This is a genomic window from Stenotrophomonas sp. 57 (genome assembly GCF_030291075.1).
Taxonomy (GTDB): Bacteria; Pseudomonadota; Gammaproteobacteria; order Xanthomonadales; family Xanthomonadaceae; genus Stenotrophomonas.
Genome location: NZ_CP127407.1, coordinates 370001 through 484310, shown reverse-complemented (window position 1 = coordinate 484310; position 114310 = coordinate 370001). Strand labels below are relative to the sequence as shown.

Below are 114310 nucleotides of genomic sequence, written 5' to 3'. Positions count from 1 at the left end.
GTCAAACCTGGCCGCTTTCATCACAATGTGACGAAATACCGGGTCGTGCCCATTCCGCCCGGCCCGGCGCCATGCTCAGATAGCCGCACCTGCCCACGGACCGGCCCGACCATGCGCCCTGCCCTGCCCGCCCTGCCGGAGCCCCGGCCATGAGCCGCCTGCGCGTCATCATCGGCGGTACCGCGCTGGCCCTGCTGGCCGCTGCGGTACCGATCGCCGTCATGGCCTACGCCACCTGGGACCGTGCCGTCAGCGTGGAACAGGAACGGCTGCGCGACATCGCCATGCGCACCCTTCGTCGATCGGACCTGTCCTACCACGAAGCACTGCACGCCATGCAGTCGGCGCAGGCCAGCGTGGCACAACCGTGTTCGCCCGAGCATATCCGGCGCATGCAGACGCTGGTGATGACCACGCCGGCGGCCGACCAGATGGGCTATTTCGAAGACGGCAAGCTGCGCTGCACCTCGTGGGGGGCGTTCCATTCGGACGTCAACCAGCCCAAGCCCGACCACGTCACCAGTGATGGCGCGGGAATCGCGGTGGACGTGCGCCCGGAAGCCAGCGGCCGGCGGCGGATGCTGGCGATCCTCTATGGCAGCTACGACGTGCTGATGGATCCGCGCCGCTTCGTCGATGTCATCGTCGATCCGCACGTGCGCCTGGCCTTGGCCAGCCCGGATGGGCGCCTGCTGGCCAGGCAGGAAGGCATGGACACAGCGTTGCTGATGGCCATGCTGCGCAACCCCGGTGAGGGCCTTGACCAGAACACGCTGTATGCGACCGCGCGCAACGAGGAATGGCTGGCGATCGCAACCACACCACGTACCGCGCTGGCGGCCACGTTCCGCCAGCAGGCGTGGCTGTTCGTACCACTGGGCGTGCTGCTGGCCGCCGCGGGTGCCGGCCTGGTGATCTGGCTGTCACGTCGCCGCCTGTCGCTGCGCGGCGAACTGGCCACCGCGATCCGGCGCCGCGAGCTGTACCTGCACTACCAGCCGATCATCGAGCTGGATACCGGCATCTGCGTCGGCGCCGAGGCGTTGATCCGCTGGCAGCGCCCGGATGGCACCCAGGTGCGTCCGGACCTGTTCATTCCATTGGCCGAGGAAGCCGGAATGATCGCCGACGTTACCGACCTGGTGATCGAGAACGTGGTGCGCGACATGCGCGAGCTGCTGGTGGCCGACCGGAGCGCGCACATCGCGATCAATCTTGCCGCCGAGGACATCAGCAGCGGTCGTGCATTGAAGATGATCTCCAAGCACATGGCCGGCAGCGGCATCCTGCCGCAACAGATCTGGATGGAGGCCACCGAGCGCGGCTTCCTCGACCTGGACCGCGCCCGCACCATGCTGGCGCAGGCCCGTCGCGCCGGCCACAGCGTGGCCATCGATGATTTCGGCGTGGGCTTCTCCAGCCTGCAATACCTGGAGCAGCTGCCGCTGGATGCGTTGAAGATCGACAAGTCGTTCATCGATGCGATCGGCACCGAGAGTGCGACCAGCCCGGTGACGCCGCACATCATCGACATGGCCAAGGAACTGGGGCTGTGGGTGGTGGCCGAGGGCGTGGAGACCGAAGCACAGCTGGCCTACCTGCACAGCCGGCACGTGGAGTTCGGGCAGGGCTGGCTGTTCTCGCGGCCGCTGCCGCGGGATGAGTTCGTGGCCTTCCACCACAAGCGGCAGCAGCGCTACGGCGCGGCGCGGGAGGACATGCAGAACCCGCGTAGCGTGCCGATCGAGCGTGAGGGAGTGGAGTAGGACGGCGAACGGCGGAGCCCCTCGTGGTGGGTCGCGCCCGGTGAATCCATCACTTGGGGCCGGGTGGATGGGTCGCGCAGGGGGCGCTGCAAGTACGTCCATGTAAGCTCGGTCGCCGCATCCATGCGGCTCACGCCCCTGCGCAACCCACCCACCCGGCCACGGACACATTGCGGCGACGTCCCACCCCGGAATCAACAGAAGAAAGCAAAAGCAAAGGCAAACGCGGGTCGCTGCGCCCGGTAGATCCACACCATGCGTGGATGGCGTGGACCCCGGTAGTGCCGGCCGCTGGCCGGCACCACATCATGGATGATCACGGCCTACGCCCAGGCCTCCGGCCGTACCAGCAACCATGCAGCGGTCATCGCCAGCAGCAGCAACGGCAACCACCCCAACCGGGTGGGCCCACCGGCCTGCAGCAGCACACCACCCGCCACACCTCCAGCAGCAATGGCCAGGTTCCAGCCAGTCACCAGCATCGATTGCGCCAGGTCCGCGGCGGCACCGGCACGCCGGGCGAGTGCGGTCTGGAACAGCGTCGGTACCGCGCCGAAGGCCACGCCCCACAGGATCGTCGCCAGCAGCAGCGCGGTCGCGTCGCCCGGCCACAACAGCAGCGCCAGCACCGGCAGGATGAAACCGATCACTGCCGCCCACACCAGCGTGCGCAGGTGGCGGTCCACACCCCAGCCGGCAATACCGATGCCGGCAATCGCGGCCAGGCCGAAAGCCAGCAGCAGGCGATCCAGCCACGGGCCCGCCCCGGCGTCCACTGCCAGCGGTTCGATGTAGGTGTAGAGCACGTTGTGCGCGAGCACGTACAGCACCATCACCAGCAGTGCACTGCGCACGCCGGGCATGCGCCAGACGGCGCCCAGCGATGTGCGCTGGCCGGCACCGGCGGCGGGCAAGGCTGGCAGCGCCCAGCGCGCGTAGGCCAGCAGCCCCACGCCCAGCACGCTCATCAAGGCGAACGCCCAGCGCCAGCCGATCTGCTGCCCCAGCAACGTGCCCGCCGGAACACCGAGCGACAGCGCCAACGGCGATCCGACCATCGCCACCGCAATCGCCCGGCCCTGCAGCGAGGGCACCACCATGCGTGCGGCATAGCCGGCCACCAGCGACCACAGCAGCCCGCCGCTCACCCCCGCCAGGAAACGCGCGGCCAGGATCAGTGGGTAGCTGCTGCTCAACGCAGTCAGTGTGTTGACCACCACGAAGCCGGCAATGGCTGCCAGCAACAGCGGGCGTCGTGGCAGGCGCTGGGTCAGCGCGGTCATCGGCAATGCGGCCATCACCGAGCCGAGTGCGTACACGCTCACCAGCTGCCCCACCGCCGCATCGCTCACGCCCAGGCTGTCGCCCATCGGCCGCAATACACCGGCCGGCAAGGTCTCGGTCAGCAGGGTGATGAAGCCGCCGCCGGCCAGTGCCAGCAGGCCGGCCCATGGCAGACGCGTGGCTTCACCGGCCGGGCCGGCCGCATCGATGGCATGGCCGCTCATCGTGCCGTCCCTAGATCGGCATACACCGCATCGCGCAGTTCATCGACAAAGGCACCGTCCATGCCTTCGTACAGCGTGTTGGTCAGCGCCACCACGCTCAGGCCGCGCGCAGGGTCGACGAACCAGCTGTGGCCGTAGGCACCGCCCCATCGCCATGTACCTGCGTTCTGCGGCGTACCGCTGGCGGCCGCATCGCGCAGCACCGAAAAGCCAAGGCCGAAGCTCCAGCCCGGCGGTTCCGGCGGCCCCTGCTCGCCCACCTGCGGGGTCGCCATCTCCGCCACCAGCCGGGGCGGCAACACGCCGGAGCGCTGCCCGTCGCGCAACGCCTCCAGCACCCGCATCACCTCATCGGCGGTACCCACCAGGCCCGCGCCAGCCGAAGGAAACCGGCTGGCGTCGGTCGCGCGGGCGAGGCTGTACTCGATGCCTACCGTGCCCTCGAACGGGGCGACCACCTCGCCTTCGCGCAGGCGGTGCGGCTGCGGGGTGTCGGTGACATAGGGCGTGGCCAGCCGTGCCGCATCGTGGGTGGCGAAGGCGGTATCGCGCAGGCCCAGGGGCGCAGCCAGCAAGCGGGCGAACAAGGCCTGCAGCGTTTCCCCGGTTGCCGCTTCGGCCACGGCGCCGGCCACATCCACGCCCAGCGAATACATCCACTGGCGGCCCGGTGCGAACAGCAGTGGCGCCTGCGCGATGCGGCGCACGTTCTCGGCCAGCGTCAACGGGTTGGCATCCATGCCGTCGCTGACACCTGCGCGCGCATAGGGGCCATCCGCATCGGCTTCGAGGAAGCGGTAGCCCAACCCGCTGCTGTGGCTGAGCAGCTGGCGCAGGCTGATGGGCGGCGTGCTGCCATCGGCCAGCGCCGGGCGGAAGTCCTGCAGCCAGCGCTGCACCGGTGCATCCAGGTCGAGCACGCCCTCGGCCACCAGGCGCAGGATCACCGTGCTCAGCAACGGCTTGCTCACCGAGGCCAGCCGGAACAGCTGGTCGCGCTGCATCGGCGTGGCCGACTCGCGATCCGCCAGGCCCGTGGCCCCGGCATGGCGCAGCACGCCGTGCTCGCGCACCAGCACCACCGCACCGACCAGGCGCTGCGGGTGGACCTGCTGCAGCAGCCGCTGCACCGAAGGCAGTGTCGGCGCAGGTTCGAAGGAAGGAGCGGCATTCATCGCGGTGATCCGTGGGGGAGAGGCCGCCACGTTAGGCAGCGGGCGTCCGCGCAAAAAGCCGGTTGCCGCTCCGGGCATCATGGACCGTGTAGTCCGCAATCGGCATGATGGCCGGAACCGCAAGGCCGCAACGGTCTCCACGCAACCCCGCACCACAGTGTTGCGATGGCGGGGCCGCCCGCTACAGCCGCGCCGGCCTACCCTGCCGCTTTCATTGCCCGCACGCCCATGTCAGTCCTGGACAACCTCGCCAACCTGCAGACCTTCGTGCACGCCGCCGACACCCGCAGCTTCGTCGAGACCGGGCGCCTGCAGGGCATTTCCGCCTCGGCAGCGGGCAAGTGCGTGGCGCGGCTGGAGCACGCGCTGGGCGTGCGCCTGTTCCATCGCAGCACGCGCAGCATCACCCTCACCGCCGAGGGCCAGCTGTTCCTGGCGCGCTGCCGGCGCATCCTCGACGAGCGCGATGCCGCGCGCACCGAGCTGGCACAGCCACACGCCACGCCCCGCGGCACGCTGCGCATCAGCCTGCCGCTGGTGGGCGACCTCACCCTGCCGTTGATGGCCGAATTCATGGCGGCGTATCCGGATATCCGCCTGGACCTGGACTTCAGCGACCGCCTGGTCGATGTCATCGAGGAAGGTTTCGATGCGGTGCTGCGCGTTGGCGAACCCAGCGACTCGCGGATGAACGCACGCCAGCTGGGGGTATTCCCGCGGCGTGTCGTTGGCTCGCCGGGCTACCTGCAGCGCTGCGGCGTTCCGCGCACGCCGGCAGGCTTGATGCAGCACACGCTGCTGCACTATCGCTTCCCCACCACCGGCAAGCTGGAACCGTGGCCGATCCACTGGCCCGACGATGAAATGCCGCAGGAGCTTCCGGTGCACATGGTGGCCAACACCATCGAGGCGCGGGTAGCGCTCACACTGCGCGATATCGGCCTGGCCTTCGTGCCGGTGCACTCGGTGCGCGATGCGCTGGCCGACGGCCGCCTGGTCACGGTGCTGGACGAGCATGTGCATTCCTGCGGCACCTTCCATCTGCTGTGGCCGTCGGGCCGACACGTACTGCCGAAGCTGCGGGTGTTCATCGACTTCGTCGGCGCCCGCCTGGGTACCGTGCCGTAGATCCACGCCATGCGTGGATGCGTCTCGCGGCGAAAGGAAGCCGAGCATCGGCTCGGCTCTACAGAACCGCCCGACCATCGGTAGCGCCCGGCCATGCCCGGCGGCCGCACACCTGACCATTCAGCCACTGCCGCTATACTGGCCGCTCATTCCTCCCAGAGGCTCGCGACCAATGCGCCATTGATGCCGCCGTCTTCCCAACAGACGGCCTGACTCTTCCCGCCCCTGCGCGCAGGGGAGAACCCGGCATCCATGGAGGTCGCATGACCACACATTCCCTCACGCTCGATCGCGTGTCGTATCGGCTGGCCGACGGCCGCCCGCTGTTTTCCGATCTGTCGTTTTCCTTCGATCCGTTTGCCACCGGCCTGGTCGGTGCCAATGGTGCCGGCAAGAGCGTGCTGGCACGCCTGCTGGCGGGCCGGCTGTTGCCCGACAGCGGCCAGGTGCGCGGCAGCGGCCGCGTGTTCCTGTTTCCCACGCCCGGCTATCCACCGTCCGGCACCGTGGGGGAGCTCGCCGGCGTGGGCGAGGAACTGGCTGCACTGGCGCGCATTGAAGCGGGCAGCGTGGACGAAGCCGACTTCGCCCGCGTCGGCGACCGCTGGGATCTGCGCGAACGCCTGCAGGAGCGATGGCAGGCATTGCGGCTGCCGGACGATCTCGATCCCGCCCAGCCCGCCGCACGCCTCAGCGGTGGCCAAGCGATGCAGGTGGCGCTGTCCGGTGCCTGGGCCAGCGGTGCCGATTGGCTGATCCTGGACGAACCCAGCAACCACCTCGATGCACGCCATCGCCAACAGCTGTACGAACAGCTGCAGCAATGGCGTGGCGGCCTGCTGGCGATCAGCCACGATCGCGAACTGCTTGGGCACATGCAGCAGATCGTCGAACTGGACGCGCGCGGACTGCACCGCTATGGCGGGCCGTGGCAGCACTACGCCGATGCGCGTGCCGCCGAACGCGAAGCTGCCGCCGCCCAGCTTGACCACGCGCGCGCCCAGCACCGCCAGCAGCAGCGCAGCGCGCGTGAGCAGCACGAACGGCAGCAGCAACGCCAGGCACGCGGCAACCGCGATGCAAAGCAGGCCAACCAGGCGCCGATCCTGCTGGGCCGGCAGAAGCAGCGCGCCGAGGCCAGCCATGGCCGTGCTCAGCAGGTCCAGGCCGAGCGCCTGCAGGTCAGCGCCGACCAGCTGCGCGCAGCGGCATCAGCGGTTCACGCTGCGCCGGAACTGGCACTGTTTGCCAGTGAAGGCGAACGCGGCAGTTCACGCCTGCTGCAGGCAGAGTCGCTGGTGCTGCCGTACGGCTGCGTCGCTCCCTTGCAGCTGGAGATCCGCCGCGGGCAGCGCACCGCTGTGATCGGTGACAACGGTGCTGGAAAATCCACCCTGCTGCGTGTGCTGGCAGGGCAGCTGCCTGCACGCAGTGGCACCGTGCAACGGCATGCGCCATTGGCACTGCTGGACCAGCAGCTGTTGGGATTGTCCGGCGGGCGCAGCATCCTGGAGACGGTGCAGGCGGCGAACCCAGGCGCCGATGTGGGCGAACTGCGCACGCGGCTGGCCTTGCTCGGGCTGGACGCACAGCGCATCCAGCGGGCAGCCGGCAGCCTCAGTGATGGCGAGCGGGTGAAGGGGGCGCTGGCCAGCGTGCTGTATGCCGATCCCGCACCCCAGCTGTTGCTGCTGGACGAACCCGGTAATGCGCTGGATCTGAGCGCGTTGCAGGCGTTGGAAGAGCTGCTTGCTGCGTGGCCGGGGGCACTGATGATGGTCAGCCATGACCGGCATCTGCTGCAGGCGTTGCGACCGACGCAGGTGCTGCAGGTCGCCGCCGATGCCTGGCAGTGGCGGGACGCGCTGTAGATCCACGCCGTGCATGGATTCGCCTGTGTAGAGCCGAGCCCACGCTCGGCTGCAGCTGCAGTAGATCCACGCCCTGCATGGATGGAATGATCCGCCAGCCGAGCGTTCGCTCGGCTCTACAAGGCGGGCAAAGACCGGTTGAACCGCCATCCACGCATGGCGTGGCTCTACAGGAGCCGTCAGCTCAACGCTTCCACACCGGGAATGCCTGCGGCATCTGCTGCCACAGCAACGGCCCCGCGCGCAGTTCCTGGTCGTTGAGCAGGCAGGCGTCCAGCTCCGCACGCACCGCGCGCTCATCCATGTGCACGCCAATCACCACCAGCTCCTGGCGGCGGTCGCCCCACAAGGGATGCCATAGCCGCTGCATCGCCGCGTGCGCGGCCGAATCCGGGAATTCCTCCAAGCCCGGCAGGGGTGCGCTCCAGCAGTCGGCCTGCTGGCGTGCCCAGCCAAGATCGCTGTACGGCAGCGGTGTCGGCGGCAACAGCGGTGTGGTGTTCTCGATGCCCGCACGCACGCGATCGCGCGCGGCGTACCAGAAGCCTGCCGCCTGCGTGCGCGTCGCTGCACCCACGGTGTTCAGTTCGCCCACCCAGTCCATGCGGTTGGCCAACCAGAACCAGCCCTTGCTGCGGATCACGCCGGGCATCCCTGACTGCAGCGCGCGGGCGAATCGCGCGGGGTGGAACGGGCGTCGCGAGCGGTAGACGAAGCTACCGATGCCGTACTCCTCGGTTTCCGGTGTGTGCTCCCCGCGCAATTCCTTCACCCAGCCCGGCGCACGTTGTGCACGCTCCATGTCGAAGCGACCGGTATCCAGCAGTTCAGCCAGTGGCACATCGCCGAAGCTGGACAGCAGCAGCTTCGCGTTTCGGTTCAGCCCACGCAGTACCGCCAGCGTGTCCTGCAGTACCTCGTCATCCACCTGGTCCACTTTGCTGACCACGATCACATCGGCGAACTCGACCTGCTCGCACAGCAGGTCAACCACCCCGCGGTCATCCTCCGGGCCGGCCTGCTGTCCACGCTCGGCCAGGCGTTGTGAGGAACCGAAGTCGGCAAGGAACGCGCTGCCATCCACCACCGTCACCATCGTGTCCAGGCGCGCGATATCGCTCAGGCTGAAGCCGTGTTCGTCGCGCACCGCGAACGTCGCGGCCACCGGCATCGGCTCTCCGATCCCGGTCGATTCGATCAGCAGGTAGTCATAACGACCCGCATCGGCCAGGCGCCGCACTTCCTGCAGCAGGTCATCGCGCAGCGTGCAGCAGATGCAGCCGTTGCTGAACTCCACCAGCGTCTCTTCGGTGCGGCGCAGTTCGGCACCGCCTTCGCGCACCAGCTGCGCGTCGATGTTGACCTCGCTCATGTCGTTGACGATGACCGCCACGCGCAGTCCCTCGCGGTTGCGCAGGATCTGGTTGAGCAGGGTGGTCTTGCCGGCCCCGAGGAAGCCGGACAGCACGGTGACCGGAAGGCGGCGGTCGGCGCGGGAAACAGTGTTCATGTCGGAGCGGGTTGGCTGCGGAACGGAAATGTTACTGTATAACAATTATTGCGCAAGGAACCTCCCCCGATGAAGTCGCCTTCTGCCGCCCTGCTCGATGCCGGCGCGGTCGCCCTGTCCAGCCTGTGCCTGCTGCACTGCCTGGCACTGCCCCTGCTCGCCGCCGCGTTGCCGCTGTTCGGCGCGTGGGCCGAAGCGGAATGGGTGCACCTGCTGTTCGTGGCCATCGCCCTGCCGCTGACCGGCTATGCGCTGTGGCGGGCCGAGCGCCGTCATCCGCTGCCCGTGCTGGCCTGGGCCACCGCCGGTGCCGGTCTGGGGCTGTTGCTGGCCGGCGCGCTGGCGCTGCCCTCGCATGACTGGGAAACGCCGATGACCGTTACCGGCAGCCTGCTGCTGGCTGCCACGCACATCTGGAACGCACGGCACCGGCACGCGGCACGCGGCACGCGGCACGCGGGGTAGAGTCGACTGTTAGTCGACTATCGCGCGAAGCGCGGGATTTCATGCCGCCTGGGCAAAGAGCAGTCGACTAACAATCGACTCTACACCCCACGGCCTATTTGCCGTAGCGGCGCAGCAGCTCCACCAGCACTTGGGCTTCGGCGGCCCGCTGTTGCGGATCTTCGGCGCCCACCACGTGCTCCTGCAGGTGCTCGTGCAGCAGCTCCATCAGCAGACTGTGGGCTGCACCGCGCACGGCGGCGACCTGCACCAGCACGTCCGCGCAGTCGCCCGCCTCGCCCTCGGGCGTGTCCAGCGCCTGCTCCAACGCCGCCACCTGACCCGCGATACGGCGCACCCGGGTCAGCAGCTGCTTTCGATGCTTGTGTACATGGGCCATGGCGGGATCATATACCCTATGGGGGTATCTACTCCACCCCCCTTGGTCCCCCCATGCACCTGGACGCCCTCGCCGCCGCCCGCCGCCACGAACACCGCTTCGACGACGGCAATCCGCTGGCCGAACGCAACACCCGCCGCGCCATGTGGCTCACCGTCGGCATGATGCTGGTGGAGATCATTGGCGGCTGGTGGTTCAACTCCATGGCCGTGCTCGCCGACGGCTGGCACATGAGCTCGCACGCGTTGGCACTGGGCCTGTCGGTATTCGCATACCGCTGCGCGCGCCGCTATGCGCACGATCCGCGCTTCGCCTTCGGCACCTGGAAGATCGAGATCCTGGCCGGCTACACCAGCGCCATCGCCCTGCTCGGCGTCGCCGCACTGATGGCCGTGCAGTCACTGGAGCGGCTGTGGGTGCCAGCGCCGATCCACTACAACGAAGCCATTGCCATCGCCGTGGTCGGCCTGGCAGTGAACCTGCTGTGCGCCTGGTGGCTGCACGACAGCCCGGGCCACGCACACCACCACCATGGGCACGGCCACGATCATGGCGAACACCCCGGGCATGATCACGCGCACCACGATCACGATCACGCGCGCGGCCACGATCTGAACCTGCGGTCGGCCTACGTGCATGTGCTGGCCGACGCCGCCACTTCGGTGCTGGCCATCGTTGCCCTGCTCGGCGGCAAGCTGCTGGGCCTGACCTGGCTGGACCCGGTAATGGGCCTGGTCGGCGCGGTACTGGTCACCGTGTGGGCAGTGGGCCTGCTGCGCGACAGTGGCCGCATCCTGCTCGATGCGCAGATGGATGCGCCGGTGGTGGCCGAAGTACGCGAGGTGATCGAACAGGGCCCGTGGCCGGCACGCCTGGCCGACCTGCACGTCTGGCAGGTGGGGCGGGGCAAGTACGCGGTCAGCGCCAGCCTGGTCACCAGCGACGCCAGTCTGGATGCCGATACCGTGCGCCAAGCGCTGGCGATCCACGAAGAACTGGTGCACATGACGTTGGAGATACACCGCAGCTGATCCTGCGCGACTGCGGTCGAATCTGTAGAGCCGAGCCCATGCTCGGCTTGCCGTTGCCCTTGTAGCGCCGAGCCATGCTCGGCTGTCGCAGGCCATCAGCCGGGCACGGGCTCGGCTCTACAGTCAGAGCTTCAGCATCATCCGCAACAGGTACATCAGCAGCGGCAGCGCACTCAGCACCGCACCACCGATGCCGATCCACGGCCAGCGCTCGCCGCGCACGCGCGACGCCACCGCCAGACCGCCACCCACCAGTGCCGCACCCAGCACGCCCACGCCTAGCCCGGCGGCCATGCCATTGCCGCCTGCGGCCACCGCAGCCTGTGCAGCCAGGCTGCCCGCACCCCAGCCCACCACGATCCCCAGCCAACTGGCCACGCCGCACCACGGCGCCTTGCCCTGCGCCATCCGAAAACCCCTGTGTCCTTGCCGAATTTCTGTACGGGCCGTGCCCGCATGCTGCCTACACTAGCCGCACCTGCCCCGTCGGGACATCCCATGCGCACGCTCCGCCTGCTGCTGCCCGGTGCCCTCCTGCTGCTCAGCGCCTGCGGTGGCGACGCCGGGCTTCCGTTCTCCGCTGATCCGCTGCAGGGCTGTTTCGCCACCAGCGCGCGCAAGCAGGCCGATTTCCGCATCGACAGGGAAGGCGGCCAGTACTTCGTCTCCTTCAGCCGCGGCGACCAGTGGCAGCGCGAGCCGAATGCCCTGCACAAGGCCACCCGCAGCGAGATCAGCCGCTACTTCCGCGATGACGCCGAGCAGATCGACAGCGCGTTGATCCGCATGGCCGGCGGCTTCGGCATCTTCCACTTCAACAAGGACGCGACGTTGAAGGGCAAGGCCAGCGATAGTGACTACATGGCGTTGATGCTGATCGGTGCTGGGCCGGTGTATGCGATGAAGTGCCCGTAAGACGCAATGATTCTGATGGCGACTCAGGGCACTATGGGCGCATCCTGTCTTCTTTGAGGAGCGATGCCAATGCTGCTGCTTCTGCTGCTTGCGGTAAGCGCGCCGAAGACCCAGGGTGCCTATGACGAAGTCCGGCAGCTGCCCGATGGCCAGACCCTGATCATGCGCACCCTGGACTGGGATCTCGGTGATGGTCGCCACGAGCGCGTTACCGTGCATTGGCTGCTGCAGGAAGACGGCCGCCTGCGCTACGACTTTGATCGGCAGCCACCGGAAACCCAGGACGTCCATCGTCGGTCGTGCGCGCTGCAGGGCATGCAGCCCTCGCGTGGCGTCAACATGATTTCAGGAGAAGGAGCTACACACGGCTACAGCTGCACAAGCCAGCTGTAACGCCGAGCCCACGCTCGGCTCCTGCCGTCTTCATCCACGCATGGCGTGGATCTACAGCAGCAGCCACCCCGGGACCCCGGTAAAAGCTGCGGTACCATGCCCTCCCCCGAACCGCCCCGGTACCCGCCGTGCCCCATTACACCGGCCCCCTGCTGACCCGCGACAGCGCCGATACCCTGCGCCGTGCCCATGACAAGGGCGCGGCCGACTGGCAGGGCTCGCTCGACCTTGGCCGCAGCCAGGACAGCGTGGCGCTGGATGGCGACGGCTTCCACTTCCGTGGCCAGCACTACCCGTGGCCGGGCAAGCTGAAGGACCGCACGCTTTACTACTGGGATGGCGACGAGTTCGCGTCGATTTCGCGCTACAGCGGTTCGCTGATCAAGCTGGTACCGACCGAATGGGGTGCGCCCACCTTCGAGATCGACGGCATCAAGATGCTGCCGACCTCCAAGCTGTCACCGTTCGAGGATGCGCGCCGCAAGGTCGAGCTGGTCGCTCCGGCCGGCAAGGTCATCCTCGATACCTGCGGCGGCCTGGGCTACTTTGCCGCCTGTGCGCTGGAGGCCGGTGTCGGCCAGATCCGCTCGTTCGAGAAAAACGCCGACGTGATGTGGCTGCGCACGCTCAACCCATGGTCGCCGGATCCGGACTCAGCCGCGGCCGGTGGCCGCCTGCAGTTCAGCCACGGCGATGTCTCGCAGCAGATCGAACAGGTGGCCAGCAACAGCGTCGACGCGATCCTGCACGACCCCCCGCGCTTCGGCATCGCCGGCGAGCTGTACTCACAGGTGTTCTACGACCACCTTGCCCGCGTCATCCGCAAGGGCGGGCGTCTGTTTCATTACACCGGTGCGCCGAACAAGCTGACCAGCGGCCGCGACGTGCCGCGTGAAGTAGCCAAACGCCTGGAAAAGACCGGGTTCAAGGCCGAGCTGGCGCTTGACGGCGTGCTGGCCGTCAAGCGCTGAGCCTCACTCCGAATCCACCTTGGCCAGCTTCATCACCCACCTTGGCACTTCCGGTTCACCGGCGTAGAAGTCCTTCGGTTTTTTCTCCGCCATCGCCCAGCGGTGCAGCCAGCTCGGGCCGTAGCGGCCACTGTAGCCTTCGGCCCCGCGTGCATAGGCCGGATCGCGCATCGCCTCGTCCAGCGAGATGAAGCGATAGCCGCGGCGCTTGGTTGCCGCCACCAGTTCGGCGAAGGTGGCCGCGTTGAGTTCGTTGGCATGCATCAGCCACACCTGCGGCAGTGCATAGCCCAGCAGCGCCTGCGACTGCTTCTCGTAGTAGTCGAGCTTGTTCAGCATGTACGGCACATAGCCCTTGCGCAGCTGTGCCAGCGTCGCCTCGCGCGCCAGGGAATCCGGCTGCTCGTTCATTACGTTGGCATAGGCGAACGCCCACACCCACTCGCCGTTGTCGACCGTCACCGGTGCCACGCGGTAGCCATGCTGCTTGAAGAACACGTCCATCTCCGCGCGTTCTTCCGGCGTGCGCCCGGCACGCAGATAGGGGTGACGCATCCACTGCGGTTTCAGCCCGCGCTCGGCCAGCAACGGCCGCAGCACCGCCTCGCCACGAAGGAAATCCTGCTGGAACGCAGGCACGCCCTTGGCGTTCAGGTCCATGTGCGAGTAGGTGTGGTTGCCCAGCACATAGCCGGCGTCCAGCCAGTCGCGCAACATCTTCACCCGCGCCGGCTGCACCTGCCCTTCGATCTCAAGCTTGTTCTCGTTGACGAAGCCCACTACCGGCACACCCGCCTGGTGCAGCTGCGCCATCAGCGCCTCGTGCCGCGACTGAAGATCCGTCGGAACGATCTTGTCCACCCGCGCCCAGGGCAGGTCGTCGATGGTCACCGCGATCCGGCGGTCGACTTCAGCGGCGTGTACCGCCAACGAACACAGCAGCAATGGCACAGCACGCAGCAACCAACGCATCAGCACATCCTTGCAGGAGCGAAGCGCAGACTGTAGCGCGATTGCGGGCGCGTGGTTGGTCACACACCTCTCAGGGGCTGGGCGACTGCACCTGACGTTCGCGCACGATCGCCCGCCACAGCATGAATCCCGCCGCCATCGCCATCAACAGCAGTGCGGCCAGCACCAAGGCCAGATCATCAGGATTGCGCAGCAACGGTGCATGCGCGCGGGTAAGAATCTCGAACACCACCTGTTGCGCCTGGGCCAGCGGCAACCGCCCCTGCTCACCCAGCTCCACCAGACACGCTGCCGGCGAAAGCGTGGCCACGGTGGTCCACGCCATGTCATACAGATGCAGGACGCGGGTAGCCAGCAGCAAGATCACGGCATGCAGTGCCATCAAGCCCCAGTTGGTCCATCGCAACCGTTCCGGCAAGCGACCCAGCCGGTAGATGCTGATCGACATCGCACCCAGCAGCGCCAGCACCACACCGGCCATCGGAACCCACTGCAACGGTTGCCACGGCGCCAACGCGGTGGAACGTGCCATCAGCTGCTCTGCCACCTGCATGCGTGCGGCAGCGTCAGGGCCACCACAGGCTTCATCCACAGGCTCGAGCAGCAACCCCACGCGGCTGTGGAAGAAGCCGGCGGCAAGCGCCACCGCCAGCAATGCCACCACCTGCAGAACCAGCAGGATCGGGCCCGGGCCACAGATACGGCAGAAGCGGGTAGCAGCAGAGGCCATCGGTTCATCCATGACAACAAAGGACCATCCTAACCAATCACCCTGTGCTTGTCGGCTGTCGGATACGACAACCGTCGCGTGGTCCCGGTAGGATGTGGATGAGCATGGATGGGCGTATGTAGAGGTGTTGTGGATGGTCACGCTGTATCTGTGGGTGCGAACGCTGCTCCCGCTGCTGGCGTTCGTGATCGCGTGGATGCTGCTGTCGCGCCTGATCAAGACCCGCGCGGCGCGCCTTCCACGCGTTCCCTTGAACCTGCCCGAGCACAGCAGCAGCCCGCGCCGGAAGGACCGGCGCATCTACGCACGCAAGCTGCGGCGCAGACCGGGCCTGCGCACCGCAACGCGCCCGGCCACCGCGCCGCGCAGCTGGAACCTCGCCGCGGTGTTCGTTTCGTTCTCTGCGTTGATTGCCGCCGTGCTGGTCATGCCGGATGGCGCGCGCTTCCAGGTGATGGCCGAGAGCCTCACCGGCTACCCGGCCACGATTGCTGAGGTACGTGTTCCGGCGGGCCGGCAGCCCCTCGTGCTGCAGGCGTGGCGGCCAGCACTGGCGCAACTGTCGCGGCCGGTAAGGATGCGCTACCCGATCGGTCGCACCGGCGGCGAGCATGAAGCGCACGCCACGCTACCGGTACAGGTCAGGCATCAGGGGGATCGGCTGCAGGTAGCTACGGCCGTGCCGGTGGATGCCGATGTGCTGCATGCAGAGCTTGCGCGCCTGGCGGGGCTGCCGGTTGAGGCCATCACCGTCCGCCAGCGCGAGATCTCGCCCCGGCTGGAAACCGGCTGGAAGCCGCTGGCCGACCTGTAGAGCCGAGCCCACGCTCGGCTGCTGTCCCGTGAAAGAGCACGCGCTATGCGCGCTAGCCGAGCATGGCTCGGCTCTACAGATCAGGACCCCCGCGGCAGCTTCGCCGCCCACATGTTGTCCACCAGATTCGGGTAACGTCGTCCATTCTCTTCCGCACGCTGCCGCGCCGCCTCTTTCTGCGCAGGCGACAAGGGCTGCGAGGTCTGGCCCTTGGGGTTGGGCTTCTTCCACGGGGGTGTCTTGGTCTGGCGCATGGATGCAGCTTACCGCTTCAGGAAGTTCAGCAGCGCCAGATTGAAGTGGTCGGCATGGCTCGTATTGCAGCCATGCGGCGCGCCTTCCAGGATCACCACCTCGCTGCCCGCTATCGCCTGATGTGTTCGCTGCCCGGAACCTTCGAACGGCACGATCGCGTCGCTGTCACCGTGCAGGATCAGGGTTGGCACCGTGATCTTCTTCAGATCGTCGCGGAAGTCGGTAGTGGCAAACGCCTGCATGCAACCCAGCGCCGCCGTCTGGTCGGATTGATGGCACAGTGCGATCGCCGCCTGACGCGTCTCTTCGGTCACCATCAGCTGGCCATTGGCGCTGAAGAAATCGCGGGTGAAGCCATCGAAGAAAGCCTCGCGATCCTTCTCCAGACCACTGCGCATTTCGTCAGCCTTGTTCTGGGTCAGCGGGCCTTCCGGGTTGTCGTCGCCGCGTAGCAGGAACGGCGGCACCGCCGCCGCGAACACCACGCTGTGCAGGCGATCCTGGCCATGGTTGGCCACGTAACGCGCCACCTCGCCACCGCCCATCGAGAAGCCGACCAGGGTGACGTCGCGCAGGTCACGTTCATCGATCAGCCCAGCCAGATCCGCCGCCAGCGTGTCGTAGTCATAGCCCTCGGCCGGTTTTTCGGAGCGGCCGAAGCCGCGCCGGTCGTAGCTGATCACGCGGTGCTGGGCGTCGCGCAGGATCGACACCTGCGTCTTCCAGGCATCGGCGGACAGCGGCCAACCGTGAATCAGAATGACCGGGCGGCCATCGCCACCGGTGTCTTCAACGTGCAGGCGGACGCGGGAAGCAGGCATGGGAACTCCTGTGGAAGGGGAGGATTTCAGGATATGCGCCGTCCCCTATCGGGGTCGTGATGGAATCGGCGGTCGCCATGACACCCTCTGCACAGGGCGCGCCACCCGGCCAATCCATGGATGCGGGCATTCACCCCCTGGAAAACCCGTTTCGTCGCAGCGCGGCTGCGGCCCCCGGAGCGCCGTGCGAGCCTGCGTGAATCCCGCCCTGGAGCCTTGCCATGCTGCTGCTCACCCTGCCCCTGCTTGCTGCCGGCCTGGCCGCCGCCCCGAGCGCTAACGGAACCCTGCGCGAGCAGATCCGCCGGGCCGACGCGGAGCTGTTCGCCGCCGCGTTCGACGACTGCGACGCCGACAAGGCCGCGACCATGACCACTGAAGACATGGAGTTCTTCCATGACAAGGCGGGCAAGTCCGCCAGCAAGCGTGACGACTTCCGCCGCAGCGTGGCTGCGCTGTGCGAGAGCACCCGCGCCAACCGCACCCACCTGCGCCGCGAGTTGGTGGAAAGCTCGCTGCAGGTGTTTCCGCTGCACGACGATCGCGCCCTGGAGATCGGCGATCACCGCTTCCATGAGCGTGATGCAAAGGGCGTCGAGCACTGGACCGGCCAGGCGCGCTTCATCCAGGTCTGGCACCGCGTGGACGGGCGCTGGCTGGCCGAGCGGGTGATCAGCTACGACCATCGGCCGGCGGACTGATCGCCGCGATGCGGTGGTTCACGGGCCGGTTCTATACTGACCCGATCCATCACGACCTACCGCTGCAGATCGCCCCATGGCAGAGATCACCCCCAACCACCCCGACTATGGCCTCAACCAGCAGATCCGCCAAGGCGTGGCCGCACTGGATGCCCAGCACGGCCGTGCGTTCGACCAGACCAGCGAGCGGCTGACCGCCAGCCTGACCGTGCTCGCCCGCGAGCAGGGCCTGCAGCAGGTCGACCACGTGCTGGTCAGCAACGCCACGGCCAACCAGCCGGCGGGACACAACATCTTCGTGGTACAGGGCGACCCGGCCAATCCGGCGCACCTGCGGGCGATGATGCCGACCGCAGTGGCTGCGCAGACGCCGGTGGAGCAGTCGATGCAGAAGCTGGGCATTGCCCCGCAGCAGCCGTCCATGGGGCAGCTGCCCGAACAGCAGGTCCGTGAGCAGGAACAACAGCAGAACCCGGCACACCGCCTGGGCTGAGCCGCCTCCAGCGTTACCGGCGGCCCACCGCGAGAACGTCGACTCGCCGTGCGCTTGCTGCCCTAGGCCATGCGCGGCCCGGACTGCTCCTGCACCTGGCGCTGCTGCAGTTCATCCTGCGTGCGCGCCTGCCCAGACTGCGACAGCTGCTCAGCGCGCTCGAACGAGGTTTCTGCCGGTGTCTGCGCGGCCACCGCCGTTGGCATGCTGGCCCGCAACTGTGCCGGGTCGTTGCGCTCACCCTGGACGATGAAGATGCTCTGCGCCACATCGGCCTGCGCAGTGCGATCGCTCAACAGCACATGGTCAACCTGGGTCAGGCCATTGGCTTTGGCCAGCGCGTACAGGCTGGCACTGATGTTCTCGCTGGTGGCATCGAAGTCGCGGCCCCGCTCTGCATCGAGCCGGGCCACGCCCTGGTTGATCTGCGAGAGCAGCGGATCGTTGCTGTGCCAGGCCAGACGATCACCGCTTCGTTCGCCCATGCTCTCAGCATCACTCAGCATGTGTTGCTTGAGACTGCGCTCCGGCAGGGGATTGGTTTTCCTCTGGTTGAGCTCGCTGTCCGGAAACGGCGGATCAATGCTGTCCACACCGTGGATGTTGCGCAGCGGTCGGAATGCATCCTTGCCTGCCCCCTTGATGTCAAGAGGAATGCGAACATCCGGAAGAAGCTGGCCGGCGGGACCTCCCAACGCGTTCACGTCGATGCTGCTTTTCCGCTGGATGCCCGCGTGATTCAGCGCCTCCCAGGTGAAGTCCACGCAGTTGTGGCGAACATCCTGATAGTGCTTGCTGAAGCCGAATTTCTCCGGGTCCGAGCCGAACTGCTGGAGCTTCCTGTACTGCTCTTCGCTGATCTCGAGGGTACGGGTGTAGCGCGGGTCTCTATAGACCGTTGCGTCATCCTCCATGATGGCGCCAGGACCATTCATGCTTCCGTGCTCCTTGGGAGCAAATCCGTAGCTCTTCGCAGGCACGCCGGGTGCATGCAGGACGTAGAACATATGTCCTGGGGCGGACGTCTGCGGAACACCCTCAGCGTCGACGGCCTGCTTGTGCGTCCTGGGGTCGATCAGCGGTGTGCCAGGTGCAGCAATAACGATCTCTACGGTATAGCGCGGCTTGTCCATAAGGTGATTCCTTCGTTCCTTCCAGCGGTGAAGTTGATTACTTGCCTGGCGGCCGGGCTGCGTGTAACCGCACCTGAGCCGAGTAATGCTGCAGTTCCGGCGAGGCCTGCACAGTACGGACCTGTACGCGATAGCGGTTATCAGGCTCCAGTGGCAGAGCAACCAGGCTCAGCGTGTACTGGCCGTCACTGCCCATGTGCGGCGACGTATACCGCCATTGGCTGGATGCATGCCATTCCGGAAGCTGTTCACCTGCATTGAGCACCCCGGCCTGATAGCTGTCGTAGGTGGGAACATCCTTCCAGGCATCAGTGCCCCACTGCTGCAGGGTCACCTCGAACGGGACCCTCGATGTGCCCACGTCAGGCTCGTCCGGCCTTCGCGTCCCTTGGCGCTGCAACTCCAGCTCCAGCGCATACGTGCGACCCGGCTGGAAGTTGCGGGCATTCGTCTCGAACTCGAACCGCACCGCTTGCCCGGACTCGGCAAGGTTGATCGGCTTGACCAGATCCAGCGGCTCCGGCGCATCCGGTACGCGGCTGCTGCAGGCGCCGAGTGCGCTCGCCAGCGTGAAGATCAGGCCGGCACGCAGCCAGCGGTGGATACCCAGCATGATTCAGATCCTTTGGCTCCCTGCCATGGGGTTCAACCCTAGCGGGTCGGCGTTGGGCACTGCAACCGGGCAAAGAAAAAGGCAGGGCCTGCACCCTGCCTTCTTCACGCCAAGAACCACCCGGCGGGCCAGAACATCCGGGTGGTGCAGGGCGATCCGGCCAATCCGGTGCACCTGCGCGCGAATCCCGCACCGCGATTGGGCTGTACGTCAGCCCAATCGCATGGCGCTCGGTTCCTGCGCGGTCTGCTGAGGCTCCAGCGCCGCCGCACGCACCTGCGCGTGCTGCCCCTGCTCCAATTGTTCCACCCGCGCGAGTGACTGCTCGACAGGTGACTGCGCCGCCATGGCGGTGTCCATCGACACCCGCGTGGCCGCGGGATTGTTCGGGTCGCCCTCGACAAGGAAGATCCGCTGCCCCGCACCAGCATCTGCAGTGGGCTGGCTCAGCGCCACATGGTCGACCCGCTCGAGGCCGTTTTCCTTGGCCAACGCAAACAGGCTCGCAGACATGCGTTCGCTTGCGTCGTCAGGGGTGCGGCCATGCTGCTGGTCCAGCGCTGCCACCTTGCCCCGGATGGACTCCAGCAACTCGCGGTCCTTCTGCGGAAGCTGCTGCTCGCTGATCAGGTATTGCATCAACGTGCGCTCCGGCATCGGGTTGCGCACCTCCCTGTTCAGCTCGCTGTCCGGAAAGGGCGCGCGGATACTGCGTATCGCATCCACGTTGTCCAACGGTTTGAGGTGGCCCTCGAAGCCCTTCCGCTCCATGCCCAGGATGTTTTGAGGATGCAGGCCCGCGTGATTCAACGCACCCCAGGTGAAGTCGATGCAGCTGTTGCTGGCACCGTTGTAATTCATCTCGAAGCCGTGCTTCGCAGGTGCATTGCCGAACGTCAGCAGTTTGTCGTACTGCTCCCTGGAGATCTCCATGTCGCGCCGGTAGAACGGCTTCTGATACTGATCCGCATCGTTCGTATACACCTTGCCCGGACCACTGCGGGCGCCATGCTCTTCCGGCGCGAACCCCAGGCTGTGGCTCGTTTTCCCATCAGAGACCGTGTAATACACGTGCCCGGCCATGGACGTGCCGCCCGCGCGAAGCGGTGTACCGGGGGCGGCAACATAAATGGAAACGATGTAGCGATCATCCATGACGTACTCCTATTTGGCGCGATGTGTGTAAGCCAACTGCAGTTCAGATGGAACAGCCTCCAACCCGGCCGGCGGTGACAGCAGCTGGATGCGCAGGCGGTAGCGCCCGGGCGTCACCTGCTCCGCCCAGGCGAAGGTCACGGTGCGATAGTGCCCGCCCGGCTCAGACAGGCCGGCCGCCACCAGCGACGCGTCATCAGCACTGTCGGGTACTACGCCGGGCACACGCCCATCCGGGCCAACTGCCACCATTTCCGAGGGCTCGAAGCCCTTGAACTGGCGGCGCGTCAGCGGCACCGGCGAGTTGCCAGCCGCATCGATGCGCTCAAGCCGCACCTCAGCCGACAGCCCGTCGCGCACGAGGCGTTCTGCAGCCTGCGCAGCCTGCTCTTCATCCGTGCCTTTCACACGCAGGCCGATCAGCAAGGTGGGGGCCGCATTCGGGCCGGGCGGTGCCAGTTCGAAATCGACCACCATCGGTTCATGCATGGCTGTCAGCGGGAACGATCGGACGATCGGCACGACGTTCTCCTTCTGCGAGGCGCCGGGAGCCTGTGGCGCAGGTGCGTCGGTCGGTTGGCAGGCCGCCAGCAGGGCCACGCATGCCACGGCGGCCGACTTCAGCAGGTGACTACGAAGTGTCATCCATGTACCTCGATCAGAGCATCTGCAGGCAATCTACATCACGCACACCTGCCACGATGTGATTGGTGTTGGCCTCCAGTTCATCGAATTGCGTCGCTCAGGCGCACACAAAGAAGGGCAGGACGCACCACCCTGCCCTTCCTGTTCATGCTGCCGGATGCCCTTACAGCTGGATGCGCGCCACGCTCTCGTCAGCGCCCTTGTCATCCTTCTCGCCGTTCTTGATGCTCACGAACAACACGTTGTTCTTCGCATCCAGCGCCAGGCTGTTCGGGTGGGTCGGCACCTTGTAGGTCGCCACCTTCTGGTAGCTGTCACTGTTGTACGCGGTCACCGTACCGGCTTCGCGGTTGGTCACGTACAGGCGCTTGCGCGGTGCATCCAGCAGGATGCCCAGCGGGCCGGCATCGGTCGGGATGCTGGCCAGTTCCTTGCCGGTACTGCGGTCGAGCACCAGCACGCGCTGGCCCGGATGCTTGCTGACCAGGCCGCTGCTCTTGGCCTGGTAGCCACGCAGGAATTCCGAGCCCTGGTCGGTCACGAACAGGCGCTTGCCGGCCGGGTCCAGCGCGATGTTCATCGGCTGCTCGGCGGCGATCCTGTGCTGCGCCACCACCTTGTTCGAATCCGTGCCCACCACCACCAGGTCGGCCAGCAGGTTGCTGGTGTAGACGCGCTTGTTGGCCGCATCCAGCGCCAGGCCCGGCGCTTTGGCATTGCCCAGGCCGTCGATGGTGTTGATCACCTTCAGCGTGGTGGTATCGATCACGAACAGCACGCTGCTCACGTCCGGCTGGCTGCTGTGGCCGGTCACGTACAGGCGGTTGGCCGCGCTGTCGACCACCAGCTCGCGCAGGTCGTGGGTGTAAGCAGCCTTGCCGTCCTTGCCGGTCTTCTTCTCCATCAGCTGGATGGTGCCGACGGCCTTGTTCTGCGCGGTGTCGACCACGGTCACCGACAGGTCCACGGTGTTGCCCACGTACAGGCGGTTGTGGGCGTCATCCAGCACCACGCCGAACGCCTTGCGCTCCAGCGGGATGCGGGTTTCCACGGCCAGCGTGGCCGGGTTCAGGCGCAGCACCTGGGCCGGGCCGGCGTCATCACCGAAGCCACCGGATGAGGCCACGAACACGGCGTTCTGCTTCGGGCTGTAGGCCAGCTCGTACAGGCCTTTGGCCACGGCCTGGCGCTGCACAGCGGCGGCGGTGGCACTGGCGGCGGGCGCGTTGTCGGCGAACGCGGAGGGCACGCCGAGGCTGAGCGAAACGGCAACGGCCAGCGCGGCCGAGCGGAAGAGAGGAGTACGGAACATGCGAGCGTCCTTGAATGGGCACGGGAAGGTGTCCTGGCTCGCTGGGCCGTACTGCGACGGCCCGCCCCGCATCTGTCTGCGCGGGGTGGGCTGGCTGGGGTTGCGGGGGAATGGTAGCAGGTGGGGGGGCGTGGCGTGCGCCGGCGCGGGCATGGCCGACGCTCGACCTCGATGCTGCGCCCGCCGCTATGCCATCCGTGGACCGTGGCTCTGCTGAAGCTGCTGCTCCTCCTGCAAGCGCTGCGCGTCTCGCTGCGGCTCATTCTGCTGCAACTGCGCGACCCGATCGAACGAGGCCTCCACCGGTGCCTGCGCAGCAACCTCCGCCGGCATGCTGGCGCGCTGGTGTGCCGGGTCACTGCGGTCCCCCTGCACGATGAACAGCTTCGGTGCGGTATCACCGCGCTGCTCGCCCAGCACCACTTCGTCCACGCGCGAGAACTGCTGCTCCTTCGACAGCGCGAGCAGGCTGGCACTGACATTGCCGTTGCGTGCACCGAAAGCGCCGAGGTCGGCCACCTGCTGGTGGATCTGGTTGAGGCGGGCATGATCATCGTGCGCCGGGTCTGCGGGCGTACCGCTTGCCGCGAGGCTGCTGTTGCCGCGCCACTGCTCGCCGTTCTCGGTGAACATCCACTCGCGGAACGTCTGCTTCGGCATCGGGTTCCACTGCACCTTGTCCAGCTCGCTGCCCTTCACCTGCTGCGGAATGGCATTGACGGCGCGGATGTTGTCCAGGACCCTGGTAGCGCCCTCGTAGTTGGTGATCTCCCCGGCCAGCCCGACCGGGCGCAGGCCTGCGTGGTTCAGGGCACCCCATGCGAAATCGGTGCAGGCGTTGGAGAAGAAGTCGTAGTTCATGTCGAAGCCGTGCTTCTTCGGGTCTGCGGAGAACTCGAGGATGCGGTCGTACTGCTCCTTGCTGATCTCGATCGTGCGCTCGAAGCGGGGCTTGTCGTAGACCCGCAGATCCGTGTCATCGACTTTGCCCAGCGAGGGATTCGCACGGTCTTTCCCCATCGTGAATCCCCTGCTCACGGGTACCGGGTCATTTGATCGCGCCAGCGAAAGAAACATGTGCCCGGCAAATGACGGATCCAACAATCTCTTCTGGCCCGCGTCGCCCACATCGACTCTCGGCGTGCCCGGTGCGGCAAGATGAATCGTGACCGTATAGCGCTCTGCTTCCTTGCTCATGTCTTACTTCCCTAGCGATTGATATCCAACAATAAGTTCAGCTTGGAGCCCTTCCAGCTGCGGGCGGTCCTCCATCAGGTCGACTGTCAACCGATACCGGCCCGGCTCCAGCCAACCGACCTGCGCGAACTGAAGCACCTGATACAGCATCTCATCCGAGTGCAAACCGGCCTCGATCAGTGCGTTGTCATCCAAGCTTGTATCAGCCAGATATCGCACAACCTCATCTTCTGGAATTCTCTGTGAGTCGCGCCCGTCAGGAGTGCTCTGCCATAGCTGTACAGGACGAAGTGCGCCGCAATCAATCCGCTCCAGGCGCAATCGCGTGGGTGGCTTTCCCAGCCTGATCTTCTCCCACGCGTCCAGCAACGAGCGCCCATCGGTATCCTGCAGCCGCAACCCGATGTTCAGGATCGGAATGGCCGGCTTCTGGGGCGCCGGCAAATCAAACGTGACCTCGGCAATCCGACCGGCCTTCTGCAACTGCACGGCCCGCGTGAACGGCACAACCGTGCGCGCCTCGGCCTGAGCGCGCGTCAGCAGGGGCGGCGCAACCTCTGGCGCAGGTGACGCACGGCATGCCGCCAGCGCGGCCAGCACCGCCAGTACCACCAGCCCCCGCCGAACTGGACGCGTCATTGCTCCTTCAACCGCAGCGAATCGGCCACATCGGTCTTGGCCGCCACCTCGGTGGCGATGCTGGCGCGGCGGTGCCCCGGGTCGTTGCGGTCGCCCTGCACGATGAAGATGCTCTCGGCGGCATGGCTGTTGTGGGTCGGCCGGCTGAGCAGCACGTGGTCCACGCGCGAGAGGTTGTTCTGCTTGGCCAGCAGCAGCAGGCTGGCGCTGATGCGCTGGCTGGCCGCATCGAACGGGCGGCCGTGCGCGGCATCCAGCTCGGCCACTTTCTGGATCAGCTGCGAGAACAGGCGATGGTCCGGATGCGAAGGGTCCAACAGCGTGCCGGCCACTTCAATCGGCGTCGGCGGCGGTTCATCGCTGGCACGGTCGCCTTGGCGATGATGCTCGGCCTCACGCTCGGGCATCGCGTGGTGGGTTTCGGCATTCAGGTCGCTGCCCGGGAACGGCGCGGCAATGCACTGGATCTCCGGCAGGTTGAACAGCACCGCGAACTCGCCCAGGTTGCTGCCGCCATCCAGCGGCGCCGGCAGCGGATGCAGGCCAGCGTAATGCAGCGCCGCCCAGACGAAATCGCTGCAGCGGTTGATGGTGGCCGGGCGATCCACATCAAATTCGAACTCGGCCGGCTCCTCGGCGAAATCACGCAGACAGCCGTAGTGCTCCTCGGTGATTTCCAGGGTGCGGCTGTAGTAAGGGTCCAGATGCTCGTCAGCATCGTCGTGGCGCACCTGTGCGTACTGCATGCCGGTGCGGGTTTCACCCGGCGCCTGGCGCGGTGGCGCGAAGCCGTAGCTGTGAGCCTCGTCGCCCGCAGCGACCTGCAGGTACATGTGGCCGCGCGGCGAGATGCCCCCACTTTTCAGCGGGGTGCCGGGCGCGGCCAGATAGAGGGTTACGGTGTAGCGTGTTGCCTGCTCCATGCCTGTTCAGCCTTGATGGGTGCTGCGGTCCTGGGCGGATGATGGCATAGGTGGGATGGGGGGCAGGTGGAGGACAAAGTTGGGGCCACGACTGGCATGCTGAATGTGTGAACCAGCGTGCATTCCGGCGGTGCCCATGTATCGTTGTATGGAGTAAGGCGGGAGTGGGCCGTATAGTTGGCGCATGTGAAGCAATGGATTTGCTCATGGACCTCATCGTGAGGCTGCCGACACTGTTGCCCTTGTATGAACGATTACGCGGGCCGTGCTTTCAGGCTCGGCCCGCTGTCGCGATTGGCTCGAAACCAACCATCAGCCAAGCAGACGCGCAAGGCCCACGCCCTCGCCTCAAGCAGCGATCCGACATGCTGCGGGCCTTTGAATCCCGTGATGGATCTATCGCTGGCAAGGTCATCGGCCCGACGTCGCGCGGCATCAAAGGCGACCGGGCTGTTCTGGCTACGGATGCCCTCCCTATTCTTGCGGACGCCGACCGATCCACTCAATCGGTCACTAGCAGCAGCCGCCCCACTAAACGCAGGAACTAAGATGCCCTTCCAATTCCAGGCCAAGCCTTACTCCTCGCTCGATCCGATCAGTGAAACGGAGATCCCTCGCCCAAGAATTGGACCGACTGTTCTGGCAGACGGTCGGCACGGGACCGAGTACCAGTTCGCCATCTATCGCGGAGAGTCGCGTGTAGGTGGAGTTGGATTCGATGGGTGGGATGAAACTACGCAGGACGAAGGACGCTCCGTCCACTGCTTCGTCTTTGACCTCAAGCATGCTCAGGTCATCCACGCCATGCTGGCATACAAGCAGACGTTGGGTAACGCCGATGACGACTTCACCTATCTCAAAGGGCTCGCACAAGGCTTCGTACTTTCATTCGCAGGCCGAACTGACAACGATGAATCCCTACGCTATCTCGCGGTGACCAGTCCGCAGGCACTGATGGAATCGCAGATTCCGGCACCCGCAGACGTCGTCACGTTGGCCGACGGATCCATCGTGCTGGCCAGCGTTGAAGTCCCCGCATTCGGCGCCTGAGGTCTAAGCCATGAGCAAATTCATCTTCGATGATTTTGTGAAGACCACACTCGGCGGCGCAACCCAGACCGGGAGTGGAGAAGCCCTGACTGCGCAGCAGATTTCCGATGTCATCACCTATCTGAAATCACCGGGATCGGGTCCAACCACCAGCGTCAGCTTCGAACAGTATGTAACCGGCAACATGCAGGCCCACCCTCCGCGACTTCCGGATGGGATGGATTACCTCGCGTTCTCGGGCAAGGACACCGCAAAAATATCCAACTACACCAATGCAGAGGTGTACTCAAAGGATATCAACGGAAAGTCGGGAATAATTGGCGATACCCCATGGGGAAAGTTCGTCGATCAGCTAGCCAAGAATCCAGCTCACATCCCCGATCTCCAGTCGATGGAAGCTGGCCTCAGAAGCGTGATGGAGTCAAAGGGGATCGTTCCCTTCGACAAGAACTATGTGGGTGCGCTCCAAGACATAATGTGGAACGCCGGCAGCCCAAAGTTCTTCGAGAACGCCATTGCTACGGGCAAGCCACTGATCGCTTTCGTGGATGGGGCGCCTCCCGATCGCGGTTTCAGTAGGTTCGAACTAGCCACCGCCCTCGACCACCCCACCGTCCGCATCAACGGCTATCCCATAAGTGCCTTCGGGCCTGAGCCGCTGGCCTTCGCAAGCCAGTCCGCCGCCGAGTACCAGGCGCTTGAGCGCAGCCTCGCGCAGCATGCCACCACCAACAGCGCGCACCCCGTCGACGTCGCGCAGGTGCGCCTGCATCTCAAGCCCATCGACGGCTATGACGCTGTCAGCAAGACACTCTTCGAACGACCGCTGCACGACTACAGCGCGTTGAACCTGAGCGAGATGTCGACCACGCGCGCCAACTGGGTCGCCGCGCATGCCGACCTGGGCACGGGGCCACGTCTGTTCGCTGATCTGCCCGATCCACCATCGCACGCGCCCCTGCAGCCAGGAGCTCCACGCGGCCCTCCCCATGCGGCGACGGTTGCCGAAGCAGTGGCCGACGTTGCACCGCATGGCATGCACGCCGGAATCAACCCCGCCATCAAGGTTGCCGGCGTTGCGGGCGTCGCACTGCTTGCGCACGACTTCGCCACCTCCGGGCACAAGTGGATTGAGCTGAACTCGCAAGGCAATGCCGCAGGCGCAGATTCCACCGCCGCACACTTCGTGGGCCGCAACGTCGGCGGCGCAGTGGGTGGCTTTCTTGGCGGCGCTGGTGTCGGCCTCGCTTCGGGCTCGTGGACGGGGCCCGGCGCCATTGCAACGGGTATCGGTGGCGGTGTCCTCGGTGCGTATCTCGGCGAACGCTGGGCCGAGCAGAAAGACATTGAACGCGTCTACTCCCAAGTTGACCCGATGGGTCGCACTTGGACGCGCGACGCCGCTGACCCCAATGGGCGCTGGCTGCGAGCCGGCGAACAGCAGCAGGTCCAGAGCACCGACCTGGGCACCGGCGTCGAAGTCCGCCCGGTGCAGACGGCACAGGGTGACGACGTCACCTTCCGCACCAGCTATGTTGCCACCGGCACATTGGAGCGCCAGTTGAACTGGCAGGCGGCCCGGGCCTCGTATGAGTTGGGCTTGTCGAATCCGCCACCCCCACAGAACCCCTACCGGCTGAACGCCAATGGCTTGGCCGAGCCGGCACGAGGCGCCTTCGAGACCGATCGCGCCTTTGTACGCGATGCCAGCTCGGGACAATGGGAACTTGAAATCAAGGAAATGGTGGATGGCCGAGTGCCCAACAGCCGCCACCTGCCAGTCTCGGCGGAGCAGGCGCAGGCTCTGGATGAACAGTCGCGCACGGTCATCGCCCAGAACGCGTCAAACACCAAAGCCGCGATGGCTGCGCGCTACATGGTTGCTCACGAGCAAGGACGTTGGAGCGACTTCGGCGACGCGAACAATCCATCCATTCCCCGTGCCATTCAGGACGCGCAAGCCAGCGCCGACACGTTGAAGGCGAGTGATGGCAATGCCTATACACGGCAGGCGGACGGCCAATGGGTCAGCAAGGGTGTGATCTTTGACAGCGCCGCCAACCGGAACCTGAGCGACGAGCTGGAGATCACCTGGCAAAGCCAGAATGACGGTATCGCCGGGCTGCACGACATCGCCAGGCAGCTCAAGGAGACCGCACAGGTTGCACACGAAGGTATTCGCGGCCAGGTGGATGCGCTCTACGCGCGCCATGGCATCGAGCGCACCGAGCAGCAGCTTGCAGCTACAGCCGTCGCGGTGGAGCAGACGCTGAATCTGCAGGGCAGAACAGGCGACGTGGTTCTGGAACTGATGCCAGACCCCCGTACCCACGCGCCCAGCGCAGAAAGTGCCATCGCCACGTTCGGTGACGCCGGCGGAAACCGGATGGTGCTCACCGGCACCACCACCATTGAGGACATTACGCGGGCTCAGTCGCAGTTTCGGCCTGAGGGTTCACTGGCTGCCCAAGGCGCTGCGCCTGCAGATCAGGCGACGACACCCGACGTGCCCGAGCTACGCATTGCTGCGTTGACTGCAAAGGAGCAGGACGCACACCGGCAAGCGCTGCAGGAGGCCAATCGTCAAGGCAGTGCGGCGGTGGATGCGCAGCAGGCAGCGTCTGCGGCCGTGCTGGAGGCGCGAGGGGTGCAGGTTGACCCGGGTGAGGCACTGAAGGTCAACCGTGACCTGCAACGAGGTGCGGCAACCAGTGCTGCCGTTGAACCCGCTCGCGAGCCCACTCCGGCGCCCGCTCCCGTCATCGCCGCACCCTCGGCGTCGATTGTTGAGCCAGAGCGCACGCGTCCCTCGCGTGAGAGTGAGCAGGCGGAGGATGCCGCCCGGCAGAACGCTCGGAAGGAGGAGCCGGCACCGACTGCACCAGCAGTGGGCCCTCAAAGTGCCTCGCAGCATGAACCGACTGTGGAGGAGGCCCGTGAAGCGCGGAATGCCTCGGTCGTAGGTACTGCGGCCGGTGCAGGCTCAACCCAGCCAGTTCACATGCAGGAGCACAAGGCTGAGGATCCCACGCTTCAGGGCGGTGCTGAGCCGCAGAAGCTTGCGGATGCACTGCCGGTGCAGCCAGCCGTCGCTACAGCTCAAGACAAAGCAGAGCAGCCACTGCCGCAACCTTCTGAGAGCGAGCAGGCCCCAAGGACCGCGCAGGAAGCCCCGTTGGATCTCCCAGTTCCGCCGCTACCGGCCCAGGACGATCCGGAGCCGGAACCTACAGGCCCCAGAACGGCTGACGTTGGCGGAGACGCTACCCGTCAGGCAGCGCCGCCCTCTTCCCCTTCAGATGAGGAGCTCGACCTCCCTGAGCATGTAGCGCCGCCGTCGGCCGCTCTGACGGAAAGCAATCCAATGCGGCCCGGACATCCCGATCACCCGCTCTATCAGCAGATCCGCGAGGGCGTAGCGGAGCTGGATGCCCAGCACGGCCGAAGCTTCGATGCCACGAGCGAGAGGATGACGGCAAGCCTGCTGGTTCTAGCCAAGGACAATGATCTATCCCACGTTGATCATGTGCTCGTAAGCAACGCCACGGCAACGCATCCCGCCGGCCACACCCTCTTCGTGGTGCAGGGCGAGGCGAACGACCCCGCGCATCTGCGCGCCTCCATGCCAACGGCAGAAGCGGCGCAGACGCCTGTGGAGGAATCACTGCTGCAGTTCGATTCGGTCAGCAGGGAAGCGCAGCAGCGCGCACTGGCCAATCAGCAGGAACAGCTGTTGCAGGATGAGCGAGCGCAGCAGGACATCCAGGTGCGCGCGGCAAGCATGGGATGAAGGTCAGGTTCGGGTGCCGGCGGGGCCACGAGTTGGCCCGTGCCTGTGATCTCGCCCCCAAGATGGCAACAAGGGAGGGAGGCTGCCCAGGAGCGGTCTCCGCACCGTCGATGCAGGCCATCGGCTAGCTGGATTTCTCAGACGATGCATCCGCCCGGACGGCGCGGCGTCTGTCTTCGTCGAAGAGCAGACACTCCGCATATGTCTCGTTGAGCCGTAGCACCTTCTTCTGCAGATCCGGGACGCCGGTAAGGATGGTGAGGTGCTGCCCCGCCATCATCGAAAGGTTGTTGCTCATCCGGATGACGTTGATCGCCAAAGGCATGGGGAAGCCATCGCGACTCCGGTTCATTGCGTGTACCCCTGCGTGTACGAATGAGTTCAGCGGAGCCCAAGCGTGTAGCTTCAGCTCGATAAGGTGCGGGAGCAGATTGCCAAGCTCCGATACTTCCGCAAATGCATCCAGCATCTTCGACAGCATCGGCAGCCCCTTTTCGCTCATTCCAGCTTCCGGTGGAAGGGACAGCAGTTCGACCTGCTCGTCGGCTGCACAGTGCAGGATCCAGACGGACCGCGTGAAGGCCTCGTACTGGCAGCGCATCAATGCCATCGCAGAGGACGCCATTCCGGCCTGCAGCAGCGTGCGAAGGGCGTCTGCATGTTCAAGGCTCAGCAATGCTGCGTCCAGTGACGCCAACAATCTGGGCGAGTCATCCGCCAGCGGATGATCCACCGTGGAGAGGATCGCCTGGCGAAGCAGCGCGGATCGGTTGAGCAGGTCTTCCATGACGATGACTCCTGGTATCGGCGGGTGGAGCATATCCAGCGGAGGGAGCTGCCTGCCAGAGCCCATGCGGAACTGATCCCACGCTGTGAGACAGCTCCAGACCATCCTCCCCTCCCCCACCGGAGGATGCCGATGACCAGAATCGACCCCGCATGGCTGGAAGCCTTCGACAAGGAGCTCCTCCACCTGTTCGCCATCGACCATCGCGATGCCGGCATGGATGAGTTCCTGCTGGGCTGCTACGCAGACCTTCCGCCTCGCGAAGCAGCACTGGCGTTCGGCAGCGACTACGACCTGGAGCGCGACGATGCGCTCTGGCCACGGCCGGGCGTGGCGCTGCAAAGTTAAGTTGTGTCGCAATCGGCACGCTGCGCGTATCAGCCCAGCGGGCTAGGTGTCGCTTTTGGGATCCTATACGGCTACAAACCGTACTTTTTGAAGCGCATCCGGGCCATAACTTAACACCGGCCGAAACCACTGCACCGCAAGGGTTCTGCCACACGTTCGCCATGCAACAATGCCGTAAGCGTCAGCATTTGCGGCCTCTGCGGCTTACGGTTTCTTGGCATCTCGCAACCATGCGAGTACACCTTGGCATGCCACCGGAGAAGGGTGGCGCGGGACTCGAAAACCCGTCTATGTACCAGATGTATGCGCTTGCCAGCCGGCGCCACCGTTTGTGTGGCGCCGGCTGGCAATCCGTTCGCGTTTCCATGGCGGGCGGTGCGTGGGGATCTTCGGATCCGCCGGTCTGGTACATACCGGTTTTCGAGCCCGCACCGTCCGCCACCTTTATCGGTGGCGCTGCTATCTGTCCTGTACGGAGCATTGCCATGAACACATCGGACTTCCGTTCCCTGCACGCGCAATACGATCCGGACAACGCCGAACCCGAGCGCGAATCGTCCGTCGATCCCAACGCCTTCGTCGCCACGCTGCACCGCATCGGAACCGGTGCAGCTGCGGATGGCCAACCTTGGCCGGAGCGGCATCAACTGCCCGGGCGGTGTCTTCAGTTGGCGGATGCGGATTGCGCGCTAGCCGGGCTGCGCGTGGTGGCGGAGCTGATGCTGGCTGCGGAGCGCACGCGGCAGAACGGTGCGCCGGAGGAGTACCTGGGAGATCGAGTGATGGAAGGATTGAAGATGGCGTGTGTGGCGTTGACGGCGCAGGTTGCTGAGCGATTGCAGGTGCGGGAGTAGCGCCCAAGGCTTGAACCTCAAGCAATAGGCTGTGTGCTGTCGTCGCGGCCCCGTTATCCGTTCGCCTCTGATCTGCATTCCAATGAAGTCTCTGACGTACGCAGTACTGTGCTTGGCAGCGCTGATTGGTTCAGCGCTCGCCCACTGCCACCTGCCCAAAGACGATTTGGAGCTGAAGACCTACCCCAAGGTCTCGGCTACCGAATTTGCTGTCATGCGCGAGGAGGCCCTAAGCCTAGCGGCTGAAGATGCAACGCTCGGCACCGGGCGCTTCGAAGCAAGGTACATCGAGCTCACTTGCCGAGGCGAGCCCGCTCTGCTGGTGGACAACTCATCATCACAGTTGCTCATCCTAGGCTTCACAGGCCAAGCCAGTGAGACGCCTTGCGTTCAACCTCTACTCCAGCGCTGGAGTAGCCGACTACTTCCGGGCGATTAGGGCTTTGCAACTGAGCTCCACATACAAGACGCATCGACGGGCCTGAACAGTCTGCGGTTTGCGCTGACACACTACGCTCCCCCGCCTCAAGCCATTAGCGGCTCATTGTGTCGTTTACGGCATACTTTCCCCAGAACGCCACGTGCGGTCACGGATAGGGGAAGGCTGTGAGTAGGTGGACTGAAGACGAATTGGCTGCTGCCGTTGAGGCGTATCGCCAAATGGAGGCCCGTCTTGCCAATGGATCAGCCCTTGAGAAGGCAAGGGTCTATCGGGAACTGGCCGCCCGCCACGGGCGTACGTCCAAGGCCTGGGAGTACCGCATGCAGAACATCTCCCATGTTCTAGATCAGGCAGGGAAGCCCTGGCTACCCGGGCTTCTTCCAGCATCGAACGTGGGTGCAAAGGTTGAGCCGAAACTGGCCAAGCTCCTCGGGCTCTCCGGTGAGACGCTCACGTCGGTCTCTGGTCCTACAAGGGAACTGTTGGAGCAGGAGGCCAAAGCGGCGGAGGCATCTGGCAGTTTCTCCCCAACAGACGAGGTGGACGAGAGGCGGCGTGTGCTGGCAGCTATCGTTCGGCGCCGCGGGCAGCCTGCCTTCCGTAAGGCACTGCTGGACGCATACGGCGGCTGTTGTGCGATGACGGGATGCGATGCGGCGGACGCCTTGGAGGCGGCCCACATCCGGCCCTACTCAGGTCCCAAAAGCAACGAAGTCACAAATGGACTTTTGCTTCGCGCTGACGTGCATACACTCTTCGACCTGTACTTGCTGGCAGTCGACCCAAAGTCCTTTCGAGTTTCCGTATCCCCCACCCTGATGAGTTCCACCTACAGAAAGTTGCAAGATCGTCAGCTAGCTAACCCGATAACAATTGAACTAGCCGCCAGCCAGGAAGCACTGGCCTGGCATCATTCCCGCTGTCTCTGGTAGAAACATCAGAACCAGCCACTTTGCGCGCAGATGACAGCCTTAGCAGCCATAACCGCGCATCTTTATAACTATCCGTATAGCATCCAATTGAACCGTCCGATCATTGATTGGGCCGGGCCAAAAGCCGATTCGCTGCCATTGGATCGCCCCCAATGCGGGCGAACCAGTCCGTTACAAATCCAAAAACAAGGAGACTTTTCCCTCAATTAGTAGCGCCCCAAGTTTCAGGAACAACTCATTACACTTGAAACACTAAGGCCATTAGTTTCGCCCGTTAAGTCATTAATGTTAACACGAAATCGAATAGACGAGATGCGCTCATCATCTGATGGCGGTGGACGAGGAATATCCTGCATCCTGTGGACCACAACAGCACCCAGCGACTCATCCAACTCAAAGCAGGAATCGAGCTTTTCGGAAAAGTCTGCACCGAGAGAGGCTGCGATAGTGGCCCACAACTTACCGCGACAACTTAGATTTCCGGCAAGCCTAGCCTCAATTTCCTTAGCGAGATCCAGAATCCCCTGTCCACTGGAGGACCTCCTGATTACGATAGATATAACGAATCCATTCTTTGCCAGGGGCTGAGTTAGCTGATCTAGTGAAAAGTCATGCGTTCGATCCTTCTGAGATGTCTTCACCTCGACAACCCGATCAGGCCAAGAAAAGTCAAATCGCTCATTTCCCACGTCATGCCAAGCATTAACAGCTCCGACGCAATCAGTGGAAAGTAAAATAGCTTTCAACTCCCCCCAGAGGCCTGATATCTCACGCCCCCCTCCTCGACCTAACTCCTTGAACAAATTCTGAAGCGATCGCAGCGTAGCGGCGATATCGCTTGAGTTTGCTAGTACAGGCAGAGCAGATATTGCTGGCTGCAAACAGCTAATGAAAACATCGAAGAGTTCCGCTGCAGAAGCCTCGCATACAACAATGGCGAATTTCCCGCTCAGATCGCCCTCGGCCGTACTCACTCGACAGAGGATGTTAAACCTCACGGACATATTTCTAAACCTAAACCCGTGAGTTGAAGGGACGTCTGACGAATCTTGTACCAGAAAAACTGGCGCCCCCCTCTCGTTCTTGGCTAAGAAATCAGACCTATCCCCCGCAATTCTTAGAGCAGAAAACTCCGTGCTTGATTCTGCGATCTCAAGCCTTTCAAACTCGCGCCACAAACTCACTAGCGCCCCTCCACGACGATACTTTGGCTCATACTAGCGGGCACGTACAGGGCGTACCACGCAACATCGTGAACATCCGCGCTATCTCTGTCCCGGATTCGGGAACCCAAATCGAACGCTCTCAACTGAAGACTGACTCGACCCGGCGTAAAAAAGCTTCGATCATTTGCTGTGTTAGCACTATTGCTGAAGTACTGATTCATCGGAGCGGTGCGAGAACTGGATGGAATTGCAACTGTTTTCTGCCTGGTTCGGTAGGCGGGGCGAAGATTATCAAGCAGAAAGACATCAACCATCGATTCTGGATTTACTACCAGAAGTGAACTAAGCGCTATAAGAAGCGCGCTATGGAGTTCTGCATCCAATGGATCCTTGACCTGCAGGCCAAGCAGAAACTCTGAAATAACAACTGACAACGGAACATTTTGGATAACGTCAGTACCCACCGCAGCACTAACGTCCCCGATGTTTACAAGGCTAGACGAAGGAACTCTCTGATATTCCAAAGACCAGCGCTCCTGAATCGAATTGAGCAGACTCCTATTCTCTCGGACCGCGTCTTCATCTCGGTGCAACGCCCGAGGAACCATCCAGTTCTCTACTAGTATTCGCCCCAGGTCGATACCAATCACGTTCGGGCGAGTCGGCTTCAGCAACTGAGTCAGGATAAAATCACGACGCCATTCACGCAGTGGGCGGCCTCGATTCTCCAGGAGCGCCGCGCGGACGAATTCCTCATGCTCCACATACGCCGTAAGCGCGGCCTGAACCGGCTTTTGCAGAAACACCCTGCAGAGCCCTAAGTACTTCTTCTTGTACCCATAAAACCTAGCACGCTGTTGAAGATTATCGGCGGAAGGCGAAGACCCCAAGGGTCTTGGCATGTAAGTCACGCACAGGCCTTCTACAGTATAACCGCGGTCGAGCTTAGCACCGCCAACAAGAATCCAGTATTTTGTCGCCTTCCAGTTAACTTTCTTCTCCGCGTCAGGCGTGCCATTTACCTCCACGCAGTTCAGATCATCGATCACCTCATCAGCGAGCGCCGCCATAAGTTCAGACAGCGGCCTCAGATCAGGAAATGTTTTTGAAAGCGCCGCGTATTCTTCCTTGAACATTGCTCGAGCCAACGACGGATCGCCTGAAGATATTCTCTCCTTTATCCCATTAAAAGCCTTCTCAACCCAGTCCTTATAAACTTTATGCTGAGTTGTAGCCACCGCTGGGTGAACCATCATAGAGCGATTTCTATCCTTTGAAGCTAATCCTTTTTTTCTAGTAAGTGAATGCTGGGCCGATACAAGCAGAAAGAATCTAAGCGCCTTTAGCAAGCTCTTAGGCGGAGACTTCAGTACATTATTTTTACCCGGCACATCACTCGCGGGAATTTCCTCGACAAGCCCGATGTTGGATTCGAAGAACTCCTTACCTCCGGTGTATGCATCACCAGGAGTGACCAACTCGGAGAAGGAGGGATTCAGGAGATCTGTTTGTGCCAAAAGCAGATTCGCCTGGGGAGTCGCGGTGTATTGCAGATACGAGTGGTGTGGCAGAACATCCCTAAGCGCAATGATTTTTTCATATGTAGTGCTTAGCTTATTCGGCGAAACCCTATTATTTCTAATGTCGCGGGCAAATGTATTTAAGCTAGCCTGATCACTTTCGTCATCAATTATAAGTGCAGGCAGGCCCGACAAGTTAACCCTAGAAAGAACTTCCGTCAATTTATCGAGTTGAGCTCCGTGCTTGAGCACGGTGATAAGCAATGACTTCTTCGAAGAATTTTTCCTCCAGGCGTCAACCTTGCTCTGTATTTGACTTGCCTGTGCTCTGCCAGGATTCGAGAGATGATACCAATGATCCCCACCCTCATCGATGCCAAAATCCCTTTTCAATCGGTCTTCCGACTGATCACGAAGGTTATTCTTAGTTCCGGCAAGAACCACGACCAGACCATAGCAATTATCTCTCGCAAGAGCTATCACGGTCTCAAATGACATGGTCTTACCGCTTTGCACGTAACCAACTACAAGACCGGTCTCACTACCGTGGGGTAGCGAAGGGGGCAGGCACCGCCCGAGGATTCTAAGAGCCTCTTGCAGAACGGAATGTGTCCCGTCCTTCAAATCAGATAGCGAGGGGCCATTAGGATCGCTGGATTTGCTAGTCAGAAAATCTTCGGTGAATTCTCCAACAATCGGATTCCAACGCAACGGCGGTTTAACTTCCTCCACGATACTCACTGTACTAGACATTATCAATCATAGCGCTAGAGAGCGCCCCCCTGAGTAGATAGTTAAAGTGCAGCAGGATGCCCTCCGGCGGATCACCCGAAACGTCCTCGGAAAGTATTAGTGAAATACACGTAGCGGTTGCAAATCGAAGAAACAACTCAATATTCTCATTGCGACTTCCGATAAATTCCGCAGAGAACGGATGAGCAAGTGAGACCTCTATCTCGATTCTCCTTGTATAGCGGCAATCGTCTACTTTCACATCTGACTTGGCAAGAGATACCCAGTTGTTCTGAGCAGGGTCGACGGTGGCCCTTAGTGTCACAATCCAGGTATAGCGCCCATCATTAATGGTCGCAGTCCTCTCTGAGGCAATAGCATCAACAGAATCGAGATGCTGCGGGACGGGTGTTGCATGTCGCGGATTTTCACGCACGTCGACCAATACTGGCTCAACTTGGCTCTCTATATGAGCCACTACTGAATTTGTAGCTCCGAGTGCCTGGGTTGTTATGCTGCGCTTTGTGGGCAAAGCGCGATAGTTCTCCGCCTGTGAAATTAGATTAATAGGCCCACCTTCAAGAGACTCCTTCAGGAACTCAAGAAACAGATCTTCATATTCCTCCCAGCGGAAACCATCCTTCGTGTGACTTACTTCAAACCCCTCGACATGCAGCTCACCAAATAAGCGCTGATATAGGTAGCTATTGGTCTGCTTGAAAATAGAAGCAGGGCGGTAGGTCTCGTCATGACTACCTTCAATCAATCGCCCCCTTCTAAAAAGAGAAAATCCCGCATATAGCGTCGAACCCGTCTCTCTAAGCGCGGCAAATCCTGTCACCTTCTGCCCCTGTCCGAAGTCGAGGTTGATCTGCTTTTTCCATTGAATCGGAGCAGAAGAAACATTCGCAACACCGGGGCTTTCGTATGGCAAGGCAACCAATATCTCGGGAGATAAAAAATCTAGCTCTTCGCCATTAATCGTCAGGACGAGCCGCTTATCCCTTAAATAAACCCTATATATACTAGAAAGATGATCGCGAATCTTCCCTAAAGTTCTACCCTTTGGAGAATGATGCAAACCGCGCAGGGTTACTACTGTATAGCTTTTGGAGCTATCTATGGGCCGGGATGCCACGCCAAGGGACTCAATCCCATTTTCCACGATGCTCTCGACATCAAAGGCGATAGTTCTTTCAACGTCATCCCCAAGCGCCTTAGTGCGGACACTCCACTCCCTGGAGAACCAACAGGCTGCGCTTTTCATACCCATGCCAAATTCGGACAAACCCGTCCTGTCATCAGGAACTTGCGCCGCCCGGAAAGCTCGCGGAAAATCTTCTCGTGAAATACCCGCGGCATTATCGGAGATAACTATCTCTCCCGGCAGCGCCGATTCAATAACAATATCAACTTTCAGCTTGTAATCAGAGCCATGAGCTTTCAGAAGCTCGCTCTCAAGGGAAATGAAGCTTTGAATTGAATTATCTATGAATTCCGCGAGCGCAAACCAAGGTCTATAGTTAAGATGCCTTAGAACTGACAGCATCGTAACTTCAGGCCTAATTCCTATCGGATCCATCCTTGAATCAAGTGACATCAGGAACCTCGTTATCCTTTGATTTTTCCGACTGAACTTTTCAGAAGCGCTTCTGCGACCATTTGAACGACATTAGAGTTCACCGCATTCCCTAGCGCGTGAAATGCTCGCGTGGGACTACTTGGAAGACTTTTAAGCCCATCCAATGATTGAAGCCTCGCGCACTCGGTTGGGGTCATATATCTCTTTTGCCACGCAATGATGGGAACCTGAGTATCGGTCATCGCGATGAGGCTGGGCGCAGTTGTCCTCCTTTTCACTCTCACGCCTGACGCCCTAAATTGGATTACGTAACTCCAAATATCCCTATTACCACCTTTTACGTTCCACTCCAGCTTCTGAAAGCTCGATGGAAATTCAAGAATCTTAGGAAGCCAGGGATCGATCCACTCTCGATTCTTATCGTAGAACTCTCGATTCTGCCGAATAAAATCCACCTTCCATTTTGGAAATTTAATCTGAGCGGTCTTCGCATGGCTTGGTAGCGAATCCCAACGCTCCTCGAGCGTTTTAAGGTACCCGATCCTTTTTCCGTGACTACCTTTGAATCCCTGGAGTCCTGCATACCCAAACTTCTTTCTCAACGCATATGGGGTAGTCTCTTCAAATGGGTAAGTGGCTCCCCATTCCATTGACCACAGGGGGAAAGAAGGAAGCTCGACATCTGGGGGACAGGCCATCAAAAATTCTTCCCAGATCGTCAGACATTGGATGGCTCTTGCGGATAGCCTCTTTGCAGCTACTGGGTTGTCGTCAAGTACAGATTCTATGTTGGTTTCGGCACTGCTAGTTTTCGGCCACTCAAAATCCTCAAGCGGCTTCAACGAACCCACAATATAAACTCTCTCACGAATTTGAGGTATTCCGAAGTTATGTGGCGAGAACTTCTCAGCCCTAATATCGTACCTCAGGTCAACGGTCAAGATTCGCTGAATCTCTTGCCATGTTCGCCCCTCGTCATGCTTAAGGAGGTTTGGCACATTCTCAAGAATAAAGAAGGGAGGACGCTTTATCCTAAGAATTTCGGCGACATTAAAGAAGAGACTTCCTTGCTCAGTACACTCGAAACCAAGCTGCTCGCCAGCCTTCGAGAAAGGTTGACAGGGAAATCCCGCAGTCAACACATCATGATCAGGCAATGATCCAGGATCAACTAATGTGATGTCGCCCTCAGGCATCAGCCCAAAGTTTTGCTGATAGAGCAACCGCAAATGCTCTTTCCATTCGGCGGCAAATACGCATTTCCCACCGACACGCTGGAGGGCAAGATGAAAGCCTCCGAGACCAGCAAAAAGATCAACGAATCGAAAATGCGACATATTTCTGCGATTTGATTGAAGAGATGTTGCGTAGTAGTTCATCGCCATTCCTTAGCAGTGAAAGCGCCTTCCTCGCGGAAACAAGAAATCACACGCTAGCGCAGCATCTGGCGCCACATCGAAGATGAATCTACGTATGTCAAGCGAACAGTTCAAGTGAGAGGAGCGTCACTCGACCCCAAAACCAGCTTCCAGCACTTCTCAAACACAAACGGCGGACCGAGGGTCCGCCGGTTGTGTGCAAGCTAGGGCGCTTCAGTCTCAAATATTAAGACTGGCTCCTCGTGCCGCTCCAGGCGGCCGTTCCAAATCAAACCCCAACAGGATTAGCCTTCTCCGGATCAATCTTGTACTGCTTGATCGCCCGGGCCACATCCTTCGCGGTCATCTTCCCTTCCTTCGCCAGCGCCGCAATCGCGGCATGCGCGATGTAGTAGCGGTCCACTTCAAAGAACCTACGCAGGTTCGCACGCGTATCCGAACGGCCGAAACCATCCGTACCCAGCACCGTGTACGACATCGGCACGAACGCACGGATCTGGTCCGCGTACGCACGCACGTAGTCGGTGGCGGCAATCGCCGGGCCCTGGCGGCCTTCCAGCAGCTCGGTCACGTAGGCCTTGCGCTGCTCACCTTCCGGATGCAGGCGGTTGGCACGCTCCACGTCGAAACCATCGCGACGCAGTTCGTTGAAGCTCGGGCAGCTCCAGATGTCGGCGGTCACGCCGAAGTCCTTGTCCAGCAGCTCGGCCGCGGCAATGGCTTCGCGCAGGATGGTGCCCGAGCCCAGCAGCTGCACGCGCAGCTCGCCCTTCTTCGGCTTGCCGGCGTCGGTCAGCAGGTACATGCCCTTGACGATGCCCTCGGCCGCGCCTTCCGGCATTTCCGGGTGGGTGTAGTTCTCGTTCATCAGGGTGACGTAGTAGTACTCGTCCACCTGGTCTTCCATCATGCGCTTGGTGCCGTGCTGCAGGATCACCGTCACTTCGAAGCCGAAGGTCGGGTCGTAGCTGCGCACGTTCGGGATGCCACCGGCCACCAGATGGCTGAAGCCATCCTCGTGCTGCAGGCCTTCACCGTTCAGCGTGGTGCGGCCGGCGGTGCCACCCAGCAGGAAGCCGCGGGTACGCATGTCCGCGGCCTGCCAGGCGATGTCGCCCACGCGCTGGAAGCCGAACATCGAGTAGTAGATGTAGAACGGCAGCATCGGCACGTTGCTGACCGAGTAGCTGGTACCAGCGGCCATCCACGAGCTGATCGCACCCGGCTCGCTGATGCCCTGCTGCAGCACCTGGCCGCTCTGGTCTTCGCGGTAGAACATCAGCTGGTCGGCGTCGACCGGCTTGTACTTCTGGCCGAACGGCGCGTAGATGCCGATCTGGCGGAACAGGCCTTCCATGCCGAAGGTACGGGCTTCGTCGGCCACGATCGGCACGATGTGCGGGCCCAGTTCCTTGTCACGCAGGGTGATGTTCAGGCTCTGCACGAACGCCATGGTGGTGGAGTAGCTGCGCTCGCCGCTGCTCTTCAGCAGGCGCTCGTACGCTTCCAGCTTCGGCGCCACGAAGGTCTTGTCGGCCTTGCGGCGGCGCTGCGGCAGGTAACCGCCCAGCGCGGCACGGCGTTCCTGCAGGTACTGCACTTCCGGCGAATCCGGGCCCGGGTGGTAGAACGGCACCTGGCCGTCGGCCAGCTGCGCGTCGGTCACCGGAATGTTGAAGCGGTCGCGGAAGTGGCGCACCGCTTCGTCGTCCAGCTTCTTGGTCTGGTGGGTCGGGTTCAGTGCCTCACCGGCGCTGCCCATGCCGTAACCCTTCACGGTCTTGGCCAGGATGACAGTCGGCATGCCCTTGGTGTTCACGGCCTGGTGGTAAGCGGCGTACACCTTGTGCGGGTCGTGGCCACCACGGTTCAGGCGCCAGATGTCGTCGTCGCTCAGGCCGGCGACCATCGCGGCGGTTTCCGGGTACTTGCCGAAGAAATGCTCGCGGGTATACGCGCCGCCGAAGGCCTTGCAGTTCTGGTATTCGCCGTCGACGGTTTCCATCATCAGCTTCTTCAGAACGCCATTGGTGTCCTTGGCCAGCAGGGCATCCCAGTAACCGCCCCACAGCAGTTTGATCACGTTCCAGCCGCCGCCACGGAACACGCCTTCCAGTTCCTGGATGATCTTGCCGTTGCCGCGCACCGGACCGTCCAGGCGCTGCAGGTTGCAGTTCACCACGAAGATCAGGTTGTCCAGGCCCTCACGGCCAGCCAGGGCGATGGCACCCAGGGTTTCCGGCTCGTCGCTCTCGCCGTCGCCGATGAAGCACCACACCTTGCGGTCGGACTTCTCGATCAGGCCACGGTTTTCCAGGTAGCGCATGAACTGCGCCTGGTAGATGGCGGCCAGCGGGCCCAGGCCCATCGACACGGTCGGGGTCTGCCAGTAGTCCGGCATCAGCCACGGGTGCGGGTACGAGGACAGGCCACCGCCGTCCACTTCCATGCGGAACTTGTCCAGCTGCTCTTCGCTGATGCGGCCTTCCAGGAAGGAACGTGCGTAGATGCCCGGGGCGCTGTGGCCCTGGATGAACAGCAGGTCGCCTGGGTGGTTTTCGCTCGGGGCGCGCCAGAAGTGGTTGAAGCCCACGTCGTACAGGGTGGCGCCGGAGGCGAACGAGGCGATGTGGCCGCCCAGGTCACCCGGCTTGCGGTTGGCGCGCACCACGGTGGCCATCGCGTTCCAGCGGATGATCGAACGGATGCGCCATTCCAGCTCGGCATTGCCCGGGCTCTTGGCCTCGAGCTGCGGCTCGATGGTGTTGACGTACTCGGTGGTGGGAGAGAACGGCAGGTAGGCGCCCGAGCGACGGGTCAGTTCCACCATGCCTTCCAGCAGCTGATGCGCGCGCTCGGAGCCCTCGACATCAATAACGGCCTTCAACGACTCGATCCACTCCTGGGTTTCCACAGGATTCGGGTCGTTGTTCAGCACCTCGTTCAACCAGTTCATTAGCGCTCCCATAACCGCACGCACGCGCGCGACTGTTGTATAGATTTCTAGACCGCAAAGTGTAGCGCACCAAGGGCTTTCGTCACTTGGCTACGCAGGCGTATGGATGCAGGCGGCCAGTGTCCGCAAGGCCTGTCCCGCCCTGTCCAGCAGCAGGACAGGCCCCTGTTTCCGGCCGCTACGGCCTCCTGCGGCCGGTGCCCGGCTGTCGCATCAGGACCGCTGCGCCCATGTGCAGGACGCAGTGTTACTGCGGCCGATGACGGTTGTGGGGCAGCGTCGGGGCCACGGCGGGCGACGTTCGGGCTTCGCTACTGAACCGGCGACAACGTGTCGCACCTGCCTCTGGATTGCCGCTGGCCGTGGGCCCAAGGTGGCCCGTGAGTGATGGGCCCGGTGGCCCTGCTCCCTTCCACAGCATCGCCGGGGCGCCTCGCAAGGGGCGCCCCTTTTGCTGTGAGTGGGGCTGGCCGTGGCCCAAATTGCACCTGCTTGTGGCCGAATCGGGTGTTGTCGCTTTCGACATATCGATATATCGTTTGCACTCGTTTACCGATATATCGAAATGAGCCGAAGCCCCTCTCCCAGACCCCGTTCCACCGATTCGGCGGTACCCCGTCGCAACGGCCAGCCGCGCGTGCTCAGCCGTGGCGACCTGCGCCTGCTGGTGCTGGCCCTGATCGGCGAGCAGCCGCGCCATGGCTACGAGCTGATGCAGCTGATCAGCAACCAGTTCATGCAGGCCTACACGCCCAGCGCCGGCACCATGTACCCGCTGCTGGCCAGCTTCGAGCAGGCCGGCTGGATCGAGGCCGAGGAAGTGGACGGCAAGCGGATCTTCCGCATCACCGCCGCCGGCGAGTTCGAGCTGAAGGTGCAGCGCACCCAGGTGCGGCTGGCGCAGCGACGCGCCTTCGACCGTGCCCGCGAGATCACCAAGGCCTCGCTGCCGGCGCCGCTGGCCGGCGCCCTGCACGAGTTCAAGCGGGCGCTGGTGCACCACCACGGACGCTGGGCCGAGGGCGAGGCGGACGAAGTGGCCGCGCTGCTGACCCGGGCCTCGGCCCTGCTCAACGGTACCGCCGGTAACGAGCAACCACCGATTTCAACGACCCAGCCAGACTGATTCCAGCCAGGTCCTCCCCCATGCCGCGCGCCCCCGCGCGACACCTTTACAGGCATTCCCATGACCGAACACAACAACACGCGCCTGCGCCTGGATGTGCGCTTCCGTGAGCTGACCGTGCTGCGCACCGAAGAGGTCACCCCGCACATGCGCCGCATCGTGCTGGGTGGCGACGACCTGGCCGGTTTCGATTCGCCCGGCGCCGACGACCACATCAAGCTGTTCTTCCCCAACGCTGCGGGCGAGATGGTGCTGCCGACCATGACCGCCGAGGGCCCGCGCTACCCGGAAGGCAAGGAGCATTCGCCGGCCCGCGACTACACCCCGCGCTGGTGGGACCACGAGACCGGCGAGCTGGCCATCGACTTCGTGCTGCACGACCAGGGCATTGCCGGGCCGTGGGCCGAACGCGCGCAGCCGGGCGACAGGCTGGTGATCGGCGGCCCGCGCGGCTCGTTCGTGGTGGCCGACAGCTACGACGCCTATGTGCTGATCGGCGACGAGACCGCACTGCCCGCCATCGCCCGTTGGCTGGACGTGCTGCCGGACGGCGCCGAGGTGCAGGCCTTCATCGAAGTGCGCGACGAGGCCGAGCGCCAGGACCTGCCGCAGTACGAGAACGTGCGCATCCACTGGCTGGAGCGCAACGGCTTCCCGCCGGCCAGCAGTACGCTGCTGGAAGACATGCTGACCGACTTCGAGGCGCCGGACGGTGATGTCTTCTACTGGATCGCCACCGAATCACGCCGTGCGCGGATGATGCGCAAGTTCATCGAAGGCCACCTGGGCGTGCCGCGCGACTGGATTCGTTCCACTGGCTACTGGAAGGCCCACCCGGACGAAACCGACGGCGATTGATCAAAAGGCGGTGGGTGCGGACCGTTGGTCCGCACGCTCTTGACGGTGTAGAGCCGAGCCCACGCTCGGCTGCTCTCCGCTCGGCCACCGATGGACCCATCGCGCTACGCGCGATGAGCCGAGCATGGGCTCGGCTCTACAGCAGGGACCGCGACCGGCGGCTTGGCCCCCTGCCGCGTCCACCCAACCCGCACCGCGTGCCAAGGGGCCATCGCCAAGACGGTCGAGGCCGGGCAGTGGGTGTTCGCTCAGATAGGCCGAGGCGACGGTCTCGGCCACATCGCCCACCGTGCCCTGGCTGCGCAATGCATCGCGCATGCGCGGGTCGTCCAGCGAATCGGTGAAGCCTTCGCTCCAGCCTTCCACCAGCGTCTGCAGGTGTGGCTGGAAATGATCGAGCTGCTTGAACAGCGCGCGGTGCGCACCGGCGGTGAAGCCCAGCTGCAGGCCGAAGAAGGCGGTGGCCAGCGGCAGCAGCACCACGTAGCTGGCCAGCAGCCAGTGATGCCAGCGCTTGCGCCGCTGCAGCCAGCCGCGGCGATGCAGCCAGCGCCAACCGAGGAGGCCCAGAACCAGGCCGAGCAGCGTGCCGAGCAGGCTGCCGCCCAGCAGGTCGAGCAGGCTCAGGCCCGACCAGAATTCGTTCAACCAGTACTGCGCGTCCTGCATGGGTCTTCCTTCCGTGGGTGCGGCTGCGCCTGAAATGCCAGCCAGGTAGAGTCGACTGTTAGTCGACTAACGCGCGCAGCGCGGGGGTTTCCGGCATCGCGCCAAGAGCAGTCGACTAACAGTCGACTCTACCAAAGCGGAAGCCTCCCGGCCCGGAGCACGCCAACCAATGCGACAATCGCGCTCCTTTCCTGCAGCAACGAGGCCCACATGGCCAAACTGACCCTGGCCAGCGTGGACGCGCTGCGTACCCGCTTCGCCGATGACACTGCCTGCGATGCGGCGCTGGTCGCCTTCGCCGACACCGCCGCCCTGCGCACGCCGTTGCGTGAGCTGGTGGAGGCACAGCACCGCTACCTGCAGGCCGAGTTTGAAGTGGCGCAGGTAGCCGATGTGCTGCGCCGCGACCAGAAGTACGCGCCGGTGGGCCGCCCGTCGGTGCATATCGTGCAGCTGCGCAAGCAGCAGGCTGCGACCAAGCAGGCCGCGTTGATCGCCCGCCAGGTGGTGGCGCAGGCGGCGCAGACCTTCGTGCGCGTGAGCGGGCTGGCGGTGAAGGCCAAGCAGAGCCCGAGCGAAGCCTGCGTGGCATGGTTGGGCACGCTGCGCTGAGCGCGCCGCGCACGATGTGATGGAACCGACCAGCGTGTGATGGAACCGACCCGCGCGTGATGGAACCGACCGGCGCGTGATGGAACCGACCGGCGTGTGATGGAACCGACCGGCGCGTGATGGAACCGACCAGCGCGTGATGGAACCGACCAGCGCGTGATGGAACCGACCGGCGCGTGATGGAACCGACCGGCGTGTGATGGAACCGACCGGCGCGTGATGGAACCGACCAGCGGTAGAGTCGACTGTTAGTCGACTCGCGCGCGCAGCGCGGGGTTTTGGCATCCCGCGAAGAGCCGTCGACTAACAGTCGACTCTACCAAAGCAGGTTTTCCGTGCAGTGCAGGGTTTTCGTGCAGTGCAGGTTTTCCGTGCAGTGCAGGGTTTTCGTGCAGTGCAGGTTTTCCGCGCGGTGCAGGGTTCTCGTGCAGTGCGGGTTTCCCACGCAGTGCGAAGTTTCCACACGCCATCGACGCGGATCGCATCCCCCAAAAAAAGAAGGCCCGCTTTTCAGCGGGCCTTCTGCCTTCTCACGACGAGTGAGCGGGGGGCATCAAGCCGCCGGCTTTTCGCCGGTGGCTTCGGTGGTGATGCGGATCTTCACTTCATCGCTGACGTTCGGGGCATACGCGCCGACGCCGAAATCGCTGCGCTTCAGGGTGGTGGTGGCATCGAAGCCAGCCGCCGGAACCTTGGCCATCGGGTGCTCGCCGCCGCCGTTGACGGTGACGTCCAGGGTGACCGGCTTGGTGATGCCCTTGATGGTCAGGTCGCCGGTGACGGTCAGCTTGTTGGTGCCGGCCGCTTCCACCTTGGTGCTCTTGAAGGTGGCATCGGCGAACTTGGCGGCGTCGAAGAAGTCGGCGCTCTTCAGGTGTTCGTCGAACTTGGCGGTGAAGCTGTTCAGGCCGCTCAGCGGCAGCTTCACTTCCACGGTGGACTTGGTCACGTCTTCGGCGTTGTACACCAGGGTGCCTTCAACATTGCCGAAGTGCGCGCTGGGGTTGGAGAAGCCGAAGTGGCTCCACTGGGCCAGCACGTCGGTGTGGCTCGGGTCCAGCTTGTAGGTGCCCGAGGCGATCTTGATCGCTTCGGCGGCCGGGGCGGCAGCAGCGGCATCAGCCGCCGGGGTGGCGGCCTGCTCGGTGGTGGCCGGGGCGGCGGCATCGGCGGCCGGGGCAGCGGTGTCGGCCGGCTTGGAGCAGGCGGCGATGGCCAGGGTCAGGGCCAGCGGCAGCAGCAGTTTACGGGTGGCACTCATCTCAGGAACTCTCCGGATCGTAGGGTGGGTACACGGTGCAGCAAGAGCCCGCCGCGGGACGGCGGGCCCGAAACCGATACAACGACTCACGCGATGCGCGCCGCTTCGTCGAACGACAGGCGCGGCAGACGCGGGAACAGGCCCGCCGAGTCACCGTAACCCAGGTTGACCAGGAAATTCGACTTGATGGCGGTGCCGGCGAAGAACGCTTCGTCCACCTTGGCCGGGTCGAAGCCCGACATCGGGCCGGCATCCAGGCCCAGCGCGCGCGCGGCCAGGATCAGGTAGGCGCCCTGCAGGCTGCCGTTGCGGATGGCGGCTTCGTGGCGGCCTTCCTGCGGGCCATCGAACCAGGCCTTGGCATCGGTGTGCGGGAACAGATAGGGCAGCTTCTCGTGGAAGTCCAGGTCGAAACCGATGATGACGGTGACCGGCGCGGCCATGGTCTTGGCCAGGTTGCCTTCGGACAGGGCCGGGGCCAGCTTTTCCTTGGCTTCCTTCGAGGTGACGAAGACGAAGCGGGCCGGCGTGGTGTTGGCGGCGGTCGGGCCCCACTTCACCAGGTCGTACAGTTCCTTCAACAGGCTCTCAGGAACCGGCTTGTCCAGGAAAGCATTCTGGGTGCGGGCAGTACGGAACAGCTGATCGAGGGCAGCAGCGTCGAGCGCGTGGGACATCGGTGGATCTCCAGGGCAGCGAAGGGAAGTCAGTGCCCGCGGGCGGCGCGGGGCGAATCGACGAGCCGCAGTGTAGAGTGTCGCGACTGTTGCAACACCCAGCAGGGCTGAAACGAATTAATGCCAATGGTGAAACGATCGAGCGCACCCTGGACGGTCACTGACGGCCGCGCGGGCAATGTCCGCCAGGCGGTCGCGCTGGCCTCGGCGCTGCGCCAGGGCGCCCATCGGCCGCTGGTCCTGCAGCCGCGCGCCCCCTGGCGCTGGCTGTCGCCGCGCCGCCTGCCGGGCGATGTGAACGGCTACGGCGAGGCCTTCGCGACACTGGCCGCCGAGCCCCCGCCACTGGCGATCGGCTGTGGTCGCCAGGCTGCGGGCGCGCTGCGCGTGCTGCGCGCCCGTGGCAGCCAGGTGGTGCAGATCCTCGACCCGCGCATCGCTGCACGCCACTGGGATGTGGTGGTGGTGCCCGAACACGATGCCCTGCGCGGCAGCAATGTGCTGACCCTGCTCGGCAGCCTCAACCCGGTGGACGATGACTGGCTGGCCTGGGGCCGCGCCGCGTTCGCCGGCTTCAGCACCCTGCCCGGCCCGCGCACCGCGCTGCTGGTGGGTGGACCGACGCCGCTGGCGCCGTGGGATGAAACGGCGATGGTCGCTGTGTTCCGTGCGCTGGCCGACCAGATACGCAGCGAGGGTGGCAGCCTGCTGGCCACCACCTCGCGACGCACGCCGCCGGCACTGGCCGAGATCCTGCGTGCGACGTTTGCGGACCTGCCGCATGTGATCTGGGGCGATGGTGGCGACGGCACCAATCCCTATGGCGGCCTGCTCGGCTGGGCCAACCGCGTGGTGGTGTCACCCGACTCGGTGAACCTGTTGTCTGAAGCCTGCGCCACGCGCATGCCGGTGATGGTGGCGCTGGCCAATACCGCGCAGGGTCGGCTGGCGCGTTTCCAGCAGCAGCTGCGCGAGCGTGGGCGGCTGCAGGCGCGCTGGCTGGACTGGCAGTACGACCGCATCGAGCCGTTGCGCGAGACCGCGCGGGTGGCCGCGGAAGTGAAAGCGCGGCTTGGCTTTTCGCAAGAGCCCGGGAAAACAGCGAAGGAGTTGTAGAGTCGACTGTTAGTCGACTGCTGTTGGCGATACCGCTGAAAACCCCGCGCTGCGCGCGATAGTCGACTAACAGTCGACTCTACCGCGCCGCGGCCCAAGCCCCGCGACATGGCCTAAGCCCCCGACTTGCTCCGGCCCTCCGTTAACCGGGTGCCCAGCGATTTCTGAACATTTGGATCCGGCTGCACGGTTAGAGTCCAGCTTCCCCCCTCACGCTGAACGTCTTCATGCGCCCCCTGCTCCTGCTGCCACTGGCCCTGCTCGCTGCCTGCTCCACTACGCCCACCGAGCTGGATCCGATTTCCTACCAGTGCCAGCAGCAGCTGGATGCATACCGCGAACAGCCGGCGCTGCGCGATCCGAAGACGGGCGAGCGTCCGCCGCTGCCGATCGCGCCGATCAGCGAGGCCTGCGACCGCGAGCTCAAGCGCAAGGGCGTGGACCGTCCGCTGCGCTGACCGGCGTATGATCGGCGCGCGGGCCTGCCCGCCGTTGAAGGTACCGACATGGATCGTTTCTCCCGCCTGCCCCGCGCTGCGTTGCTGATCACCAGCCTGCTGGTGACCGCGCCCGCTTGGGCCAACAGTTCCGAGTGCCGCGAACGCTACCCCAGCGTCGCCTCGCAGGCGGCGATGCTGGACGTGGCCTGGACCACCGCCGAACGCCTGGACGCGCTGCCGGATGTGGACGTGGTGGTCGCCGCACGCGGCGGCCAGGATCTGAGCCGCTACGGCCTGCGACACAGCCACCTGGCCTTCCTGCTGCGCGAGGACGATGGCCGCTGGCGCGCGATGCACCTGCTCAACCGTTGCAAGACCGACAGCTCGCAGCTGTACCACGAAGGCCTGGGCAACTTCGTCGGCGAGAGCGGCGGGCATACCGACCTGCGCATCGGCGTGCCTTCGGCACCGCTGCGTGCTGCATTGAAAGCGATGCTGGTATCGCCGTCGATCCAGCCCAAGGCGCTGCACGAAACCAGGTACAACGTGGTCGCCTACCCGTTCGCCACCGACTACCAGAACTCCAACCAGTGGGTGCTGGAAGTGCTGGCCGCAGCGATGGCGCAGGCCGATGGGGCACCCGCCATCGTCAAGCGCGAACAGGCCCAGCAGTGGCTGCGCCAGCAGAAGTACCAGCCCAGCGTACTGCATATCGGCCTGGGCAAGCGCGTGGGTGCGCGCCTGTTCGTGGCCAACGCCACCACGACCGACCATCCCGCCGGCGAACGCATTTCCGGCAACTATTCGGTGGTGACCGTGGAATCGGTGTTCGACTTCCTGCACCAGCGCAGCCAGCTGCAGCAGGAACTGGTGATCCCTCATGTGCCGGTGGCTGGAGCCACCGCTGCCTCGCCCTGAATCCTGCAAGGAGAACGAGATGCGCGCACTGCCTGTTTCCCTGATGTCGATGGTGATGGTTGCTGGCCTGCTCTGCACGAACGCCGCCCATGCCGAACGACGCATCGTCATCATCCACGACCCGGGCCCACAGGGACCGAGCCTGGAGATGTCCTCGCAGATGGTGAACGCGGCCCGTGCGGCGGCGGCCCAGGAAGCCCAGGACGCAGCCGACGCAGGCCGCCCGCTTGCCCGCCCGCAGCAGATCAAGCTGCCGCAGATGCAGGTAAGCGCCATCGCCACCACCGTCGATGGCCGACGGGAAGTGCAGCTGCGCGATGCCAACGATCCGCGGAACACCGCCTCGATGCAGTACCCGCGCGGCATCGGTGATCCGGCCGTGCAGTTCACCGTGGGCCAGACCGTGAACTTCGAGCCGACCGGCAACGATCAGGGCTGGCAGCTGAAGGACAACCAGGGCCGTCCGCTGGAATACCTGCCCGAGGCCACCGGCCCGCGCGACATCTTCGATACCCGGCGCTGAGCCGCCGTCCTCACATTGACCAGGAGGTCTCCATGTTCCGTTGCCTGCGCGTTCCCGCGTCCGCCCTGCTGCTCTCGGCACTGCTGGTGCCCACCGCCCATGCTGGCGCCGCGCCACAGTTGAACAGCAGCGAGGCCAGCGTGCTGATCACCTCGGTGATCGTGGTCTCGGTGCCCCTTGCCGCATCGGCAGGCCTGTCCGAACTGTCCAAGGCGCCGTTCAAGGCCAGCGAACGCCGTGAGAAAGCCCAGCGCACCAAGGCGGTGCCGCTGCCGCCGATGGAGGTGAAGAAGGTGGAGACCACCCCGGAGGGCGAGCGCCAGGTGCAGCTGCAGGTGCCGGACAAGGCCGACCAGACCGCGACCCTGCGGTGGCCGGCGCGCGTGCATGAAGACCAGTCCGCCGCGTTCGTGGTGGGGCAGCGGGTGCATTTCGACCCCACCGGGGCCGGTGCCGGCTGGACCGTGAAGAGCGCGCAGGGTCAGGCATTGGCCTACGTGCCGACCGCCTACGCCGCGGGCGATGTGATGAGCGAGGCGCTGTAAAGCTGAACGAGCGTTTTTGGATTTGGCGCGGGCCGGGCGGATAATGGGCGATTCCCCTTGTCCCCTGGCTCGCCATGTCCGTGCGTCCTGCCCCTCTGTTTGCCCCGCTGACCCCGCGCGCCCTGGTGCTGGCGGTGCTGGCGATGGGCGCGGTGGTGCTGCTGTCCAACGTACTGGTGCAGTATCCGATCAACGATTGGCTGACCTGGGGTGCCTTCAGCTATCCGGTGGCGTTCCTGGTCAGCAACCTGATCAACCGCCGCTTCGGCCCGGGCCCGGCGCGCCGCGTAGCGTGGATCGGCTTCCTGGTGGCGGTGCTGCTGTCGATCTGGGTGGCGACGCCGCGCATCGCCATTGCCTCATGCTCGGCCTTCATCGTGGCGCAGCTGCTGGACATCACCGTGTTCGATCGTCTGCGCCGTGGCAGCTGGTGGCGCGCACCGATGGTGGCCACCACGTGCAGCGCGACGGTGGATACCACCATTTTCTGGTCGATCGCGTTTGCTGGTTCCGCCCTTCCGTGGGTGAGCTGGGCGGCGGGTGACCTGGCGGTGAAGCTGGCGATCGGCGTCTGCCTGCTGGCCCCGTTCCGCGCGCTGCTGTGGAAGATGGCGCCGCTGCGCGCCGCCAGCTGACCCCTACATGCCTTGGTAGGTGCCAACCTTGATTGGCACGCTGTTGCCGGGGTCATGAACGCTGATGGGTTGTGCCAACCAAGGTTGGCACCTACCAAGAGCGCATTCCCGCACGACCGCGCATCACCCGAACGGCAACGCCGCGGCTCTGCACGCTGCCGCAATCGCAGCGCACGCCTCTTCAATCGCTGGTGTAGTCGGTGCCAACCGCGGGCGCCGATCCAGCGTGCAGGCCAGGCCTACGTCCAGCAGCGTGGCATGCGCGCCATGCAGGGCCTGCGCGGTGCCTTCCGGCAGGAAACCGGCAACCGCCAGCGCATCGATCAACGACGGCGTATCGCGCGGCTGCAGCAGCGCCGCGTGCTGCGCACTGCGCGCCAGCACGCCGGTCTGCAGCAGGAACTCCAGGTCCACCACGCCACCCGCACCCTGCTTCAGGTCCAGCCGCACAGCATCGCTGCGGTCCAGTTCGGTGCGCATGCGGCCACGCATCTTCAGCACATCGGCATACAGCGTGGCCGGATCGCGCTCACGTCCCAGCGTCTGCGCACGCACCTGTTCGAAGTCGGCCAGCAGGCTGGCATCACCGGCCACGCCGCGTGCGCGCACCAAGGCCTGGTGTTCCCAGGTCCATGCGCGTTCGCGCTGGTATTCGGTGTAGCTGGCCAACGAAGACACCAGCGAGCCCTTGCCACCGTCCGGGCGCAGGCGCACGTCGATGTCGTACAGGCGGCCGGCGGCGGTGACCGCGCCAAGCAGTGCCATCACTTTCTGTGCCAGACGCGCGTACCAGCGGCCCGGCTCCAACGGCCGTGCACCATCGCTGGCGTCCACCCCGGCGGGGTTGTCGTGCAGGAACACCAGGTCCAGGTCGGACCCGAAGCCCAGCTCCAGGCCCCCCAGGCTGCCGTAGCCGATGATCGCGAAGCGCCCACCGGGAATCTCCCCGTGTGCGGCGCGCATGTCCGCTTCGGCCATCGCCAGCACAGTGATCACCACCGCCTGCGCCAGCTCGGCCAGTTGCCGGGTGCTGTCCACCGCGCCCTGGCGGCCATCCAGCGTGGCCATCGCCATGCGGAAACTGAGTGCCAGCCGCGTTTCATTGAGCCAGCGCAGCGCAGATTCGGGATCCTCCACCGCCAGCACCTGCTGGCACTCGGCCAGCATGCCGGCGGCGTCGGGCATCGGCCCGGACACGCGCACGTCCAGCAGCTCATCCAGCAGCAGCGGATACGCGGCCAGGCGTTCGGCCAGCAGTGCACTGCGCGCCAGCACATCCACCAGCCGCGCCAACGCACTCGGTTGCTCGTCCAGCAGTGCGAGATAGCTGGTCCGGCGCAGCACCGCCTGCAACAGGCCGAGTACGCGCTTGAGCGCGGCGTCGGGCTGCGGCGAACGCGTGGCGGCATGCAGCAGTGCCGGCAGCACGCGATCCAGCCGCGCACGCGCGGCATCAGACAAGGACTTCACACCGGTGCTTTGGGCGAAATCGCGCAGCGACTGGTCAGCGCCGTTGGCATCGAGGAAGCCGGCCTCGGCCAGCAGTGGTGCGCTGCTGCCGTCGGGCAGGCTGCGCCAGTAGTTGGCCAGTGCGTCGGGTGCGGCCTGGCCCTTGCGCGGCGCCAGCAGCGCAGCGAATTCGGTACTGACCCGCGCCTGCTGCACGGCCAGCGCCGCGCGCAGCACGTCCCAGTCGGGGTAACCGAGGCCGACGGCGATGCGCTCGCGGTCCAATGCATCGCTGGGCAGCACGTGGGTCTGTGCGTCGCGCAACATCTGCAGGCGGTTCTCCAGCCGGCGCAGGAACAGGTAGGCCTCGCGCAGCGCCGCGCCATCCGCCGGCGCGATCTGACCGGCGGCGACCAGCGCATCCAGTGCCACCAGCAGGCGGCGCTCGCGCAGGGCCGGTTCGCGACCACCGCGGATCAGCTGCAGCGCCTGGCACAGGAACTCGATCTCGCGGATGCCACCAGCGCCGCGCTTGATGTCTTCGTGCAACTCGCGGCGCGCGACTTCGGCGGTGATCGCCGCCTTCATCTCGCGCAGGCCATCGAGCGCGGTGAAATCCAGGTAGCGGCGGTACACGAACGGGCGCAGCGTCTGCAGCCACGCCTCACCGGCGGCGATGTCGCCGGCCACCGCACGCGCCTTCAGCCATGCATAGCGTTCCCAGTCGCGGCCCTCGCGCTGGAAGTACTGGTCCATTGCCGCGAATGACAGTGCGACGCGGCCGGCGCTGCCGAACGGGCGCAACCGCAGGTCGACGCGGTGGCTGAAGCCATCGACGGTGGTTTCATCCAGCAGCTTGGCCAGGCGCTGGCCGAGCCGGGCGAAATACTCTTCGGCGGCCAGCGCGCGCGGACCATCGGATTCGCCACCGTGCGCGTAGGCGTAGACCAGGTCGATATCGGAACTGAAGTTGAGCTCGCCACCGCCCAGCTTGCCGAGGCCGAACACCACCAGCTGCTGCGGAGCGCCTTCGCCATCGCGAACCACGCCGTGGCGCTGGGCGAACTCCTGCTGCAGCGCGTCCAGCGCCAGCCGCAGGCAATCTTCTGCGAGTGTCGTGGCGCCGGCCAGGGTCTGCGCCACGTCGTCCAGCCCGGCCAGGTCGCGCCAGATCAGCCGCGTGGACATCGCCGCACGCCAGCGCCGCAGCTGTGCCGGCCAGTCGCTGGACTGCAGCGGGTCGAGCACCGGCGCCGGGATCGGCGGGCAACCGGGCGCGGCCAGCTGCGCCAGCAGGGCCGGTTGCCGCACCAGGGTATCCAGGGCGAAGTCGCTGGCCACCGCCAGCCGGGTCAGCAGCGGCAACAGGTCGGCCGGGGCGGGCTCGGGCAGCACCTGGGCCAAACGCGACAAGGCGCGGTCGACAACGGGCTGCAGGGAAGCGGGCAGTTCAGCGGGGGCGAGGGTCATGCCCTGATTGTATCGACCGGCTGGGGTCGGATCCCTTTGCCATCGGCGAAGGGCTCTGCCCCCAGGAATGCCGCGGGTGGGGCCAGAGCCTTTTGCCTTTGGCAAAAGGATCCGACCCCGCGCCAAGTGCGCGCATTCATACTGGGCGACAGGCAATAAAAAAGCCCGCTTGCAGCGAACTGCCAGCGGGCTCTGCTCCCTCCCCCACGTCGGGATGCAGGGCCATCGTGCGGGCTGCGAAAGCACTTTGCACGCTGCACTGCAAAACAAAACCGGCGGGTATGGGTGAGCCCTCCGGGGAAAAGCCATTCCACGAAGGTAGAACCCCCCGTACGGATGAGGATGGCCGATAATCGGGATTCCCCCCAGAAACACTGTCGTCATGTCTGTTGATCGCATCGCCAACGCGCGTCTCCGTGACCGCGTGGTCTCCGCCGAGGCCGCAGCCGCGCTGATCCAGCCCGGTGAAACCGTGGCCATGAGCGGCTTCACCGGCTCCGGGTATCCCAAGGCCGTTCCCGTGGAACTGGCCCGCCGCATCGAAGCGGTGCATGCCCAAGGCAAGCCCTTCCAGATCAAGCTGATGACCGGCGCCTCCACCGCGCCGGAACTCGATGGCGCGCTGGCCAAGGCCGATGGCATCGCCATGCGCATGCCCTTCCAGAGCGACCCGGATGCACGCAACCGCATCAACGAGGGCAAGCTGGATTACATCGACATCCACCTCAGCCACGTGGCCCAGCACGTGTGGTTCGGTTTCTACGGCGAGATCGATACCGCCGTGATCGAAGTCTCGGCCATCCGCGAGGACGGTTCGCTGGTGCCGTCCACCTCGGTCGGCAACAACAAGACCTGGCTGGACCTGGCGAAGAAGGTGATCGTCGAGGTCAACGAATGGCAGCCGGCCGGCGTCGACGGCATGCATGACATCTACTACGGCACCGCGTTGCCGCCGCACCGCAAGCCGATTCCGCTGGTGAACGCCAACGACCGCATCGGCGACACCGCGCTGCGCTGCGACCCGGACAAGATCGTGGCCGTGGTGCGCACCAACGGTCCGGACCGTAACAGCCCGTTCAGCCCGATCGATGCGACCAGTGAACAGATCGCCTCGCACCTGATCGAGTTCCTGCAGCACGAAGTGAAGAAGGGCCGCCTGCCGCCGAACCTGCTGCCGCTGCAGTCGGGCGTGGGCAACATCCCCAACGCCGTGCTGGCCGGCCTGGCCAAGAGCGGTTTCCGCGATCTGGCTGCGTTCACCGAGGTGATCCAGGACGGCATGCTCGACCTGCTGCGCGACGGCGTGCTGAGCTATGCCTCGTGCACCGGCTTCGCGCTGAGCCCGCAGGCCAACGAGACGTTCAAGGAAAACATCGATTTCTACCGCGAGCGCATCATCATGCGCACGCAGGAAATCTCCAACCACCCGGAACTGGTGCGTCGCCTCGGCTGCATCGGCATGAACGGCATGATCGAGGTGGACATCTACGGCAACGTCAATTCGACGCACGTGATGGGCACCCGGATCATGAATGGCATCGGCGGTTCGGGTGACTTTGCCCGCAACGGTTTCCTGTCGGCGTTCCTGAGCCCGTCCACCGCCAAGAACGGCACCATTTCGGCGATCGTGCCGATGGCCAGCCATGTGGACCACACCGAGCACGACGTGTCGGTGATCGTGACCGAACAGGGCCTGGCCGACCTGCGTGGGCTGACCCCGCGCAAGCGCGCGCAGGTGCTGATCGACAACTGCGCGCATCCGGATTTCCGCCCGCAGCTGCAGGACTACTTCGACCGTGCCAGCCGCGAGAGTTACGGCAAGCACACCCCGCACCTGCTGCCGGAAGCGTTGTCGTGGCACCAGCGCTGGCTGGATACCGGCACGATGAAGGGCTGACGCCCGCGGCTGTAGAGTCGAGCCATGCTCGACTCCCCATCCCTGTGCAGCCGAGCATGGCTCGGCTCTACAAGGGGCCGCTCCGCAGAATCCCTGTAGAGCCGAGCCCACGCTCCGCGCCACGGCGAGCGGTTTACCCGCGCAGCGCCGCCAACGATTCGGCCTGCAGCCGCTCGTAGATTTCGAACTCGTCATTCACCGCCACGCCCAGCGCCTGCTCGAAGGCCTCGCGGTTGGCGTGTGCGGCATAGGCGCGCTGTTCTTCACCGCCGAGGTTCGACTGGAAGATGCCCGCGGCGCTGACCGGCAGGAAATCCTCATAGACAATCGGATCGGCCGTGGCCAGGCCCGCGGCCACCAGCACTTCCGCCGGCAGATCGGCCACGCGCTCGGGCGCAGCCCGGCCGGCGTCGGTCAACTGGTAGCGGTAGTAGCCCAGGCCTTCCTGGCGCAGGGTGTCGTGGTCATCCGGGAAGCTGGCGAATACCGCCTGCAGGCGCTGCCCGTAATCGCCGCCGGTGCTGCCTTCGCCACCGGCATCGCGTGCCTGCGACAGCAGCTGGTCGTACAGCGCGCGGCCCTTCGGGGTCAGCGCAAGGCCGCGTTGCTCGATCTCGCCGAAGCGCGCGGTGTGGGTGCCGGCATCGCCACCTTCCGCGTCCGGGAAATGCACCGCCTCTTCCAGTGCCTTGAAGCTGGTCTGGCGCAGCAGGATCGGGCAGGCGCGGCGCGGCGGGCCTTCGATCACCGCCTTGGCCGCCATGCCGTGTTCGATCATGGCCACCTGCGCGGCGTCGATGTCGAGCGTGCGCGGGGTCAGGTGGTTGATGTGCGGGCCACGGAAGCTGACCACGTCAGCCACCAGGCGATGCGCGTTGTGCAGCGCGTGGTAGGTGGGCAGGTCGACGGTGGCATCGCCGTGCCAGCGGAAGGTTTCCAGCGCCTCATCGACGAAGCGCCCGGCATCGGCCTGCGACAGGCCGCCGTCACGCTCGGCCTGGTCGATCAGTGCCAGCGCGCCGTCGGTGAAGATGCGGCGGCGCGCAAGGATCTTCGCCGATTCGGCGCGCAGGGCTTCGTCTTCGATCAGCTCCAGGCGCAGCAGCGAGGTGAACACGCGGAACGGGTTCTGCGCCAGCGCGGCGCCGGTGAGCGGGCGGAACGCGGTGGAATGCACCGGCACGCCGGCCACCGACAGGTCGTAGTAGCCCACCGGGTACATGCCCATCACCGCGAACAGGCGGCGCAGCGTGGCCAGTTCCTGCACGGTGCCCACGCGGATCGCGCCATGGCGCTCTTCGTCCAGGCGTGCACGCTCATCGTTGCGCTCCAGCTGCGCGGCCAGCACCGGGTCCTGGGCAAGCACCTGCGCATTGATCCGCTCCACCAGTTCCACCAGCGTGCCGTACAGCGGCACTTCGGTGCGGTACATGCGGGACATGGCCTGCGCGAACAGGCGGCGGATCACATCAGGCGAAACGAAAGAGGCGCTCATCAGTCACTCGATTACGGGAACGGGGAACAGCTCGAACCCGTATTGTCGCCGGAGTGCGTGGCGGCCGCGATATGCAGAGCAACATGAAAAATACCGGTAGTGCCGGCCACCGGCCGGCAACCTCCGGACTGCTCCTGGTAGGTGCGAACCTTGGTTCGCACCCACCGGACGCGGCCCGGCACTACCGGTTGAGCTGGCGCTTCAGGGTGGCATCCAGGGTGATCGGCCGGTCCCAGTGCCTGTAGCTGGCCACGATGGCGTGGCGCACCGCACGCACATGCAGGTTCTGCGGCTTCACTGGCATCCGCTTCACCACCGCTTCCCAGCCGCCTTCCCGGTCCTGGCTGAAGGCGCGCACGCTCTCACGGCAGGTCTGGCCGCTGGCCTTGGCCCAGAAACAGGCGAAGTAGATATCCCCAGCCTGCCAACCGTGGGTGATGAACAGCGCGCTGATGTAGCCACGCGGCACGTCGGCATAGCGCGACACCTCATCGAGAAAGGCATCCGGGTAGCGCTCGGCGTAATGGTTGATGTCCTGCAGCTGGGCATCGACCCAGCTGTCGCCGGTGTCCACTTCATAGCTGGCCGAACGCTCGGCCGTCTGCTGGGCCAGCACGGTGGCCGGCGCCAGCAGCAGGCACAACAGCAGCATGCGCAGTCGGTGGTTCATGGCCCGATTCTGCCGCAGCCGCCGGGCCCTGTCAGGCCGCCGCCGCAGCCTTGGCCTCGATCGCGGCCAGGGCGGCCGGCCAATCGTGGGCAGTATCGGCGGTGACCATGCGCGGTTCGTCGTCGGCCACGCCGTGCTGGGTCTCGTGGGCCCAGGTGACCGCATACGGGGTATGCACGCCCCAGCCACCGAGGGTGACCACCGGTTCGATGTCCGACCGCAGCGAGTTGCCGACCATCACGAAGCGTTGCATCGGCAGGTCGAACTCGGCCAGCACGCGGGCGTAGGTTTCCGGATCCTTCTCCGAAACGATCTCGATGCGCGGGAACAGCTCGGCCAGGTTGGCGACCTTGATCTTCGCTTCCTGGTGGAACAGGTCACCCTTGGTGATCAGCACCACCGGGTAGTGCTCGGCGATGGCTGCTACCGCTTCTCGCACGCCGTCGATCAGCTCGACCGGGTGGCGCAGGGTGTCGTGGCCGATGTCGAGGATGCGCTGGATGTCCTTCGCGTCGATGCGCTGGCCGGTGATGTCGATGGCCGCTTCGATCATCGACAGGGTCATGCTCTTGACGCCGTAGCCGAAGGTGCCCAGGTGGCGCTGCTGCACTTCCAGCAGGTGGCGCGCGGTCTGGGTGTCATGCACGTCGACGTAGCGCGACAGCAGGTCAAGATAATCCTGCTCGGCCTTGCGGTAGTAGTCCTCGCTCTTCCACAGCGTATCGTCACCGTCAAAACCGACCAGGCCGATGGCGCGCGACGGCGCAGGCGTGGGGGTGTTCATCGGCCAAGGATACAGGGGCAGCGATGACGAGAAAAACCCGGGCGGCCGAAGCCGCCCGGGTCCCCATGCACCGGTTGTCCCGAATCAGGCGTGGATCATTTGCCGGCGCCGGCACCCGCGCCGGCCTGCTGGGCGGCCACGTAGGCCTTGTATTCGTCGGCACTGAGTTCGCCGTCCTTGTTGGTATCGGCCTGGTCGAACACCTGCGCCAGGCCCGCGTTCACCTGCGCCTCGGTCTTGCTGATGGTGCCGTTGCCATCGGTATCGATGCTGGCCCAGGTCTGGCCACCGCCATTGGCCTGCGCCGATGCGGCTGCGGCCGCGTTGGTCGCCTGATCTGCAGCCTGCCCCGCCTGTGCAGCCGCCTGCTGGGCCTGCGCGGCTTCATTCTGCGCATGCGCGGCCTGCTGCTTGGCCGACTGGGCCATCGCCGGAATGGCCAGTACGCTGCCGGCGGCGACGATCAGGGCGATCAGGGGCTTGCGGTTGCGAATAGTCATCGGGGGTGTCTCCTACCTGTTGGGTGGTGTTGCGCGGCCTGTTGTTTCCGCACGGCACCTACCCTGCCACCGACTTCATGAATCGATTTTGCGTTGCGACCGGCGTCCACACACGCGATTAACCACTCGCCCGCGTGCATGCATTAGCGCGCTGGTTAGGGTGAAGTGAGTGGTGCATAAGCTGCGCATTCAGCGCCTCCGGATTTAACCGGCAGGCAACGAAAAACCTGCGTCAGTCGACGGTTTTTTCCGATGACCGCGAACTGAACAACACCCAGCCGAGGGCGACACCGGCCAGCGCGCCGGCGATTTCCAGCACCACGCGGCTGCCAAGTTCGTTCGGATCGTGGATGGTGGACAGGAAAATGCGCGCGTACAGCGGCGATTCCAGCCGCACGATGCCCATGTAGAACAGCTTCCACGCATCGATGCCGGCGGAGGCCACTACCGAGATGACACAGGCCCAGCCAATGGCATGCCCCATCGACCAGCGCAGCACCCGGCACAGCCGCGACCACAGCAAGTACACCAGCAGGCCGACCAGCAGGGCGATGGCGCCGGCTTCCAGGGTGCCGAGCAGGCCGAAGTGCAGGGGAAGGTTCATCGGGTGGGCAGGGATGAAGAAGCGGCCAGTGTAAGGGATCTGCCCCGGACGCAATCCGGCAGCCACAGTAGTTCCACGCCATGCGTGGATGAATCTCCATCGAAATCGAATATCTCGACGATTGAACAAGGAGCAGCCGAGCATGGGCTCGGCTCCACAACGGACCGCGCGGGAAACCGTCAGAGGCGGGGCGCAGCCCTGCCGATACCCCTACCGCACTGGGATGTCGTACGCGGTGCCCGGATCCGGTTCGGGCTGCAGGGTGTAGTGCCACCACTCCTGCGGGTAGTTCACGAAGTCACGTCGCGCCATCGCCTGCAGCAGCTGCTGGCGGTTTGCCTGCTGCGCCTCGCTCAGTCCGCTCGCCTGCGTGTGCGCACGTGGCCCGAAGAAATCGAAGTCGGTCCCCATGTCCAACGGCGTGCAGCTGCCGCTGCGGCAATCCAGCAGGCCAAGGTCGACGGTGGCACCGCGGCTGTGGCCGGAGCGCTCGGCGATGTAGCCGTCGGCCAGCAGGCGCGGCTTGTCCAGGTCCGGGTACTGCAGGGCCTTGCGCGAAAGCTCGCGCGGGTCGTTCACCCAGGCCATGAAGGCCTGCACCGAACGCACCGGGCGGTAGCAGTCGTAGAGCCGCAGGCCGAAGCCCTGCGCACGCAGGTCCTGTTCCACCTGCGCCAGCGCCTTCGCCACCGGCACCAGCAGATAGCACGATGGCGCCTCGTAGCCCGGCACGCGCGCACCGGTGAAGTTGTTTGCGCCGGCGTAGCGGATGTCCATGTCGATACGCGGCGACAGCGAACGGATCTCGACCAGACCGGCACTCGCCGCGTCCGTTGCGGGCGAGACGCGCGGTGGTTCAGCGGCGTGGACGGTCGCTGCCAGGGCAGTCGCCAGTACGAGTGAAATGCAGGTCCTGGAAGTCATAGCTGAAGTCGATGTCCGGATCGATGGCACGCAGGTCCAGTGTCGGTGCCGGGCCTTCGCCTGGCTGCAGCCACGCCTGCGCGTCGTCGCCCAGCGTATCCCAGCGCAGCAGCCAACGCTCCTGCAGTTGCAGCACGGCGCCCTGCAGCCGCGGCGATCTGTCCACGCTGAAGCGCAGGCCGTCCCTGCCCGGGCACAGCGATGCGGGCCCCAGCCAGGGATCACTGTAGCGACCCTGCCAACGCGGCAGATCATCGCCACGTGCCGGCTGTGCGGCTGCGGTCGCTGGCCGTTGGTGGCCAGAGGCTGCCTGCGCGACCTGGTCAGCCTTCAGTTCAGCCAGGTACGCCATCGCTGGACGCGCATCATGGGGCGCGGTAAAGCGCTTCAGCATGGCCTGCATCAACGCGGTACGCGCATCCTCGCCATCGCCGTTGATCAGCATCACCACGCCCACCCTGCGGTCGGGCAGCAACGCCAGCGACGAATACATGCCTGACAGCGTGCCGGTATGCGCTACCTTCCACTGCCCGTCCATGTCCGATACCCGCCAGCCATACCCATAACCGTAGAAATGCGCGTTGTCCCAGCGCCGCTGGCGCTCGCCCAGTGGCATCGGCATGTGCAGGGTCCACAGCGTGCGGCGTTGCGTGCTGTCCAGCCAGCCAGGTACCAGGGCGGGATCGAGCAGCACCTGCATCCAACGCGTCATGTCGCGCAGCGAACAACGGATGCCACCCGCCGCCATCGAAGGCAGGTCCGGGCTGATCGCAGCATCGGCGTTCACCACCTCGTTGCGTCCACCACGCCGGGCATGCGGCTGCGCCACGTTGCCCACGCGTTTCACCGACCACGCCCCCACCTGGCAGCGCGTCATGCCCAGTGGTTCGAACACCTGCTCGCGCATCAGCTGGTCATACGGCTTACCGCCCGCCACCGCTGCCACTTCGCCGGCCACCACATACATCAGGTTGTCGTAGGCGTAGCCGCTGCGGAAGCTGCTGACCGGCTTCAGGTGTGCCAGCCCGGCGATGATGTCGGTACGGGTGAACGTGTTCGGCTCCGGCCACAGCATCAGGTCGCCGGCCCCCAGGCCCAGGCCGCTGTTGTGGATCAGCAGGTCACGCACCTGCATCTGCTGGCCCACCCACGCATCGTGCATGCGGAAGTCCGGCAGGTGCCGCTGCACCGGATCATCCCAGTGCAGCCTGCCCTGCTGCACCAGTCGCGCCAGCAGCGCTGCGGTCATCGCCTTGCTGTTGGAGGCGATCTTGAACAGCGTGTCCTCGTCGATGCGGCCGCCATCGCCGCGCGCGCCTTCGGCATGGCGATGGACCACCCGCCCGTTGTCGACCACTGCCAGCGCCAGCCCGGGCAGATGCTCGGCCTGGACCACGGTGCCGATGTCGGCATCGATGGCGGCGCTGTCGACCGACGAAGCGGACGGTGCGGCCAGTGCCGCCGCGAGAATCAACAGGTGGTGCATGCGGGCAGACCCTCCATTGCCCGCGCCGCCGCAGTGGACGGCGCGGATCGTGGCCTCAGAAGTTCCAGGTCACCACCAGCTGGGTATAGCGCGGGGCCTGCCAGCGCGTGCCGGTCGCAAATGTCGCCTCACGGTACTGGCCGGGTTGCGCTTCATAGCGCTGGTGCACGTTGATGGTCTTCTGGTTGTTGGTGATGTTGTAGACCGACAGACGTGCACTGAGGTCGATACCTTCCACCGGCAATCGCCAGGTCACGTTGGCCCCCATGGTCCAGGTCCACGGCAGGCGACCGAACGCACCGCGCGGGCTGTATTCGAACTGGCGCTGGTTGTAGGGGCCTGAACAGTTGGCCACGCACAGCCAGCCGGTGCCACCACCACTGCCTTCACTGGACGTGCTGCCACCGGCGATGGAGTCGTTCGGCCACATCACGCCGTAGGCGGTGATCGGGCCACCGGACTGCACCTGCAGCGTGGTACCGAACGACCACTGCTTGTTCAGCGCATACGCGGCACGCAGCTTGAACTGATGGCGGAAGTCGTTGAACAGAACACCATAGCGTTCATTGGTGGCCGGGTGGTCCCAGAACTGCACCATGCCGGTGTCACCGTAGTTGGTATCGGAGTTCACCGGCCCTTCGAAGTTGCCCTCGCTCTTGGACCACAGGTAGGACGCGTTGAACATCCACTTCTCGTCCCAGGCACGGTCGATCTGGAACTCCAGCGCCTTGTAGGTGCGCTTGGGCTTGGAGTAACCGATCACCTCGCCACTGCCGCCCTTTCGATAGCCGCTGTTGGCGGTATCGATGGTGATCCAGCCTTCGTTGGCGCAACCGATGCTCTTGTCGCCCCAGATCGTCAGGCTCTCGCCCGGGTTGGCGATCGGCCACAGCGTGCTGGGAGTCGGGCCGCACGGGGTGTAGTTGATGCGGATGTCATCCAGCGCGCGGGTCATGCGCCGGTAGGTGGCATTGACGCCCCACGACCAGGCCTGGTTGATCATGTTCTGGAAGCCCAGGATGTATTCGTCCTGGTAGACCGCCTTCAGGTCGCGGTCCACGCTCTGGCGCAGGTCGGCACCGCCGGTGTTCATGCGGGTGTCGGTCGGCCCGATCTGCTGGCCGACGATCGGTGCCATGTACGGCGAACCGGTCGGCGAGGTCTTCTGTTCCCAGCCGTTCAGTACGTAATAGCTGTATTCGTCGGTCAGGCCACCGGCGAAATTCACGTTGATGTTGTTGGTGACCGGCAGGTAGTAGCGGCCGGCGTTGCCGAACAGTTTGGTGCTGCCATCACCGCGCATGTCCCACGAGAAGCCGACGCGGGGTGCGATCAGGTCATCCATCTTGATGAACGCCTTGCCGGCGGCGGTGCGGTTCTCGAAGCGGTCCCAGCGCACGCCGAGGTTCAGCATCAGGTTCGGGGTGATGTTCCAGATGTCTTCCAGATAGAAGGCATTGGCCTCGGTCTCGAAGGTACCGCCCGAGCGGCGGTTGCGAGCGCGCAGCATCTCGGTGACGCCAGCCGGTACGTAGGCGTTGGCGCCATCCCACACTTCATCCCCCGGCCGCGCCAGGTAGGCGGTGTAGCTCAGCGCGGTCGGCCCTGGATAACGCGTGGACTGCTTGGTGGTCATCAGCTCGCGATCGACACCGAAGCGCAGCAGGTGGTCGCCCAGCTGCCATTCGAAGTCCAGGCGCGCCACGTCGCGGGTGTCGTCACGCTCGGCCACGGCCGCACCGGTCGGATGGCAGCCGGCACGCAGGCCCTGCAGCTTGCCCAGCCGCGGGCCGTAGGTACTGTCGGTGAACACCGGGCTGCAGGCCTGATCCAGCGATGAACTGGTGAACGCACGCTGGTTGTTCTGGCCCACCATGGCGCGGGCGGTGAAGTTCTGGCCGAAGTGGCCGGTGTAGGTGGCCGACCAGTTGCGGCCGCCAGTCTCGGTAACCGAATCGCCGCCCCAGGCACCGAGCTGGTCGGCCTTCCAGTTGTAGCCGTACGACGCATTGGTGACGTCGCCCTCGTCGGAGAACGCCAGCAGTGCCAGGCTGTGGTTGTCGTTGATGTTCCAGTCCAGCTTGGTGCCCCAGAAGCCGTTGCCGGAATCGTTCTTGAACCAGGTACTGCCATCGGACGAGGTGTTGTGGCCCTTATCACTGCGGTCCTCGTACATCGCGAACAGGAACAGCTTGTCCTTGATGATCGGCCCCGAGCCCCAGACATTGGTCTTCAGGAAGGAGTTGTTGTCGCGGCTGCCGTAGGAATGCGGAGTACCGTCACGGTGGAAATGATCGCCGCCACTGGCGCGCCACGCACTGGGCTCGGCGGTGACTTCAACGCCGCCCTCGAATTCGTTGCTGCCCGAACGGGTCACGGCATTGATCACGCCGCCGGTGGAGCGGCCAAACTCGACTGAGTATCCACCGGTCTTGACCTGGAACTCGTTGAAGAAGGCAAACGGCGCGGTGCTGAAGCCACGACGGGTGTACATGTCGGTGACATTCAGACCGTTGATGAAGACCGCATTCTCGGCCACCGATGAACCGGCGAACGACAGGCCACCGAATGACGAGTTTCCACCGACCACGCCCGGCGCCATCAGCGCGACCGCAGTCAGGTCCTGCGCCACCGGCAACCGCGAGATCTCCTGGCGGTTGATGTTGAACGAGGTTTCGGTGGAGTAGACATCCACGCGGTTGATCACGCGGGTGCCAACCACCTGCAGTGCATCCAGGTTGGTGACACCGCCGCCGCTGGCCAGGTTGACCGTGGTGGTGCCGCCGACGGCAACGCTCACCGGCACCTGATCGCCCAGCTTCTGGCCATCGCGGCTGAGCTGCAGCTGATAGTCACCCACCGGCAACTGGCCGAGGCGGTAGCTGCCATCGGCACCAACGGTGACGGTACGGGTCAGGCCCGTGCTGCTGCTGACCACGGTCACCTGGTCACCGGCGGTTGCACGGCCGGCCACCGCGCCGCTCACGTTCTGTGCCATCGCAATGCCTGGCAGCACTGCGCCCAGACACGCCCCCAGGGCGACGCACAACGCCGCCCGCTTGATGCTGTAAGCCTTCATCCCCTGCTCTCTCCTGCAAGAATTGAATGGTGTGAGTTGCGATATGTCGCGCTAGCGTTGCCCGGCTGGCAGTACCCGCCACTGGAAGTCGTAGCTCCATTGGTCGAAGTACAGGTTGCCGCCTGCCCACTCGGCCTCGCCGCGCTGCGAGTCGACCGTTTCCGAGCGGAAGTGCTGTTTGGCCGGCACCAAGGGCTGGCCGAAATCGTCGTTGAAGGCGATACGGTAGCCATCGAGGCCCCCCATGTAGAAATCGCGCATTGCCGGCACATCGCTGGCCAGCGCGCCGGTGGTCACGTCCATTGGCAGCCAGCCGTACGGCGCCAGGTAGACCTGCCCCCAATCATGCAGGTTGTTGTAGCCGCTGCCGTCGTCGGAGAACACCATGCCCGACTGCCAGCGCGCGGGAATGCCGTTCAGGCGCAGCAGCGTGATCAGCAGCAGGGTCTGCTGGCCGCAGTCGGCATGGCCGGCACGCAGCGCGTAGTCGCTGATGTTGCTGATCGTGGAATATTCGCGCGCTCCGGCCCAGGGAATGCGGTCGACCGCAGTAAACAGCTTGCGTACCACTTCATGCGGGCGCGTCTCGCCCTGCAGCACCTGGTCGGAGAACAGCTTCAATGCCGGCGTGAAGCGCACATGCGGCAGCTGTTCGGCCAGGAAGGGCTTCAATGCGGGATCGTTCGGTGTGGCCTGCACCTTGGCGGGATCGATCGCGGTGTGCCGGGCAAAGAGCGTGACCGCATAGCGGATCTCGAAGCGGGTCGGCTGCCCGGCCACGGCCTTGGCCTCCAGGTAGGCGGTGCGCTGCAGGGTACTGGCGGGTGCCACCCGCGACTTGCCCGGGGTGCTGCCCAACCACTGCACCTGTTCCTGCTGCCCCGGCATTTCGCGTGGGTACGGAATCCACGCGCGCACGGTTTCGCCGGCCGGCACCGCATCGGCCTTCACCGTCAGCGATTGGGTGAATTCGATGCGCTGTGGCAGCACCGAGGCCTGCCCGCTCTGCGCTGCCGCAGCGAGCACCCGCCTGTGGTGTTCGTTGAGCACTTCGTTCGGGCCCGGCGCCGGCATCGGCGCATCTGCGCGGCGGCGTGCACGCGCTTCGTCGCTGAGCAGGAACAGGTTCGATGGTGCGCGCTTGAAGTACCAGCGCGTGCCATCGATATCGAGGTGTTCGATCAGGCCGAGCCGGTCCCAGCGTGCGAATTCCTCGTCGGTGAGGTCGGGAATCCAGCGGCGCACGGCGGACCTGGCGGCGGTTTCGTCGAGGGAAAAATCCAGGCGGATGCGGCGCATGCGTTCTTCCTGGAACGCGATGTCGTCGACACTGACGCCAGGCTCCGCCGCGTCGGCGGCCGACCAGGTGTTCAGTTCGCTGTGCGCTTCAAAGAACCGTCCCGCGTCGATCATCTGCACGACACGTGCAAACTGGGTGGCCGACGGCGGCGGCTCCGCTCCCGCCGACCATGCCCACAGCAGCAGCGCGGCACACAGGCCGGCAGCAGCAGGCAAACGCGGTTTGCGAACGGCAGGATCCACAGCGACACTTCCCCAGCGCGGGTGGTAATGGCTGTGTAACACGGGCTGCGGGACCGGTCAATAATTTATTCTTGCTTTCGCCAGAGAAAGGAATAAATATTCCAGCTGGCATTCGAGGAGGGTATGCAGCGCATGATCCTGGCTTTCCGCGCACCGGACCGGCAGTGGCCGCGCCGGTTGACCCTGGCCCTGTGCGTGCTGGCCGCACCGGCTTTCGCACAGGCTGCACCGCCACCTGACCCCGGCGCGCCGCTGCCCTATGTGGTTGGCCTGCACGAGGCCTACCTGACCCCGCAGTACTGGGCCGCGCGCCTGGACAACGCTGACGCGCCGATCCTCGACCGCGCGCAGATCGACGCGCAGAACGCGCGGATGCGGGCGCAGGACAGCCACATCCAGGACATCGCCGCACTGCCCGCACAGCTCGATGCCGCGCAGGTACGCGCCAGCATCAGCGCATTGTCGCGCTGGCCCGAGCGTGTACTGTTCAACGAGAAGGGCCAGGCCATCGCCCCCGCGCTGCGCAGTGGCATCGAAGCCAACCTCGGCCTCGATGCGATTCCTTCCCAGGTGTCACCAGCCTTCGGCCTGGTGGTGAAACGCGCGGCGCTGCGCACCTTCCCCACCCGCGAACGCGTCTTCAGCACGGCCGGCGACACCGACATCGACCGCTTCCAGGAATCGGCACTGTTCCCCGGCGACAAGGTCGCCGTGGTCCACCGCAGTGCCGACGGCCGTTGGCTGTTCGTGCACAGCGAGCGCTACAGCGCGTGGATCGAAGCCGACGCCATCGCCAGCGGCGACAAGGCCACGGTGCTCGGCTACGGCGCGAAGGGACCGTACCGCATCATCACCGGTGCCACGGCGCAGACCGCCTACACCCCGGAGGAACCGCGCGTCTCGCGCCTGCAGCTGGACATGGGCGTGCGCCTGCCGGTGCTGGCCGACTGGCCCGCCGCCGAACCGGTGAACGGCCAGCAGGCGCATGCCTCGTGGGTGGTGCAGCTGCCGGTGCGCGAAACCGATGGCCGCCTGAAACTGGTGCCGGCGCTGCTGCCGCGCTCGCAGGACACCGCCGCCGACTACCTGCCGCTCACCCCGCGCCTGCTGCTGCAGCAGGCCTTCAAGTTCCTGGGCGAACGCTATGGCTGGGGCCACGACTACGACACCCGCGACTGCAGCGGGTTCGTTTCCGAGATCTACCGCAGCTTCGGCGTGCTGCTGCCGCGCAATACCAGCGCACAGGCGATCAGCCCGGCACTGGACCGCCTGCCCTTCACCGGGAAGGTCGGCAAGGCCGCGCGCGACCGTGCGGTCACCGATCTGCAGGTGGGCGACCTGGTCTACATTCCCGGGCACGTGATGATGGCCATCGGCCACGTCGACGGCCGCACCTGGGTCATCCATGATACGGCGGGCGGCAGCTGGTTCGGTGCCGACGGCAAGCGCGTACAGGCCCACCTCAATGGTGTTTCGGTCACCCCGCTGGAGCCGATGATGGCCAGCGATACCGTCCGCTACATCGACCGCATCACCAACATCCAGCGCCTGCGGGCCAAGACTCCTGAATGAAGATCACCGCCATCGAACTGGGCATGCTGCGCGTGCCGCTGAAAACGCCGTTCAAGACCGCCCTGCGCACGGTGGAGACCGTGGAGGACGTGGTGGTGCTGATCCGCACCGACACCGGCCACACCGGCTACGGCGAAGCCCCCGCCACTGCGGTGATCACCGGTGATACGCACGGCTCGATCATCGAAGCGATCCGCCACTTCATCGCGCCGCGCCTGATCGGCCAGGACGTGGCCAACATCAACCGCCTGTGCGGGCTGGTGCAGACCGCGATGGAGCGCAACACCAGCGCCAAGGCCGCGGTGGAGATCGCGCTGTACGACCTGTGGGCGCAGCTGCACGGTGCACCGCTGTACCAGATGCTCGGTGGCGGCGACCCGGTGATCACCACCGACATCACCATCAGCGTGGACTACATCGACAAGATGGTGGCCGATTCGCTGTCGGCCATCGAGCGCGGTTTCGAATCGCTGAAGATCAAGGTGGGCAAGGACATCGGCCTGGACATCGAACGGGTCAAGGCGATCCATGCCGCCGTCGAAGGCCGCGCCCTGCTGCGCCTGGACGCCAACCAGGGCTGGACCGCCAAGCAGGCGGTGCATGCCATGCGCACGCTGGAAGAGGCCGGCGTGGTGCTGGAACTGCTGGAGCAACCGGTCAAGGCGGCCGACATCAGCGGCCTGAAGTACGTCACCGATCGCGTCAACACACCGGTGATGGCCGATGAAAGCGTGTTCAGCCCCAGCCAGGTGATGGACCTGATCCAGCAGCGCGCGGCCGACATCATCAACATCAAGCTGATGAAGACCGGCGGCCTGTCCAACGCGATCCGCATCGCCGACATCGCCGGCATCTACGGCGTGCCGTGCATGATCGGCTGCATGATCGAATCGAGCATCAGCGTGGCCGCCGCCGTGCACCTGGCGGTGGCCAAGAGCGATGTGATCACCAAGGTCGACCTGGACGGCCCGTCGCTGGGCCAGTTCGACCCGGTCAGCGGGGGCGTGCATTTCAACGAGTCGGAGATCAGTATCAGCGACGTGCCGGGCTTGGGCATCACCGAAGTGCGTGGGCTGGAGATGCTGGGTTGATCTCTGCCTTGCGGCTGACGTTGCCTGCCACTGACGCTGGGTCGCGCGTTACTTTTCTTTTCGCGAAAAGAAAAGTAACCAAAAGAAACGCTCCGCCGGCCGCGAGCCGGTGCTACGCACCGGTTCCCTGCGCTCCTCGGCCCGTCGAGGGACGGCGCGGGAACTCGCTGCGCTCAGACACCCGCGCCTCTTCGCCCTCGCCGGACCTGCGGTGCTCGGCTCGCTACAAGGCGGACTCAACGTCCAATGCAACAGCTGCACCCAGTAGATCCACGCCACGCGTGGAAGCGCTTGTTTTTGCCCTACCCCGTAATCCCTTCGCGGCTGGCACGCGCGCGATGTGTCCAGGGTCGGGGGGGGGGGGGGGGGGCTTGCGGGGGTGTCCGCCGCATGGATGCGGCGGCCAAGCCTACACGGACGTACTTGCGGCGTCCCCGCACTCCCCACCCCCCGACCCACCCCATAATTCGCTTTATGCGGCCAACCGCAACGCCTTTGCAGACCCCCGGACACCCCGCATGCCGCCCCTGCTGAAGATCCGTTCCGAGCGCGGGCAGATGTCGGCCATCGAGCGACGCATCGCCGACTTCATCCTCGACAACGCCCACCTGCTGCGCGACTACTCGTCCCAGCAACTGGCCAGTGCGCTCGGCATCAGCCAGTCCAGCGTGGTGAAGTTCAGCCAGAAGCTCGGCTTCAAGGGCTACCCGGACCTGAAGTACTCGATCGGCCAGGACGTGGCTCGCGCCGGTGCCGATCCACAACAGGCCCCCAGCGAACCCGACAGTGGCGATGACTACCTGCGCCTGGGCGACGCCCTGCGCCGCAGCAAGGCGCAGGCCGAGGAGGAAACCCGCCAGGCCAACCCACGCGAGGAAATCGAGCGCATCGTGCAGCTGCTCGACGGCGCGCCCAAGCTGTTCGTGTACGGCCTGGGTGACGACGGCCTGTATGCCCGCGAGTTCGCCATGCGGCTGTCGCTGCTCGGCCTGCTGGTGGTACCGCATACCGACCCGATCCTGATGCTGGCCAACCTGTCGGCCGCACGCCCCGGCGATGCACTGCTGGTGTTCTCCGAATTCGGCAACCTGCCGCAGCTTTCGCAGCTGTCGCGGCAGTTCCAGGACATGGGTGGCAAGGTGATTTCCATCACCCGCCACACCGCCAACCCGCTGCGCGCGCATGCTGACGCAGCACTGGGGGTGTGCGCGCACGATCGCACGCCGCAGGTCGCGCAGCTGCTGTACCGTAGCGCCATGCATGCCCTGCTCGATTTCCTGTTCGTGCTGCTTTGCCACACCAATCCGGACCGCCAGCAGCAGCTGGCGGTGAACCTGGAGCGGATCGATCACCTGCTGGATTCCTGACCGGAGCACCTGTTGATGAAATCGCTGGTCCGTCGCGCTACCGCTGCGCTGCTGCTTGCTGCAGCGGTGTCCGTCCACGCCGCGCCGCTGGAGGGTGCGCGCCAGCTGATCGTGGTCACCAGCGAAGGCTGGGACAGCACCCAGGGCCAGCTGCAGGCCTATGTGCGCGATGGCAAGGGCTGGCATGCGCATGGAGAGGCGTTCCCGGTGGCACTTGGCCGCACTGGCAGTGCCTGGGGCCTGGGCCTGCACCCGGCGCAGGCCGATGGCCCGCAGAAGCAGGAAGGCGATGGCCGCAGCCCGGCGGGCGTGTTCGCGCTCGGCAGCGCGTTCGGCTATGCCGTCACACGCCCAGGCACGGCCATGGCCTACCAGCCGATGCTTGAAAGCAGCTACTGCATGGACGTACCCGGCTCGCCGTTCTACAACCGCATCGTCGATGAAAGGAAAGTCGGCAGTGCGGCGATCAAGGGCTCCACCGAGCCCATGCGGCTGGACCTGCACAACAAGGGCGACGTGCGCTACCAGGAAGGCTTCGTGATCGCCCACAATCCGGACAACCAGCCGGGCAAGGGCAGCTGCATCTTCGCCCATCTGTGGCGCCAGCCCGGCGAGGCCACGGCCGGCTGCACCGCTATGCCGCAGGCACGCATGCGGGCCCTGCTGGACTGGTTGCGCCCGCAGGAGGCGCCGCGCTTCGTGCTGCTGCCGCGCGCCGAATACACACGCCTGCAGGCCCAGTGGCAGCTGCCCGCACTCAGCGGAGACGCCCGTTGAGCGCGCAGGACGAACCGCAGCTGCAACGCGCGGTCAGCCGCTGGCAGATCGTCGGCCTGTCAATCAACGATGTGATAGGCAGCGGCATCTACCTGCTGCCGGCCGCCACCGTCGCCCTGCTCGGCCCCTTCAGCCTGTGGGGCGTGGTCGCCGCCGGCATCGTCGTCGCGCTGCTGGTGCTGTGCTACGCCCAGGCCGCCAGCTACTTCGATGAACCCGGCGGCAGCTACCTGTATGCGCGCGAAGCGTTCGGGCGCTTCGCCGGATTCGAGATCGGCTGGATGATCTGGCTGACCCGCATCAGCTCGGCGGCCGCATTGAGCAATGCGCTGGCCGATGCGGTCGCGCGGTTCTGGCCATGGGCCGGTGCCGGCATGGGGCGCATCGCGATCATCGTGGTGTCGCTGGGCTTCCTGACCGGCGTCAACATCATCGGCGTGCGCTCGGCCGCGCGGACCGGCGTGGTGCTGGTGATCGGCAAGATGCTGCCCCTGCTGCTGTTCGTGGCCATCGGTGCGTTCTATATCGACCCACAGCTGGCGTTCTCCGGCCAGCGCCCGGACCCGCATGACCTGCAACGCATGGGCGAGGCCGCGCTCCTGCTGCTGTACGCCTACGCCGGTTTCGAAAACATCCCCGCTGCGGCGGGCGAGTACCGCAATCCGCGCCGCGATATCCCATTCGCGCTGATCACCATGATCATCACCGTCACCGTCATCTACGGCGCGGTGCAGGTGGTGGCGCAGGGCACGCTGGCGGGCCTGGCCAGTTCGGCCACGCCCCTGGCCGATGCCGCCGCTGGTTTCGGTGGCGAGGCGCTGGCGCTGATCCTCACCGTCGGCGCGACCATCTCCATCCTCGGCACCAACAGCAACACGATGATGATGGGCCCGCGCTTCCTGTTCGCACTGGCCCGTGATGGCTATGGCCCGAAGATCCTGGCGCAGGTGCATCCACGCTTCCACACGCCGGCCGCATCGATCCTGTGCCAGGGTTTGATCGCACTCGGACTGGCGCTGTCCGGTTCGTTCGTGCAGCTGGCGCTGCTGTCGATGACCACGCGGTTGTTCGCCTACATCGGCACCGCGGCTGCGGTGCTGGTGCTGGCCAAGCGCTTCGCGGACCGGCCAGGCGCGCTGAAGCTGCCCGGTGGCCCGCTGATTCCGGTGCTGGCGCTGCTGCTGTGCCTGGCGCTGTTCGCCAGTGCCAGCTGGCAGAACATCGCCGCGGCGCTGGTGGCGTTTGGCATCGGCGCGGTGATCTACAAGCTGCCGCGCAAGGATGCCGACGCCGGGTGACCGGTCGCACCGGGCCATGCCCGGCGGATTGATCTGGTGATCACGCTGCCGGACCGGGCCGTTAACCACCACGCAGGCACGATCAGGCTTCGTCAACAACGGAGCCCTTCCATGGCTGAGTACCAGATTCCCGGCCGCGTACCGGACGACAGCACGCCGCGCGATGCGGTCAGCAACTACTGGCGCGAACGCTACACGGCCGAGCCGTACTACGACGACCAGCTGTTCTTCGAGGACTACGAGCCTGCCTACCGCATCGGCCACGCCGCGCGTGCACAGGACATGATCCGCGCCTACGAACAGGTCGAAGCAGAGCTGGAATCGCGCTGGGCCAGTGAACGCGGCCGCAGCCGGCTGGAATGGGCGCAGGCGCGCGGCGCTGTGCGCCGTGGCTGGGAGGATGCACAGCTGGCGGACCCGCGGTTGAAGCGGTAACGCCATGCTTCTGTAGAGCCGAGCCCATGCTCGGCTGAGAGTCGAGCATGGCGCGACGCTACAGAAATCCTGCGAGAGCCGAGCGTGGGCTCGGCTCTACGGATTCACTCCTGTTCCGGCAACGGTGGCACGACCGGGCTGCGCGTGCTCTCACCAGCACCTGCAGCGATGAGGTCGCGGGTGTTCTTCTGCACCGCCACCGCACCGAACAGCGACAGCGCGTAGGCCATGCCGTAGAAGCCTTTCTCGCTCGATGCCAGCGTGGCATTCCACAGCCCAACCAGCAGCAGCATCAGCGCCGAGAGCAGCGCGAACCAGCACAACGCGTAGTACAGCGCGCTCACTGGGATACCCTCAACGCGGTCACGCACACTCTTCTGCAGCGACACCGCCGCGAACAGGCCGAACAGCAGCAGGGTCAGGTAGTAGCCCTTTTCATTGAGCGCCATCGTGGCGGCGTTGAACAGGCCGATCAGGTAGGCCGCCGCGCCCAGCAGCAGGGCCACCCACGAGGCGGCGATGAAGGCGGTGGACGGCTTGTGGGGCATGGCAGTGTTCATTGCAGATCCTTGGCAGGCAGTCGGGCACGCTTTGCCCGGGCGTGCCCACCCTAGACGATCCCGCCGCCGTCGCACAGGGGGGAGCAGGACCTTCGGGCCACGACGGTCACGCCTCCAGTGGTATACAAGGGACAGCCCGGCCATCCGCATCCCCGCCCTGGAGATACCCATGACCCGCACACCCCTGCTGCTCGCCCTCGTCCTGGTGCCGATCCTCGCCGCCTCTGCCTGCAATGCCGCCGACCCTGGCGCCAACGGCGCCCAGACCAGCGCGCCCGCAGCCGCCTCCGCCGCCGACCAGCGTCCGTTCACCGCCACCGAAGTCAGCCGTTTTGACCAGCCGTGGGCGATGACCTTCCTGCCTGACGGCAGCCTGCTGGTCACCGAGAAGCGCGGCAAGCTGCAGCACCTGGATCTGGCCAGCGGCCAGGAGCATGAGATCACCGGCGTTCCGAAGGTCGCCTACGGTGGCCAGGGTGGCTTGGGCGACATCATCCTGCATCCCGACTTTGCCCGGAATCACGTCGTTTACCTCAGCTATGCCGAGGAAGGCACGCTGGATACCCGCGGTGCGGCCGTGGCCCGCGCCACGCTGGCGCTGGACGCGAACGGGGCTGGCCAGCTGAAGGACCTGAAGGTGATCTGGCGGCAGACTCCCAAGGTCAGCGGCCAGGGGCACTACGGCCACCGCCTCGCCTTCGGCCCGGACGGCAAGCTGTGGATCAGCTCCAGCGAGCGGCAGAAGTTCGATCCGGCCCAGGACATGGGCGGCAACCTCGGCAAGATCATCCGCCTCAACGACGATGGCAGCCTGCCCGCCGACAACCCGTTCGCCTCGCAGGGCGGCGTTGCCGCGCAGGTGTGGTCGCTGGGCCACCGCAATATTCTGGGCATGGCCTTCGACGCCAACGGCAAGCTGTGGGCACATGAGATGGGCCCGGCCGGCGGCGACGAACTGAACCTGATCGTGCGCGGCGCCAACTACGGTTACCCGGTCGTTTCCAATGGCGACCACTACGACGGTCGCCCGATCCCCGACCACAGCACCCGCCCTGAATTTGCTGCGCCGAAGGTGACCTGGACGCCGGTGATCTCGCCGGCCGGCTTCGTGATCTACAGCGGCAGCCTGTTCCCACAGTGGAAGGGCAGCGGCTTCATCGGTGGCCTGTCGTCGACCTCGCTGGTGCGTGTGGCCTTCGACGGCGACAGCGCGCGCGAGGCCGAACGCTTCAACATGGGCGAGCGTATCCGCGAAGTGGAACAGGGCCCGGATGGCGCCCTGTGGCTGCTGGAAGACGGCAGCAAGGCGCGCCTGTTGAAGCTGACGCCGAAGGCCTGAGGCAGCGCCGGCCGCTGGCCGGCCCCCTGAATTCTCCCGGCATCCTGCGGCTGCCGGCCAGCGGCCGGCACTACCCTTCTGCAACGGCCCCGCATGCGGGGCCGCTTCCGTTTACTGGATGGTGATGACCTTCACCTCGGTCTTCGTGCAGGCCTGGTCCAGGCACTGCCCGTTCAACCACACCTGTCCATCGCCGATCATCACGCCCTGCTGGTTGACGAAGACCTTGCCGAAGTCCTGTTCGGACACCGCCTTGACCACCGCCGGTGTGATGATCTTCTCGTAGTTGCGCTGGAACTCGCCCGGGCCGGTGATCTTCTTTCCATCCGCGATGTTCAGCGGGAAGCGCACTTCCTCCACCACGGCAGCACGATCACCACCGACCACGGCGGTCTTGAACGCGTTGAACACCTTTTCGTACTGCGCCGCATCACCAAGCAGGGTTTCGATGCGTGCCCGTGCGTCTTCCGCGGGCGCATCCGCTTCGGGTGCGGCCGGGGCAGCGGCGGCGGGCTCAGCGGTGGGTGCTGCGGGCGTTGCCGGGGCGCTGGCCTCCATCGGCGGCGGTGCATCCGCGACAGGCTCGGACGGTGGTGCCGCCGGCTGCGAACAGGCCGCCAGCAACAGGGCGGGAATCAGACAAGCCATCCGGCGCATGCGCGCACTCCATCGAAACAGGGAGCCCGATGGTAGCGCCCGGGCACGCCCGGCGTGTTCGTGCAATGTGAGCGCAGCAACGCCGGGCATGGCCCGGCACTGCCATTCCGCGATCAACCCTTCAGCAGCTCGAACTGCACGGCTTCGCCGGCCGCCGACGAGGCGCAGACCCACAGGTCAAACTGACCCGGTTCCGCACGCAGCACGCCGTCGCGGCCGGCGAACGCCAGCTGCTCACGGGTCAGGGTGAACACCACTTCGGCCGACTCGCCCGGCTGCAGTGCCACCTTGCGGAAGTCCTTCAGTTCGCGCACCGGGCGCACGCGGCTGGCCACGCGGTCGTGGATGTACAGCTGCACCACTTCCTCGCCGGCCACGCGGCCGGTATTGGTCAGCACGGTGGTGATGGTCAGGGTGTCGTCCCAGCCGAGCTGTGCCGTGCTCAGCTGCGGCACGCCGTAAGCGAAGGTGGTGTAGCCGATGCCATGGCCGAACGGGTACAGCGGTTCGTTCGGGATCTCGCGCCAGCGCGCCTTGAACTCCGACATGGTCGGCAGTTCCGGGCGGCCGGTACGCGGGTGGTTGTAGAAATACGGCTGCTGGCCGGACACCTGCGGGAAGCTGACCGGCAGGCGCGCGGACGGGCTGTAATCACCGAACAGCACATCGGCCACGGCATGGCCGGTCTGCGTGCCCAGGTACCAGGTGACCGCCACGGCGTGCGCGTTGCGCACCGCGCCCTGCAGCGCCAGCGCGCGGCCATTGCGCAGCAGCACCACCAGCGGTTTGCCGGTCATCGCCACCGCTTCGGCCAGCGCCTGCTGTGCCGGCGGCAGAGTGATCTCCACGCGCGACTGCGCTTCGCCGCTGTAACGCTGCGGTTCGCCCAGTGCCAGCACCACCACGTCGGCACGCAGCGCGGCGGCAACGGCCGCTTCGGTGCCGCCCGGAATCGCGGTTTCCAGATCACAGCCGGGCACGATCTCCAGCAGCGAGGCATCGCCGATGGCGGCGCGCACGCCGGTTTCCAGGTCCACATAGCGCTGCTTGTCACCGAACAGCGTCCAGCAGCCTTCGATGTTCTCGCGGTCCTGCACGAAGGGGCCGATCAGGGCGATCTTCTGCCCGGTCTTCTGCAGCGGCAGCACGTTGTCGCGGTTGTTCAGCAGCACGATCGAGCGGCGCGCGGCATCGCGCGACAGTTCGTCATGCGCGGCGATGTGCGAGGTATCGGCTTCGCGCGCCGGGTCCAGCGAACGGTACGGGTCGTCGAACAGGCCGATGGTTTCCTTCAGCCACAGGATGCGGCGCACGCCTTCATCCAGCACCGCCATCGGCACCTCGCCGCTCTCGACCAGGCCCGGCAGGTGCTCGGCGTAGAAGCCGCTCTGCATGCTCAGGTCCAGGCCGGCGGTGAACGCCTTGGCGGTGGCATCGCGGTCGTCGGCGGCATAGCCGTGGGCGACCAGTTCCATGTCGGCGGTGTAATCGGAGATCACTACGCCCGGGAACTTCCACTCACCGCGCAGGATGTCGGTCAGTAGTTCGGCATTGGCGCTGGCCGGCACGCCGTTGATGTCGTTGAACGAGGACATCACGGTGATCGCGCCGGCGTCGAAGGCGGCCTTGAACGGCGGCAGGTGCACGTCGCGCAGGGTCTGCGGCGAGATGTCCACCATGTTGTATTCCATGCCGGCCATCACCGCGCCATAGGCGGCGAAGTGCTTCGGCGTGGCCAGCAGCGAATCGGCGGCACGCAGATCGCCGCCCTGGAAGCCGCGCACGCGGGCGGCGGCGAACGCGCAGCCCAGGACCACGTCCTCACCGGCGCCTTCGGCACCCCGGCCCCAGCGCTGGTCGCGGGCGATGTCCACGGCCGGTGCGTAGGTCCAGTGCAGGCCGGCGGCGGTGGCCTCGATGGCGGTGGCGCGCGCAGTGCGCTCGGCCAGGTCCGGCTCGAAGCTGGCGGCCTCGCCCAGCGGAATCGGGAACACGGTACGCATGCCGTGGATGACGTCGGCCGCCAGGATCACCGGGATGCCCAGGCGGCTCTCCTCGGTGGCGACCTGCTGGATGCGGCGGCCCAGTTCGGCGCCGACGCCATTGAACAGCGAGCCGACCATGCCCTCGCGCACCTGCTGCAGCACCTGGTCGGCATTGCGCACGTTGGCTTCCGGGTTCACGTCCGGGGCGAACGGGCGGACCATGTCCGCGAAGACACCCAGCTGGCCGACCTTTTCCTCGACGGTCATCTGGGCAATGAGGGATTCGATGCGATCGGAGGCCACCAGCAGTCCTTGATGAAAACGTTTACAAGCCCGGCATTCTAGCGATCCCGAGCCATTTGGCGAGAGGTTTCGTCATTCAGTTTCAGGCTCCAGCCGGATCCGTACGGTCCGGCTGGAAGCATCGCAGCTTACTCCGAGCCGGCCAGCCGGCGCTGCCCGGCCATCAACATGGCGTCGCTGGAGGCCTGGAACACGCGCAGGCCGAAGGCCGGCAGGATCGCCAGCAGGTGGTCGAAGATGTCCGACTGCACCGCCTCGTACTCGCCCCAGGCGGTGCTGCGGGTGAAGCAGTACAGCTCCAGCGGCAGGCCCTCGGTGGTCGGCTGCAGCTGCCGCACCAGCAGGGTCATGTCGGTATGGATGCCCGGATGGCTGCGCAGGTAGCGCTCCACGTAGGCGCGGAAGGTGCCCAGGTTGGTCACGCGGCGGCTGTTGACCTCGGCCACGCCCTGCTCGCGCAGGCGCCCGTTCCACTGCCCCAGCTCCTGTTCCTTCTCACGCAGGTAGTCGCGCAGCAGCGCGAACTGGCCGAGGAAGGCCAGGTCGCCCTCGTCCAGGAAGCCGACGCTGTGCTGGTCCAGGTACAGCGCGCGCTTGATGCGGCGGCCACCGGCTTCCTGCATGCCGCGCCAGTTCTTGAACGACTCCGTCACCAGCTTCTTGGTCGGGATGGTGGTGATGGTCTTGTCGAAGTTCTGCACGGTGATGGTGTGCAGGGCGATGTCGATCACATCACCATCGGCGTTCTGGCTGGGCATCTCGATCCAGTCACCGATGCGCACGCGACCATCGCCGCTGATCTGCACGCTGGCTACCAGCGACAGGATGGTGTCCTGGAAGATCAGCATCAGCACTGCGGTGGCGGCGCCGAGGCCGGTAACCAGATAGCGCAGGTCGACACCGGCCAGGGTGGCGACAATCGACAGGCCGGCGATCACGAAGATGACGATCTTGGCGACCTGCAGGTAGCCCTTGATCGGCTTGTTGCGTGCTTCGGGGCGACGTTCGTAGAGATCGTTGGCCGCATCCAGCGCATGCGAGATGGCCAGCACCACGGTCAGGATCGCCCACGCCTGGCAGGCGCCGATGATGAAGCTCACCAGCCCCGGCGGCAGATCGGGCACGATGCGGATGCCGGAAGCGATCACCTGGCTGGGCACCACATTGGACAGCCGCGAGATCACCCGCATGAGGTGGCTGCCACGGCCGGTGTCAGCGCCCGGCAGGCGGCTGAGCAGGCGTCGCAGACCCCGCAGCAGGATGCGCTTGGTCACCCAATTGGCCAGGCCGGCGGCGATCAGCAGCGCCGAGATCATCAACGCCAGGTAGGCGCCAGGATAGGGTTCCAGTGTGTTCTGCAGCTTTTCCAGCCACTGTACCGCCACCACCGCGTCTACCATCCGTTGTCTCCTTGTTTTATTGCTGATGAGGTTGCCGACCTGCGGCCGGGTTTACCGGGTCAGTCGCGCGTGCGCTCGATGATCACGCCCACCGCGCGCGCGCCGCGCACCGCACCGGGCTTGCTCAGCTTCAGGCGCAGCCACTTCACGTCGAATTCGGTCAGTACGATCTGGGCGCAGCGCTCGGCCAGGGTCTCGACCAGGCCGAACTCCGACTCGCGCACGAACTGCTCCAGGCGCTTGCTCACCGCCTTGTAGTTCAAGGTGTGGGCGATGTCGTCGGTGGCCGCGGGGCGACGGTTGTCGAAGCCCATTTCCAGGTCGAACACCAGGTCCTGGCGGATCCGTCGCTCCCAATCGTAGATACCGATCAGGGCGTCGATCGTCAGCCCCTCGATGAAAACCTTGTCCATTGCGGTTACCAGCGCCAATACAGGCGACCATGGTAACGGCACGGCGGTGAGCCTGCCCGGAACGGGCGGTAGGCGTCCCACGTGGCGCGGGCCCGGAAAAGACAAAGGGCCCTGCTAGCGGGGCCCTTTGGTACCTCTCAATGTCCCCAGGGGAAGCTGGAATCCAGCCGCGAGTCCCGGAGCACACGCTGGCGAAGGTATCCCATCGGTCCTGCTCGATGTGAGAGGCGATTGCGGCAATTGCTGGTGACGGAAAAAACAAAGGGCCCCGCTAGCAGGGCCCTTTGGTACTACCGTTTGTCCCCGGGGGGAGCTGCTGAACAGCCGCGAGTCCCGGTGGCGCAGGCACGCAGAGTAGGCAAGGACCAGATCGTCGGTCAAGGCCAATTCCGACAGGCAAGCTCAGGTATTCGTCCGAGGCGAAACACAGAGAATCGGCCGCACGGACAACGACGTTCCCTTATGGTTGTTGCCCGCCTGACTGGCCAACATCGATCCATTCTTCACCACCGCACATCACGATGGCTTCATACGATGCACTGCGGCGCGCGTTGTCAGCGGAGCGTCTGTCCACTTACGAGAGAATCGCATCGACCTGCGGCCCCGACGTCACAGCCGAATCCCTCTACCTCTGGAACATGCGGCTGTGCGGTGCACTGATGATGCCGGTCCATCTGTGCGAGGTGGTCACCCGCAACGCCGCGGCAATGGTTCTTGTTCGGCAGCACGGTCCACGTTGGCCCTGGAATGATGCCTTTAGACGCAGGCTGCCAACTTCGTCCAGTACTTCTCCACGCACGGCACTGGAACAACTTGCCAGTCGCGTAAGCGATACACCTGAAATCGTCGCCAACCTGCCTATGGTGTTCTGGCAGCAGCTATTCACATGTCGCTTCGATTCCACGCTGTGGATACCGGCACTCAGCGGAGTCCTGCGCCATGCGCCTTGCGCCCACCCCAGTGTCATCCGGAAAGCCATCCACGCGGATATTGGCCGCATCCGCCACCTGCGCAACCGCATCGCCCATCACGAGCCCATCCTCGAGCGCGACATCGGCGCCGACCTGGCCGCGATCGGGCGGCTGATCCACGCCCGCAGCCCGCACACCCTGGGCTGGCTGCAGCGCCATGAGCGGGCGACGACCGTGCTGGCGGCGTCGCCGTTGGCAGGGCATCGGTAATACGTCCGCCGGGCGTGGCCCGGCGCCGCTGGTTCACACCGCTGGCAGGGTCGCCATGTCCCAGCGCGGGGTCACGTCCACCTTCGGCGGGCTGTGCTGGCCGGCCTGCAGGCGCAGGGCGCCGGCGAAGGCGATCATCGCGCCGTTGTCGGTGCACAGTGCCGGTCGCGGGAAGCAGGCGCGGCCGCCCAGGCGCTCGGCCATCTGCTGCAGGCGGGCGCGCAGGCGCTTGTTCGCGCCCACGCCGCCGGCCACCACGATCACGTTGGTGCCGGCCGCTTCAAGCGCGCGCTCGCACTTGATCGACAGGGTCTCGACCACCGCATCTTCAAAGCCACGGGCGATGTCGGCGCGGGTCTGCTCGCTCTGGTCGCTGTCGCGCCAGGCCATCAGGACCTGGGTCTTCAGGCCGGAGAAACTGAAATCCAGCCCCGGGCGGTCGGTCATCGGCCGCGCGAAGCGGTACGCGCCCGGCGTGCCCTGCTCGGCCAGCCTGGCCAGCTGGGGGCCACCCGGGTATGGGAGGCCCATCAGCTTGGCGGTCTTGTCGAAGGCCTCGCCGGCCGCATCGTCCAGGGTCTCGCCCAGCAGGCGGTACTGGCCGATGGCGTCCACCGCCACCAGCTGGGTATGGCCGCCGGACACCAGCAGCGCCACGAACGGCGCTTCCGGCGGGTCGTCCTCCATCAGCGGGGCCAGCAGGTGGCCTTCCATATGGTGTACGCCCACCGCCGGCACCTCCAGCGCCCAGGCCAGCGAGCGGGCCACGCCGGCGCCCACCAGCAGCGCACCGACCAGGCCGGGACCGGCCGTATAGGCCACCCCGTCGATATCGCCTACGCCAAGGCCGGCGTCGGCCAGGGTCTGGCGCACCAGCGGCAGCAGCTTGCGGACGTGGTCGCGGCTGGCCAGCTCGGGCACTACACCGCCGTACTCGGCATGCAGGGCGATCTGGCTGTAGACCGCATGGGCGCGCAGGGCCGCGCTGCCGGCCACGTCGGTGTCATACACCGCCACGCCGGTCTCATCACAGGAAGATTCGATGCCAAGGACTCGCATGCCTGCTATTATGACGCCCCTGCCGCCCCCTCGGGGGATGTGCAGATCTCACTGCTTTCGAACTTCCGGCCCGTATTCAGGGTTGGCCGCTTGCAGTTTGTCTATTCGCCGCTATAATGTGCGGCTCGCCGGGCGTGACCCGGTTCTACTGTGTCCCGGAGATTCCATGCCCAGCGTCAAAGTCCGCGAGAACGAGCCCTTCGAGTTTGCTCTTCGCCGCTTCAAGCGCACTTGCGAAAAGGCCGGTGTGCTGGCCGAAACCCGCAAGCGCGAGTTCTACGAAAAGCCGACCCAGGAGCGCAAGCGCAAGGCCGCCGCTGCTGTGAAGCGTCAGCTGCGCCGCTCGTCGCGCGACGTCACCAAGCGTCAGCGCCTGTACTGATCGGACGCATCTTCATTGCGACGGGCCTGCCTGTCGCGATGGAGCCGAAGCCGGCACGCGCGAGCGTCGCCGGCTTTTTGCGTTTCCGGGTTCGGGCATCCGCCCCGCCCCACCTACCACCACGAGGTTCCTCATGAGCATGAAGCAGCAGCTCACCGACGACATGAAGGCCGCCATGAAGGCGGGCGAGAAGCACAAGCTGGGCGTGATCCGCCTGATCAACGCTGCCATCAAGCAGCGCGAAGTGGACGAGCGCATCGAGCTGGACGACACCGCCGTGATCGCCGTGCTCGACAAGATGGTCAAGCAGCGCAAGGACTCGGTCAGCCAGTTCGAAGCCGCCAACCGTGAAGACCTGGCCGAGATCGAGCGCGCCGAGATCGTGGTCATCGAAGCCTACCTGCCGGCCAAGATGGGCGAAGCCGAGATCGTGGCCGCCATCCAGGCCGCCATCGCCGAAACCGGTGCTTCCGGCCCGGCCGACATGGGCAAGCTGATGGGCGCGCTGAAGCCCAAGCTCGCCGGCCAGGCCGACATGGGCCTGGTGTCCAAGCTGGTCAAGCAGCTGCTGGCATAAGCCATTGCCGGGGTCGGATCCCTTTCGCATCGCGGAAGGGCTCTGACCCCATCAGCGCCCCTGTTTCACCGCACCTTCGTCGGTCGCCTGCTACAACCGCACACATGGTCGAACCCGAGCCCAACGTTCCCGTGTCACTGCACAAGTACATCAAGCGCCTGCAGGACAGCTTCCCGATGGCGGTGGCCAAGCGCTTCATCGACGTCGACGTGCTGACCCAGGCAGCTTCCGTCTCCTTCTACGCCCTGCTGTCGATGGCACCGTTGCTGGTCCTGCTGCTGTGGCTGACCGCCTCACTGTACCCCCCGGCCCAGCAGGCGCTGATCGACCAGATCAGCTCGGTGGCCGGCAGCAGCGCGGCTACCGTGGCCGAAACCGTTCTGAAGAACGCCGACAACCAGCCGGATGTCGGGTCGCTGGCGGGTGTGTGGAGCACGCTGCTGCTGTTCGTGGGTGCCACCGCCGTGTTCGCCCAGCTGCAGAACGCACTGAACCTGATCTTCCGCACCAGCGGCGAGCGCCTGGAAGGCGTCAAGGCCTGGCTGCGCAAGCGCGTGTTCTCGTTCGGCGTGGTGCTGGCGCTGGGCTTCCTGTTGATCCTGTCGATGACCGCCACCACGGTGCTGCAGGTGGCCTTCGCGCAACTGCCTTCGATCCTGCCCGCGCTGGGGTACGTCACGAGCCTGCTGCTTTACGCAGTCGGCTTCGCCTTCATGTACCACTATCTGCCCGACCGTCGCGTGGCGTGGCGCCAGGCCTTCATCGGCGGCGTGATCACCTCGGCACTGTTCGCACTGGGCCGCTACGGCATCGGCGTCTACATCGCCACCGTGGCACCCGGCAGTGCCTACGGCTCGATGGGCGCGCTGGTGATCTCGCTGGTCTGGATCTACTACGCCACCGTGGTCTTCTTCGTTGGCGCACTGATGACGGCTGTGATCGATGAACGCCTGCGCGCACGTCATCACCTGGCCGCAGCCGGCATTGATCCGGCAACCGCCAGCCAGGTGCCCGACAGGGGGTAAACTAGGCCGACCGCCCCCGGTTCCGTCGCGTGGTCCTGCACCGCGCCCTGCCCTGTTGCCCATGGCCCGTATCCCCGACGCTTTCATCGACGACCTGCTCGCCCGCACCGACATTGTCGAGGTGGTGGGCAGCCGCGTGCCGTTGAAGCGCCAGGGCAAGGAGTACGCAGCGCGCTGCCCGTTCCATGACGAGCGCTCGGCCTCGTTCACGGTCTCGCCCACCAAACAGTTCTATCACTGCTTCGGCTGCGGCGCGCACGGCACCGCGATCAGCTTCCTGATGAACTACGACCGCCTCGAGTTCCTCGACGCGGTGGATGAGCTGGCCAAGCGCGCCGGCATGGAAGTACCGCGCAACGAGAACCCGCGCAGCCCGCAGCAGCAGGACGACAGCCGCGAGCTGTACTCCGCTCTGGACGCCGCTGCCAAGTTCTTCCAGAAGAACCTGGAAGGCAGCGAGAAGGCGCGCAGCTACCTCGACGGCCGCGGCGTGGACGAAGAGAACCGCGCACGCTTCCAGATCGGCTATGCGCCCGATGGCTACAGCGGGCTGCGCGATGCGCTGGGCAAGGACGAGCGGCGCATGAAGCTGCTCGACCGCGCCGGCCTGTTCTCCAAGAACGACCGCGGCCACGTCTACGACAAGTTCCGCGACCGGGTGATGTTCCCGATCTTCGATCGCCGGGGCCGGGTGATCGCCTTCGGTGGCCGCGTGTTCGAGAAGGACGACGGCCCCAAGTACCTCAACTCGCCCGAGACCGCGCTGTTCCACAAGGGCCGCGAACTGTACGGCCTGTGGCAGGTGCGCCAGGCCAACCAGAAGATCGAGCGCTTGATCGTGGTCGAGGGCTACATGGACGTGGTCTCGCTGTTCCAGTTCGGCGTCACCCAGGCGGTGGCCACGCTGGGCACCGCGACCACGCCGGACCATGCCGAGCTGTTGTTCCGCAACGCGCCGGATGTGTTCTTCTGCTTCGACGGCGACGCCGCCGGCCGCCGCGCCGGCTGGAAGGCGCTGGAGTCGGTGCTGCCGCGCATGAAGGATGGCCGCCAGGCCTTCTTCCTGTTCCTGCCCGATGGCGAGGACCCGGACACCATCGTGCGCAAGGAAGGCGCCGAGGCCTTCAACGAACGCTTGAAGCAGGCCACGCCGCTGTCGCAGTTCTTCTTCGACGAACTGACCCGCGAGATCAACCTGGGGACGCTGGACGGCAAGGCGCGCCTGGCCGAACGCGCAAAGCCGATGCTGGCGCAGATTCCCGACGGCGCCTTCGGCGATCTGATGAAGCAGCAGCTGGGGCAGCTGACCGGCCTGGGGGGTGGCAACGCTGCCGCCACGCGCACACCGCAGCCACAACGCCAGCCCTCGCGCACGATCCAGCCAGTGGCCAGGCGCAGCCTGGTGCGCGGCGCGATCGCCGTGCTGCTGCAGCAGCCGTCGCTGGCGCTGACCCTGGGCGGCAAGCATCACTTCCAGGGCCTGCGCCTGCCCGGCGTGGAGCTGCTGCTGGAGCTGCTGGGACTGGTCGAACAGCGCCCGGACATCAGCACCGGTGCCCTGCTGGAACACTTCGACGGCCGCGAGGAACAGTCCTCGCTGCATACGCTGGCGGCACAGACGCTGCCCGGCACCGAGGCCAGCTGGACCCAGGAACTGCACGACGCGGTGGCCCAGCTGGAAAAACAACTGCTGGTGCAACGTCTGGACGAACTGCTGGCAAAGCAGCGCCAGCAGGGTCTGGACGATACTGACAAGTACGAACTGCGCGAGCTGCTGAAGGCCCGCGCCGGGCTGCGCCTGTAGAGGGGCAGAACGCTTTCACGGAGAGGACCATGCTGCTGCGCCTGACCTGCCTGCTGTTGTTGTCGCTCTGCCTGCCGCTGGCGGCCCTGGCCGCAGATGGCCCGCTCAATGAAGTCCGTCCGGGCCTGTATGCCGGCGGCCAGCCCAGTGCCGCACAACTGCGCGAACTGGCTGCACAGGGTGTGCGCACGGTGATCGACCTGCGCCAGTCCGACGAGGACCACGGTTTCGATGAAACCCAGGTGGCCGAATCGCTGGGCCTGCGCTATGTACGCATTCCGGTGGCCGGCGCCGAGGGGCTGGATGCGCCCAATGTGCGCGCCGTGCATCAGACCCTGCAGCAGAGCCAAGGGCCGGTGCTGCTGCACTGTGCCTCCGGCAACCGCGCCGGTGCCGTGCTCGGGCTGGTCAATGCACGCTACGAACATGCCAGCCCGGAACAGGCCCTTCAGCTGGGCCAGCGTGCCGGCCTGAAGTCGCTGGGAGCCGCCACCCGCCAGCGCCTGGCCACGCCAGCCGCTTCGCCCTGATCCCCCACCGCTCAAGGATCCTGTCCACCATGACCCGCTGGTGGTCGCGCCTGCGACCCGACAACTTCACGCTCGCCCTGCTGTGCACTGTTGGCCTGGCTTCGCTGCTGCCGATGAAGGGCGCAGCCGCCATCGTGCTGGACGATGTCACCACCGTGGCCATCGCCGCGCTGTTCTTCCTGCATGGCGCGCGCCTGCCGCGCGAATCGATCATCGGCGGCATGCTGCACTGGCGCCTGCACCTGACCATCCTGGCCTGCACCTTCATCCTGTTCCCGCTGCTGGGCCTGCTGTTCAAGCCGCTGTCGGGCTGGCTGCTGACGCCGGAGCTGTACCTGGGCGTGCTGTTCCTGTGTACGTTGCCGTCCACCGTGCAGTCGTCCATCGCGTTCACCTCGATGGCCCGCGGCAATGTGCCTGCAGCGGTGTGCAGTGCCTCGTTGTCGAGCATCCTCGGCGTATTCCTGACCCCGCTGCTGCTGACTGCGCTGGCCGGCACCTCCGGCGGCGTGCACGACCCGCTGCATGCCATCGGCGGCATCATGCTGCAGCTGCTGGTCCCGTTCGTGGCCGGCCACCTGCTGCGGCCGTGGATTGCCGGCTGGGTGGAACGGCAGCGCGCGCTGCTGCGCTACACCGACCAGGCCACCATCCTGCTGGTGGTGTACTCGGCGTTCGGCGAGGCAGTGACCGAAGGGCTGTGGAGCAAGACGCCGCTGCTCTCGTTGCTGGCCGTGGCAGTGGTGGCCGCAGTGCTGCTGGGTATCGCCATGCCGCTGATCACCTTCATCGCCCGCCGCCTGCGCTTCAACCGCGAGGACGAGATCGCCATCGTGTTCTGCGGCTCGAAGAAGAGCCTGGCCACGGGTGTGCCGATCGCCAAAGTGTTATTCGCCGGTGGCAGCCTGGGTGCGATTGTGCTGCCGGTGATGATCTATCACCAGATCCAGCTGATCGTCTGCGGTGTGATCGCGCAGCGCTACGCCAGGCGCAAGCCCTGACCCGACGGGGAGAGCATCCACGCATGGCGTGGATCTACTGTAGAGCCGAGCCCACGCTCGGCTGGCGGTTGAACGGCGCAGTTGAATCCACGTCACGCGTGGATGATCAGCAGACCGAATCGCCGTCCAGCAGCCGCGCCACGCTGAATCGCGGCAGCCATACCCTCAGGTCGTAACTGCGGTCAGCACCGGTATCCACCTTGGGCGATGTCCCGGCATGACCCGGCAACTGGCGCGCCTCGCAACGTCCAGGGGCGGCACAGCCCCAACCCTCCCCGCCACGCGCCTCGATACGCACGTTGTAGAGCTCCAGATCGTTCAGCAATGCCGTCATCGGGGGGTATGCAATCATCTTCGGCTGCGTACGCATGCCATGCACATTGCCGGTCAGCACCAGCAGCCGTGCGTTGTTCGGCAATGCCTTTGCGCGCACGCGGACCTCTTCGGCCATCGCCCGGTCGCGAGCCCCACTACCCGCCGTTTCGGCAGGTAGCACGCGATCAAAACCGAATACCTGCACGTCGCGCCCCCGGCTACGCAGCGCGCGCGCCGCTTCGATCAGGTCGAGCATGTCCTTGCTGCGACGGCCGTCATGCATGCGGCTGCGGACGCTCCAGTACGGCGTGCCACGCAATGCAGCGCGCGCCTTGGCAGTGCCGGAAGACGCCAGATAGGTCGCCAGCGCGGCGTTTTCGTCAGTCGGCAGCTCCAATGCCAACCGCACCGGAGTGCCATCGGCTGCGTATGCCTCCATCAGTTCCCGAACCAGTAGCGGTGTCTCGCGGGTACCGTGGAATTCGCCCAGTACCAGCAGGCGGTGATCACCGGCGTGCTGGCGGATCTGCGCGACGGTGTCGTCGGCGGCATGCGCAGTGAAGGCCATGCCCAGCACCAGCAGCAGCGCGGTGGTCCAGCGGAAAATCGAATGCATCCGTGCTCGCTCCTTTCCTTGGGGTCAGGAACAGCAATGGCGACGCCGTTGGAGGAGATCAAGTATAGAGCCGAGCCCACGCTCGGCCGCTCTTCCAACCACCCCTCAGCCGAGCATGGGCTCGGCTCTACAGGTGGCGCTTTACAACCAGGGCAGGATCCAGTGGTCCACCAGCAGGAAGGCGAACAACGCCATCAGGTACACGATGGAGTAATAGAACATCTTCATCGAGAACAGTTCATCCGGCGGGTTCAGCATGCGCCAGGCGTACCAGAGGAACACAGCGTTGAGCACGATCGCGCCGCCCAGGTAGAACGCGCCGCTCATGCCCACCAGGTACGGCAGCAGGCAGACCAGGGCCAGCACCACCGAATACACCATGATCTGCTTGCGGGTGTGCACCACGCCGTGGGTCACCGGCAGCATCGGGATTTCGGCCTTGGCGTAGTCCTCGCGGCGGAAGATCGCCAGCGCCCAGAAGTGCGGCGGCGTCCAGATGAAGATGATCAGCACCAGCAGCGACGAGTACGCCCAGTCCGACGAGCCCTGCATGCCAGTCACCGCGGCCCAGCCCAGCATCGGCGGCATCGCGCCGGCCAGGCCACCGATGACGATGTTCTGCGAGGTCGCACGCTTCAGGTACACGGTGTAGATCACCGCGTAGCCGATCAGCGAGGCGAAGGTCAGCACCGCGGTGATCAGGTTCACCCACAGCACCAGGAGGGTCATCGACAGCACGATCAGCACGCCGGCGAACACCAGCACCTGCCACGGCTTGACCTTGCCCACCACCAGCGGGCGCCACGAGGTGCGGGCCATCTGCGCATCGATGTGCGCATCCAGCAGCTGGTTGATCGCGGCGGCGGCCGAAGCGGCCAGCCAGATACCGAGGAAGCCGAGCACGCCTGCGCGCACCTGCTCCCAGCTGGGCACGCCGGGGATGGCCAGGACCATGCCGACCAGGGCGGTAAAGACAATGAGCGCAACGACCTTGGGCTTGGTCAGGTCCCAGTACTGGCGGTAATTGGAAAACATGGAATCAGTCCGGGGCACGCAGGCGGGCCAGCAGGCTGACCAGTACGAACAACAGGGCAACGGCCACGCCGTTGTGGGCCACCGCCACTTCCAGCGGCAGCGCCAGCTTCACATTGAGGATGCCGAGGGTGACCTGCAGCACCAGCAGCGCGATCAGCGCGCTGGCCCAGCCACGCATGCTCGGCAACCGGAACAGGCGCACGCCCAGCCACAGCAGGTAGACGGCCACCACTACCGCGAACAGGCGGTGCGCCATCTGGATGGCGATGCGCGAGGCGCCATCCAGCACGCCGCCTTCGTAATCCACGCCGATGCCACGCCACAGGGTGAAGCCTTCGACGAAGTTGTGCTGCGGCCACCATTGGTTGGCGCAACGCGGGAAGTTGTCCAGCGAGGCGCTGCCACCGCCGCAGGCGAGTGCGGCGTAGTTGGCGCTGACCCAGCCCCCCAGCGCAATCTGGGTGACCAGCACCGCCACGCCGATGCGCAGCAGCCACTTCAGCTTCGGCGCTTCGGCCAGGGTGATCGGCATGTGCGTGGCGCGCCAGGCCATCCACACCAGCAGCGCGAACATCAGCATGCCGCCCAGCAGGTGGCCCATCACCACGATGGGTTTGAGCAGCAGGGTCACCGTCCACATGCCCAGCAGGGCCTGGAAGATCACCACCGCCAGGGTCAGCAGGGCAGCGCGCGCCAGATCGATGTTGCTCCAGCGCAGCGCGGCGATCAGCAGGATCGCCTCGCCTATCAGCGCCAGGGCGCTGGCGGTGCCATGCCAGCCCATCATGTACAGCGGTATGCCGGCGGCCACCAGTACGCAGGCGGTCACTACCGCCGTGCTTCCGAATCGCCGCTTGCGCGTGGCCAGCAGCGCCAGGGTCAGGATCTCGATGCCCAGCGCGCCGGCCAGGAAGCGGTGCACCTGCTCTCGCCAGGCCTTGTGCGTTTCCAGCGGGCGGATTTCCGCCGCCGGGTGGCCAATGGTTTCTTCCACGTGCTGCGGCCAGGTGGCCTGGCCATAGCAGGTGGGCCAGTCCGGGCAGCTCAGGCCGGCGTCGGACAGGCGCACGAACGCGCCGAACATGATCGTGCTCGCGGTCATGATCATGGCGAACCACGCCAGGCGGTGGAAATTGCGGTGCAGCGCCGGACGCGCGGAAAGGCTCATCAAACGGGACTCACTTCAGTTTCAGCAACGTGGCCATGTCCTTGCGCAGGCCCCCCAGGTCACTGCCGGGGGCATGGCGCATGATCACGAAGCCGTTCGGATCGATCACGTAGACCGGCAGTCCCGCCGGATCATCAACGCCCGGCAACGCCGCGCGCAGGGCTGGCGACGGAGCCAGCGGCCGCAGCGCGGGCAGCGAGGCGATCGACGCCGGTGGCGTACCCAGCCACAGGATCTCGACATTATCGGCGTTATGGCCGAACAGCTGCCACACCTTGCCCAGTCCCTGCGACAAAGTGACGCACTGCGCGTCGCAGGCACCAGCCGGTGCCACCAGCAGGCGCCAGGTCCGGGCCTCGGGGTTCCACGGGTAGGCCTGGCCAGTGGCCAGGGTCGGGCTCTTCTGGCGCAGGTCCACCGGCGGCTGCAGCAGTTGGCCGGCATTACGGTGCCCGGTCGGCTGCCAGCCGGAGAAGCGCAGCACGGCAGCCAGTGCCATCGCTCCGAAGAACACGGCAAACAGCAGCACCAGGGTCCGGCGGCCGGAGCCGCGCGCCTGCGGGGACGTAGCAGTGTTCATGCGGGGCATTTTCTCATGGTTGGGTACGGGATGCCGGTCGGGCCACGGCGCGCCTCCTGCGCCATTCCAGCACCAGCGCCACCACCAGCACGGTCAGGGCCAGGCCGAACCACTGCACGGCGTAGCCCAGGTGACGCTGCGGCGGCAAGGTGTTCGGCAGCAGGTCCAGATCGCGCTCGTCACCGAAGGGCAGTGCAGGGTCCAGGCGCAGTACACGATCGGGAAGCAACTGCACCCCCAGCGCGCTTGCCAGGCCTTCGGCTGGCAAGCGGCTGGCCAGCCAGCGACCCGCTTCCCCCGTGGCGGAGAATGCGGGGCCGAGTGCCAATCCGGCGGCCGGCGGTGGCGCCAGCAACCCACGCACCGCCACCGGCGAGGGGGGGGCCGGCAGCTCCGGCAGGGTGCGATCCGGCGGCAGTGCGCGCCATCCCAGATCGACCAGCAACACACTGCCGTCGTCACTGCGGAACGGGCGGTAGATCTTCACTCCGGCACGGCCGTGCCGGGTCTGGTTGTCCAGCAGCACCACGCCGGGAAGGAAGCGACCGTGGTCGGCCACGCCATGCAACGCACCGGGCGCTGCCAGCGCCTGCGCCAACGACAGTACCTGCGCTGCGGCTGGACCCTGTGCATCCAACATTGCCTGTTTGGCATGCATGCGCTGCAGCTGCCACAGCCCCAATGCGGTGAAACCGGCCATTGCCAGCACCGCCAGCAGCCATCCGAGCACGCGCGTGTGCTGGCGCATCATGACAAGTCCGCGCAAACGCGGTCAGATAGGCACATCCACCCTGCCCTCGAGCCGCGCATGAGTGATTCGCTGAAGACCCTGCTGGTAATCGCGTTTCTGATCGTCATCGTCTGGAATCTGGGCGCCGGCCTGTATTACCTGCTGGTCGACCGCGGCCAGACCAAGCGCACGGTCAACGCACTGACACGCCGCATCGCGGTGTCGGTGGCCTTGATCGTACTGGTGATCGTGAGCATCTACATGGGCTGGATCAAACCGCACGGCATCGGCGGCTGAGGCCACCGATGCGTGCGCGGTCAAAGCACGTAGACGAACATGAAGAGCATCAGCCACACCACGTCGACGAAGTGCCAGTACCACGCGGCGGCTTCGAAACCGAAATGGTTGTCGCGGGTGAAGTGTCCCTTGGCCGAACGCAGCCACATCACGATCAGCATGATCGTGCCCAGCAGCACGTGCGCGCCGTGGAAGCCGGTCAGCATGAAGAACGTCGAACCATAGATGCCCGAGCCGAGCGTCAGGTTCAGTTCCTTGTAGGCGTGGATGTACTCCTCCGCCTGCAGGGTCAGGAAGCCGAGGCCGAGCACCACGGTCAGGCCCAGCCAGATCAGCAGCTGGCGGCGGTTGCCGGCCTTCAGCGCGTGATGGGCGATGGTCAGGGTCACGCCGGAGGTGAGCAGGATCAGCGTGTTGATCAGCGGCAGGCCCCAGGCCGGGATGGTCTGGAACGCACCACCGATCGCTGCCGGGCCGTTGGTCGGCCAGCCGGCGGAATAGCCCTGCCAGAGCAGCTCGTTGGTCATCACCCCGCGGCCTTCGCCGCTGAGCCAGGACAGGCCCAGGTTGCGGGTGTAGAACAGCGCGCCGAAGAAGGCGCCGAAGAACATCACCTCGGAGAAGATGAACCAGATCATCCCCATCCGGAACGAGCCATCGACCTGGTGGTTGTAGTTGCCGGCCTGTGATTCGCGCACCACGTCGCTGAACCACCAGAACAGGGTCAGCACCAGCATCGCGATGCCGACGTAGAACGTCCAGCGTCCCCAGCTGGCGTCGTTGAGCCAGCTGGCCACGCCCACCATGGTCACCATCATCGCGATGGAACCCACGAACGGCCATTTGCTCTGGGCCGGGACGAAGTACACGTTGGCGTCGGTCGGTGTCTGGGCCATGTCGGTATCCGGGTCAGGGTGCGGCGTGCGCGCCTTCGGAGGTAGCCGCAGGGGCCAACCGGTCCGAGAGTGCGTCGTTGCGGTAGAAGGTGTAGGACAAGGTGATCGTCCTGATTTCCGGCGGCAGGTCCGGATCGACGATGAAGCGCACCGGCATGTCGCGCTTCTCGCCGGCCTGCAGCGTCTGCGCGGTGAAACAGAAACATTCGGTCTTGCTGAAGAAACCCGACGCGCGCGCCGGTGCCACCGATGGCACCGCACTGCCGACCACTGCCTGCTGGCTGTCGTTGCGGGCGAAGTACAGGGCCTCGTTGAGCTCGCCCGGCACCACGTCCATGGTCAGCTGTTCGGGGTGGAACGACCACGGCAGGCGCGAATTGACGCCGCCATCGAACTCCACCCGTACGGTGCGCTTGCCGGCCGTGGCACCGGCACTGGCTTCGCTGCCGGGGCCGCGCTCCAGGCGCACGCCGAATACCTTCTCGCAGGCGATGCGATACAGCGGCACCAGCGAGAACGTCAGCAGGAACACCGCCACCGCCACGCCGATCAGGCGCGGCAGCCCGGCACTGCGTGAGGTCCCGGTGGCCGGTGCGTCGCTCATCGGCCGATCACCCCACTGAGGATGAAGCCGACGTAGACCAGCACCGCGATGACGCCGACCCAGAGGGCGGTGCGCCTGGCGCGCAGGCGTTGCTGTTCGATGCCGTTTTCCGGGGCCTCGCCCGGGCTGTTGTAGAGCCGAGCCATGCTCGGCTGCGTGTCGTCAGTCGGGCATGGCTCGACTCTACTCAAGGCGTCAGCCGAGCATGGCTCGGCTCTACACGGGGCAAGTGGGCTCTCGTTATGCATGCCCCACCTCAATGCGTGATGTCGTCATGCGCCAGATCCCCCGGGCGGATGGTCGGCGGCGTGGTGAAGGTATGCGCCGGTGCCGGCGACGGCAGCGTCCATTCCAGGCCACGCGCACCTTCCCAGCTGCGCGCCTCGGCCTTCTCGCCGTTGCGCAGCGAGGACAGCAGGATCGCGGCCATCATGAACGGCGTGACGAACATGCCGAACGCACCGATCGAGCTGATCAGGTTCCAGTCGGCAAACGCCACGCTGTAATCGGGAATGCGGCGCGGCATGCCGGCTAGGCCGAGGAAGTGCTGCGGGAAGAACAGCAGGTTGACGAACACGATCGACCACCAGAAGTGCACCTTGGCCCACTTCTCGCTGTACATGCGCCCGGTCCACTTTGGCCACCAGTAGTACACCGCGGCGATCAGCGCGAACACCGCACCGGTCACCAGCACGTAGTGGAAGTGGGCGACCACGAAATAGGTGTCGTGGTACTGGAAGTCGGCGGCCACGATCGCCAGCATCAGGCCGGAGAAGCCACCGATGGTGAACAGGATGACGAAGGCCACCGACCACAGCATCGGCGCTTCGAAGGTGAGCGAGCCGCGCCACATGGTGCTGACCCAGTTGAACACCTTCACGCCGGTCGGGATCGAGATCAGCATCGTGGCGAACATGAAGTAGATCTCGCCACCCAGCGGCATGCCCACGGTGAACATGTGGTGGGCCCAGACGATGAACGACAGGAACGCGATCGCGGCAGTGGCGTACACCATCGCCTGGTAGCCGAACAGCGGCTTGCGGCTGAAGGTCGGGATGATCTCGCTGACCACGCCGAAGGCGGGCAGGATCATGATGTAGACCTCGGGGTGCCCGAAGAACCAGAAGATGTGCTGGTACATCACCGGGTCACCGCCACCGGCGGCATTGAAGAAGCTGGTGCCGAAGAACTTGTCGGTCAGCAGCATGGTCACCGCACCGGCCAGCACCGGCATCACCGCAATCAGCAGGAACGCTGTGATCAGCCAGGCCCAGCAGAAGATCGGCATCTTCAGCAGGTCGATGCCCGGCGCGCGCATGTTCAGCACGGTGGCGATGATGTTGATCGCGCCCATGATCGAACTGATGCCTGCCACATGGATGGCGAACACGCTGAAGGCGACGTTGTAGCCGCCCTGCAGCGACAGCGGCGGGTACAGCGTCCAGCCACCGGCCGGTGCGCCACCGGGCAGGAACAGCGTCAGCAGCAGCAGGCTGAAGGCTACCGGCAGCAACCAGAACGACCAGTTGTTCATGCGCGGCAGGGCCATGTCCGGCGCACCGATCTGCAGCGGGATCATCCAGTTGGCCAGGCCGACGAAGGCCGGCATCACGCCGCCGAAGATCATCACCAGCGCATGCACGGTGGTCATCTGGTTGAAGAACTCGGGCTTGACGAACTGCAGGCCCGGCTGCGCCAGCTCGGCGCGGATCACCACGCTCATCGCCGCACCGATGATGAACATGATGAAGCTGAAACCCAGGTACAGCGTGCCGATGTCCTTGTGATTGGTCGAAAAGAACCAACGCTCGAAGAAGCTCTGGTGGTGATGGTGATCGTCGTGCCCAACTGCCGAGTGCGCCATTGCAAAACACCTCTCAGAATCGGTTGTCACCACGGTCGCGAGCGGCCGCGGGCTTTACATCACGCGCCGCTGGCTGCGGTGGCAGGTGCGCTGCCGGCTTCGGCAGCCGCGGGTGCTGCCGGCGCCTCGCCCGCAGGTGCCGCCGGCGCTGCAGGTATCGCGGGCGTTGTGGGCGCGGCCGGCGGCGCCGGCTTGCGCTGCGCCAGCCACTGCTTGAACGCCTCCTTGGACACCGCCTCGACCACGATCGGCATGAAGCCGTGGTCCTTGCCGCACAGCTCGGCGCACTGGCCGCGGTACACGCCGGGCTGCTCGATGCTGGTCCAGGCCTCGTTGATGAAACCGGGGATGGCGTCCTGCTTCCAGCCCAGCGCCGGCACCCACCAGGCGTGGATCACGTCGTCTGAAGTGATGACGAAGCGCACCTTGGTATCGACCGGCAGCACCAGGCGGTTGTCGACGTCCAGCAGGTAGTGCGGATGGCTCTCGCGGGTCGGCACGATGCCGCTCTGCCGCACCCGATCCGACTCGCGGTCCAGGCGGCTGGTGAAGGTGACGTTCTCGCCGAGGTATTCGTACTTCCACATCCACTGGTAGCCGGTGACCTTCACCGTCATCTCGGCATCGCGGGTGTCGTACATCTTGATCAGGTTGGCCGTGGCCGGCCATGCCATCACGATCAGGATGATCACCGGGATCACCGTCCAGATGATCTCGGCCTTGGTGTTGTGGCTGAAGGTGGCCGCGACCGCGCCCTTGGATTTGCGGAACTTGAAGATGGCGTAGGCCATCGCCCCGAACACGATGACGCCGATCACCGTGCAGATGATCAACGAGAGGTTGTTCGATTCCCAGGCCAGGCGCGAGGTCTGGGTCACCCCCTTGCCCATGTTCAGCTGCCACGGCTTGGGATCGGCCGCCTGGGCCCAGGCCAACGCCGGCATCAGTCCCCCGGTCGCCAGCACTGCGGCCACCGCGTTCACGCACTTCGTGCCCCACCTGCTGCTTTGCTTCATTGCCTAGACCCTTAGCGTCGTCGGTTGCCGCCATCGCTGGCGGCGAGCAAGCTTTCAAGTGTCTCTGCGAGCGTCTGACGTTCGGCCGGCGCGAGGAAACTCCCCACCTCCACCTGCCGGCCGCTGGATGCCAGCCGGACCCTCTCATCGTCGGTGAGCAGGCGCACCCAATGGGGGTGGGCCCGGAACACCGGCGATCCACCGGGTACGGGAATGACCTCCACGTACGCCGGCACTACCCGGATCTCCTCCTGTCGTTCACCACTGCGCCACAAGGCACGCAGCGCCGCCGCCAGCACCAGGCTGTAAAGCAGCGCGAACAGGGGCGCGAATGCATTGCCGGCCAACCACCCAAGGGCGGACACCAGCCACATCGCACCCGACAACACGGTGAACAACAGGACGAACTGCCGGGCATCGAGCGCCCGTGGGGGACGCAGCCGCAGCTGCGTACCTGACCCATCCGGAGCTGGAAGCACCTCGATCATGTCGCAACCGCGTTCCTGCCGCGGGAAACGTCTCGATGGTAGCCCCGCCCTCTCGCCGGTAGCAAGGGTGCATTCACACTTTTTCCGATGCTGCAACACAGCATGAGGCCGGCGGCGCGAATGACGAATTCGGCACAAATGCGACCGAGTTTGCTGAACACGCCAAATCCACCACGGTTAGGGGCTATCAGCCCTTCATGAAGGTATCTGCGCGGCACTTCCGAAGGCCGCAAAAATGTTTAAAATCGCCAAGTTTTCCACTGGCCGGACCGGCATGAACGCACCTTCCTCCTCCCCTGCCGCGCACGACGCCCCGCGTCCCGGCGCGCTGCTGTCGCCGGAACTGCCGGCGCCCCCCAACCCGTTCCGCCAGGCCATCACCGATGCCTGGTTGAAGGACGAGGCCAGCCATGTGCGCGAGCTGCTGGCGCAGGCCCGCCTGCCCGCCGAGGAACAGGCCAGGGTGCAGGCGCTGGCCGCCGATCTGGTCGGCCGCGTGCGCGTGCGTGCCAAGGACCAGGGCGCCATCGAAGCCTTCATGCGCCAGTACGACCTGGGCAGCGAGGAAGGCGTGCTGCTGATGTGCGTGGCCGAGGCGCTGCTGCGCATTCCGGACCAGGACACCGCCGACAAGCTGATCCGCGACAAGCTGGCCGATGCCGACTGGGAAAAGCACCTGGGCGGCAGCGACTCGGTGCTGGTCAACGCCTCCACCTGGGGCCTGATGCTGACCGGCAAGCTGGTGCAGATGAACGACGCCACCCGCGCCGATGCCCCCAGCGCGTTCAAGCGCCTGGTCGGCCGCGTCGGTGAGCCGGTGGTGCGCCTGGCCGTGCGCCAGGCCATGAAGATCATGGGCCACCAGTTCGTCATGGGCCGCACCATCAGCGAAGCGCTGGCGCGCTCGCACAAGGGTGACAACGCCAGCTACCGCTACTCGTTCGACATGCTGGGCGAAGGCGCGCTGACCATGAAGGACGCGCTGCGCTACCTGGAAGACTACCGTCGTGCGATCCACGCCATCGGCGGTGACCACAAGGCACGCGGCGGCCGTCCGGATGGCGACGTCAACAACGCGCCGGGCATCTCGATCAAGCTGTCGGCGCTGTACCCGCGCTACGAGCACGCCAAGCGCGAGCGCGTGCTGAAGGACCTGGTGCCGGGCGTGCTGGAACTGGCGCAGCTGGCCAAGAGCTACGGCATCGGCTGCACCGTCGACGCCGAAGAGTCCGACCGCCTGGAACTGTCGCTGGACATCATCGAGCAGGTGTTCTCCGATGCCTCGCTGTCCGGCTGGGATGGCTTCGGCGTGGTCGTGCAGGCCTACCAGAAGCGCACCCCGTACACGATCGACCACCTGGCCGACATGGCGCGCCGCGCCGGTCGCCGCCTGCAGGTGCGCCTGGTCAAGGGCGCCTACTGGGATGCCGAGATCAAGCGCGCGCAGATCGAAGGCTATCCGGGCTACCCGGTGTTCACCCGCAAGCAGAACACCGACGTCTCCTACCTGGCCTGCGCCAAGCGTCTGTTCACGCATGCCGATGCGATCTACCCGATGTTCGCCACGCACAACGCGCACACCATCGCGGCGGTGCGCAGCATCGCCAACGGTGGCGTGTACGAACACCAGAAGCTGCACGGCATGGGCGACGACCTGTACGCCGAAGTGGTGCCGGCCGACCGCCTGGGCCTGCCGTGCCGCGTGTATGCGCCGGTCGGTTCGCATGAAGACCTGCTGCCCTACCTGGTGCGCCGCCTGCTGGAAAACGGCGCCAACTCCAGCTTCGTCAACCGCATCACCGACGAACGCGTGCCGATCGCCGACCTGATCCGCGATCCGGTCGAGATGGTCGCCTCGTTCGCTTCGATTCCGCATCCCAAGATCCCGCTGCCGGTTGACCTGCTGCGCAGCCAGAACCACGACAGGAAGAACTCCATGGGCGCCAACCTCGCCAACGACAACGAACTGCGCGCCCTGGCCGAGCAGATCAACGCTGCAGTGAAGCCGTGGCAGGCCGCTCCGCTGGTGCCGGGTGCGAACCCCGCCGGCGCCACACTGCCGGTGACCAACCCGGCCGACACCCGCGAAGTGGTCGGCCAGTGGCTGGCCGCCGATGCTGCCACCGTGCAGAAGGCCCTGGCCAACGCCGTGGCCGCGCAGCCGGCCTGGAACCGCACCCCGGCCGCCAGCCGCGCCGCCATCCTCGAGCACGCCGCCGACCAGCTGGAAGCGCGCATGCCGGAGTTCATGGCGCTGTGCGTGAAGGAAGCCGGCAAGAGCCTGCCCGACAGCATCGCCGAAGTGCGCGAAGCGGTGGACTTCCTGCGCTACTACGCCAAGCAGGCGCGCGAGCAGTTCAGCCACGCCGAGAAGCTGCCCAGCCCGACCGGTGAATCCAACGAGCTGCAGCTGCACGGCCGCGGCGTGTTCGTCTGCATCAGCCCGTGGAACTTCCCGCTGGCGATCTTCCTGGGCCAGGTGGCCGCCGCACTGGCCGCCGGCAACAGCGTCATCGCCAAGCCGGCCGAGCAGACCAACCTGATCGGCTACTACGCCGTGAAGCTGCTGCACGACGCCGGCGTGCCGGCCGAGGTGGTGCAGTTCCTGCCGGGCGACGGTGCCACCGTCGGTGCCGCGCTGACCGCCGACCCGCGCGTGGCCGGCGTGGCCTTCACCGGCTCCACCGACACCGCCCGTGCGATCAACCGCGCGATGGCCGCGCGTGATGCCGCCATCGGTGTGCTGATCGCCGAAACCGGCGGCCAGAATGCCTTCATCGCCGATTCCTCGGCGCTGCCGGAACAGCTGGTCAAGGACGCGATCGGTTCGGCCTTCACCTCCGCCGGCCAGCGCTGCTCGGCCGCGCGCGTGCTGTTCGTGCAGGACGACATCGCCGACAAGGTGATGACCATGCTGGCCGGTGCGATGAAGGAACTGAAGGTCGGCAACCCCGGCCTGCTGTCCACCGACGTCGGCCCGGTGATCGACGCCGATGCGCTGAAGATCCTGCAGGACCACGCCGCGCGCATGGACCGCGAAGCGCGCCTGATCGCTGCTGCCGAACTGTCCACCGAAGCCGCCAACGGCACGTTCTTCGCACCGCGTGCGTATGAATTGAAGGACCTGGCCCAGCTGCAGAAGGAAGTGTTCGGTCCGGTGCTGCACGTCATCCGCTGGAAGGGCGACCAGCTCGACGCGGTGATCGACCAGATCAACGCCACCGGCTACGGCCTGACCTTGGGCGTGCATTCGCGCATCGACGAAACCGTTGATCGCATCAGCAACGGCGTCCACGTCGGCAACGTCTACGTCAACCGCAACCAGATCGGTGCGGTGGTCGGCGTGCAGCCGTTCGGCGGCCAGGGCCTGTCCGGCACCGGCCCGAAGGCCGGCGGCCCGCACTACCTGCTGCGCTTCGCCACCGAAAAGACGGTGACGGTGAACACCACCGCCGCCGGTGGCAACGCCTCGCTGCTGACCCTGGGCGACTGATTCCAGACGTCATGCAGTGAACGAAAAACCCCGCGAACGCGGGGTTTTTTTGTGCTTTGCTTCCTGTAGAGCCGAGCCCACGCTCGGCTTTCCTGGCGCAGCCGAGCATGGGCTCGGCGCTACAGAGGCAGGGCGACACTGAACCGATTGGCCGCCCGCTTCGCCAGCTCGCCCTGCACGCGTGCGATGCGCGTCTCCACATCGCCTTCCAGCAGCACATACTCGACACCTGCTACCTGCAACTGCTGCAGATACCACGCATGCTGCTGCGCCCGGAACGCCTCGCCCACACGGGTTCCGTCCTGGTCGAACGGAATATCCGGCGCGCACAGGAACAGCAGGTCGTACCTTCGTCGCGCTGCCTGTCGCAGCGGCTCCGGTGCGGTACCGAACATCCATCCGCTGTAACCCAGTGTTACCAGCGGCGTGGTATCGCAGAACAGCCAGCGCTGCGCCGTCAGCGCCGCCGCATCCTCACGCCGGGGCTGCTCTTCGGCGATGCGCAGCAGGTCCGGTTCGCGCAGGTCACCGCCCTGCATCTCCCACAGCGTCCGCCCGTATTCCGCTACCCATGTCGTGTCCATGCGCTCGGCCAGCACGCGCGCCAGCGTGGTCTTGCCGGTGGATTCGCCACCGATGAAGGCCACGCGCTGCACGTAGTCCGCATACACCTGTGGCGCTAGGCCATGCCGAAGCGCATGCGGATCAGCGCGCAGCTGGGTACCGCTGGGCTGGCCGACATCGCGGCTGCGCTCCAGCCGCTGGTGCTGCACCGGTGCGTGGAAATGCGCGGCCAGCGCCGCGGCGAAACCATCGCCGTAGTCTTCACCGGTGAACACCGCCTGCACCGGCCCACCAAACAGGTGCAGGCACAGCCAGGCGGTGAAATCGCGCTGCGCCTGCTCGCTGTCGCTGTCGCGTGGCAGCGCGCGCGGTGGCAGGCCGTGCTGTTCGCAGAGCGCGGCCAGGCGGGCATCGTCCAGCACCGCCACCGTCGCCTGCGGAAAGCGCGCCCGCAGCCAACGTTCGCGGCGGGCGGCGCTGTAACCGGCAAAGCCCGGCTGCGACCAGCCGATCACCAGCAGCTGCCGGCAGTGCGCGGCGGCGAAGTCGATCAGGTGTTCATGGCCGCGGTGCAGCGGGCAGAACTTTCCCACCACCAGGCCCCGCGCAACGCGCTCAGGCAGCGGCATCGGCTGCCCTGGCCTCGGTCCGCATCAGGAGGCGCCAGTGGCGCAGGGCGACCAGCGCGTTTATCCAGAAACCGATGTAAAGGATCGAGGTCAGGTGCAGTCCTCGGCTGTAGTACAGCGGCACCGCCACGGTATTCACCAGCAGCCACACCCACCACGATTCCAGCTTGCGGCGCATCATCAGGATCTGCGCGATCACGCTCAGCACCAGCACCGCCGAATCGATATACGGTGCATAAGCATTGGTCAGGCGGGTCAGCATCCAGCCGTAGCCGAAGGTTGCGACCACCGCCAGCGGCGCCAGCCAGACCCAGGCGCGTGGTCGCAAGGAGGTGATCGGCAGCGGCGCGCCGTGGTTACCACGCAGCCACTGCCACCAGCCCAGCACGCTGATGGCGATGAAGAAGAACTGCAGCACCATGTCTGCATACAGGTGAGAGCGCTCGAACACCGCCGCGAACAGCGCGCAGCCGACGACGCCCAGCCACCAGGTGTGCACGTTGTTGCGGCCCGCCAGCAGGATCGAGCCGGCGACGGCGATGTTGGCGGCCAGCTCCAGCTGGAAGTTCGGGTCAGACAGGTTCATCGCGCTATTGTCGTTGATCCGCGCGCCATGCGTGGATCACTCCTGCGCACTGGGGTCAGAGCCCTTTCCTTCGGAAAGGGTTTCGCTCCCGCCACACCGCAGCAGATGCACGCCATGCATGGATGGCCGCCGCCACAAAAAGAAAGCCCCGCTTGCGCGGGGCTCTCTCGTGCTGCTTCAGGCCAGGGCCTGGATCAGAACTTGTACTGCATCGAAGCTGCCAGCACGTCGCCGCTCACCTTGTACTTGCCGGTCACGGTGTTGCCGGTGGCCGAGGTCGAGGTGATGTTCGGATCCTTGGTGAACAGGTGGGTGTAGCCCACGCTGTATTCCATCTTGTCCGAAGCGGCATAGGTCAGGCCCAGCGACAGCCACTTGCGGGTGGTGTCCGGCACGCGCACGTCGCGGTGGGCGTCGGTGGTCGGGGTCTGGTCGTAGGCGAGACCGCCGCGCAGGGTCAGCTTCTCGTTCATGCGGTACTCGGTACCGATCGACGCGAAGGTGGTGTCGCGGTAGTGGAACGGCAGCACGCTGTCCGGCTGGTTGGAGTCATAGTCGACGGTGACCTGGTCGAACTTGCTCCACGCCGTGCGCGTGACTTCGGCCATGATCTGCCACTGGTCGTTCACGCGGTGGGTGAAGCCCACGGTGGCGCTGGCCGGCAGGGTGATGGTCGCGCGGCCGTTGCTGTCGATGAAGGTACCCGGGGCCGCAGTCCGCAGGAACTGCTCGGCGGCCGGCGTCATGGTGAAGTCGGCCTTGCCGTCGGTGATCTTGTGTTCGACTTTCGAGCGGTAGCTGAAGGCGATGTTGGTGCCTTCCACCGGGGTGACGGTCATGCCCAGGGTGTAGCCCACGGACACTTCATCGCCCTTGATGCGCAGGTAGCCATCGGCGGTACCCGGCGAGAAGCCGAGCTGGGCCGCCTGACGGCCGGCGGCCTGTGCGGCAGCGGCGGCCTGGGCCGGGGTGCGGCCAGCGGCCAGCGCAGCGGCTGCAGCACGCTGCTGGGCGCTGGCATTGATCGCGCTGCCACCGTCAACGGCGCTGGTCAGGTCGACGTTCAGGCGCTCGGCGAATACCGAGGCACCGAACGACAGGTACGGGTTGACGTCGTAGGAGAACGCCACGCCCAGGTCGATCGCCTGCAGCTCGGTCTTGACGCCGTTGTAGCGGCCGACCCAGTCACGGTCGTATTCGGTCTTGAAGCCGAACGGCACGGTCAGCGATGCGCCGAAGTGCATGTTCTCCTTCTCGCCGAACGGCAGGTGGAAGTAGGCGGCCGGAACCGGGGCGATCATGCCGGCATCGCCGCCGTTGCCACCGGAAATCGGAGCGCCGTTGGCGTACTTGCCCTGGCCACGGAACTTGGCGCCGAAGCTGATGGCGCTGACGTCGCCCTGGATCAGGGTGCCGTCGAGCAGGCGCATGGAGGCCGGGTTGGTGGCGATGACCGAGGCGTCACCTTCGGTCGAGGTGGAGCCGGCGAACGCGCGGCCCAGGCCCTTGGCGCTGTTTTCCTTCAGCTGGAAGGCGGCAGCATTGGCATCGGCGGCGGCCAGCGCACCGGCAACGCCGACGGCCAGCAGGGTCAGTCGGGCAATGGTGGAAGCGGTTTGCATCGTAGTTCTCTCTCCGGTAAGCGGTGATGTTGCTCTGAGTGCGCCTGCGCCCGATCGGCCCGTGGGCCCTTCGAAGCGCGCCGGATTCCCCTCCCGACATACGACGCCGTATGCGAGTATTACCCAGAGCTGTTAATGAAACAATAACAGCGCAGGCGGTTTTTTCGTCTCAAAAGCTGAACAGGACCGTCCCCACCGAAAGTGGCCGCACGCTAGGCTATTGGCATGTTCGTCTCGCTCCCGTCCCGCAAGAAGGCGGCCCTGCGCTGGGCCACGCCCGTGCTGTTTGCGGCACTGTGGCTGGCGTTCCTGTGGTCGATCTCGCGCCCGGACGATGCCCGTGGCAGCCTCTGGCTGGACTGGGGTGCCCTGTCCACCGGCCTGACCCACCCGCTGGACTGGTGGGCGACCCTGCAGGACGGCAGCGTGCTGCGGCTGTTCACCGCCCTGTTCCTGCACGCGGACTGGTCGCACCTGCTGGGCAACCTGGTGTTCCTGCTGATCTTCGGCCTGCCCGCCGAACGGGTGCTGGGGCCGTGGCGCCTGCTGCTGCTGTTCCTGGTGGGCGGCGCGGTATCCAATCTTGTGGCGATCTACACGATGGGCAGCCCGGACCAGATCATCATCGGTGCCAGCGGTGCAGTGTCGGCGCTGATTGGCGCCTACCTGGCGCTGTTCCCGGGCGCCCGGCTGGGCGTGGTGATTCCGCTGGGCCTGTTCCTGGAGTTCGTACGCGCCCCGGCCTATCTGCTGATCGGGGTCTGGGCGGCATTGCAGGTGGTGTTCGCCCACATCGGCCCGAGCTTCGGCATGGTGGCCTGGTGGGCGCACATCGGCGGCTTCGTATTTGGCCTGGTGTACGGCGTGTACGTGCGCGCCGCGATCGCGCGCCGCCTGCGCAAGCGGCACGGGTTCTGACCCGCTGGTAGTGCCGGCCGCTGGCCGGCGAGCGCCTGTGTCTTCTGCCCCGGGCCTACGCCGGGCAGGGCCCGGCGCTACCGTCAGGGCTTGGCCGGGGCCGGGATGGGCTTGGCTTCCGGCTTGGTTTCCGGCTTTGCTTCCGGCTTTGCTTCCGGCTTTGCTTCCGGCTTTGCTTCCGGCTTTGCTTCCGGCTTTGCTTCCGGCTTCGCTTCCGGCCTTGCTTCCGGCTTTGCCGCCGCGGCCTTCGCGGCCTTGGCCGCATCTGCCTTGGCGGCTTCGGCCTTCAACCGTGCCACCACCGAACCGGGATTCTTCAGTTCGGCCAGCGCATCGTTGATCGGGCCGTCGCCTGGCAGCACCGCGCCGGCGTGGTAGCCCTCGGTGCCTTCGTCATCGCCGCGCAGGTGGCCCGGCAAGGTCGCTTCGCTGTAATCGCTCAGGCTGGCCGGCAGAGCATCGTCGGCCGGCGTCGGGGCGGGCTTCAACTCGACGTCCGGCACGATGCCGGTGGCCTGGATCGACTTGCCGCTGGGCGTGTAATAGCGCGCGGTAGTCAGCTTCACCGAGTCGCCGTTGTCCAGCGGCAGCACGGTCTGCACCGAACCCTTGCCGAAGGTACGGCTGCCGACCACGCGTGCGCGCTTGTTGTCGCGCAGCGCGCCGGCCAGCACTTCCGAGGCACTGGCCGAACCGGCATCGGCCAGCACCACCACCGGTGCGCCCTTCAGCAGGTCGCCCGGCGTCGCATCGAAGCGTGCATCACTGATGCTGATGCGGCCGCGGGTGCTGACGATGTTGCCCTTGTCGAGCAGATCGTCGGCCACCTGCACGGCGGCGGTCAGCAGGCCACCCGGGTTGCTGCGCAGGTCCAGCACCAGGCCCTTGAGCTGGCCACCGGACTGCTTCTGCAACTGCTGTACGTGCTTCTGGAAGTCCGAACCGGTATCGGCCTGGAAGGTGCTGAGGCGGATGTAGCCATAGCCCGGCTCCAGCAGACGGCTGCGCACGCTGGTGACGCGGATGGTCTGGCGGGTGAGGCTGACATCGAACGGCTTCGGCTTGCCATCGCGCACGATGGTCAGCACCACCTTGCTGCCGGCCGGGCCGCGCAGCGGCTCGCTGGCATCGATCGCACTGATCGGCTTGCCGTCGATGGCGATGATCAGGTCACCGGCAAGGATGCCGGCCTTGGCCGCCGGCGTGTCGTCGATCGGCGAGATCACCTTCATGCTGGCGTTGTCCGGCTGCTGCTGCAGCTCCACGCCGATGCCTTCGTAGGCGCCGTTGGCCTGTTCGTCGAAGGCCTGCGCGTCTTCCTTGTTGAAGTAGGTGCTGTGCGGATCGAGATCCAGCAGCAGGCCGCGCACCGCCGACTGCATCAGCTTCTTGTCATCGACCGGATCGACATAGGCCGCTCGCACCGCGTTGTACACGGCCACGAAGCGGCGGATCTCCTCCAGCGGCACCTTCGAGGTCACCGCCTCCTCGCTGTTCGCTGCCTGCCCGCTGGTTTCCTGGCTCGGGGCGGGCGCGGTCTGCTGCGCCCAGGACAGCGCCGGCAACAGGGCCAGCAAGAGGGTGGCGGTACGGGCTGCGCGCATGGATCACTCCTGTCGACGTTGGCATCGTGCCCAAGGCACATGCACCGATTATGCGCGAAGCACAGCTAAATTCCCGTTGAATCCACCCTGCACGCGGAGGCGCTGGATTCAGCGCCGCTGCAGCCAGCTGTCGGGGTTCACCGGCTGCCCGCCACGGCGCAGCTCGAAGTACAGCGCGGTAACGCCCTGTCCGCCGGAATTGCCGACCTTGGCCACCGCATCGCCACGGCTGACCCGCGCGCCGGCGTCCTTCAGCAGGGTGTCGTTGTGCGCGTACAGGCTCATGTAGCCGTTGCCGTGATCGACGATCAGGATCATGCCGTAGCCGGTCATCCAGTCGGAGAACACCACGGTGCCGTCGGCCACGGCGGTAACGGTGCTGCCGGCGGGCGCGCCGATCAGCACACCGCTGCTGGTGCGGCCATCGGGCAGCTTGCCGCCATAGCGCGCCAGCAGGTTGCCCGACAACGGCCAGCCCAGGCCACCGACCTTGGGGGCCGGTGCGGAGGCGACGGCAGGCGGCACCTTGGTTGGCGGCTGCTGCGGACGGCCCTCCGCAGCAGCCTGGCGTGCGGCCTTTTCCGCGGCGGCCTTCTCGGCCGCGGCGCGGCGCGCTGCGGCGCGGCGCTCGGCTTCAGCCCGGGCCGCGGCGGCACGCAGGTTGGCCAGCAGCGTTTCCAGTGCCTTGGCATCCTGGCCCAGCGCCTGTTCCTTCTCGCGCTGGTCCTTGAAGCGTTCGTCCAGCGAAGCCACCGTCTTTGCGCGATCGCGGCGATCGGCTTCCAGTGCGGCTGCCTGCTGCTTCTGGTCCTGCTGCGTCCCCTGCAGCTTCTGCTTGCGCTCGGCGATCTGCGCCTGCACCGCTTCCAGTTCCTTCAGGTCAGCAGTCAGCGTGGTGATGCGCTGTGCGCGCTCGCGCTGCAGGTAGCGGTGGTAGGCCAGTGCACGGTTGGCGTCGGCCACCGTGTCCTGCGACAGCAGCAGCTTCAGCGGTGCGTGGTTGCCCAGCTGATACGCCGCACGCAGCAGCCCGGCCAGTTCGCGATGCTGCTGGGCCAGGTTGGTCTGCAGGGTGTTGCGGCGCTGTTCGGCTTCGGCGAGGGCGCGGCCCTGCTCGCGCAGCGCGGCTTCCGTCTGCGCAAGTGCACGGCCGGTGCGGGCCACCTTCTCGTCGGCCTCGCGCAACTGCTGCGACGCCTGGCCGCGCTGGCCTTCAATCTGCCGCCGCTCCTGCGCCACGCCTTTCAGTTCGGTGCGCAGCTTCTGCAGTTTGCGCTCGGCCTCGCGGGTGGTCTGCGCGGCACCCGGCAGTGGCAGCGCCAAGGCAATGGCCAGCCCCAACAGCAGGCAGCGCCCGCCGCGGGCAGCGGCGATGTGACGTCGGCGTGATGGGAAGGCGTTGTTGCGCAAGGGCTTTCCAGTGACTTCAGGCAGTTGCAGGGGGTACCGGGGAATGGTGACATCTCCGCACGCGGCCTGCCAGCCGCACATCCATCGAGGCCCCATGAAAACTCTTTCCATTCCGCTGTTGTTGGGCGTCCTGCTCGTCGCCGCCCCGGCCGGCGCCCAGGACAACATCAGCAAGGTCAACGGCAGCATCAGTGCCGAACCTGGCCAGCGCTACGGCAAGCTGGACACCGTCAACGGGGGGATCCGTGTCGGTGAAGGCGTCGAGACCGGCAGCATCGACACCGTCAACGGCGGGGTCAAGGTCGCCGACCGTGCACGCACCGGCAAGATCGAAACGGTCAACGGCGGGGTGCGCCTTGGCCGTGAGGTGATCGCCCGCGGCAGCGTCAGCACCGTCAACGGCAGCATCTTCAGCGACCGCGGCAGCCAGGTCGAAGGCGGCGTCGAGACCGTGAACGGCGGTATCGGCCTGGTCGAAAGCCGCGTCGGCAAGGACGTGGAGACCGTCAACGGCGACATCACCGTCGGCATCGGTTCCCAGGTCAACGGCGGCGTGCACGTGCGCAAGCCGAACTTCAGTGTCTCGCTGACCGCCAGCCGCAAGCCGCGCGTGATCATCGGCCCGAATGCGGTGGTCAACGGTCCGCTGCAGTTCGAGCGCGAGGTGGTGCTGTACGTGCATCGCACCGCCCGTATCGGGCCGGTGACCGGCGCCGAGCCGATCCCGTTCGACACCGAAACCGCTCCGGCGGACTGAGCGCACCGGACCGCTTGGTTCGGTGATACTCGCTGACACCGGCCGTGCACGACGTGCGGCCGCCCTTTGTTTTCCAGGAATCGACGATGCCCCGCAAACTCCTCCTGTGCCTGGCCGCCGCGGCCGCGCTCAGTGCCTGCAAAGGCGACGACACGCCGGCCACCGCGCCGGCCGCCGATACCGCTGCCGTTGCCCCGAAGCCGGCCGCTCACCAGTTCTCCCCGGAGATCAACGCCGGCGACTTCGCCGAGATGGTCAAGACGCTGGCTTCGGATGAATTCGAAGGCCGCGCCCCGGGCAGCAAGGGTGAGGAACTGACGGTCAACTACATCCGCGACCAGATGCAGCGCATCGGCCTGCAGCCCGGCAACGGCGACAGCTGGTTCCAGGATGTGCCGATGACCGAAACCACGGCCGACGCATCGACCGTGCTGAAGATCACCCAGGGCGGCAAGACCACCGAGCTGAAGTTCGGTACCGACATGGTGGTCGGCACCCGTACCGGCCAGGCCGAGGTGAAGGTCGACGCCAGCGACCTGGTGTTCGTCGGCTACGGCGTCGATGCGCCCGAACAGAAGTGGAACGACTACGCCGGCCAGGATTGGAAGGGCAAGACCGTCGTGATGTTCGTCAACGACCCGGGCTTCCATGTCGATGACGCAACGTTGTTCGACGGCAAGCGCATGACCTACTACGGCCGCTGGACGTACAAGTTCGAGGAGGCCGCCCGCAAGGGCGCCGCAGCCGCGCTGATCGTGCACGACACCGCGGGCGCGTCCTACGGCTGGGATGTGGTGAAGAACTCCTGGGCCGGCCCGCAGTACGACCTGCCGGCCAAGGATGACCCGGAAGCCCGTATTCCGGTACAGGGCTGGCTGAGTGCCGACGCCGCCAAGGCGCTGTTTGCCGGTGCCGGCCTGGACCTGGCACAGGCTTACAAGGATGCCAGCAAGCGCGGCTTCAAGCCGGTGCCGTTGAAGGCCACCGCGGCCGTCGACCTGAAGAGCCAGATCGCGCAGAAGCAGTCGCGCAACGTGGTGGGCGTGCTGCCGGGCAGCAAGCGTGCCGACGAAGCCGTGCTGTACATGGCGCACTGGGATCACCTGGGCAAGCACGAGGGTGAGACCGGCGACAACATCTACAACGGTGCGGTCGACAACGCGACCGGCGTGGCCGGCATCCTTGAGGTGGCCGAAGCCATGGCCCACCAGGATCCGAAGCCGGAGCGTTCGGTGGTGTTCCTGGCCGTGACGCTGGAAGAGTCCGGCCTGCTGGGTTCCAAGTACTACGTCTCCCACCCGACCTTCCCGCTGGACAAGATCGCCGGTGTGATCAACATCGATGCGATGTCGGTGGCCGGCCGCGCCAAGGACGTGACCGTCACTGGCTTCGGCAGCTCCGAGCTGGAGGACATCCTCAAGCCGCTGGCTGCGGCCCAGGGCCGTACCCTGCACGGTGAGACCTCGGTGCAGAGCGGCTTCTACTTCCGCTCGGATCACTTCAACTTCGCCAAGGCCGGTGTGCCGGCCCTGTACGCCGATGGCGGCGAGGACCTGCGCGAGGGTGGCGTGGAAGCGGGCCGCAAGGCCGCGGCGGACTACGGCGCCAACCGCTACCATAGCCCGAAGGACGAGTTCGACGCGGCCACCTGGAAGCTGGACGGCACGGTGGAAGACCTGCAGCTGATGTACGGCGTCGGCAAGGAACTGGCCGGTGGCGATCGTTGGCCGGACTGGTACGAGGGCAACCCGTTCAAGGCGGCTCGCGACGCGATGATGAAGGACAAGGCCCCGGCCAGGTAAGTCGGGCCATTCTCGACTGAACATCGGTGAGAGCAGAGCGGCGCCCCACGGGGCGCCGCTTTTTTTGTGCGCTCCACCATGGGTGGGTGCCAACCTTGGTTGGCACCTTGGTTCCCCGCCGAGAGCCACCACGCATGGGTGGGTCTATCTGGCCACCGATCGCGGTGTGTGCCTGCTGTGGGGAGTTACCAACCTTGGTAGGCGCCTGGGTTACGTGCCCGGCGTTTCCCGCGCACAAAGAAAAACCCCGCTGCGTGAGCAGCGGGGTTTTGGGTGTAAACCCTGGCGATGACCTACTCTCGCATGGCTTGAGCCACACTACCATCGGCGCAGCTGCGTTTCACTTCCGAGTTCGGGATGGGATCGGGTGGTTCCACAGCGCTAATTTCACCAGGGAGACGGTTGCAGCAGCGCTTGCAGCGCCAGCTTCGCGATCTTGCCCTTGGGGCGGAAGGAACCCGGAAAATGCAGTGCCTTCACTTAATAAGAAAAACCCCGCTGCGTGAGCAGCGGGGTTTTGGGTATAAACCCTGGCGATGACCTACTCTCGCATGGCTTGAGCCACACTACCATCGGCGCAGCTGCGTTTCACTTCCGAGTTCGGGATGGGATCGGGTGGTTCCACAGCGCTAATTTCACCAGGGAGGCTTTTGGAGAGTCGCACTCGTCCCGATGGGACAAGGCGCCAGCCTCGCATAGTTCTTGTGACGTAGCGTGCACTTGGATGCTCTTACGACGTTGTCGTAAAGCCAAGGCAACTTGAGGTTATATGGTCAAGCCGCACGGATCATTAGTATCAGTTAGCTCAATACATTGCTGTACTTACACACCTGACCTATCAACCACGTAGTCTACATGGTTCCTTCAGGGGGCTTGTGCCCCGGGAGATCTCATCTTGAGGCGCGCTTCCCGCTTAGATGCTTTCAGCGGTTATCGCTTCCGAACATAGCTACCCGGCAATGCCACTGGCGTGACAACCGGAACACCAGAGGTTCGTCCACTCCGGTCCTCTCGTACTAGGAGCAGCCCCTCTCAAATCTCCAACGCCCATGGCAGATAGGGACCGAACTGTCTCACGACGTTCTGAACCCAGCTCGCGTACCACTTTAAATGGCGAACAGCCATACCCTTGGGACCGACTACAGCCCCAGGATGTGATGAGCCGACATCGAGGTGCCAAACACCGCCGTCGATATGAACTCTTGGGCGGTATCAGCCTGTTATCCCCGGAGTACCTTTTATCCGTTGAGCGATGGCCCTTCCATACAGAACCACCGGATCACTAAGTCCTAGTTTCCTACCTGCTTGATCCGTCGATCTTGCAGTCAAGCACGCTTATGCCTTTGCACACAGTGCGCGATGTCCGACCGCGCTGAGCGTACCTTCGAGCTCCTCCGTTACTCTTTAGGAGGAGACCGCCCCAGTCAAACTACCCACCATACACGGTCCCCGACCCAGATAATGGGCCCAGGTTAGAACGTCAAGCACGACAGGGTGGTATTTCAAGGATGGCTCCGCTGCAGCTAGCGCCACAGTTTCATAGCCTCCCACCTATCCTACACAGACGAACTCAACGTTCAGTGTAAAGCTATAGTAAAGGTTCACGGGGTCTTTCCGTCTTGCCACGGGAACGCTGCATCTTCACAGCGATTTCAATTTCACTGAGTCTCGGGTGGAGACAGCGCCGCTGTCGTTACGCCATTCGTGCAGGTCGGAACTTACCCGACAAGGAATTTCGCTACCTTAGGACCGTTATAGTTACGGCCGCCGTTTACTGGGGCTTCGATCAAGAGCTTCGCCTTGCGGCTGACCCCATCAATTAACCTTCCAGCACCGGGCAGGCGTCACACCCTATACGTCCACTTTCGTGTTTGCAGAGTGCTGTGTTTTTGATAAACAGTCGCAGCGGCCTGGTTACTGCGACCCTCTTCAGCTATAGCTCGCATGAGCCACCAAAAAGGGTGCACCTTCTCCCGAAGTTACGGTGCCATGTTGCCTAGTTCCTTCACCCGAGTTCTCTCAAGCGCCTGAGAATTCTCATCCTACCCACCTGTGTCGGTTTACGGTACGGTCTGCGTAAGCTGAAGCTTAGGAGCTTTTCCTGGAAGCGTGGTATCAGTGACTTCGCCATAAAGGCTCGTCTCGGTGCTCGGTCTTGAAGGATCCCGGATTTGCCAAAGATCCAAACCTACCGCCTTTCCCCAGGACAACCAACGCCTGGTACACC

At 65.3% G+C, this 114310-nt stretch carries 103 protein-coding genes and 3 rRNA genes (1 of these 106 only partly in view); 45 read left to right on the top strand and 61 right to left on the bottom strand.

Features of this window, described 5'->3' with window-relative positions; genetic code table 11:
• The first annotated feature begins 149 nt into the window (after positions 1-149).
• The gene (locus QP512_RS02150) at positions 150-1766 is read left to right on the top strand and encodes an EAL domain-containing protein (protein WP_286070792.1); all 1617 of its coding nucleotides are present in this window, start codon (positions 150-152) and stop codon (positions 1764-1766) included.
• Between the two features lie 323 nt (positions 1767-2089).
• Here QP512_RS02150 and QP512_RS02145 read toward each other — a convergent pair whose 3' ends face one another.
• Both QP512_RS02145 and QP512_RS02140 read right to left on the bottom strand, forming a co-directional pair.
• Positions 2090-3274 carry an MFS transporter gene (locus tag QP512_RS02145; protein WP_286070791.1) on the bottom strand — a complete coding sequence of 395 codons (1185 nt, stop codon included), beginning with the start codon at positions 3272-3274 and terminating at the stop codon, positions 2090-2092.
• The gene (locus QP512_RS02140; protein ID WP_286070790.1) at positions 3271-4449 is read right to left on the bottom strand and encodes a serine hydrolase domain-containing protein; all 1179 of its coding nucleotides are present in this window, start codon (positions 4447-4449) and stop codon (positions 3271-3273) included. The genes QP512_RS02145 and QP512_RS02140 overlap by 4 nt, the downstream gene beginning before the upstream one ends.
• A 228-nt stretch (positions 4450-4677) precedes the next feature.
• Here QP512_RS02140 and QP512_RS02135 point away from each other — a divergent pair, with 228 nt between their 5' ends.
• Together QP512_RS02135 and QP512_RS02130 are read left to right on the top strand one after the other, a co-directional pair.
• Positions 4678-5577, top strand: a complete 900-nt coding sequence (locus tag QP512_RS02135) for a LysR family transcriptional regulator (protein WP_286070789.1) — start codon at positions 4678-4680, stop codon at positions 5575-5577.
• 263 nt (positions 5578-5840) lie between these two features.
• The gene (locus tag QP512_RS02130; protein ID WP_286070788.1) at positions 5841-7448 is read left to right on the top strand and encodes an ATP-binding cassette domain-containing protein; all 1608 of its coding nucleotides are present in this window, start codon (positions 5841-5843) and stop codon (positions 7446-7448) included.
• Between the two features lie 184 nt (positions 7449-7632).
• Here QP512_RS02130 and QP512_RS02125 read toward each other — a convergent pair whose 3' ends face one another.
• Positions 7633-8958, bottom strand: a complete 1326-nt coding sequence (locus QP512_RS02125; RefSeq protein ID WP_286070787.1) for a GTP-binding protein — start codon at positions 8956-8958, stop codon at positions 7633-7635.
• Between the two features lie 69 nt (positions 8959-9027).
• Here QP512_RS02125 and QP512_RS02120 point away from each other — a divergent pair, with 69 nt between their 5' ends.
• Positions 9028-9423: a MerC domain-containing protein gene (locus QP512_RS02120; protein ID WP_286070786.1), complete on the top strand. Its 396-nt coding sequence runs from the start codon at positions 9028-9030 to the stop codon at positions 9421-9423.
• Positions 9424-9517: 94 nt separating this feature from the next.
• Here QP512_RS02120 and QP512_RS02115 read toward each other — a convergent pair whose 3' ends face one another.
• Complete coding sequence (locus tag QP512_RS02115; protein WP_286070785.1) at positions 9518-9802, bottom strand: metal-sensing transcriptional repressor; 285 nt, start codon at positions 9800-9802, stop codon at positions 9518-9520.
• Between the two features lie 53 nt (positions 9803-9855).
• On the opposite strand from QP512_RS02115, the gene dmeF reads away from it, so the two are divergent.
• Positions 9856-10833 (top strand): CDF family Co(II)/Ni(II) efflux transporter DmeF, encoded by a 978-nt coding sequence (dmeF, locus tag QP512_RS02110; RefSeq protein ID WP_286070784.1) that lies wholly within the window; start codon positions 9856-9858, stop codon positions 10831-10833.
• A gap of 123 nt (positions 10834-10956) precedes the next feature.
• Here the strand turns inward: dmeF and QP512_RS02105 are convergent, their stop codons facing one another.
• On the bottom strand, positions 10957-11241 hold the full coding sequence (locus QP512_RS02105) for a hypothetical protein (RefSeq protein ID WP_286070783.1): 285 nt from the start codon (positions 11239-11241) through the stop codon (positions 10957-10959).
• Between the two features lie 90 nt (positions 11242-11331).
• Between QP512_RS02105 and QP512_RS02100 the strand changes: the two genes are divergently transcribed.
• The 3 genes from QP512_RS02100 to QP512_RS02090 all read left to right on the top strand — a co-directional run bounded on the left by QP512_RS02100 (position 11332) and on the right by QP512_RS02090 (position 13112).
• Positions 11332-11748 carry a hypothetical protein gene (locus tag QP512_RS02100; protein ID WP_286070782.1) on the top strand — a complete coding sequence of 139 codons (417 nt, stop codon included), beginning with the start codon at positions 11332-11334 and terminating at the stop codon, positions 11746-11748.
• A gap of 69 nt (positions 11749-11817) precedes the next feature.
• Positions 11818-12141 (top strand): hypothetical protein, encoded by a 324-nt coding sequence (locus QP512_RS02095; protein ID WP_286070781.1) that lies wholly within the window; start codon positions 11818-11820, stop codon positions 12139-12141.
• A gap of 128 nt (positions 12142-12269) precedes the next feature.
• Positions 12270-13112 (top strand): MnmC family methyltransferase, encoded by an 843-nt coding sequence (locus tag QP512_RS02090; RefSeq protein ID WP_286070780.1) that lies wholly within the window; start codon positions 12270-12272, stop codon positions 13110-13112.
• A 3-nt stretch (positions 13113-13115) separates the two neighbouring features.
• Here QP512_RS02090 and QP512_RS02085 read toward each other — a convergent pair whose 3' ends face one another.
• Entirely contained in the window at positions 13116-14084 is a 969-nt protein-coding gene (locus tag QP512_RS02085; protein ID WP_286070779.1) for a polysaccharide deacetylase family protein, read from the bottom strand.
• Between the two features lie 70 nt (positions 14085-14154).
• The gene (locus tag QP512_RS02080; RefSeq protein ID WP_286070778.1) at positions 14155-14814 is read right to left on the bottom strand and encodes a hypothetical protein; all 660 of its coding nucleotides are present in this window, start codon (positions 14812-14814) and stop codon (positions 14155-14157) included.
• Positions 14815-14947: 133 nt separating this feature from the next.
• Between QP512_RS02080 and QP512_RS02075 the strand changes: the two genes are divergently transcribed.
• Entirely contained in the window at positions 14948-15628 is a 681-nt protein-coding gene (locus QP512_RS02075) for a hypothetical protein (protein WP_286070777.1), read from the top strand.
• Between the two features lie 80 nt (positions 15629-15708).
• Here QP512_RS02075 and QP512_RS02070 read toward each other — a convergent pair whose 3' ends face one another.
• Together QP512_RS02070 and QP512_RS02065 are read right to left on the bottom strand one after the other, a co-directional pair.
• The gene (locus QP512_RS02070; RefSeq protein ID WP_005412082.1) at positions 15709-15882 is read right to left on the bottom strand and encodes a hypothetical protein; all 174 of its coding nucleotides are present in this window, start codon (positions 15880-15882) and stop codon (positions 15709-15711) included.
• Between the two features lie 9 nt (positions 15883-15891).
• A complete protein-coding gene (locus QP512_RS02065) occupies positions 15892-16704 on the bottom strand; it encodes an alpha/beta hydrolase (RefSeq protein ID WP_286070776.1) in 813 nt (270 codons plus the stop codon).
• A 221-nt stretch (positions 16705-16925) separates the two neighbouring features.
• On the opposite strand from QP512_RS02065, the gene QP512_RS02060 reads away from it, so the two are divergent.
• The gene (locus QP512_RS02060; RefSeq protein ID WP_286070775.1) at positions 16926-17405 is read left to right on the top strand and encodes a DUF4440 domain-containing protein; all 480 of its coding nucleotides are present in this window, start codon (positions 16926-16928) and stop codon (positions 17403-17405) included.
• Between the two features lie 76 nt (positions 17406-17481).
• Positions 17482-17898 (top strand): XVIPCD domain-containing protein, encoded by a 417-nt coding sequence (locus QP512_RS02055; RefSeq protein WP_286070774.1) that lies wholly within the window; start codon positions 17482-17484, stop codon positions 17896-17898.
• Positions 17899-17960: 62 nt separating this feature from the next.
• Here the strand turns inward: QP512_RS02055 and QP512_RS02050 are convergent, their stop codons facing one another.
• The 8 genes from QP512_RS02050 to QP512_RS02015 form a co-directional block, all read right to left on the bottom strand.
• On the bottom strand, positions 17961-19031 hold the full coding sequence (locus QP512_RS02050; protein WP_286070773.1) for an XVIPCD domain-containing protein: 1071 nt from the start codon (positions 19029-19031) through the stop codon (positions 17961-17963).
• A gap of 37 nt (positions 19032-19068) precedes the next feature.
• Positions 19069-19644 carry a hypothetical protein gene (locus QP512_RS02045; RefSeq protein WP_286070772.1) on the bottom strand — a complete coding sequence of 192 codons (576 nt, stop codon included), beginning with the start codon at positions 19642-19644 and terminating at the stop codon, positions 19069-19071.
• 210 nt (positions 19645-19854) lie between these two features.
• Positions 19855-20799: an XVIPCD domain-containing protein gene (locus QP512_RS02040; RefSeq protein WP_286070771.1), complete on the bottom strand. Its 945-nt coding sequence runs from the start codon at positions 20797-20799 to the stop codon at positions 19855-19857.
• A 9-nt stretch (positions 20800-20808) separates the two neighbouring features.
• Complete coding sequence (locus tag QP512_RS02035) at positions 20809-21321, bottom strand: hypothetical protein (protein ID WP_286070770.1); 513 nt, start codon at positions 21319-21321, stop codon at positions 20809-20811.
• A gap of 286 nt (positions 21322-21607) precedes the next feature.
• Complete coding sequence (locus QP512_RS02030; protein WP_286070769.1) at positions 21608-22756, bottom strand: YncE family protein; 1149 nt, start codon at positions 22754-22756, stop codon at positions 21608-21610.
• 186 nt (positions 22757-22942) lie between these two features.
• Positions 22943-23776 carry an XVIPCD domain-containing protein gene (locus tag QP512_RS02025; protein WP_286070768.1) on the bottom strand — a complete coding sequence of 278 codons (834 nt, stop codon included), beginning with the start codon at positions 23774-23776 and terminating at the stop codon, positions 22943-22945.
• A 180-nt stretch (positions 23777-23956) separates the two neighbouring features.
• Positions 23957-24592, bottom strand: coding sequence for a hypothetical protein (locus QP512_RS02020; RefSeq protein ID WP_286070767.1), 636 nt, complete (start codon positions 24590-24592; stop codon positions 23957-23959).
• Positions 24589-25515, bottom strand: coding sequence for an XVIPCD domain-containing protein (locus QP512_RS02015; RefSeq protein ID WP_286070766.1), 927 nt, complete (start codon positions 25513-25515; stop codon positions 24589-24591). The genes QP512_RS02020 and QP512_RS02015 overlap by 4 nt, the downstream gene beginning before the upstream one ends.
• Before the next feature lie 549 nt (positions 25516-26064).
• Between QP512_RS02015 and QP512_RS02010 the strand changes: the two genes are divergently transcribed.
• The gene (locus tag QP512_RS02010; RefSeq protein WP_099560543.1) at positions 26065-26565 is read left to right on the top strand and encodes a hypothetical protein; all 501 of its coding nucleotides are present in this window, start codon (positions 26065-26067) and stop codon (positions 26563-26565) included.
• A gap of 10 nt (positions 26566-26575) precedes the next feature.
• Entirely contained in the window at positions 26576-30355 is a 3780-nt protein-coding gene (locus tag QP512_RS02005) for an XVIPCD domain-containing protein (protein ID WP_286070765.1), read from the top strand.
• A gap of 124 nt (positions 30356-30479) precedes the next feature.
• Here QP512_RS02005 and QP512_RS02000 read toward each other — a convergent pair whose 3' ends face one another.
• Positions 30480-31142: a hypothetical protein gene (locus QP512_RS02000; protein ID WP_286070764.1), complete on the bottom strand. Its 663-nt coding sequence runs from the start codon at positions 31140-31142 to the stop codon at positions 30480-30482.
• Between the two features lie 132 nt (positions 31143-31274).
• Between QP512_RS02000 and QP512_RS01995 the strand changes: the two genes are divergently transcribed.
• The 3 genes from QP512_RS01995 (at position 31275) to QP512_RS01985 (ending at position 33718) form a co-directional block, all read left to right on the top strand.
• Positions 31275-31490, top strand: coding sequence for a hypothetical protein (locus QP512_RS01995; protein ID WP_286070763.1), 216 nt, complete (start codon positions 31275-31277; stop codon positions 31488-31490).
• A 485-nt stretch (positions 31491-31975) separates the two neighbouring features.
• Positions 31976-32344 carry a hypothetical protein gene (locus tag QP512_RS01990; protein WP_286070762.1) on the top strand — a complete coding sequence of 123 codons (369 nt, stop codon included), beginning with the start codon at positions 31976-31978 and terminating at the stop codon, positions 32342-32344.
• A 762-nt stretch (positions 32345-33106) separates the two neighbouring features.
• Complete coding sequence (locus QP512_RS01985; protein ID WP_286070761.1) at positions 33107-33718, top strand: HNH endonuclease; 612 nt, start codon at positions 33107-33109, stop codon at positions 33716-33718.
• Positions 33719-33942: 224 nt separating this feature from the next.
• Here QP512_RS01985 and QP512_RS01980 read toward each other — a convergent pair whose 3' ends face one another.
• From QP512_RS01980 to aceE, 5 genes are all read right to left on the bottom strand, one after another.
• Complete coding sequence (locus QP512_RS01980) at positions 33943-34902, bottom strand: PD-(D/E)XK motif protein (protein WP_286070760.1); 960 nt, start codon at positions 34900-34902, stop codon at positions 33943-33945.
• Complete coding sequence (locus QP512_RS01975; protein WP_286070759.1) at positions 34902-37145, bottom strand: Z1 domain-containing protein; 2244 nt, start codon at positions 37143-37145, stop codon at positions 34902-34904. Before QP512_RS01975 ends, QP512_RS01980 begins: the two co-directional genes overlap by 1 nt.
• Before the next feature lie 4 nt (positions 37146-37149).
• Complete coding sequence (locus QP512_RS01970; RefSeq protein ID WP_286070758.1) at positions 37150-38736, bottom strand: ATP-binding protein; 1587 nt, start codon at positions 38734-38736, stop codon at positions 37150-37152.
• Positions 38737-38747: 11 nt separating this feature from the next.
• Positions 38748-40097 (bottom strand): DNA (cytosine-5-)-methyltransferase, encoded by a 1350-nt coding sequence (gene dcm, locus QP512_RS01965; RefSeq protein WP_286070757.1) that lies wholly within the window; start codon positions 40095-40097, stop codon positions 38748-38750.
• 268 nt (positions 40098-40365) lie between these two features.
• The gene (aceE, locus tag QP512_RS01960; protein WP_019660853.1) at positions 40366-43053 is read right to left on the bottom strand and encodes a pyruvate dehydrogenase (acetyl-transferring), homodimeric type; all 2688 of its coding nucleotides are present in this window, start codon (positions 43051-43053) and stop codon (positions 40366-40368) included.
• A 565-nt stretch (positions 43054-43618) separates the two neighbouring features.
• Here aceE and QP512_RS01955 point away from each other — a divergent pair.
• Together QP512_RS01955 and QP512_RS01950 are read left to right on the top strand one after the other, a co-directional pair.
• Positions 43619-44179: a PadR family transcriptional regulator gene (locus QP512_RS01955; protein ID WP_286070756.1), complete on the top strand. Its 561-nt coding sequence runs from the start codon at positions 43619-43621 to the stop codon at positions 44177-44179.
• Positions 44180-44239: 60 nt separating this feature from the next.
• Positions 44240-45037: a siderophore-interacting protein gene (locus QP512_RS01950; RefSeq protein WP_286070755.1), complete on the top strand. Its 798-nt coding sequence runs from the start codon at positions 44240-44242 to the stop codon at positions 45035-45037.
• Here the strand turns inward: QP512_RS01950 and QP512_RS01945 are convergent, their stop codons facing one another.
• The gene (locus QP512_RS01945; protein WP_286070754.1) at positions 45038-45706 is read right to left on the bottom strand and encodes a hypothetical protein; all 669 of its coding nucleotides are present in this window, start codon (positions 45704-45706) and stop codon (positions 45038-45040) included.
• Between the two features lie 210 nt (positions 45707-45916).
• On the opposite strand from QP512_RS01945, the gene QP512_RS01940 reads away from it, so the two are divergent.
• Positions 45917-46318: a hypothetical protein gene (locus QP512_RS01940; RefSeq protein WP_286070753.1), complete on the top strand. Its 402-nt coding sequence runs from the start codon at positions 45917-45919 to the stop codon at positions 46316-46318.
• A gap of 553 nt (positions 46319-46871) precedes the next feature.
• Here the strand turns inward: QP512_RS01940 and QP512_RS01935 are convergent.
• Together QP512_RS01935 and QP512_RS01930 are read right to left on the bottom strand one after the other, a co-directional pair.
• Entirely contained in the window at positions 46872-47579 is a 708-nt protein-coding gene (locus tag QP512_RS01935; protein ID WP_005415047.1) for a YceI family protein, read from the bottom strand.
• A gap of 86 nt (positions 47580-47665) precedes the next feature.
• The gene (locus QP512_RS01930) at positions 47666-48256 is read right to left on the bottom strand and encodes a malonic semialdehyde reductase (RefSeq protein ID WP_286070752.1); all 591 of its coding nucleotides are present in this window, start codon (positions 48254-48256) and stop codon (positions 47666-47668) included.
• 126 nt (positions 48257-48382) lie between these two features.
• Here QP512_RS01930 and QP512_RS01925 point away from each other — a divergent pair, with 126 nt between their 5' ends.
• The 6 genes from QP512_RS01925 to QP512_RS01900 all read left to right on the top strand — a co-directional run bounded on the left by QP512_RS01925 (position 48383) and on the right by QP512_RS01900 (position 52433).
• The gene (locus QP512_RS01925) at positions 48383-49372 is read left to right on the top strand and encodes a mitochondrial fission ELM1 family protein (protein ID WP_286070751.1); all 990 of its coding nucleotides are present in this window, start codon (positions 48383-48385) and stop codon (positions 49370-49372) included.
• Positions 49373-49599: 227 nt separating this feature from the next.
• Positions 49600-49830, top strand: a complete 231-nt coding sequence (locus tag QP512_RS01920; protein WP_286070750.1) for a hypothetical protein — start codon at positions 49600-49602, stop codon at positions 49828-49830.
• Positions 49831-49878: 48 nt separating this feature from the next.
• Positions 49879-50730: a DUF2145 domain-containing protein gene (locus QP512_RS01915; protein WP_286070749.1), complete on the top strand. Its 852-nt coding sequence runs from the start codon at positions 49879-49881 to the stop codon at positions 50728-50730.
• Between the two features lie 19 nt (positions 50731-50749).
• A complete protein-coding gene (locus QP512_RS01910; protein ID WP_286070748.1) occupies positions 50750-51253 on the top strand; it encodes a hypothetical protein in 504 nt (167 codons plus the stop codon).
• 32 nt (positions 51254-51285) lie between these two features.
• Positions 51286-51798, top strand: a complete 513-nt coding sequence (locus QP512_RS01905; RefSeq protein ID WP_286070747.1) for a hypothetical protein — start codon at positions 51286-51288, stop codon at positions 51796-51798.
• Positions 51799-51872: 74 nt separating this feature from the next.
• Positions 51873-52433, top strand: coding sequence for a queuosine precursor transporter (locus tag QP512_RS01900; RefSeq protein ID WP_286070746.1), 561 nt, complete (start codon positions 51873-51875; stop codon positions 52431-52433).
• A 123-nt stretch (positions 52434-52556) separates the two neighbouring features.
• Here the strand turns inward: QP512_RS01900 and glnE are convergent, their stop codons facing one another.
• A complete protein-coding gene (gene glnE / locus QP512_RS01895; RefSeq protein ID WP_286070745.1) occupies positions 52557-55352 on the bottom strand; it encodes a bifunctional [glutamate--ammonia ligase]-adenylyl-L-tyrosine phosphorylase/[glutamate--ammonia-ligase] adenylyltransferase in 2796 nt (931 codons plus the stop codon).
• 382 nt (positions 55353-55734) lie between these two features.
• Between glnE and QP512_RS01890 the strand changes: the two genes are divergently transcribed.
• Positions 55735-57249, top strand: coding sequence for an acetyl-CoA hydrolase/transferase family protein (locus QP512_RS01890; protein WP_286070744.1), 1515 nt, complete (start codon positions 55735-55737; stop codon positions 57247-57249).
• A 133-nt stretch (positions 57250-57382) separates the two neighbouring features.
• Here QP512_RS01890 and QP512_RS01885 read toward each other — a convergent pair whose 3' ends face one another.
• The 9 genes from QP512_RS01885 to QP512_RS01845 form a co-directional block, all read right to left on the bottom strand.
• Complete coding sequence (locus tag QP512_RS01885) at positions 57383-58744, bottom strand: VOC family protein (protein ID WP_286070743.1); 1362 nt, start codon at positions 58742-58744, stop codon at positions 57383-57385.
• Positions 58745-58925: 181 nt separating this feature from the next.
• Positions 58926-59414, bottom strand: a complete 489-nt coding sequence (locus QP512_RS01880) for a hypothetical protein (protein WP_286070742.1) — start codon at positions 59412-59414, stop codon at positions 58926-58928.
• 31 nt (positions 59415-59445) lie between these two features.
• On the bottom strand, positions 59446-60198 hold the full coding sequence (locus QP512_RS01875) for an HAD family hydrolase (protein ID WP_180852948.1): 753 nt from the start codon (positions 60196-60198) through the stop codon (positions 59446-59448).
• Positions 60199-60293: 95 nt separating this feature from the next.
• Positions 60294-60698 (bottom strand): EF-hand domain-containing protein, encoded by a 405-nt coding sequence (locus tag QP512_RS01870; protein ID WP_286070741.1) that lies wholly within the window; start codon positions 60696-60698, stop codon positions 60294-60296.
• Between the two features lie 232 nt (positions 60699-60930).
• Positions 60931-61302: a hypothetical protein gene (locus QP512_RS01865; RefSeq protein WP_286070740.1), complete on the bottom strand. Its 372-nt coding sequence runs from the start codon at positions 61300-61302 to the stop codon at positions 60931-60933.
• A 210-nt stretch (positions 61303-61512) separates the two neighbouring features.
• The gene (locus tag QP512_RS01860) at positions 61513-62226 is read right to left on the bottom strand and encodes a M15 family metallopeptidase (RefSeq protein ID WP_286070739.1); all 714 of its coding nucleotides are present in this window, start codon (positions 62224-62226) and stop codon (positions 61513-61515) included.
• Positions 62159-63712: a serine hydrolase domain-containing protein gene (locus QP512_RS01855; RefSeq protein ID WP_286070738.1), complete on the bottom strand. Its 1554-nt coding sequence runs from the start codon at positions 63710-63712 to the stop codon at positions 62159-62161. Before QP512_RS01855 ends, QP512_RS01860 begins: the two co-directional genes overlap by 68 nt.
• Positions 63713-63767: 55 nt before the next feature.
• Complete coding sequence (locus QP512_RS01850) at positions 63768-66791, bottom strand: TonB-dependent receptor (RefSeq protein WP_286070737.1); 3024 nt, start codon at positions 66789-66791, stop codon at positions 63768-63770.
• Positions 66792-66842: 51 nt separating this feature from the next.
• Complete coding sequence (locus QP512_RS01845) at positions 66843-68333, bottom strand: transglutaminase domain-containing protein (RefSeq protein WP_286070736.1); 1491 nt, start codon at positions 68331-68333, stop codon at positions 66843-66845.
• A gap of 132 nt (positions 68334-68465) precedes the next feature.
• Between QP512_RS01845 and QP512_RS01840 the strand changes: the two genes are divergently transcribed.
• From QP512_RS01840 to QP512_RS01815, 6 genes are all read left to right on the top strand, one after another.
• The gene (locus tag QP512_RS01840; protein WP_286070735.1) at positions 68466-69905 is read left to right on the top strand and encodes an SH3 domain-containing protein; all 1440 of its coding nucleotides are present in this window, start codon (positions 68466-68468) and stop codon (positions 69903-69905) included.
• Positions 69902-70996: a dipeptide epimerase gene (locus QP512_RS01835; protein WP_286070734.1), complete on the top strand. Its 1095-nt coding sequence runs from the start codon at positions 69902-69904 to the stop codon at positions 70994-70996. The genes QP512_RS01840 and QP512_RS01835 overlap by 4 nt, the downstream gene beginning before the upstream one ends.
• 518 nt (positions 70997-71514) lie before the next feature.
• Entirely contained in the window at positions 71515-72363 is an 849-nt protein-coding gene (locus QP512_RS01830; protein ID WP_286070733.1) for a MurR/RpiR family transcriptional regulator, read from the top strand.
• A gap of 15 nt (positions 72364-72378) precedes the next feature.
• Positions 72379-73140: a L,D-transpeptidase family protein gene (locus tag QP512_RS01825; RefSeq protein WP_286070732.1), complete on the top strand. Its 762-nt coding sequence runs from the start codon at positions 72379-72381 to the stop codon at positions 73138-73140.
• Positions 73137-74438: an amino acid permease gene (locus QP512_RS01820; protein WP_286070731.1), complete on the top strand. Its 1302-nt coding sequence runs from the start codon at positions 73137-73139 to the stop codon at positions 74436-74438. The genes QP512_RS01825 and QP512_RS01820 overlap by 4 nt, the downstream gene beginning before the upstream one ends.
• Positions 74439-74549: 111 nt before the next feature.
• Entirely contained in the window at positions 74550-74873 is a 324-nt protein-coding gene (locus tag QP512_RS01815) for a hypothetical protein (RefSeq protein ID WP_286070730.1), read from the top strand.
• Between the two features lie 104 nt (positions 74874-74977).
• Here the strand turns inward: QP512_RS01815 and yiaA are convergent, their stop codons facing one another.
• Complete coding sequence (gene yiaA, locus QP512_RS01810; protein ID WP_286070729.1) at positions 74978-75433, bottom strand: inner membrane protein YiaA; 456 nt, start codon at positions 75431-75433, stop codon at positions 74978-74980.
• Positions 75434-75602: 169 nt separating this feature from the next.
• Between yiaA and QP512_RS01805 the strand changes: the two genes are divergently transcribed.
• A complete protein-coding gene (locus QP512_RS01805) occupies positions 75603-76772 on the top strand; it encodes a PQQ-dependent sugar dehydrogenase (RefSeq protein ID WP_286070728.1) in 1170 nt (389 codons plus the stop codon).
• Positions 76773-76883: 111 nt separating this feature from the next.
• Here the strand turns inward: QP512_RS01805 and QP512_RS01800 are convergent, their stop codons facing one another.
• From QP512_RS01800 to folB, 4 genes are all read right to left on the bottom strand, one after another.
• On the bottom strand, positions 76884-77429 hold the full coding sequence (locus tag QP512_RS01800) for a hypothetical protein (RefSeq protein ID WP_286070727.1): 546 nt from the start codon (positions 77427-77429) through the stop codon (positions 76884-76886).
• A 113-nt stretch (positions 77430-77542) separates the two neighbouring features.
• Positions 77543-79717, bottom strand: a complete 2175-nt coding sequence (locus tag QP512_RS01795; RefSeq protein WP_286070726.1) for a glycoside hydrolase family 3 N-terminal domain-containing protein — start codon at positions 79715-79717, stop codon at positions 77543-77545.
• 128 nt (positions 79718-79845) lie between these two features.
• Positions 79846-81117, bottom strand: coding sequence for a mechanosensitive ion channel domain-containing protein (locus QP512_RS01790; protein WP_286070725.1), 1272 nt, complete (start codon positions 81115-81117; stop codon positions 79846-79848).
• A gap of 59 nt (positions 81118-81176) precedes the next feature.
• A complete protein-coding gene (gene folB / locus QP512_RS01785; RefSeq protein WP_019336361.1) occupies positions 81177-81530 on the bottom strand; it encodes a dihydroneopterin aldolase in 354 nt (117 codons plus the stop codon).
• A gap of 521 nt (positions 81531-82051) precedes the next feature.
• On the opposite strand from folB, the gene QP512_RS01780 reads away from it, so the two are divergent.
• Positions 82052-82711 (top strand): hypothetical protein, encoded by a 660-nt coding sequence (locus QP512_RS01780; RefSeq protein ID WP_286070724.1) that lies wholly within the window; start codon positions 82052-82054, stop codon positions 82709-82711.
• Positions 82712-82744: 33 nt separating this feature from the next.
• On the opposite strand, the gene tsaD is transcribed toward QP512_RS01780, so the two are convergent.
• Positions 82745-83770, bottom strand: coding sequence for a tRNA (adenosine(37)-N6)-threonylcarbamoyltransferase complex transferase subunit TsaD (gene tsaD / locus QP512_RS01775; RefSeq protein ID WP_286070723.1), 1026 nt, complete (start codon positions 83768-83770; stop codon positions 82745-82747).
• 166 nt (positions 83771-83936) lie between these two features.
• On the opposite strand from tsaD, the gene rpsU reads away from it, so the two are divergent.
• The 6 genes from rpsU (at position 83937) to QP512_RS01745 (ending at position 89089) form a co-directional block, all read left to right on the top strand.
• Entirely contained in the window at positions 83937-84152 is a 216-nt protein-coding gene (rpsU, locus tag QP512_RS01770; RefSeq protein WP_002808376.1) for a 30S ribosomal protein S21, read from the top strand.
• A 133-nt stretch (positions 84153-84285) separates the two neighbouring features.
• Complete coding sequence (locus tag QP512_RS01765) at positions 84286-84729, top strand: GatB/YqeY domain-containing protein (RefSeq protein WP_049426948.1); 444 nt, start codon at positions 84286-84288, stop codon at positions 84727-84729.
• A gap of 104 nt (positions 84730-84833) precedes the next feature.
• The gene (locus QP512_RS01760) at positions 84834-85754 is read left to right on the top strand and encodes a YihY/virulence factor BrkB family protein (RefSeq protein WP_286070722.1); all 921 of its coding nucleotides are present in this window, start codon (positions 84834-84836) and stop codon (positions 85752-85754) included.
• 61 nt (positions 85755-85815) lie between these two features.
• Entirely contained in the window at positions 85816-87558 is a 1743-nt protein-coding gene (dnaG, locus tag QP512_RS01755; protein WP_286070721.1) for a DNA primase, read from the top strand.
• A gap of 29 nt (positions 87559-87587) precedes the next feature.
• On the top strand, positions 87588-88088 hold the full coding sequence (locus QP512_RS01750) for a protein tyrosine phosphatase family protein (RefSeq protein ID WP_286070720.1): 501 nt from the start codon (positions 87588-87590) through the stop codon (positions 88086-88088).
• A gap of 29 nt (positions 88089-88117) precedes the next feature.
• Positions 88118-89089 carry a bile acid:sodium symporter family protein gene (locus QP512_RS01745; RefSeq protein ID WP_286070719.1) on the top strand — a complete coding sequence of 324 codons (972 nt, stop codon included), beginning with the start codon at positions 88118-88120 and terminating at the stop codon, positions 89087-89089.
• 106 nt (positions 89090-89195) lie between these two features.
• Here QP512_RS01745 and QP512_RS01740 read toward each other — a convergent pair whose 3' ends face one another.
• From QP512_RS01740 to QP512_RS01720, 5 genes are all read right to left on the bottom strand, one after another.
• On the bottom strand, positions 89196-90020 hold the full coding sequence (locus tag QP512_RS01740; protein ID WP_286070718.1) for a calcium-binding protein: 825 nt from the start codon (positions 90018-90020) through the stop codon (positions 89196-89198).
• 141 nt (positions 90021-90161) lie between these two features.
• Positions 90162-91055, bottom strand: a complete 894-nt coding sequence (gene cyoE, locus QP512_RS01735) for a heme o synthase (protein WP_019662220.1) — start codon at positions 91053-91055, stop codon at positions 90162-90164.
• Between the two features lie 4 nt (positions 91056-91059).
• Positions 91060-92223, bottom strand: coding sequence for a COX15/CtaA family protein (locus tag QP512_RS01730; protein ID WP_057501836.1), 1164 nt, complete (start codon positions 92221-92223; stop codon positions 91060-91062).
• A 10-nt stretch (positions 92224-92233) separates the two neighbouring features.
• The gene (locus tag QP512_RS01725) at positions 92234-92803 is read right to left on the bottom strand and encodes a hypothetical protein (protein WP_286070717.1); all 570 of its coding nucleotides are present in this window, start codon (positions 92801-92803) and stop codon (positions 92234-92236) included.
• Between the two features lie 13 nt (positions 92804-92816).
• Positions 92817-93554, bottom strand: a complete 738-nt coding sequence (locus QP512_RS01720) for an SURF1 family protein (protein ID WP_286070716.1) — start codon at positions 93552-93554, stop codon at positions 92817-92819.
• Between the two features lie 57 nt (positions 93555-93611).
• Here QP512_RS01720 and QP512_RS01715 point away from each other — a divergent pair, with 57 nt between their 5' ends.
• Positions 93612-93830, top strand: a complete 219-nt coding sequence (locus QP512_RS01715; protein ID WP_008264755.1) for a twin transmembrane helix small protein — start codon at positions 93612-93614, stop codon at positions 93828-93830.
• A 20-nt stretch (positions 93831-93850) separates the two neighbouring features.
• Here QP512_RS01715 and QP512_RS01710 read toward each other — a convergent pair whose 3' ends face one another.
• The 6 genes from QP512_RS01710 to QP512_RS01685 form a co-directional block, all read right to left on the bottom strand.
• Entirely contained in the window at positions 93851-94726 is an 876-nt protein-coding gene (locus QP512_RS01710; RefSeq protein ID WP_217014911.1) for a cytochrome c oxidase subunit 3, read from the bottom strand.
• Positions 94727-94739: 13 nt separating this feature from the next.
• Positions 94740-95330 carry a cytochrome c oxidase assembly protein gene (locus tag QP512_RS01705; RefSeq protein WP_286070715.1) on the bottom strand — a complete coding sequence of 197 codons (591 nt, stop codon included), beginning with the start codon at positions 95328-95330 and terminating at the stop codon, positions 94740-94742.
• Positions 95327-95476: a hypothetical protein gene (locus tag QP512_RS01700; protein ID WP_286070714.1), complete on the bottom strand. Its 150-nt coding sequence runs from the start codon at positions 95474-95476 to the stop codon at positions 95327-95329. The genes QP512_RS01705 and QP512_RS01700 overlap by 4 nt, the downstream gene beginning before the upstream one ends.
• A 110-nt stretch (positions 95477-95586) precedes the next feature.
• Positions 95587-97194: a cytochrome c oxidase subunit I gene (ctaD, locus tag QP512_RS01695; RefSeq protein ID WP_005407790.1), complete on the bottom strand. Its 1608-nt coding sequence runs from the start codon at positions 97192-97194 to the stop codon at positions 95587-95589.
• A gap of 59 nt (positions 97195-97253) precedes the next feature.
• Positions 97254-98210 carry a cytochrome c oxidase subunit II gene (coxB, locus tag QP512_RS01690; protein WP_286070713.1) on the bottom strand — a complete coding sequence of 319 codons (957 nt, stop codon included), beginning with the start codon at positions 98208-98210 and terminating at the stop codon, positions 97254-97256.
• A gap of 11 nt (positions 98211-98221) precedes the next feature.
• Positions 98222-98698: a DUF2244 domain-containing protein gene (locus QP512_RS01685; RefSeq protein ID WP_004153894.1), complete on the bottom strand. Its 477-nt coding sequence runs from the start codon at positions 98696-98698 to the stop codon at positions 98222-98224.
• A 274-nt stretch (positions 98699-98972) separates the two neighbouring features.
• Here QP512_RS01685 and putA point away from each other — a divergent pair, with 274 nt between their 5' ends.
• Positions 98973-102191 (top strand): bifunctional proline dehydrogenase/L-glutamate gamma-semialdehyde dehydrogenase PutA, encoded by a 3219-nt coding sequence (gene putA, locus QP512_RS01680; RefSeq protein WP_286070712.1) that lies wholly within the window; start codon positions 98973-98975, stop codon positions 102189-102191.
• Between the two features lie 119 nt (positions 102192-102310).
• Here putA and QP512_RS01675 read toward each other — a convergent pair whose 3' ends face one another.
• The 3 genes from QP512_RS01675 to QP512_RS01665 all read right to left on the bottom strand — a co-directional run bounded on the left by QP512_RS01675 (position 102311) and on the right by QP512_RS01665 (position 105592).
• Entirely contained in the window at positions 102311-103384 is a 1074-nt protein-coding gene (locus tag QP512_RS01675) for an AAA family ATPase (RefSeq protein WP_286070711.1), read from the bottom strand.
• Positions 103371-103970, bottom strand: a complete 600-nt coding sequence (pnuC, locus tag QP512_RS01670) for a nicotinamide riboside transporter PnuC (protein WP_286070710.1) — start codon at positions 103968-103970, stop codon at positions 103371-103373. Before pnuC ends, QP512_RS01675 begins: the two co-directional genes overlap by 14 nt.
• Before the next feature lie 194 nt (positions 103971-104164).
• Positions 104165-105592 (bottom strand): outer membrane protein transport protein, encoded by a 1428-nt coding sequence (locus QP512_RS01665; RefSeq protein ID WP_286070709.1) that lies wholly within the window; start codon positions 105590-105592, stop codon positions 104165-104167.
• 225 nt (positions 105593-105817) lie between these two features.
• On the opposite strand from QP512_RS01665, the gene QP512_RS01660 reads away from it, so the two are divergent.
• Positions 105818-106510, top strand: coding sequence for a rhomboid family intramembrane serine protease (locus tag QP512_RS01660; RefSeq protein ID WP_005407784.1), 693 nt, complete (start codon positions 105818-105820; stop codon positions 106508-106510).
• An 83-nt stretch (positions 106511-106593) separates the two neighbouring features.
• Here the strand turns inward: QP512_RS01660 and QP512_RS01655 are convergent, their stop codons facing one another.
• Positions 106594-108114 (bottom strand): S41 family peptidase, encoded by a 1521-nt coding sequence (locus QP512_RS01655; RefSeq protein ID WP_286070708.1) that lies wholly within the window; start codon positions 108112-108114, stop codon positions 106594-106596.
• A 108-nt stretch (positions 108115-108222) separates the two neighbouring features.
• Positions 108223-109524: a peptidoglycan DD-metalloendopeptidase family protein gene (locus QP512_RS01650; RefSeq protein ID WP_286070707.1), complete on the bottom strand. Its 1302-nt coding sequence runs from the start codon at positions 109522-109524 to the stop codon at positions 108223-108225.
• A gap of 94 nt (positions 109525-109618) precedes the next feature.
• Between QP512_RS01650 and QP512_RS01645 the strand changes: the two genes are divergently transcribed.
• Both QP512_RS01645 and QP512_RS01640 read left to right on the top strand, forming a co-directional pair.
• The gene (locus QP512_RS01645; protein WP_286070706.1) at positions 109619-110281 is read left to right on the top strand and encodes a hypothetical protein; all 663 of its coding nucleotides are present in this window, start codon (positions 109619-109621) and stop codon (positions 110279-110281) included.
• Positions 110282-110367: 86 nt separating this feature from the next.
• The gene (locus tag QP512_RS01640; protein ID WP_286070705.1) at positions 110368-112083 is read left to right on the top strand and encodes a M28 family metallopeptidase; all 1716 of its coding nucleotides are present in this window, start codon (positions 110368-110370) and stop codon (positions 112081-112083) included.
• Positions 112084-112363: 280 nt separating this feature from the next.
• Here QP512_RS01640 and rrf (QP512_RS01635) read toward each other — a convergent pair.
• From rrf (QP512_RS01635) to QP512_RS01625, 3 genes are all read right to left on the bottom strand, one after another.
• Positions 112364-112478: ribosomal RNA gene (gene rrf, locus QP512_RS01635) — 5S ribosomal RNA — on the bottom strand.
• A gap of 133 nt (positions 112479-112611) precedes the next feature.
• A 5S ribosomal RNA gene (gene rrf, locus QP512_RS01630) occupies positions 112612-112726 on the bottom strand.
• A gap of 126 nt (positions 112727-112852) precedes the next feature.
• Positions 112853-114310 (bottom strand): 23S ribosomal RNA (locus QP512_RS01625) (it continues 1422 nt past the right edge of the window).

Coding starts and splice junctions, on each gene's coding strand:
- QP512_RS02115 (WP_286070785.1), bottom strand. CDS start 9,802: ATGGCCCATGTACACAAGCATCGAAAGCAGCTGCTGACCCGGGTGCGC.
- QP512_RS01995 (WP_286070763.1), top strand. CDS start 31,275: ATGACCAGAATCGACCCCGCATGGCTGGAAGCCTTCGACAAGGAGCTC.
- QP512_RS01905 (WP_286070747.1), top strand. CDS start 51,286: ATGTTCCGTTGCCTGCGCGTTCCCGCGTCCGCCCTGCTGCTCTCGGCA.
- QP512_RS01835 (WP_286070734.1), top strand. CDS start 69,902: ATGAAGATCACCGCCATCGAACTGGGCATGCTGCGCGTGCCGCTGAAA.
- yiaA (WP_286070729.1), bottom strand. CDS start 75,433: ATGAACACTGCCATGCCCCACAAGCCGTCCACCGCCTTCATCGCCGCC.
- aceE (WP_019660853.1), bottom strand. CDS start 43,053: ATGAACTGGTTGAACGAGGTGCTGAACAACGACCCGAATCCTGTGGAA.
- QP512_RS01870 (WP_286070741.1), bottom strand. CDS start 60,698: ATGACTATTCGCAACCGCAAGCCCCTGATCGCCCTGATCGTCGCCGCC.
- QP512_RS01945 (WP_286070754.1), bottom strand. CDS start 45,706: ATGCAGGACGCGCAGTACTGGTTGAACGAATTCTGGTCGGGCCTGAGC.
- QP512_RS01705 (WP_286070715.1), bottom strand. CDS start 95,330: ATGAGCGACGCACCGGCCACCGGGACCTCACGCAGTGCCGGGCTGCCG.
- QP512_RS02000 (WP_286070764.1), bottom strand. CDS start 31,142: ATGGAAGACCTGCTCAACCGATCCGCGCTGCTTCGCCAGGCGATCCTC.
- QP512_RS02105 (WP_286070783.1), bottom strand. CDS start 11,241: ATGGCGCAGGGCAAGGCGCCGTGGTGCGGCGTGGCCAGTTGGCTGGGG.
- QP512_RS02100 (WP_286070782.1), top strand. CDS start 11,332: ATGCGCACGCTCCGCCTGCTGCTGCCCGGTGCCCTCCTGCTGCTCAGC.
- QP512_RS01990 (WP_286070762.1), top strand. CDS start 31,976: ATGAACACATCGGACTTCCGTTCCCTGCACGCGCAATACGATCCGGAC.
- QP512_RS02120 (WP_286070786.1), top strand. CDS start 9,028: ATGAAGTCGCCTTCTGCCGCCCTGCTCGATGCCGGCGCGGTCGCCCTG.
- QP512_RS01720 (WP_286070716.1), bottom strand. CDS start 93,554: ATGATGCGCCAGCACACGCGCGTGCTCGGATGGCTGCTGGCGGTGCTG.
- QP512_RS01885 (WP_286070743.1), bottom strand. CDS start 58,744: ATGAGCGCCTCTTTCGTTTCGCCTGATGTGATCCGCCGCCTGTTCGCG.
- QP512_RS01710 (WP_217014911.1), bottom strand. CDS start 94,726: ATGGCCCAGACACCGACCGACGCCAACGTGTACTTCGTCCCGGCCCAG.
- QP512_RS01800 (WP_286070727.1), bottom strand. CDS start 77,429: ATGCGCCGGATGGCTTGTCTGATTCCCGCCCTGTTGCTGGCGGCCTGT.
- QP512_RS02065 (WP_286070776.1), bottom strand. CDS start 16,704: ATGCCTGCTTCCCGCGTCCGCCTGCACGTTGAAGACACCGGTGGCGAT.
- QP512_RS01970 (WP_286070758.1), bottom strand. CDS start 38,736: ATGTCACTTGATTCAAGGATGGATCCGATAGGAATTAGGCCTGAAGTT.
- QP512_RS02150 (WP_286070792.1), top strand. CDS start 150: ATGAGCCGCCTGCGCGTCATCATCGGCGGTACCGCGCTGGCCCTGCTG.
- QP512_RS01920 (WP_286070750.1), top strand. CDS start 49,600: ATGCGCCCCCTGCTCCTGCTGCCACTGGCCCTGCTCGCTGCCTGCTCC.
- QP512_RS01860 (WP_286070739.1), bottom strand. CDS start 62,226: ATGACTTCCAGGACCTGCATTTCACTCGTACTGGCGACTGCCCTGGCA.
- QP512_RS01750 (WP_286070720.1), top strand. CDS start 87,588: ATGCTGCTGCGCCTGACCTGCCTGCTGTTGTTGTCGCTCTGCCTGCCG.
- QP512_RS01935 (WP_005415047.1), bottom strand. CDS start 47,579: ATGAGTGCCACCCGTAAACTGCTGCTGCCGCTGGCCCTGACCCTGGCC.
- QP512_RS01700 (WP_286070714.1), bottom strand. CDS start 95,476: ATGGCTCGGCTCTACAACAGCCCGGGCGAGGCCCCGGAAAACGGCATC.
- QP512_RS01900 (WP_286070746.1), top strand. CDS start 51,873: ATGTCCGTGCGTCCTGCCCCTCTGTTTGCCCCGCTGACCCCGCGCGCC.
- QP512_RS02020 (WP_286070767.1), bottom strand. CDS start 24,592: ATGACGCGTCCAGTTCGGCGGGGGCTGGTGGTACTGGCGGTGCTGGCC.
- dnaG (WP_286070721.1), top strand. CDS start 85,816: ATGGCCCGTATCCCCGACGCTTTCATCGACGACCTGCTCGCCCGCACC.
- QP512_RS02080 (WP_286070778.1), bottom strand. CDS start 14,814: ATGGCCTCTGCTGCTACCCGCTTCTGCCGTATCTGTGGCCCGGGCCCG.
- QP512_RS01760 (WP_286070722.1), top strand. CDS start 84,834: ATGGTCGAACCCGAGCCCAACGTTCCCGTGTCACTGCACAAGTACATC.
- QP512_RS02125 (WP_286070787.1), bottom strand. CDS start 8,958: ATGAACACTGTTTCCCGCGCCGACCGCCGCCTTCCGGTCACCGTGCTG.
- QP512_RS01875 (WP_180852948.1), bottom strand. CDS start 60,198: ATGAACACCCCCACGCCTGCGCCGTCGCGCGCCATCGGCCTGGTCGGT.
- QP512_RS01855 (WP_286070738.1), bottom strand. CDS start 63,712: ATGCACCACCTGTTGATTCTCGCGGCGGCACTGGCCGCACCGTCCGCT.
- QP512_RS01930 (WP_286070752.1), bottom strand. CDS start 48,256: ATGTCCCACGCGCTCGACGCTGCTGCCCTCGATCAGCTGTTCCGTACT.
- QP512_RS02070 (WP_005412082.1), bottom strand. CDS start 15,882: ATGCGCCAGACCAAGACACCCCCGTGGAAGAAGCCCAACCCCAAGGGC.
- QP512_RS02015 (WP_286070766.1), bottom strand. CDS start 25,515: ATGGAGCAGGCAACACGCTACACCGTAACCCTCTATCTGGCCGCGCCC.
- rpsU (WP_002808376.1), top strand. CDS start 83,937: ATGCCCAGCGTCAAAGTCCGCGAGAACGAGCCCTTCGAGTTTGCTCTT.
- QP512_RS01715 (WP_008264755.1), top strand. CDS start 93,612: ATGAGTGATTCGCTGAAGACCCTGCTGGTAATCGCGTTTCTGATCGTC.
- QP512_RS01850 (WP_286070737.1), bottom strand. CDS start 66,791: ATGAAGGCTTACAGCATCAAGCGGGCGGCGTTGTGCGTCGCCCTGGGG.
- QP512_RS01745 (WP_286070719.1), top strand. CDS start 88,118: ATGACCCGCTGGTGGTCGCGCCTGCGACCCGACAACTTCACGCTCGCC.
- QP512_RS02130 (WP_286070788.1), top strand. CDS start 5,841: ATGACCACACATTCCCTCACGCTCGATCGCGTGTCGTATCGGCTGGCC.
- QP512_RS01815 (WP_286070730.1), top strand. CDS start 74,550: ATGGCTGAGTACCAGATTCCCGGCCGCGTACCGGACGACAGCACGCCG.
- QP512_RS01830 (WP_286070733.1), top strand. CDS start 71,515: ATGCCGCCCCTGCTGAAGATCCGTTCCGAGCGCGGGCAGATGTCGGCC.
- QP512_RS02135 (WP_286070789.1), top strand. CDS start 4,678: ATGTCAGTCCTGGACAACCTCGCCAACCTGCAGACCTTCGTGCACGCC.
- glnE (WP_286070745.1), bottom strand. CDS start 55,352: ATGACCCTCGCCCCCGCTGAACTGCCCGCTTCCCTGCAGCCCGTTGTC.
- QP512_RS02145 (WP_286070791.1), bottom strand. CDS start 3,274: ATGAGCGGCCATGCCATCGATGCGGCCGGCCCGGCCGGTGAAGCCACG.
- QP512_RS02025 (WP_286070768.1), bottom strand. CDS start 23,776: ATGGGGAAAGACCGTGCGAATCCCTCGCTGGGCAAAGTCGATGACACG.
- QP512_RS02010 (WP_099560543.1), top strand. CDS start 26,065: ATGCCCTTCCAATTCCAGGCCAAGCCTTACTCCTCGCTCGATCCGATC.
- QP512_RS01665 (WP_286070709.1), bottom strand. CDS start 105,592: ATGCAAACCGCTTCCACCATTGCCCGACTGACCCTGCTGGCCGTCGGC.
- QP512_RS02050 (WP_286070773.1), bottom strand. CDS start 19,031: ATGGACAAGCCGCGCTATACCGTAGAGATCGTTATTGCTGCACCTGGC.
- QP512_RS02060 (WP_286070775.1), top strand. CDS start 16,926: ATGCTGCTGCTCACCCTGCCCCTGCTTGCTGCCGGCCTGGCCGCCGCC.
- QP512_RS01685 (WP_004153894.1), bottom strand. CDS start 98,698: ATGATCGAGGTGCTTCCAGCTCCGGATGGGTCAGGTACGCAGCTGCGG.
- cyoE (WP_019662220.1), bottom strand. CDS start 91,055: ATGTTTTCCAATTACCGCCAGTACTGGGACCTGACCAAGCCCAAGGTC.
- QP512_RS01840 (WP_286070735.1), top strand. CDS start 68,466: ATGATCCTGGCTTTCCGCGCACCGGACCGGCAGTGGCCGCGCCGGTTG.
- dcm (WP_286070757.1), bottom strand. CDS start 40,097: ATGAACTACTACGCAACATCTCTTCAATCAAATCGCAGAAATATGTCG.
- QP512_RS01985 (WP_286070761.1), top strand. CDS start 33,107: ATGCAGAACATCTCCCATGTTCTAGATCAGGCAGGGAAGCCCTGGCTA.
- QP512_RS02040 (WP_286070771.1), bottom strand. CDS start 20,799: ATGGATGATCGCTACATCGTTTCCATTTATGTTGCCGCCCCCGGTACA.
- QP512_RS01780 (WP_286070724.1), top strand. CDS start 82,052: ATGGCTTCATACGATGCACTGCGGCGCGCGTTGTCAGCGGAGCGTCTG.
- QP512_RS02030 (WP_286070769.1), bottom strand. CDS start 22,756: ATGTTCCGTACTCCTCTCTTCCGCTCGGCCGCGCTGGCCGTTGCCGTT.
- QP512_RS01725 (WP_286070717.1), bottom strand. CDS start 92,803: ATGAACACTGCTACGTCCCCGCAGGCGCGCGGCTCCGGCCGCCGGACC.
- ctaD (WP_005407790.1), bottom strand. CDS start 97,194: ATGGCGCACTCGGCAGTTGGGCACGACGATCACCATCACCACCAGAGC.
- folB (WP_019336361.1), bottom strand. CDS start 81,530: ATGGACAAGGTTTTCATCGAGGGGCTGACGATCGACGCCCTGATCGGT.
- QP512_RS01640 (WP_286070705.1), top strand. CDS start 110,368: ATGCCCCGCAAACTCCTCCTGTGCCTGGCCGCCGCGGCCGCGCTCAGT.
- QP512_RS01925 (WP_286070751.1), top strand. CDS start 48,383: ATGGTGAAACGATCGAGCGCACCCTGGACGGTCACTGACGGCCGCGCG.
- coxB (WP_286070713.1), bottom strand. CDS start 98,210: ATGAAGCAAAGCAGCAGGTGGGGCACGAAGTGCGTGAACGCGGTGGCC.
- QP512_RS01655 (WP_286070708.1), bottom strand. CDS start 108,114: ATGCGCGCAGCCCGTACCGCCACCCTCTTGCTGGCCCTGTTGCCGGCG.
- QP512_RS01955 (WP_286070756.1), top strand. CDS start 43,619: ATGAGCCGAAGCCCCTCTCCCAGACCCCGTTCCACCGATTCGGCGGTA.
- QP512_RS01645 (WP_286070706.1), top strand. CDS start 109,619: ATGAAAACTCTTTCCATTCCGCTGTTGTTGGGCGTCCTGCTCGTCGCC.
- pnuC (WP_286070710.1), bottom strand. CDS start 103,970: ATGAACCTGTCTGACCCGAACTTCCAGCTGGAGCTGGCCGCCAACATC.
- QP512_RS01675 (WP_286070711.1), bottom strand. CDS start 103,384: ATGCCGCTGCCTGAGCGCGTTGCGCGGGGCCTGGTGGTGGGAAAGTTC.
- tsaD (WP_286070723.1), bottom strand. CDS start 83,770: ATGCGAGTCCTTGGCATCGAATCTTCCTGTGATGAGACCGGCGTGGCG.
- QP512_RS01865 (WP_286070740.1), bottom strand. CDS start 61,302: ATGAACCTTCCCCTGCACTTCGGCCTGCTCGGCACCCTGGAAGCCGGC.
- QP512_RS01805 (WP_286070728.1), top strand. CDS start 75,603: ATGACCCGCACACCCCTGCTGCTCGCCCTCGTCCTGGTGCCGATCCTC.
- QP512_RS01890 (WP_286070744.1), top strand. CDS start 55,735: ATGTCTGTTGATCGCATCGCCAACGCGCGTCTCCGTGACCGCGTGGTC.
- putA (WP_286070712.1), top strand. CDS start 98,973: ATGAACGCACCTTCCTCCTCCCCTGCCGCGCACGACGCCCCGCGTCCC.
- QP512_RS01790 (WP_286070725.1), bottom strand. CDS start 81,117: ATGGTAGACGCGGTGGTGGCGGTACAGTGGCTGGAAAAGCTGCAGAAC.
- QP512_RS02140 (WP_286070790.1), bottom strand. CDS start 4,449: ATGAATGCCGCTCCTTCCTTCGAACCTGCGCCGACACTGCCTTCGGTG.
- dmeF (WP_286070784.1), top strand. CDS start 9,856: ATGCACCTGGACGCCCTCGCCGCCGCCCGCCGCCACGAACACCGCTTC.
- QP512_RS02085 (WP_286070779.1), bottom strand. CDS start 14,084: ATGCGTTGGTTGCTGCGTGCTGTGCCATTGCTGCTGTGTTCGTTGGCG.
- QP512_RS01910 (WP_286070748.1), top strand. CDS start 50,750: ATGCGCGCACTGCCTGTTTCCCTGATGTCGATGGTGATGGTTGCTGGC.
- QP512_RS01660 (WP_005407784.1), top strand. CDS start 105,818: ATGTTCGTCTCGCTCCCGTCCCGCAAGAAGGCGGCCCTGCGCTGGGCC.
- QP512_RS01880 (WP_286070742.1), bottom strand. CDS start 59,414: ATGAACCACCGACTGCGCATGCTGCTGTTGTGCCTGCTGCTGGCGCCG.
- QP512_RS02045 (WP_286070772.1), bottom strand. CDS start 19,644: ATGCTGGGTATCCACCGCTGGCTGCGTGCCGGCCTGATCTTCACGCTG.
- QP512_RS02055 (WP_286070774.1), top strand. CDS start 17,482: ATGGCAGAGATCACCCCCAACCACCCCGACTATGGCCTCAACCAGCAG.
- QP512_RS01915 (WP_286070749.1), top strand. CDS start 49,879: ATGGATCGTTTCTCCCGCCTGCCCCGCGCTGCGTTGCTGATCACCAGC.
- QP512_RS01730 (WP_057501836.1), bottom strand. CDS start 92,223: ATGAGCCTTTCCGCGCGTCCGGCGCTGCACCGCAATTTCCACCGCCTG.
- QP512_RS02005 (WP_286070765.1), top strand. CDS start 26,576: ATGAGCAAATTCATCTTCGATGATTTTGTGAAGACCACACTCGGCGGC.
- QP512_RS01740 (WP_286070718.1), bottom strand. CDS start 90,020: ATGCATTCGATTTTCCGCTGGACCACCGCGCTGCTGCTGGTGCTGGGC.
- QP512_RS01950 (WP_286070755.1), top strand. CDS start 44,240: ATGACCGAACACAACAACACGCGCCTGCGCCTGGATGTGCGCTTCCGT.
- QP512_RS01940 (WP_286070753.1), top strand. CDS start 45,917: ATGGCCAAACTGACCCTGGCCAGCGTGGACGCGCTGCGTACCCGCTTC.
- QP512_RS02095 (WP_286070781.1), top strand. CDS start 11,818: ATGCTGCTGCTTCTGCTGCTTGCGGTAAGCGCGCCGAAGACCCAGGGT.
- QP512_RS02075 (WP_286070777.1), top strand. CDS start 14,948: ATGGTCACGCTGTATCTGTGGGTGCGAACGCTGCTCCCGCTGCTGGCG.
- QP512_RS01825 (WP_286070732.1), top strand. CDS start 72,379: ATGAAATCGCTGGTCCGTCGCGCTACCGCTGCGCTGCTGCTTGCTGCA.
- QP512_RS01765 (WP_049426948.1), top strand. CDS start 84,286: ATGAGCATGAAGCAGCAGCTCACCGACGACATGAAGGCCGCCATGAAG.